Source organism: Nereida sp. NH-UV-3 (assembly GCF_042939535.1).
Classification (GTDB): Bacteria; Pseudomonadota; Alphaproteobacteria; order Rhodobacterales; family Rhodobacteraceae; genus Nereida; species Nereida ignava.
The window spans coordinates 739,423-852,040 of record NZ_CP132157.1; the positions used below are offsets into that span (position 1 = coordinate 739,423).

Annotated in this window: 109 protein-coding genes, 5 tRNA genes and 2 pseudogenes (2 of these 116 running past the window's edge); 60 read left to right on the forward strand and 56 right to left on the reverse strand. The window is 54.1% G+C overall.

Annotated features, from left to right (window positions below; translation table 11 throughout):
- The 3 genes from rsmH to NeNHUV3_RS03565 form a co-directional block, all read right to left on the reverse strand.
- Positions 1-89: the 5' end (the start) of a 16S rRNA (cytosine(1402)-N(4))-methyltransferase RsmH gene (rsmH, locus tag NeNHUV3_RS03555; protein ID WP_391482552.1), read on the reverse strand. The gene continues 901 nt to the left of window position 1, outside the view; 89 of the gene's 990 nt are visible here — the first part of the coding sequence; its start codon is at positions 87-89; the stop codon falls past the left edge of the window.
- Positions 90-92: 3 nt separating this feature from the next.
- Entirely contained in the window at positions 93-587 is a 495-nt protein-coding gene (mraZ, locus tag NeNHUV3_RS03560) for a division/cell wall cluster transcriptional repressor MraZ (RefSeq protein WP_048597852.1), read from the reverse strand.
- 647 nt (positions 588-1,234) lie between these two features.
- Positions 1,235-2,329, reverse strand: a complete 1,095-nt coding sequence (locus NeNHUV3_RS03565) for an Mrp/NBP35 family ATP-binding protein (RefSeq protein ID WP_391482554.1) — start codon at positions 2,327-2,329, stop codon at positions 1,235-1,237.
- A 282-nt stretch (positions 2,330-2,611) separates the two neighbouring features.
- Between NeNHUV3_RS03565 and NeNHUV3_RS03570 the strand changes: the two genes are divergently transcribed.
- A complete protein-coding gene (locus NeNHUV3_RS03570) occupies positions 2,612-2,830 on the forward strand; it encodes a DUF1127 domain-containing protein (protein WP_391482556.1) in 219 nt (72 codons plus the stop codon).
- 49 nt (positions 2,831-2,879) lie between these two features.
- On the opposite strand, the gene NeNHUV3_RS03575 is transcribed toward NeNHUV3_RS03570, so the two are convergent.
- Positions 2,880-3,005 (reverse strand): hypothetical protein, encoded by a 126-nt coding sequence (locus tag NeNHUV3_RS03575; RefSeq protein ID WP_391482557.1) that lies wholly within the window; start codon positions 3,003-3,005, stop codon positions 2,880-2,882.
- On the opposite strand from NeNHUV3_RS03575, the gene NeNHUV3_RS03580 reads away from it, so the two are divergent.
- Positions 2,992-3,597 (forward strand): LysE family translocator, encoded by a 606-nt coding sequence (locus NeNHUV3_RS03580; protein ID WP_391482559.1) that lies wholly within the window; start codon positions 2,992-2,994, stop codon positions 3,595-3,597. The two genes, NeNHUV3_RS03575 and NeNHUV3_RS03580, sit on opposite strands and share 14 nt — an antisense overlap.
- 9 nt (positions 3,598-3,606) lie before the next feature.
- A complete protein-coding gene (locus tag NeNHUV3_RS03585; RefSeq protein ID WP_391482560.1) occupies positions 3,607-4,203 on the forward strand; it encodes a LysE family translocator in 597 nt (198 codons plus the stop codon).
- Between the two features lie 14 nt (positions 4,204-4,217).
- Here NeNHUV3_RS03585 and NeNHUV3_RS03590 read toward each other — a convergent pair whose 3' ends face one another.
- Positions 4,218-6,578: an ATP-dependent helicase gene (locus NeNHUV3_RS03590; RefSeq protein ID WP_391482562.1), complete on the reverse strand. Its 2,361-nt coding sequence runs from the start codon at positions 6,576-6,578 to the stop codon at positions 4,218-4,220.
- A gap of 173 nt (positions 6,579-6,751) precedes the next feature.
- On the opposite strand from NeNHUV3_RS03590, the gene NeNHUV3_RS03595 reads away from it, so the two are divergent.
- The 4 genes from NeNHUV3_RS03595 to hisH all read left to right on the forward strand — a co-directional run bounded on the left by NeNHUV3_RS03595 (position 6,752) and on the right by hisH (position 11,888).
- Positions 6,752-10,195 (forward strand): pyruvate carboxylase, encoded by a 3,444-nt coding sequence (locus tag NeNHUV3_RS03595; protein WP_391482564.1) that lies wholly within the window; start codon positions 6,752-6,754, stop codon positions 10,193-10,195.
- A gap of 184 nt (positions 10,196-10,379) precedes the next feature.
- A tRNA-Gly gene (locus NeNHUV3_RS03600) sits at positions 10,380-10,454 on the forward strand.
- 207 nt (positions 10,455-10,661) lie between these two features.
- Positions 10,662-11,249, forward strand: a complete 588-nt coding sequence (hisB, locus tag NeNHUV3_RS03605; RefSeq protein ID WP_391483166.1) for an imidazoleglycerol-phosphate dehydratase HisB — start codon at positions 10,662-10,664, stop codon at positions 11,247-11,249.
- Positions 11,250-11,888: an imidazole glycerol phosphate synthase subunit HisH gene (gene hisH, locus NeNHUV3_RS03610; RefSeq protein WP_391482565.1), complete on the forward strand. Its 639-nt coding sequence runs from the start codon at positions 11,250-11,252 to the stop codon at positions 11,886-11,888.
- Between the two features lie 106 nt (positions 11,889-11,994).
- On the opposite strand, the gene NeNHUV3_RS03615 is transcribed toward hisH, so the two are convergent.
- On the reverse strand, positions 11,995-12,378 hold the full coding sequence (locus NeNHUV3_RS03615) for a DUF2147 domain-containing protein (protein WP_391482567.1): 384 nt from the start codon (positions 12,376-12,378) through the stop codon (positions 11,995-11,997).
- A gap of 123 nt (positions 12,379-12,501) precedes the next feature.
- Here NeNHUV3_RS03615 and hisA point away from each other — a divergent pair, with 123 nt between their 5' ends.
- From hisA to NeNHUV3_RS03635, 4 genes are read left to right on the forward strand one after another with little or no spacing between them, the layout of a single operon-like run.
- Complete coding sequence (gene hisA, locus NeNHUV3_RS03620; protein WP_391482569.1) at positions 12,502-13,221, forward strand: 1-(5-phosphoribosyl)-5-[(5-phosphoribosylamino)methylideneamino]imidazole-4-carboxamide isomerase; 720 nt, start codon at positions 12,502-12,504, stop codon at positions 13,219-13,221.
- 36 nt (positions 13,222-13,257) lie between these two features.
- Positions 13,258-14,019, forward strand: coding sequence for an imidazole glycerol phosphate synthase subunit HisF (hisF, locus tag NeNHUV3_RS03625; RefSeq protein WP_341245884.1), 762 nt, complete (start codon positions 13,258-13,260; stop codon positions 14,017-14,019).
- Positions 14,016-14,333: a phosphoribosyl-ATP diphosphatase gene (locus NeNHUV3_RS03630; RefSeq protein ID WP_391482570.1), complete on the forward strand. Its 318-nt coding sequence runs from the start codon at positions 14,016-14,018 to the stop codon at positions 14,331-14,333. The genes hisF and NeNHUV3_RS03630 overlap by 4 nt, the downstream gene beginning before the upstream one ends.
- A gap of 14 nt (positions 14,334-14,347) precedes the next feature.
- Positions 14,348-14,560: a hypothetical protein gene (locus NeNHUV3_RS03635; protein ID WP_391482572.1), complete on the forward strand. Its 213-nt coding sequence runs from the start codon at positions 14,348-14,350 to the stop codon at positions 14,558-14,560.
- A 141-nt stretch (positions 14,561-14,701) separates the two neighbouring features.
- Here NeNHUV3_RS03635 and NeNHUV3_RS03640 read toward each other — a convergent pair whose 3' ends face one another.
- The 3 genes from NeNHUV3_RS03640 to rlmB all read right to left on the reverse strand — a co-directional run bounded on the left by NeNHUV3_RS03640 (position 14,702) and on the right by rlmB (position 16,404).
- Positions 14,702-15,169 carry a YHS domain-containing (seleno)protein gene (locus NeNHUV3_RS03640; RefSeq protein WP_391482574.1) on the reverse strand — a complete coding sequence of 156 codons (468 nt, stop codon included), beginning with the start codon at positions 15,167-15,169 and terminating at the stop codon, positions 14,702-14,704.
- Between the two features lie 97 nt (positions 15,170-15,266).
- A complete protein-coding gene (locus NeNHUV3_RS03645) occupies positions 15,267-15,617 on the reverse strand; it encodes a hypothetical protein (protein ID WP_082136619.1) in 351 nt (116 codons plus the stop codon).
- A gap of 4 nt (positions 15,618-15,621) precedes the next feature.
- Positions 15,622-16,404 (reverse strand): 23S rRNA (guanosine(2251)-2'-O)-methyltransferase RlmB, encoded by a 783-nt coding sequence (gene rlmB, locus NeNHUV3_RS03650; protein WP_048597838.1) that lies wholly within the window; start codon positions 16,402-16,404, stop codon positions 15,622-15,624.
- Between the two features lie 164 nt (positions 16,405-16,568).
- Between rlmB and NeNHUV3_RS03655 the strand changes: the two genes are divergently transcribed.
- From NeNHUV3_RS03655 to NeNHUV3_RS03665, 3 genes are all read left to right on the forward strand, one after another.
- Positions 16,569-16,652: transfer RNA gene (locus NeNHUV3_RS03655), tRNA-Tyr, on the forward strand.
- A 177-nt stretch (positions 16,653-16,829) separates the two neighbouring features.
- Positions 16,830-17,843, forward strand: coding sequence for a hypothetical protein (locus NeNHUV3_RS03660; RefSeq protein WP_391482576.1), 1,014 nt, complete (start codon positions 16,830-16,832; stop codon positions 17,841-17,843).
- Positions 17,840-19,450, forward strand: a complete 1,611-nt coding sequence (locus NeNHUV3_RS03665) for a hypothetical protein (protein ID WP_391482577.1) — start codon at positions 17,840-17,842, stop codon at positions 19,448-19,450. The genes NeNHUV3_RS03660 and NeNHUV3_RS03665 overlap by 4 nt, the downstream gene beginning before the upstream one ends.
- Before the next feature lie 6 nt (positions 19,451-19,456).
- Here the strand turns inward: NeNHUV3_RS03665 and NeNHUV3_RS03670 are convergent, their stop codons facing one another.
- On the reverse strand, positions 19,457-19,870 hold the full coding sequence (locus NeNHUV3_RS03670) for a VOC family protein (protein WP_391482579.1): 414 nt from the start codon (positions 19,868-19,870) through the stop codon (positions 19,457-19,459).
- Between the two features lie 73 nt (positions 19,871-19,943).
- Here NeNHUV3_RS03670 and NeNHUV3_RS03675 point away from each other — a divergent pair, with 73 nt between their 5' ends.
- Positions 19,944-21,233 carry an O-acetylhomoserine aminocarboxypropyltransferase/cysteine synthase family protein gene (locus NeNHUV3_RS03675; RefSeq protein ID WP_341245892.1) on the forward strand — a complete coding sequence of 430 codons (1,290 nt, stop codon included), beginning with the start codon at positions 19,944-19,946 and terminating at the stop codon, positions 21,231-21,233.
- 86 nt (positions 21,234-21,319) lie between these two features.
- On the opposite strand, the pseudogene NeNHUV3_RS03680 reads toward NeNHUV3_RS03675, so the two are convergent.
- A pseudogene (locus tag NeNHUV3_RS03680) lies at positions 21,320-22,021 on the reverse strand (SIMPL domain-containing protein).
- Positions 22,022-22,163: 142 nt separating this feature from the next.
- Here NeNHUV3_RS03680 and NeNHUV3_RS03685 point away from each other — a divergent pair.
- Together NeNHUV3_RS03685 and NeNHUV3_RS03690 are read left to right on the forward strand one after the other, a co-directional pair.
- Positions 22,164-24,413 carry a hypothetical protein gene (locus NeNHUV3_RS03685; RefSeq protein WP_391482581.1) on the forward strand — a complete coding sequence of 750 codons (2,250 nt, stop codon included), beginning with the start codon at positions 22,164-22,166 and terminating at the stop codon, positions 24,411-24,413.
- Between the two features lie 8 nt (positions 24,414-24,421).
- Positions 24,422-26,320, forward strand: coding sequence for a monovalent cation:proton antiporter-2 (CPA2) family protein (locus NeNHUV3_RS03690; protein ID WP_391482582.1), 1,899 nt, complete (start codon positions 24,422-24,424; stop codon positions 26,318-26,320).
- A 2-nt stretch (positions 26,321-26,322) separates the two neighbouring features.
- Here the strand turns inward: NeNHUV3_RS03690 and cobT are convergent, their stop codons facing one another.
- Positions 26,323-27,333, reverse strand: a complete 1,011-nt coding sequence (cobT, locus tag NeNHUV3_RS03695) for a nicotinate-nucleotide--dimethylbenzimidazole phosphoribosyltransferase (RefSeq protein WP_391483167.1) — start codon at positions 27,331-27,333, stop codon at positions 26,323-26,325.
- Positions 27,334-27,381: 48 nt separating this feature from the next.
- On the opposite strand from cobT, the gene NeNHUV3_RS03700 reads away from it, so the two are divergent.
- A complete protein-coding gene (locus tag NeNHUV3_RS03700; protein WP_391482584.1) occupies positions 27,382-28,146 on the forward strand; it encodes an adenosylcobinamide-GDP ribazoletransferase in 765 nt (254 codons plus the stop codon).
- A gap of 20 nt (positions 28,147-28,166) precedes the next feature.
- Here the strand turns inward: NeNHUV3_RS03700 and NeNHUV3_RS03705 are convergent, their stop codons facing one another.
- The 5 genes from NeNHUV3_RS03705 to NeNHUV3_RS03725 all read right to left on the reverse strand — a co-directional run bounded on the left by NeNHUV3_RS03705 (position 28,167) and on the right by NeNHUV3_RS03725 (position 33,155).
- A complete protein-coding gene (locus NeNHUV3_RS03705; RefSeq protein WP_048597829.1) occupies positions 28,167-28,685 on the reverse strand; it encodes a CarD family transcriptional regulator in 519 nt (172 codons plus the stop codon).
- A 284-nt stretch (positions 28,686-28,969) separates the two neighbouring features.
- The gene (gene fdxA / locus NeNHUV3_RS03710) at positions 28,970-29,308 is read right to left on the reverse strand and encodes a ferredoxin FdxA (RefSeq protein ID WP_341245898.1); all 339 of its coding nucleotides are present in this window, start codon (positions 29,306-29,308) and stop codon (positions 28,970-28,972) included.
- 51 nt (positions 29,309-29,359) lie between these two features.
- Positions 29,360-29,761 (reverse strand): RNA-binding S4 domain-containing protein, encoded by a 402-nt coding sequence (locus tag NeNHUV3_RS03715; protein ID WP_391482586.1) that lies wholly within the window; start codon positions 29,759-29,761, stop codon positions 29,360-29,362.
- 7 nt (positions 29,762-29,768) lie between these two features.
- On the reverse strand, positions 29,769-32,486 hold the full coding sequence (locus NeNHUV3_RS03720; protein ID WP_391483168.1) for a helicase-related protein: 2,718 nt from the start codon (positions 32,484-32,486) through the stop codon (positions 29,769-29,771).
- 102 nt (positions 32,487-32,588) lie between these two features.
- A complete protein-coding gene (locus NeNHUV3_RS03725; protein ID WP_391482588.1) occupies positions 32,589-33,155 on the reverse strand; it encodes a tetratricopeptide repeat protein in 567 nt (188 codons plus the stop codon).
- Positions 33,156-33,258: 103 nt separating this feature from the next.
- Between NeNHUV3_RS03725 and NeNHUV3_RS03730 the strand changes: the two genes are divergently transcribed.
- Together NeNHUV3_RS03730 and NeNHUV3_RS03735 are read left to right on the forward strand one after the other, a co-directional pair.
- Positions 33,259-33,549 (forward strand): SCP2 sterol-binding domain-containing protein, encoded by a 291-nt coding sequence (locus NeNHUV3_RS03730; protein ID WP_341245901.1) that lies wholly within the window; start codon positions 33,259-33,261, stop codon positions 33,547-33,549.
- 5 nt (positions 33,550-33,554) lie between these two features.
- Positions 33,555-34,493 carry an alpha/beta fold hydrolase gene (locus tag NeNHUV3_RS03735; RefSeq protein ID WP_391482590.1) on the forward strand — a complete coding sequence of 313 codons (939 nt, stop codon included), beginning with the start codon at positions 33,555-33,557 and terminating at the stop codon, positions 34,491-34,493.
- Between the two features lie 6 nt (positions 34,494-34,499).
- Here NeNHUV3_RS03735 and NeNHUV3_RS03740 read toward each other — a convergent pair whose 3' ends face one another.
- Positions 34,500-35,258: an HpcH/HpaI aldolase/citrate lyase family protein gene (locus tag NeNHUV3_RS03740; RefSeq protein ID WP_391482591.1), complete on the reverse strand. Its 759-nt coding sequence runs from the start codon at positions 35,256-35,258 to the stop codon at positions 34,500-34,502.
- A gap of 89 nt (positions 35,259-35,347) precedes the next feature.
- Between NeNHUV3_RS03740 and NeNHUV3_RS03745 the strand changes: the two genes are divergently transcribed.
- From NeNHUV3_RS03745 to NeNHUV3_RS03765, 5 genes are all read left to right on the forward strand, one after another.
- On the forward strand, positions 35,348-36,385 hold the full coding sequence (locus NeNHUV3_RS03745; protein WP_391482592.1) for a ligase-associated DNA damage response exonuclease: 1,038 nt from the start codon (positions 35,348-35,350) through the stop codon (positions 36,383-36,385).
- A complete protein-coding gene (locus NeNHUV3_RS03750; RefSeq protein WP_391482593.1) occupies positions 36,385-37,974 on the forward strand; it encodes an ATP-dependent DNA ligase in 1,590 nt (529 codons plus the stop codon). The genes NeNHUV3_RS03745 and NeNHUV3_RS03750 overlap by 1 nt, the downstream gene beginning before the upstream one ends.
- 92 nt (positions 37,975-38,066) lie before the next feature.
- The gene (locus NeNHUV3_RS03755; protein ID WP_391482594.1) at positions 38,067-39,866 is read left to right on the forward strand and encodes a M3 family oligoendopeptidase; all 1,800 of its coding nucleotides are present in this window, start codon (positions 38,067-38,069) and stop codon (positions 39,864-39,866) included.
- 1 nt (position 39,867) lies between these two features.
- Positions 39,868-40,767: an L-threonate dehydrogenase gene (gene ltnD, locus NeNHUV3_RS03760; protein ID WP_391482596.1), complete on the forward strand. Its 900-nt coding sequence runs from the start codon at positions 39,868-39,870 to the stop codon at positions 40,765-40,767.
- Positions 40,764-41,528 (forward strand): hydroxypyruvate isomerase family protein, encoded by a 765-nt coding sequence (locus NeNHUV3_RS03765; RefSeq protein WP_391482597.1) that lies wholly within the window; start codon positions 40,764-40,766, stop codon positions 41,526-41,528. Before ltnD ends, NeNHUV3_RS03765 begins: the two co-directional genes overlap by 4 nt.
- A gap of 93 nt (positions 41,529-41,621) precedes the next feature.
- On the opposite strand, the gene rpoH is transcribed toward NeNHUV3_RS03765, so the two are convergent.
- Positions 41,622-42,518: an RNA polymerase sigma factor RpoH gene (gene rpoH / locus NeNHUV3_RS03770; protein ID WP_048597817.1), complete on the reverse strand. Its 897-nt coding sequence runs from the start codon at positions 42,516-42,518 to the stop codon at positions 41,622-41,624.
- 117 nt (positions 42,519-42,635) lie between these two features.
- On the reverse strand, positions 42,636-43,655 hold the full coding sequence (locus NeNHUV3_RS03775; RefSeq protein WP_391482599.1) for an RluA family pseudouridine synthase: 1,020 nt from the start codon (positions 43,653-43,655) through the stop codon (positions 42,636-42,638).
- Here NeNHUV3_RS03775 and NeNHUV3_RS03780 point away from each other — a divergent pair.
- On the forward strand, positions 43,654-43,953 hold the full coding sequence (locus NeNHUV3_RS03780) for a DUF6476 family protein (RefSeq protein ID WP_391482600.1): 300 nt from the start codon (positions 43,654-43,656) through the stop codon (positions 43,951-43,953). The genes NeNHUV3_RS03775 and NeNHUV3_RS03780 overlap by 2 nt on opposite strands.
- A gap of 56 nt (positions 43,954-44,009) precedes the next feature.
- Here NeNHUV3_RS03780 and NeNHUV3_RS03785 read toward each other — a convergent pair.
- Positions 44,010-44,086, reverse strand: a tRNA-His gene (locus NeNHUV3_RS03785).
- A gap of 63 nt (positions 44,087-44,149) precedes the next feature.
- On the reverse strand, positions 44,150-45,709 hold the full coding sequence (locus tag NeNHUV3_RS03790; RefSeq protein WP_391482601.1) for a hypothetical protein: 1,560 nt from the start codon (positions 45,707-45,709) through the stop codon (positions 44,150-44,152).
- A 262-nt stretch (positions 45,710-45,971) separates the two neighbouring features.
- On the opposite strand from NeNHUV3_RS03790, the gene NeNHUV3_RS03795 reads away from it, so the two are divergent.
- Complete coding sequence (locus NeNHUV3_RS03795) at positions 45,972-46,148, forward strand: DUF6324 family protein (RefSeq protein ID WP_341245911.1); 177 nt, start codon at positions 45,972-45,974, stop codon at positions 46,146-46,148.
- 34 nt (positions 46,149-46,182) lie between these two features.
- On the opposite strand, the gene NeNHUV3_RS03800 is transcribed toward NeNHUV3_RS03795, so the two are convergent.
- The 5 genes from NeNHUV3_RS03800 to NeNHUV3_RS03820 all read right to left on the reverse strand — a co-directional run bounded on the left by NeNHUV3_RS03800 (position 46,183) and on the right by NeNHUV3_RS03820 (position 49,752).
- On the reverse strand, positions 46,183-46,632 hold the full coding sequence (locus tag NeNHUV3_RS03800) for an MmcB family DNA repair protein (RefSeq protein WP_391482602.1): 450 nt from the start codon (positions 46,630-46,632) through the stop codon (positions 46,183-46,185).
- Between the two features lie 381 nt (positions 46,633-47,013).
- Complete coding sequence (gene nusB / locus NeNHUV3_RS03805; RefSeq protein WP_048597812.1) at positions 47,014-47,484, reverse strand: transcription antitermination factor NusB; 471 nt, start codon at positions 47,482-47,484, stop codon at positions 47,014-47,016.
- Positions 47,481-48,011 (reverse strand): 6,7-dimethyl-8-ribityllumazine synthase, encoded by a 531-nt coding sequence (locus tag NeNHUV3_RS03810; RefSeq protein ID WP_391482604.1) that lies wholly within the window; start codon positions 48,009-48,011, stop codon positions 47,481-47,483. The genes nusB and NeNHUV3_RS03810 overlap by 4 nt, the downstream gene beginning before the upstream one ends.
- A complete protein-coding gene (gene ribB, locus NeNHUV3_RS03815) occupies positions 48,011-49,147 on the reverse strand; it encodes a 3,4-dihydroxy-2-butanone-4-phosphate synthase (protein ID WP_048597810.1) in 1,137 nt (378 codons plus the stop codon). The genes NeNHUV3_RS03810 and ribB overlap by 1 nt, the downstream gene beginning before the upstream one ends.
- Entirely contained in the window at positions 49,147-49,752 is a 606-nt protein-coding gene (locus NeNHUV3_RS03820) for a riboflavin synthase (RefSeq protein ID WP_341245913.1), read from the reverse strand. Before NeNHUV3_RS03820 ends, ribB begins: the two co-directional genes overlap by 1 nt.
- A 200-nt stretch (positions 49,753-49,952) precedes the next feature.
- Here NeNHUV3_RS03820 and NeNHUV3_RS03825 point away from each other — a divergent pair, with 200 nt between their 5' ends.
- From NeNHUV3_RS03825 to NeNHUV3_RS03835, 3 genes and pseudogenes are all read left to right on the forward strand, one after another.
- Positions 49,953-51,245 (forward strand): capsule biosynthesis protein, encoded by a 1,293-nt coding sequence (locus tag NeNHUV3_RS03825; protein ID WP_391482606.1) that lies wholly within the window; start codon positions 49,953-49,955, stop codon positions 51,243-51,245.
- A gap of 95 nt (positions 51,246-51,340) precedes the next feature.
- Positions 51,341-52,474, forward strand: a complete 1,134-nt coding sequence (locus NeNHUV3_RS03830) for a polysaccharide biosynthesis/export family protein (RefSeq protein ID WP_082136601.1) — start codon at positions 51,341-51,343, stop codon at positions 52,472-52,474.
- 5 nt (positions 52,475-52,479) lie between these two features.
- Positions 52,480-54,484: pseudogene (locus tag NeNHUV3_RS03835) on the forward strand (capsular polysaccharide biosynthesis protein).
- Here the strand turns inward: NeNHUV3_RS03835 and ribD are convergent.
- The 5 genes from ribD to NeNHUV3_RS03860 all read right to left on the reverse strand — a co-directional run bounded on the left by ribD (position 54,481) and on the right by NeNHUV3_RS03860 (position 61,882).
- Complete coding sequence (ribD, locus tag NeNHUV3_RS03840) at positions 54,481-55,509, reverse strand: bifunctional diaminohydroxyphosphoribosylaminopyrimidine deaminase/5-amino-6-(5-phosphoribosylamino)uracil reductase RibD (RefSeq protein WP_391482608.1); 1,029 nt, start codon at positions 55,507-55,509, stop codon at positions 54,481-54,483. The pseudogene NeNHUV3_RS03835 and the gene ribD overlap by 4 nt on opposite strands.
- 35 nt (positions 55,510-55,544) lie before the next feature.
- On the reverse strand, positions 55,545-56,015 hold the full coding sequence (gene nrdR / locus NeNHUV3_RS03845; protein WP_334066197.1) for a transcriptional regulator NrdR: 471 nt from the start codon (positions 56,013-56,015) through the stop codon (positions 55,545-55,547).
- 207 nt (positions 56,016-56,222) lie between these two features.
- Entirely contained in the window at positions 56,223-58,193 is a 1,971-nt protein-coding gene (gene rpoD / locus NeNHUV3_RS03850; RefSeq protein WP_334066198.1) for an RNA polymerase sigma factor RpoD, read from the reverse strand.
- 218 nt (positions 58,194-58,411) lie between these two features.
- A complete protein-coding gene (gene dnaG / locus NeNHUV3_RS03855) occupies positions 58,412-60,397 on the reverse strand; it encodes a DNA primase (RefSeq protein WP_391482609.1) in 1,986 nt (661 codons plus the stop codon).
- Positions 60,398-60,451: 54 nt separating this feature from the next.
- Positions 60,452-61,882 (reverse strand): Glu/Leu/Phe/Val dehydrogenase, encoded by a 1,431-nt coding sequence (locus NeNHUV3_RS03860; protein ID WP_391482611.1) that lies wholly within the window; start codon positions 61,880-61,882, stop codon positions 60,452-60,454.
- 246 nt (positions 61,883-62,128) lie between these two features.
- Between NeNHUV3_RS03860 and NeNHUV3_RS03865 the strand changes: the two genes are divergently transcribed.
- From NeNHUV3_RS03865 to NeNHUV3_RS03875, 3 genes are read left to right on the forward strand one after another with little or no spacing between them, the layout of a single operon-like run.
- Positions 62,129-64,045, forward strand: a complete 1,917-nt coding sequence (locus tag NeNHUV3_RS03865; protein WP_391482612.1) for a hypothetical protein — start codon at positions 62,129-62,131, stop codon at positions 64,043-64,045.
- A complete protein-coding gene (locus NeNHUV3_RS03870; protein WP_391482614.1) occupies positions 64,046-64,582 on the forward strand; it encodes a TadE/TadG family type IV pilus assembly protein in 537 nt (178 codons plus the stop codon).
- On the forward strand, positions 64,582-65,163 hold the full coding sequence (locus NeNHUV3_RS03875) for a TadE/TadG family type IV pilus assembly protein (protein WP_391482615.1): 582 nt from the start codon (positions 64,582-64,584) through the stop codon (positions 65,161-65,163). The genes NeNHUV3_RS03870 and NeNHUV3_RS03875 overlap by 1 nt, the downstream gene beginning before the upstream one ends.
- A 10-nt stretch (positions 65,164-65,173) precedes the next feature.
- Here the strand turns inward: NeNHUV3_RS03875 and NeNHUV3_RS03880 are convergent, their stop codons facing one another.
- A complete protein-coding gene (locus NeNHUV3_RS03880; RefSeq protein ID WP_048597798.1) occupies positions 65,174-65,689 on the reverse strand; it encodes a hypothetical protein in 516 nt (171 codons plus the stop codon).
- A 171-nt stretch (positions 65,690-65,860) separates the two neighbouring features.
- Here NeNHUV3_RS03880 and NeNHUV3_RS03885 point away from each other — a divergent pair, with 171 nt between their 5' ends.
- The 7 genes from NeNHUV3_RS03885 to NeNHUV3_RS03915 all read left to right on the forward strand — a co-directional run bounded on the left by NeNHUV3_RS03885 (position 65,861) and on the right by NeNHUV3_RS03915 (position 72,758).
- The gene (locus NeNHUV3_RS03885) at positions 65,861-66,772 is read left to right on the forward strand and encodes a pirin family protein (RefSeq protein ID WP_391482617.1); all 912 of its coding nucleotides are present in this window, start codon (positions 65,861-65,863) and stop codon (positions 66,770-66,772) included.
- 95 nt (positions 66,773-66,867) lie between these two features.
- Positions 66,868-67,167, forward strand: a complete 300-nt coding sequence (locus NeNHUV3_RS03890; protein WP_391482618.1) for a hypothetical protein — start codon at positions 66,868-66,870, stop codon at positions 67,165-67,167.
- 155 nt (positions 67,168-67,322) lie between these two features.
- Positions 67,323-68,618 carry a homoserine dehydrogenase gene (locus tag NeNHUV3_RS03895; RefSeq protein WP_391482620.1) on the forward strand — a complete coding sequence of 432 codons (1,296 nt, stop codon included), beginning with the start codon at positions 67,323-67,325 and terminating at the stop codon, positions 68,616-68,618.
- A 38-nt stretch (positions 68,619-68,656) separates the two neighbouring features.
- Positions 68,657-69,619: a class II fructose-bisphosphatase gene (glpX, locus tag NeNHUV3_RS03900; RefSeq protein ID WP_048597794.1), complete on the forward strand. Its 963-nt coding sequence runs from the start codon at positions 68,657-68,659 to the stop codon at positions 69,617-69,619.
- Between the two features lie 6 nt (positions 69,620-69,625).
- The gene (gene recJ / locus NeNHUV3_RS03905; RefSeq protein ID WP_391482622.1) at positions 69,626-71,392 is read left to right on the forward strand and encodes a single-stranded-DNA-specific exonuclease RecJ; all 1,767 of its coding nucleotides are present in this window, start codon (positions 69,626-69,628) and stop codon (positions 71,390-71,392) included.
- A gap of 93 nt (positions 71,393-71,485) precedes the next feature.
- Positions 71,486-71,560: transfer RNA gene (locus NeNHUV3_RS03910), tRNA-Glu, on the forward strand.
- A gap of 178 nt (positions 71,561-71,738) precedes the next feature.
- The gene (locus NeNHUV3_RS03915; protein WP_391482624.1) at positions 71,739-72,758 is read left to right on the forward strand and encodes an extracellular solute-binding protein; all 1,020 of its coding nucleotides are present in this window, start codon (positions 71,739-71,741) and stop codon (positions 72,756-72,758) included.
- 39 nt (positions 72,759-72,797) lie between these two features.
- Here NeNHUV3_RS03915 and NeNHUV3_RS03920 read toward each other — a convergent pair whose 3' ends face one another.
- The 4 genes from NeNHUV3_RS03920 to NeNHUV3_RS03935 all read right to left on the reverse strand — a co-directional run bounded on the left by NeNHUV3_RS03920 (position 72,798) and on the right by NeNHUV3_RS03935 (position 75,567).
- Entirely contained in the window at positions 72,798-73,865 is a 1,068-nt protein-coding gene (locus NeNHUV3_RS03920) for a diguanylate cyclase (protein ID WP_391482626.1), read from the reverse strand.
- The gene (locus NeNHUV3_RS03925) at positions 73,831-74,448 is read right to left on the reverse strand and encodes a heme NO-binding domain-containing protein (protein WP_391482627.1); all 618 of its coding nucleotides are present in this window, start codon (positions 74,446-74,448) and stop codon (positions 73,831-73,833) included. The genes NeNHUV3_RS03920 and NeNHUV3_RS03925 overlap by 35 nt, the downstream gene beginning before the upstream one ends.
- 130 nt (positions 74,449-74,578) lie before the next feature.
- A complete protein-coding gene (locus NeNHUV3_RS03930; protein ID WP_391482629.1) occupies positions 74,579-75,268 on the reverse strand; it encodes an HAD family hydrolase in 690 nt (229 codons plus the stop codon).
- 17 nt (positions 75,269-75,285) lie between these two features.
- Positions 75,286-75,567 (reverse strand): DUF3572 domain-containing protein, encoded by a 282-nt coding sequence (locus NeNHUV3_RS03935; protein ID WP_391482630.1) that lies wholly within the window; start codon positions 75,565-75,567, stop codon positions 75,286-75,288.
- A gap of 95 nt (positions 75,568-75,662) precedes the next feature.
- Here NeNHUV3_RS03935 and NeNHUV3_RS03940 point away from each other — a divergent pair, with 95 nt between their 5' ends.
- Positions 75,663-77,045 carry a diguanylate cyclase gene (locus NeNHUV3_RS03940; protein ID WP_391482632.1) on the forward strand — a complete coding sequence of 461 codons (1,383 nt, stop codon included), beginning with the start codon at positions 75,663-75,665 and terminating at the stop codon, positions 77,043-77,045.
- Here NeNHUV3_RS03940 and NeNHUV3_RS03945 read toward each other — a convergent pair.
- From NeNHUV3_RS03945 to NeNHUV3_RS03960, 4 genes are read right to left on the reverse strand one after another with little or no spacing between them, the layout of a single operon-like run.
- A complete protein-coding gene (locus NeNHUV3_RS03945) occupies positions 77,034-77,543 on the reverse strand; it encodes a periplasmic heavy metal sensor (protein ID WP_391482634.1) in 510 nt (169 codons plus the stop codon). The two genes, NeNHUV3_RS03940 and NeNHUV3_RS03945, sit on opposite strands and share 12 nt — an antisense overlap.
- Positions 77,540-77,947 (reverse strand): hypothetical protein, encoded by a 408-nt coding sequence (locus NeNHUV3_RS03950; RefSeq protein WP_391482635.1) that lies wholly within the window; start codon positions 77,945-77,947, stop codon positions 77,540-77,542. The genes NeNHUV3_RS03945 and NeNHUV3_RS03950 overlap by 4 nt, the downstream gene beginning before the upstream one ends.
- Complete coding sequence (locus NeNHUV3_RS03955) at positions 77,940-78,542, reverse strand: sigma-70 family RNA polymerase sigma factor (RefSeq protein WP_391482636.1); 603 nt, start codon at positions 78,540-78,542, stop codon at positions 77,940-77,942. Before NeNHUV3_RS03955 ends, NeNHUV3_RS03950 begins: the two co-directional genes overlap by 8 nt.
- Before the next feature lie 57 nt (positions 78,543-78,599).
- Positions 78,600-79,010 carry a hypothetical protein gene (locus NeNHUV3_RS03960; RefSeq protein WP_391482637.1) on the reverse strand — a complete coding sequence of 137 codons (411 nt, stop codon included), beginning with the start codon at positions 79,008-79,010 and terminating at the stop codon, positions 78,600-78,602.
- Between the two features lie 216 nt (positions 79,011-79,226).
- Between NeNHUV3_RS03960 and NeNHUV3_RS03965 the strand changes: the two genes are divergently transcribed.
- Both NeNHUV3_RS03965 and NeNHUV3_RS03970 read left to right on the forward strand, forming a co-directional pair.
- Positions 79,227-79,610, forward strand: a complete 384-nt coding sequence (locus NeNHUV3_RS03965) for a DUF983 domain-containing protein (protein WP_341245936.1) — start codon at positions 79,227-79,229, stop codon at positions 79,608-79,610.
- A gap of 12 nt (positions 79,611-79,622) precedes the next feature.
- Positions 79,623-80,309, forward strand: a complete 687-nt coding sequence (locus tag NeNHUV3_RS03970) for an NUDIX domain-containing protein (protein WP_391482639.1) — start codon at positions 79,623-79,625, stop codon at positions 80,307-80,309.
- Between the two features lie 6 nt (positions 80,310-80,315).
- Here NeNHUV3_RS03970 and NeNHUV3_RS03975 read toward each other — a convergent pair whose 3' ends face one another.
- Positions 80,316-81,359: an aldo/keto reductase gene (locus tag NeNHUV3_RS03975; protein WP_391482640.1), complete on the reverse strand. Its 1,044-nt coding sequence runs from the start codon at positions 81,357-81,359 to the stop codon at positions 80,316-80,318.
- A gap of 189 nt (positions 81,360-81,548) precedes the next feature.
- Between NeNHUV3_RS03975 and metG the strand changes: the two genes are divergently transcribed.
- Both metG and xerC read left to right on the forward strand, forming a co-directional pair.
- Complete coding sequence (metG, locus tag NeNHUV3_RS03980; RefSeq protein ID WP_391482642.1) at positions 81,549-83,273, forward strand: methionine--tRNA ligase; 1,725 nt, start codon at positions 81,549-81,551, stop codon at positions 83,271-83,273.
- Positions 83,274-83,434: 161 nt separating this feature from the next.
- Positions 83,435-84,553 carry a tyrosine recombinase XerC gene (gene xerC, locus NeNHUV3_RS03985; RefSeq protein WP_391482643.1) on the forward strand — a complete coding sequence of 373 codons (1,119 nt, stop codon included), beginning with the start codon at positions 83,435-83,437 and terminating at the stop codon, positions 84,551-84,553.
- Between the two features lie 595 nt (positions 84,554-85,148).
- On the opposite strand, the gene NeNHUV3_RS03990 is transcribed toward xerC, so the two are convergent.
- From NeNHUV3_RS03990 to NeNHUV3_RS04025, 8 genes are all read right to left on the reverse strand, one after another.
- Positions 85,149-85,373: a hypothetical protein gene (locus NeNHUV3_RS03990; protein ID WP_391482645.1), complete on the reverse strand. Its 225-nt coding sequence runs from the start codon at positions 85,371-85,373 to the stop codon at positions 85,149-85,151.
- 243 nt (positions 85,374-85,616) lie between these two features.
- A complete protein-coding gene (locus tag NeNHUV3_RS03995) occupies positions 85,617-86,168 on the reverse strand; it encodes a recombinase family protein (protein WP_391482647.1) in 552 nt (183 codons plus the stop codon).
- Positions 86,169-86,705: 537 nt separating this feature from the next.
- Complete coding sequence (locus NeNHUV3_RS04000) at positions 86,706-87,320, reverse strand: SOUL family heme-binding protein (protein WP_391482648.1); 615 nt, start codon at positions 87,318-87,320, stop codon at positions 86,706-86,708.
- Positions 87,321-87,643: 323 nt separating this feature from the next.
- Positions 87,644-88,906: a hypothetical protein gene (locus NeNHUV3_RS04005; RefSeq protein ID WP_391482650.1), complete on the reverse strand. Its 1,263-nt coding sequence runs from the start codon at positions 88,904-88,906 to the stop codon at positions 87,644-87,646.
- Between the two features lie 362 nt (positions 88,907-89,268).
- Positions 89,269-89,354 (reverse strand) — tRNA-Leu (locus tag NeNHUV3_RS04010).
- Positions 89,355-89,483: 129 nt separating this feature from the next.
- A complete protein-coding gene (locus NeNHUV3_RS04015; protein ID WP_391482651.1) occupies positions 89,484-89,996 on the reverse strand; it encodes a tetratricopeptide repeat protein in 513 nt (170 codons plus the stop codon).
- 98 nt (positions 89,997-90,094) lie between these two features.
- The gene (locus NeNHUV3_RS04020) at positions 90,095-91,006 is read right to left on the reverse strand and encodes a nucleoside hydrolase (protein ID WP_391482652.1); all 912 of its coding nucleotides are present in this window, start codon (positions 91,004-91,006) and stop codon (positions 90,095-90,097) included.
- Positions 91,007-91,084: 78 nt separating this feature from the next.
- Positions 91,085-93,295, reverse strand: coding sequence for a primosomal protein N' (locus NeNHUV3_RS04025; RefSeq protein ID WP_391482653.1), 2,211 nt, complete (start codon positions 93,293-93,295; stop codon positions 91,085-91,087).
- Between the two features lie 58 nt (positions 93,296-93,353).
- Between NeNHUV3_RS04025 and fsa the strand changes: the two genes are divergently transcribed.
- From fsa to NeNHUV3_RS04045, 4 genes are all read left to right on the forward strand, one after another.
- Positions 93,354-94,007, forward strand: coding sequence for a fructose-6-phosphate aldolase (fsa, locus tag NeNHUV3_RS04030; protein ID WP_048597776.1), 654 nt, complete (start codon positions 93,354-93,356; stop codon positions 94,005-94,007).
- Between the two features lie 171 nt (positions 94,008-94,178).
- The gene (locus NeNHUV3_RS04035) at positions 94,179-94,895 is read left to right on the forward strand and encodes a DUF484 family protein (protein ID WP_391482654.1); all 717 of its coding nucleotides are present in this window, start codon (positions 94,179-94,181) and stop codon (positions 94,893-94,895) included.
- Positions 94,892-95,836, forward strand: coding sequence for a tyrosine recombinase XerC (locus NeNHUV3_RS04040; RefSeq protein ID WP_391482655.1), 945 nt, complete (start codon positions 94,892-94,894; stop codon positions 95,834-95,836). The genes NeNHUV3_RS04035 and NeNHUV3_RS04040 overlap by 4 nt, the downstream gene beginning before the upstream one ends.
- Before the next feature lie 52 nt (positions 95,837-95,888).
- The gene (locus NeNHUV3_RS04045; protein ID WP_391482656.1) at positions 95,889-96,584 is read left to right on the forward strand and encodes a CDP-alcohol phosphatidyltransferase family protein; all 696 of its coding nucleotides are present in this window, start codon (positions 95,889-95,891) and stop codon (positions 96,582-96,584) included.
- Positions 96,585-96,705: 121 nt separating this feature from the next.
- Here the strand turns inward: NeNHUV3_RS04045 and NeNHUV3_RS04050 are convergent, their stop codons facing one another.
- The gene (locus NeNHUV3_RS04050; RefSeq protein ID WP_391482657.1) at positions 96,706-98,283 is read right to left on the reverse strand and encodes an ABC transporter substrate-binding protein; all 1,578 of its coding nucleotides are present in this window, start codon (positions 98,281-98,283) and stop codon (positions 96,706-96,708) included.
- Between the two features lie 163 nt (positions 98,284-98,446).
- On the opposite strand from NeNHUV3_RS04050, the gene NeNHUV3_RS04055 reads away from it, so the two are divergent.
- The 3 genes from NeNHUV3_RS04055 to NeNHUV3_RS04065 are packed head-to-tail and all read left to right on the forward strand — an operon-like array spanning position 98,447 to position 101,498.
- The gene (locus NeNHUV3_RS04055) at positions 98,447-99,427 is read left to right on the forward strand and encodes a membrane dipeptidase (RefSeq protein WP_391482658.1); all 981 of its coding nucleotides are present in this window, start codon (positions 98,447-98,449) and stop codon (positions 99,425-99,427) included.
- Positions 99,424-101,082, forward strand: coding sequence for a hypothetical protein (locus tag NeNHUV3_RS04060; protein WP_391482659.1), 1,659 nt, complete (start codon positions 99,424-99,426; stop codon positions 101,080-101,082). The genes NeNHUV3_RS04055 and NeNHUV3_RS04060 overlap by 4 nt, the downstream gene beginning before the upstream one ends.
- Positions 101,079-101,498 carry a hypothetical protein gene (locus NeNHUV3_RS04065; protein WP_391482660.1) on the forward strand — a complete coding sequence of 140 codons (420 nt, stop codon included), beginning with the start codon at positions 101,079-101,081 and terminating at the stop codon, positions 101,496-101,498. Before NeNHUV3_RS04060 ends, NeNHUV3_RS04065 begins: the two co-directional genes overlap by 4 nt.
- 106 nt (positions 101,499-101,604) lie before the next feature.
- Here NeNHUV3_RS04065 and hisD read toward each other — a convergent pair whose 3' ends face one another.
- The 3 genes from hisD to NeNHUV3_RS04080 form a co-directional block, all read right to left on the reverse strand.
- Positions 101,605-102,930, reverse strand: coding sequence for a histidinol dehydrogenase (gene hisD, locus NeNHUV3_RS04070; protein ID WP_391482661.1), 1,326 nt, complete (start codon positions 102,928-102,930; stop codon positions 101,605-101,607).
- Between the two features lie 168 nt (positions 102,931-103,098).
- The gene (locus NeNHUV3_RS04075) at positions 103,099-103,854 is read right to left on the reverse strand and encodes an alpha/beta hydrolase (protein ID WP_391482662.1); all 756 of its coding nucleotides are present in this window, start codon (positions 103,852-103,854) and stop codon (positions 103,099-103,101) included.
- Positions 103,847-104,131, reverse strand: coding sequence for a hypothetical protein (locus tag NeNHUV3_RS04080; protein WP_391482663.1), 285 nt, complete (start codon positions 104,129-104,131; stop codon positions 103,847-103,849). The genes NeNHUV3_RS04075 and NeNHUV3_RS04080 overlap by 8 nt, the downstream gene beginning before the upstream one ends.
- A gap of 157 nt (positions 104,132-104,288) precedes the next feature.
- Between NeNHUV3_RS04080 and NeNHUV3_RS04085 the strand changes: the two genes are divergently transcribed.
- The 7 genes from NeNHUV3_RS04085 to NeNHUV3_RS04115 all read left to right on the forward strand — a co-directional run bounded on the left by NeNHUV3_RS04085 (position 104,289) and on the right by NeNHUV3_RS04115 (position 110,922).
- Entirely contained in the window at positions 104,289-105,023 is a 735-nt protein-coding gene (locus tag NeNHUV3_RS04085) for a metalloregulator ArsR/SmtB family transcription factor (protein ID WP_391482664.1), read from the forward strand.
- A gap of 125 nt (positions 105,024-105,148) precedes the next feature.
- Positions 105,149-106,006, forward strand: a complete 858-nt coding sequence (gene yghU, locus NeNHUV3_RS04090; RefSeq protein WP_391482665.1) for a glutathione-dependent disulfide-bond oxidoreductase — start codon at positions 105,149-105,151, stop codon at positions 106,004-106,006.
- A gap of 176 nt (positions 106,007-106,182) precedes the next feature.
- Positions 106,183-108,135, forward strand: coding sequence for a threonine--tRNA ligase (gene thrS / locus NeNHUV3_RS04095; protein ID WP_391482666.1), 1,953 nt, complete (start codon positions 106,183-106,185; stop codon positions 108,133-108,135).
- A 272-nt stretch (positions 108,136-108,407) separates the two neighbouring features.
- Complete coding sequence (locus NeNHUV3_RS04100) at positions 108,408-108,698, forward strand: DUF2282 domain-containing protein (RefSeq protein ID WP_048597764.1); 291 nt, start codon at positions 108,408-108,410, stop codon at positions 108,696-108,698.
- 72 nt (positions 108,699-108,770) lie between these two features.
- Complete coding sequence (locus NeNHUV3_RS04105) at positions 108,771-109,637, forward strand: DUF692 family multinuclear iron-containing protein (RefSeq protein WP_391482667.1); 867 nt, start codon at positions 108,771-108,773, stop codon at positions 109,635-109,637.
- Positions 109,634-110,389 carry a DUF2063 domain-containing protein gene (locus NeNHUV3_RS04110; RefSeq protein ID WP_391482668.1) on the forward strand — a complete coding sequence of 252 codons (756 nt, stop codon included), beginning with the start codon at positions 109,634-109,636 and terminating at the stop codon, positions 110,387-110,389. The genes NeNHUV3_RS04105 and NeNHUV3_RS04110 overlap by 4 nt, the downstream gene beginning before the upstream one ends.
- A complete protein-coding gene (locus NeNHUV3_RS04115) occupies positions 110,386-110,922 on the forward strand; it encodes a DoxX family membrane protein (RefSeq protein WP_391482669.1) in 537 nt (178 codons plus the stop codon). Before NeNHUV3_RS04110 ends, NeNHUV3_RS04115 begins: the two co-directional genes overlap by 4 nt.
- Here the strand turns inward: NeNHUV3_RS04115 and NeNHUV3_RS04120 are convergent.
- Positions 110,919-111,236: an arsenate reductase family protein gene (locus tag NeNHUV3_RS04120; RefSeq protein ID WP_391482670.1), complete on the reverse strand. Its 318-nt coding sequence runs from the start codon at positions 111,234-111,236 to the stop codon at positions 110,919-110,921. The genes NeNHUV3_RS04115 and NeNHUV3_RS04120 overlap by 4 nt on opposite strands.
- Before the next feature lie 144 nt (positions 111,237-111,380).
- Between NeNHUV3_RS04120 and NeNHUV3_RS04125 the strand changes: the two genes are divergently transcribed.
- Positions 111,381-111,587, forward strand: a complete 207-nt coding sequence (locus tag NeNHUV3_RS04125) for a cold-shock protein (protein WP_048597761.1) — start codon at positions 111,381-111,383, stop codon at positions 111,585-111,587.
- Between the two features lie 502 nt (positions 111,588-112,089).
- On the opposite strand, the gene thyX is transcribed toward NeNHUV3_RS04125, so the two are convergent.
- Positions 112,090-112,618 carry the 3' portion of an FAD-dependent thymidylate synthase gene (thyX, locus tag NeNHUV3_RS04130; RefSeq protein WP_341245961.1) on the reverse strand. 383 nt of this gene lie beyond the right edge of the window, so only the last 529 of its 912 coding nucleotides appear in the window; the start codon falls outside the window, past its right edge; it ends in the stop codon at positions 112,090-112,092.

Below are 112,618 nucleotides of genomic sequence, written 5' to 3' on the forward strand. Positions count from 1 at the left end.
ACACCACCTACAGGCGCTACAGCCTCCAACAAAGGACGCAAAAGAACGGGAATATGCGGATCAGCGGACGGTGTAGAAGCGGCGCCCATTGATTATTCCTCATCCCCATCAAGATAAACTGACGGGTCCAAATCCGGATCGAAATCCTCGTCATCCAACGCGAGGTTATTCTCAGCTTCGAATGTCTCAGGCGTCCAAATTTCAAATGTATCGTTGTTGGCGATGAAGTAGGCCTCGTTCGTAATGCCCAGCTTTTCGCGCAGCTTGGGAGACAAAACGAACCGCCCCGTTTCATCAACGCTAAGCGTTACCGAGCGACCACTGTAAAGGCGCGACAAAGCATGACGCTTTTTGGACCCACGGGGCAATTTGCGAATTTTAGCATCAACTGAAGCCATGCCATCCACAGTGAACCCTTCAAGGAAGGCACGCCGGTCATCGCCATAAACTAGGACAAACTCTGGCAACTTGCCATTTTCCCACGCGGGATCACCTGCCTCCAAGACACGTCGAAAGGGCGCGGGAATTGAGACCCTGCCCTTCGCATCCACCTTCTGGTGGTATTCGCCTCTGAACGCACGGACCATCGAGGAACCGGCTCCTGTTGCTACCTTGCGACCTACGCACTGAAATGCGCGGCCCTTTAATTAAAAAGGCGGGTTGATCTGCTGCCACTGATCAACCCGCCTGTGCCCCTTTGCGGGGAAGTCCGACTGCGCGCGCCACCTGGGGGGATGTCTGCTCGCTCACGCGCCGGATCTCGTTGATCGAAGAAGTGAGGCCTGTATGAAACCTTTTCGGTCGCCGGGTGGGGTTCTTGAGACGCCCCTTAAATGTGTGCTCACCGCTTCGATAAACTTAGGAATACATGGGAATTTATGGGAAGCAACAACTTTTTTCGAGCTAAACGCCTTAAAAACTTAGTAAATCATGAAGCAAACTATACTTTACACCACCTTAATTACATCATCATGTAGTATCATGTAGCCATTAACACTAAATGTAGTAGTAGCGGTATTGTTCAAATAATTACCAAAAAATCCCAACTTTCATCACTTTAGCTAAAAAAAGCCGACCTATCCCACCTAATTTGAGCGATTATTTGATAAAATCTACGAGATACAAACACTAAACTACTGAACACTCCCATGATTTCCCACATATCATTATCACATGCAGCAAAAAAGGCGCCCCGAAGGAGCGCCTTGAACTTCAATACAATTGAGGTGTCTGTCTAAGCCATACCGCCTGCAACAAGGCGTTCAGCCAATTGAGCGTAGGCCTGCGCCATAGGGCTGTCACCAGCCGCGATGGGCGTACCAGCATCCCCGGCAAGCCGCGTATCCAGATCAAGCGGTAACGACCCAAGGAAAGGTGCGCCAATTTTCGCAGCCTCCGCCTCAACGCCCCCATGCCCGAACAGATGCGCCTCATGGCCACACTCGGGGCAGATATACGTGCTCATGTTCTCTATCAGGCCCAAAACCGGTGTGCGCAGATTATCAAACATATCAAGCGCGCGTCGTGCATCCAAAAGCGCCACATCTTGCGGGGTACTAACTACGATTGCCCCTGTCACTGCCGCGCGCTGGCAAAGCGTAAGCTGCACATCACCCGTGCCTGGCGGAAGATCAACGATCAGAACGTCAAGCTTGCCCCACTCAACCTGCCCCAACATTTGTTGGAGTGCGCCCATTAGCATTGGCCCCCGCCACACAACCGCTTTGTCGGGGTCAAGCATCAGACCGATGGACATCATTGTTACGCCGTGGGCCTGCAGAGGAATGATTGTTTTGCCATCTGGGCTGGCAGGACGTTTTGAAACACCCAACATACGCGGCTGACTGGGACCATAAATATCTGCATCAAGCAGCCCAACTCTACGTCCCTGCTTGGCCAAAGCGACTGCCAGATTTGACGATACTGTCGATTTGCCAACCCCGCCTTTGCCCGACCCAATCGCCAAGATACGGTCAACGCCGGAGACAGGCTTGGGACCGCCCTCTTGCTTTGTCGGGTGTCCGCCAATCTTCAGGCTGGGAGGCGCGGAAGGTGCAGCTTGTGGTTTGGCTGCGGGCGTAGATGGCCCGTGGGCTGTCAGCACGGCACTCACAGTACTTATACCAGCAACTTTACCAACCACCGCCTCAGCCGCACGGCGCACACCATCCATGCGCGCAGCAGCTTCGGGATCGGGGGCTTCGATTACGAACCGAACGGTGCCGCCCTCAACACTTAAAGCGCGGATCATATCGCGCGACACCAAATCGCCCCCATCAGGCAGCGTAAGAGATGACAGGGCTTTTAGGACTTCTTCTTTACTGGACATCAGTGGACCTTCCTTTGGCATCGGCTCATTGCGTATTCCCTTCGGCAAATAACCCGTTCTGTACAGATCACAAGCCACATCCACCGCCCCATTACCGCCGATTTTCAGCTAGCGCTAACGGTACACGGCAAAAGACCTGTGACGAAGCGTTGCAAAAGACGCATAGCTGCAATGCAGCATTGTGCGTTGTGCGGACGCAGCATGGTCCGTATCTAGGGTGCAAGACATTCGAAGCATGGCTCGGCGGACAAGACGCCGGCAAAACTTACAAGGACAAAAGCAATGGCTTTTACAGTTAGCACACCATCGATCTTCCGCCCAACTTTCGCAGACATCCTGCGCGCAAAATTCGACGACGTAAAAACAGCGATCGCTCAGCGCCGCATGTACAAAGCAACCTTCAACGAGCTTGCGGTACTTTCAAACCGCGAGTTGGCAGACCTCGGAATTTTCCGTTGCGACATCAAACGCATCGCTCTTGAGGCTGCATACGGCGCCTAAGCGCTGATACGAGATCAGGACGCCCTTTCCTCCTCCCGGGGTTGTTCTGTTAAAAGGCGGCGATACCATCCTCCCTGGTATCGCCGCTATTTTTTTGCCTGATTTTTTTTGTCGGTGGTTTTGCCATTTCCTTCTGACGCTCCGTCGCTAATGTGCCGCGAATGTATAGTTTCATTCTGCCTTTCCTGGCCTTCGCCTTCGTCAGCTCCGCCACCCCCGGCCCCAACAACGTGATGCTGTTAGCGTCTGGTGCAAACTTTGGTTTTCGGCGAACGCTTCCGCATATGCTGGGCATTTCAATTGGGCACTCTTTTCAAGTGGCGCTGATCGGGCTTGGGCTTTTGCAGTTGTTCAACGCATATCCTGCCAGTTTCATCGTGATGAAAGTTCTCAGCGCCGCGTATCTTTTGTACCTAGCTTATAAAATCGCAAATGCCGCCCCACCGGCGGACGCGAAGCCTGACAGCAAACCTTTTACATTCTTACAAGCGGCGGCCTTTCAATGGGTCAATCCCAAGGCGCTGTTCATGGCCATTACGGCGCAATCACAATACGCACAGCCCGAACTTGGCATCTGGGGACCCATCGCAATTGCCTTATTGTTTATGGCCGCAAATTTTCCTGCCGTATCCATTTGGGGGTATATGGGTGTGCAAATCAAATCCCTACTGAGCACGCCAAGACGCTTGCGGGTTTTCAATTACGCTATGGCAGGCATTTTGATCACCACGCTCTATCCGATGCTCACAGCTGATTTCACCCTCTAGGTTTAAGCGATGCTTTGGCTTTTGATCACCTATGCTGTCGCCAGCACAATCACGCCCGGCCCAAACAACCTGATGCTCTTTGCATCGGGGGCCAATTTTGGCCTTCGCCGGAGCATAAGGCACATCTTTGGTATCAGCCTGGGTCATATCATTATGATTGGCGGTTTGGGTCTTGGGCTTGCACAAATCTTCGCGGTAATGCCTGCGGCACATACGGTGCTCAAAATCTGTTCCGCAATTTATATGACGTATTTGGCATATAAAATCGCAACTGCTGCACCCCCAAGCGGCGTGGCAAGCACCGCTACCCCGATGACGTTATGGCAGGCTGCTGCCTTTCAGTGGGTAAACCCCAAAGCGTGGGCAATGCATCTCAACGCACTGACACTTTTCGCCCCACCAGAAGCTGGCTGGCTTGGGTTCCTCACAGTGATCATCGTTATTCCGCTGATCAACACGCCATGTGTCACCGTCTGGGCCGTGCTTGGCTCAAAAACGAAACGCTGGCTCAATGCGCCACGCAGATTGCGGGCATTCAACATCACCATGGCACTTATGCTGATCGCCTCGATCTTACCTATTTTGCGCGCAGGTGTGCCGGTTTAGCCCACAATACCCACTCAAAAAGGCACGTCGCCCGCTTGGTCAGCCGCCACAATAAAGCGCGCAACGACTTTCTTAGCACCCGCCTTATCAAACTCGATATCCAGCTTGTCGCCTTCAATGCCCATCACTGTGCCGTACCCAAACTTGGTGTGGAATACACGGTCACCGGCAGTATGCGCGCTGACCGCTGTTGCATCGATTGTGATGTTTTTCGCCTCTGCAGGTTGGGTCATGCCGCGCTGCACTGCACGTGATTGAAGCCGCCGCCACCCCGGTGAGTTGTAGACATTGGCCGAGGCCGCTTCTTCGTGCAGTGTTGATTGTGGTGCAGCTGCGGCACCAAAACCACCACCATAAAGACCCGGCGGTGTCAGCACATCAACGTGTTCTTCAGGTAGCTCGTCAATGAAGCGCGAGGGCATCGCCGATTGCCATTGACCATAAAGCCTGCGGTTAGCAGCAAATGAGATCGTACAAATCGCCTCTGCTCGCGTGATGCCTACATAGGCCAAGCGCCGCTCTTCCTCGAGTCCCTTCACACCGCTTTCATCCATGGACCGCTGTGATGGAAACAGGCCGTCTTCCCAACCAGGCAAGAACACCGCTGGGAACTCCAAACCCTTGGCGCCGTGCAAAGTCATGATGCTGACTTTTTCGCCGTCTTGTTCGCTTTCGTTGTCCATGATCAGGCTGACGTGCTCAAGAAATCCTTGCAGGTTCTCAAAGCCTTCCAGCGCCTTCACAAGTTCCTTAAGGTTTTCAAGCCGCCCCGGCCCCTCGGGTGTTTTGTCGTTTTGCCACATCTCGATGTAGCCAGACTCTTCTAAGATGAGCTCTGCCACTTCGATGTGGCTGCGGCGTGCCTCGGATATCCAACTGTGCCAGCGGTCAAATCCCGCTACGAACTTTTCAAGTTCCTTGAACCCTTTGCCCGTGATCCCTTTGGCCGCGACCAGTAAACGAGCGCCTTCAATAAGCGACACGCCATTACTACGCGCCGCCACTTGGATTTTCTGTTGGGCTTTGTCGCCAAGGCCGCGCTTGGGCGTATTGATAATCCGCTCAAATGCCAGATCGTCCGTGGGGCTAATCGCAAGGCGGAAGTACGCCATCGCATCGCGGATCTCCATCCGCTCGTAGAAACGAGGCCCCCCGATCACGCGGTACGGCAGCCCGATGGTCAAAAAGCGGTCTTCAAAGCCCCGCATTTGATGCGACGCGCGTACAAGGATCGCCATATCATCAAGGCTGATCGGGGCTTGCCCGCGCGTGCCGCGTTGCATGGCCTCAACTTCTTCACCAATCCAACGGGCCTCTTCATCACCGTCCCAATGACCAATAAGGCGTACTTTGTCGCCCTCGTCGCGTTCGGTCCAAAGGGTCTTTCCAAGACGCCCTTTGTTGCCCGCGATGACACCAGATGCTGCCCCTAAAATATGATGGGTCGAGCGATAGTTTTGCTCAAGCTTGACCACATGCGCGTTCTCAAAGTCTTTTTCGAAGCGCAAAATATTGCCAACTTCTGCGCCCCGCCAGCCATAGATCGATTGATCATCGTCGCCCACACAGCAGATGTTTTTGTGCCCTGCCGCCAACAATCGCAGCCACATATATTGCGCCACGTTCGTATCTTGGTATTCGTCCACAAGGATGTATTTGAACCATCTTTGATACTGCGCCAGCACATCTGAGTGGTTTTGGAAGATGCTTACGACGTGCAACAAAAGATCGCCAAAATCGCAGGCATTAAGCGTTTTTAGACGCGCTTGGTATTGCGCGTAAATCTCAACGCCCCGCCCATCAAAGGCACTGCTATCGGCAACAGGGACGTTCTCAGGCGTTAGCGCACGGTTTTTCCAACCGTCAATCACCGTCCCAAGCGCCCGCGCAGGCCAGCGTTTTTCATCCAAGCCATCCGCCACAATCAGTTGCTTTAACAGACGGTTCTGATCGTCGCGATCCAGAATGGTGAAGTTGGACTTTAGTCCTGCAAGCTCGGCATGTCTGCGCAACAATTTCACACAAATCGCGTGGAACGTGCCAAGCCACGGCATCCCCTCGACCGTTGCGCCCATCAACGCGCCAACACGATCCTTCATCTCGCGCGCGGCTTTATTGGTGAACGTCACCGCCAAGACCTCGTTCGGGCGGGCACGGCCAGTCGTCAAAAGATGGGCGATCCGACAGGTCAGCGCCTTGGTTTTACCGGTACCGGCACCCGCCAGCATCAACACGGGCCCATCAAGGGTCTCTACGGCCTGACGTTGCGCGGGGTTCAAGCTGTCCAAATAGGGCGCAGGGCGCGCCTGCATGGCACGTTGACTTAGCGGGATGCTTGCCGCCTCGAAGGCGTCATCTTCGGAAAAATCGCTCATGTGTAATTATGTAGCGCGGTTGCCCTGCGGTGAAAACCCATGTTCGCTCATTGTTCGCCGTGCAGGCGCTGCGCAGACACATACCCAATTCTACGATGTTTACGGATTTACAAAAACGTCATAGAAGATACTCAAATTGCTGCACTGCAACATGACTACACAAGGACGATCCCATGGCTGATTTCAACAAAATTCTTATTGCCAACCGTGGGGAGATCGCGATCCGAATTATGCGCGCAGCAAACGAGCTTGGCAAAAAGACGGTCGCGGTATTTGCTGAAGAAGACAAGCTGGGCCTGCACCGTTTCAAGGCGGATGAAGCATACCGTATCGGCGAAGGCCTGGGCCCCGTTGCAGCCTATCTGAGCATTGACGAAATGATCCGCGTGGCTCTTGAGGCGGGCGCAGATGCGATCCACCCGGGCTATGGGTTGTTGTCTGAAAACCCCGAGTTCGTGGATGCATGCGCTGCAAACGGCATTACATTCATCGGTCCCAAGGCTGACACGATGCGCGCTTTGGGGGACAAAGCAAGCGCCCGCCGCGTCGCCATTGACGCCAACGTTCCTGTGATCCCCGCCACCGAGGTGCTTGGCGATGATATGGCAGAGATCAAAAAACAAGCGGCTGAGGTCGGCTATCCACTGATGCTTAAGGCGTCATGGGGGGGCGGCGGCCGCGGGATGCGCCCGATCTTTAGCGAAGACGAGCTTGAGGAAAAAGTCCTCGAAGGCCGCCGTGAAGCTGAAGCGGCGTTTGGCAACGGAGAAGGTTATCTTGAAAAGATGATCACCCGCGCGCGCCACGTTGAAGTACAAGTGTTGGGCGACAGCCACGGTGAGATGTACCACCTTTACGAGCGCGACTGTTCTGTCCAACGCCGCAACCAGAAAGTCGTTGAGCGCGCCCCTGCCCCCTACCTAAGTGGCACCCAACGCGAGCAAATTTGCAACTTGGGCAAAAAGATCTGTCAGCACGTCAATTATGAATGTGCCGGCACTGTTGAGTTCTTGATGGATATGGACAGCGGCGAGTTCTATTTCATCGAGGTCAACCCACGCGTCCAAGTTGAGCATACTGTCACCGAAGAGGTCACAGGCATCGACATTGTGCGCGCGCAGATCCTGATCGCAGAGGGTAAGTCCCTTGTTGAGGCGACAGGCGTGTCGACCCAGTATGATGTCAAACTTGACGGTCACGCCATTCAATGCCGCGTTACCACCGAAGACCCGCAAAATAACTTTATTCCCGACTATGGCCGGATCACAGCGTACCGCGGTGCTACGGGCATGGGCATTCGGCTTGATGGCGGCACAGCTTATTCTGGCGCGGTCATCACACGGTATTACGACAGCCTGTTGGAAAAAGTCACCGCTTGGGCCCCGACGCCGGAAGCTGCCATTGCGCGGATGGACCGTGCCCTGCGGGAGTTCCGCATCCGCGGTGTTTCAACCAACATTGCCTTTGTCGAGAACCTGCTCAAGCACCCGACGTTCCTCAGCAATGAGTACACCACCAAGTTTATCGATGACACGCCTGCGCTGTTTGATTTCAAAAAGCGCCGCGACCGTGCGACGAAACTGCTTACATACATTGCGGACATCACCGTAAACGGACACCCCGAGACCGTTGACCGCCCCCTGCCCGCCGCAGAAGCGCGTGCGCCAAAGCCACCGGTGCGCATTGCGCAGAACACGCCGGATGGCACACGCACAATTCTGGATGCCCAAGGCCCACAAGCCGTGGCCGATTGGATGGCGGCACAAAAGCACTTGCTGATTACAGATACGACCATGCGCGATGGGCACCAATCTTTGCTGGCCACACGCATGCGCTCAATTGATATGATCAAAGCGGCACCAGCGTACGCGCAAAACCTGTCGGGGCTTTTCTCGGTTGAATGTTGGGGCGGCGCGACTTTTGACGTGGCCTATCGTTTCTTGCAGGAATGCCCATGGCAGCGTTTGCGCGACATCCGTGCACAGCTTCCAAATGTCATGACACAAATGTTGCTGCGCGCCTCAAACGGTGTCGGCTACACGAACTACCCCGACAACGTGGTTGAGTTCTTTGTCAAACGCGCCGCCGCTTCTGGCGTTGATGTATTCCGTGTCTTTGACAGCCTAAACTGGGTCGAGAACATGCGTGTTGCTATGGACGCGGTGATTGATGCGGGCAAAGTGTGCGAAGGCACTATTTGCTACACAGGTGATCTGCTGAACCCAGAGCGCAGCAAATACGATCTGAAATATTACGTTGATATGGGCCAAGAGCTGAAGGCCGCAGGTGCGCATGTGCTGGGTCTGAAAGATATGGCAGGGCTTATGAAGCCCGCATCAGCGCGCATCTTGATCAAAGCGCTCAAAGAAGAAGTCGGCCTTCCGATACACTTCCACACCCATGACACTGCAGGCATGGCAACTGCGACAATTCTTGCAGCCGCCGAAGCGGGTGTGGACGCCGTTGATTGTGCAATGGACAGCTTTTCAGGCAACACATCCCAAGCAACATTGGGATCAGTCGTTGAAGCGTTACGCAACACAGATCGCGACACAGGCCTCGATATCAAAGCGATCCGTCAGATCAGCGATTATTTTGAAACTGTGCGCGGACAATACGCAGCATTTGAAAGCGGCCTCCAAGCACCGGCATCAGAAGTATATCTGCACGAAATGCCCGGCGGTCAGTTCACGAACCTCAAAGCACAAGCCCGCAGCTTGGGCCTTGAAGAACGCTGGCACGAAGTGGCGCAAATGTATGCAGACGTGAACCAGATGTTCGGCGATATCGTCAAAGTCACACCGTCCTCTAAGGTGGTCGGCGACATGGCTCTGATGATGGTCTCCCAAGGGCTTAGCCGGGCGGATGTGGAAAACCCCAAAAAGGATGTCTCATTCCCCGACAGTGTGATCGACATGATGAAGGGCAACTTGGGGCAACCCAAAGGCGGCTTCCCCGATCTGATCGTTTCCAAAGCGCTCAAAGGCGACAGCCCGAACCTTGAACGCCCCGGCAAACACCTCGCACCTGCCGATCTTGAAGCAGAACGTGCGGCAGCAAGCACTGCCTGTGGTGGCAGCAGCATCGATGACGAAGACCTTGCAGGCTATCTGATGTATCCAAAAGTCTACACAGATTACGCGACACGCCACGATATTTACGGTCCCGTTCGCGCCCTACCGACGCCAGTATTTTTCTACGGCATGGACGTAGGCGATGAAATCGCAGCCGAGATTGACCCAGGCAAAACGCTGGAGATCCGCCTGCAGGCAATCGGCGACACTAATGAAGACGGTGAGGTGAAAGTATTCTTTGAGCTAAACGGCCAGCCGCGCAACATTCGCGTGCCAAACCGCGCCATCAAAGCAACCACCGCCGCCCGCCCCAAAGCAGAGTTGGGCAACGCGGACCACATCGGCGCCCCCATGCCCGGAGTTGTCGCAAGCGTCGGCGTCACTGTTGGTCAAAAAGTCAGTGAGGGCGATTTGCTTCTGACAATCGAAGCAATGAAGATGGAAACAGGCATCCACACCGAGCGCGACGCGGTCATCAAGGCCGTTCACGTCACGGCCGGGGGTCAAATTGACGCCAAAGACCTTTTGGTTGAGTTCGAATAACCAGCCAACCCGACTTACCGACCCAAAGCCAAAGCCCCACAAACCTTTGTTTTGCGGGGCTTTTTGCTGTGTGATGACTGCACACAACACCCTTCGCAAAAGCATTTACAAAAAAATGTCATATTTCGTAATTTTCGCCTTGCAGCCACCCCGTGAAAATCCTAAATCAGGCGCACTAACGGATGCGGGCGTAGCTCAGGGGTAGAGCATAACCTTGCCAAGGTTAGGGTCGGGCGTTCGAATCGCCTCGCCCGCTCCAGTTAGTCGGCCTTACCCAGTCCGGACACGAACAAAGGTCGCCCTAATCGGCGGCCTTTTGTGTTTCTACTGGGTAGTCTTTGGTCGATCGTAACTGGCATCCGCTGAAACCCCAAAGCCGCACCTCGGAAAAATCAGTAGCGCTGATCTTTCGCGCTGCGCCAAAACCGCCTAGAGCCTGTCACACCATCACAGCGGAGATGAAATGATGCGCACAAGTAAAGTTGCCCGTAAAACAGTAGAAACGGATATTTCTGTTGAACTGACCCTCGACGGCACTGGCACCTATGACAACCAAACTGGCGTTGGCTTTTTTGACCACATGCTGGATCAGCTTGCGCGTCACGCCTTGATGGACATGACTGTGCGCTGCTCTGGTGATTTGCATATTGATGACCACCACACAGTTGAAGACGTGGGGATCGCCATTGGACAAGCCTTGAATGAGGCGTTGGGCGACAAGCGTGGCATCAACCGGTACGGTGAATGCGCACTTGCCATGGATGATGCGCAAGTACGCTGCGCGCTTGATCTGTCTGGCCGCCCTTTCTTGATCTGTAATCTCGATATGCCCACGCAGAAAATTGGCACGTTTGACACCGAACTGGTGCGCGAGTTTTTCCAAGCGCTTTCGACCCATGGCGGCATCACGTTGCACATCGATCAAGTGCACGGTTTCAACAGCCACCACATTGCCGAGGCCGCGTTCAAAGCGGTGGCCCGCGCCCTGCGCAGCGCCATGGAACAAGACCCCCGCAAAGCGGATGCAATCCCTTCAACCAAGGGTATTCTCTAAATGCGCACTGTCCTGATCGACTACGACAGCGGCAATCTTCATTCAGCAGAAAAAGCGTTTCAGCGCATGGCGCTGGAACGTGATGCGGGCGAGGTAATCGTCAGTGACCGCGCGGAAGATGTGGCCAGCGCAGACCGCATTGTCCTTCCTGGTGACGGCGCTTTTCCCGCTTGTCGCAGCCAGCTTTTTGAACGCTCTGATTTATTTGAGGCGCTCAACGAGGCTGTCACACAAAAAGGTCGCCCGTTTATGGGCATTTGCGTCGGCATGCAACTGATGGCGAACCGCGGCTTTGAATACGAAGAAGTTGACGGCTTTGGTTGGATCAATGGCGATGTGAAACGCATCGCTCCAACAGATCCTAACCTTAAGATCCCGCACATGGGGTGGAACGAGTTAATCATCGATGCCCCCCACCCCGTTTTGGATGGTGTCACAAACGGCGACCATGCCTATTTTGTGCACAGCTACCAAATGGAAATGCACACCATGGGCGAACGGCTGGCCCATGTGGAATATGGCGGCGATGTAACAGCCGTTGTGGGTACGCAAAACCGTATTGGCGTCCAATTTCATCCCGAGAAATCACAAAGCGCGGGTCTGCGCATGATCGGTAACTTTTTGACGTGGGCCCCTTAGCCTTGGCCCCGTAAGCCGCATCAAAAAACCCAGTTGCTGAAAGTAGCAAAGCCCAAAGGTTTGGATCAACCTTTGGGCTTTGGCGTTTCAGATCGGGTGACCAATTTTAGTTTACGCGTGTCCAGACCTGCTTTTTGCAAATAATCGCAACGCAGCCTGAGACGTTCAAAACATCGCCAGACAGTGACATTTTCGAGTTAAAGACCTTATCTGTGGATGGCTGCCAGATTTTGCCAGACTTGTAAGACCCGCCGCCGCGCGCAACCATGTCCCAGACAAGCTTTTTGCCTTGGTTATCGGATGCCCACGGACCCTGCGCGTTAAATGCCTGTGCGATCACACCACAAATCTTGTCGCCGCAGGTACTCATTTCAACGTGGGCGTAGTTGCCATCGTCCACTTCTGTTTTCCACGTCCCCAACACAGGGTCCGCCGCGGAAAAGCCTGCCCCCATCACCAACGCAACAGCGGCGCCAATCACCTTTTTCATACCAAGTTCCTCCCTAAGTTAAGATATCCTGCAACCGCGATGCGCGCGCGGACAAGGCTGACGTTGCGTTGCGGGGCCGAATGCCTATAACCGCGCCAACACCGTTTAACAAAGAGATGCCTCATGATCCTCTATCCTGCAATCGACCTTAAAGATGGCCAAGCCGTTCGCCTTGTGCGCGGCGACATGGAGCAAACGACGGTTTTTAATGACAATCCTGCTGCGCAAGCGCTTTCGTTTGTTGATGCGGGGTGCGAATGGCTGCACCTGGTTGATTTGAACGGCGCTTTCGAGGGGGAACCAGTAAACGCCGCCCCCGTTGAGGCAATCTTGAGCCAGACAAACGTGCCTGCCCAGTTGGGTGGCGGTATCCGCGACATGGCCACCATTGAACGCTGGCTCGACAAAGGGCTTGCGCGGGTAATTCTGGGCACAGTTGCCGTAGAAAACCCCGATCTTGTTCGGCAGGCTGCACGTGCATTTCCTGGCAAAGTGGCCGTGGGACTTGATGCGCGCAACGGCTTTGTGGCCACGCGCGGATGGGCTGAGGAAACAGATATCCAAGTGGTTGATCTGGCCAAAAAGTTCGAAGACGCAGGTATCGCCGCGATCATCTACACAGACATCATGCGCGACGGTGCCATGAAAGGTCCCAACATCGACGCAACCGCCGCATTGGCCCGCGCCGTAGACATTCCAGTCATCGCATCTGGTGGTGTATCATCCATGGCAGATCTGACCGCATTGAAGGACACTGGTGTCATCTCGGGCGCTATTTCAGGCCGTGCGCTTTATGATGGCGCGATTGATCTTTCTGCGGCCCTTGCAGCGCTCAAATCATAACTTCTGTTTCACGCCCCAACCCAGTAGACACATCATATGTTAAAAACCCGCATCATCCCCTGCCTTGACGTTGCCGAGGGCCGCACGGTCAAAGGTGTCAACTTCGTCGATCTGATTGATGCAGGCGATCCTGTGGAACAAGCCAAAGCCTATGATGCTGCTGGCGCAGATGAGTTGTGTTTTCTTGACATCAAAGCCACCCATGAAAACCGCGGCACGCTTTATGATTTGGCCCGCCGCACCGCTGAACATTGCTTTATGCCGCTGACCGTTGGTGGCGGTGTGCGCACCCATCATGACGTGCGTAAACTGCTGCTTGCAGGTGCTGATAAAGTCAGCTTCAACTCAGCGGCCGTTGCAGACCCCGATGTGGTGTCCGAAGCCGCCAACCGTTTCGGGAGCCAGTGCATCGTCGTGGCGATTGATGCAAAAACCGTCAGCCCCGGAAAGTGGGAAATATTCACTCACGGCGGGCGCAAAGGAACGGGCATTGATGCGGTGGAATTTGCAAAAACGGTTGTTGCAAAAGGTGCAGGGGAAATCCTGCTGACCTCAATGGACCGCGATGGCACAAAACAAGGCTTTAACCTGCCCCTGACCCGCGCAATTTCTGACGCGGTGAACGTACCTGTAATTGCATCAGGTGGTGTGGGCACCTTGGATCACTTGGTAGAGGGCGTCACGGAAGGCGGGGCTTCCGCCGTTCTGGCAGCCTCAATTTTCCACTTTGGCACATACACAATCGCCGAAGCAAAAGCCCACATGTCCGCCGCTGGCATCCCGATGAGGCTCTCATGACTTTAGAAGATCTTTACGACATCATCGAAGCCCGCAAGACGGCAGATCCTGATAGCTCATGGACCGCAAAACTGCTTTCAAAAGGTCCCGAAAAATGCGCTGAAAAGTTTGGCGAAGAGGCCGTTGAGGCGATCATCGAGGCCGTGAAGAATGACAAGCAGGGCCTTACTGGTGAAGCTGCCGATGTCCTATACCATTTGCTTGTGATGTTGGCGTCGCGCGATGTGCCGCTTGGCGACGTTTTGGGTGAGTTAGCACGCCGGCAAGGACAATCAGGCCTGACCGAAAAAGCAAACCGCCCCTCAAATACGTGAACGGCTTTCGCAAAATGACCGCCTTCCTTGGCGCCGCTTTTGCGTTTACCGCGTTTGTTTTGGCGATCATCGCGTTTCTAGATGCGATAAACCGTTGCCCCGGATCACAGTGTAGAGACGCGGCACTAAGCGTGGCGCTTTACATCACGGCGGGCATATTTTGTATTCTCATCACAAGATATATCTGGCCACACCGCGCAAAAGAAAATGCGCCCAAGGTCAAATAATCAAGGGCGCAAGGTGCGGAACGAGGGACAGTAAACATGGGCAGGGTGTGTTCCATCCCCTGCCCACTACAGCACATAAGCGCTGCGCTCTAGAAAATCAGAGCCTGTCGCAAAAACGTGAACAGAGGATTAAGCCCTCTGTCACGCCAAAACGCTTGGCCAGTTCGCATCGGCCTTGGCAATGTTACCAGGGATGTCGTTCGACCAAATGCCGCGCACAACTTTGTTGAAGTTCAGGTAAAGCTTATCCTCCACGATGGTCCACGCATCAGGTGATGTAGTCGCTGTCCCACCTTTGGAGACCGCATAAGCACAATAGCCGCCGTATTGGGGCGCAAAGGCTTCTGGTTGCGCCTCAAACATGGCTTGATTTTCTGCGCTCGCAAACAGCCAAGTAGCGCCGTTATACGCCGCGCTATAGGCAGCATCGCCCGCAACAGGAGCGCTTTGAGTGAAATATGCAACGGGATCGTAACCGCGAATGGCTACGCCTCCGTCTGTGAAAACAGCGGGCTTGGCTGCATGTGCAATTCCTGCAAGCAACGGCAAAACAGGGGCTGCAAAAGCTGCAGACAAAATCGCGCGACGGTTTAAAATATATGAGTTCATGGGGTTTCCTTTACCAACTACTATTTGGCCCAAGGATGCGCGCCGCCAGTCACTTACACCAGCCCCCACACGGTAATGTCAGACTGTGTTACAGCGCTCAGTCAAAGATGTCCTCAACGACATCTTCAATCTCGTCCCATACTTTTGAGACGAGTCGAGATACGCTGAGCTTGCGTCCAAGCTTCACGCCAAATTTACGCCGCTTGCCCTTTTTGGGTTTGAACACTTTCTGCTCTTTGCTCCGCTTTGCCTTTTGGGCAGGCCCCGCAGGTTTTTTAACGGTGGTCTCAACAGGACGGGCTGCAGGGGCGCTGACCGGCATCAATTTAAGGTCATGCAAAGGCGCGCCACAACTTACGCATGACAACTCGTGGCGCACATCACCGCGCAGCACCAGCGCCGCACGGGTGCCGCAATAACAACACGTAGCAAGTTTCTGCGCGGCCAATGCGCTACCCGCGTGCCGCGTAAAGCGCCACCGCAGCAGCATTTGACACGTTGAGCGAGCCAAACGCGCCCGCAAAATCAATTTTCACCAACTGATCCACCGTTTCTTTGGTCTTTTCGCGCAGACCAGGCCCCTCTGCGCCCATCACCAACGCAACGGGCTGCGTCCGCTTGCCTTCTAAAGCCTGCTCAATGCTCATCTCTGCTTCGCCATCAAGACCAAGCACAAGATAACCCATCGACTGCATCGCTTCGATTGTTTCGGCCAGATTGCGCACCCGCAGATAAGGCTGCCGTTCAAGCGCGCCACTTGCGGTTTTTGCCAACGCACCAGTTTCAGGCGCAGATCCACGGTGGGTTCCAATCACAGCACGTGCGCCAAAAACCTCGGCTGATCGCAAAATTGCACCAACGTTATGGGGGTCCGTTACGCGGTCCAAAAGAACCACACGCAGCGCACCTGCATCCGGATCACCGCCAATAACCACCTCATCCAGCTTTCCCCAGTTCAGCGGCTTCACTTCCAAAGCAGCACCTTGGTGGACGGATTGCGGATCAAGAGGCGCTGTGAATTTACGCGCATCGCACATCTCCGGCTCACCTTCAAAGTGGGCCATGGCCTCACCCAACCGATCCGCAGCATTACGCGTCACAATCAAACGCAGTTTCTGCCGCTCGGGGTTCATCAGCGCATCGCGCACAGCGTGCAGGCCAAAGAGCCACACAGTCTCATTCGCAGCGGCGCGTTTGTCTTGTTCTTTTTTGACGACCCACTTCGGCTTTTTCATCTCAATCCATCCAATCTTTGGTTACCAGCCACCTAATCCCTTGGCTCAGAAAAAACCAGTGAGCATCTTTTCTTCATAAAAACTGATAAAGTGAAATAAACCGCGGCAAACCCGAATTTTCATTATTGACGCCCCAGATGTGCCACGGTATCCGACCCACCAGTGGGCGACAGGCCGCAAGGTGTGGCAGGGGACTGTAACTCCCTCGCGGAGACGCACGCCTGGTTCGATTCCAGGGTCGCCCACCACTTAAATCCAGAAATTTACAGCTATTTAAGCCGCGATTGGATGTGCAGATTGCGGCACTCTTGGTGTGTCCCCTAGTCGTCTTAACCGGCCATTAATATCAATCGATATTTCTCAATGACATTTTGATAAAACCTCAATATCGTCCCGCCGAGCAAACCTGACAAAGATCAGCATACATGGCGCCACGTACACATCACCAACAGCCTCGCGCTGATTTCAACATTTTGATCGTCGGTCAAAATGGACGACTGATGTACGAAGCCATTGTTTTCGCGGCCTCATTGCGCGCAAAAAGCCCAAAGTTTTCCGGACGATTGATTGTGGCAGAACCCCAAGCAGGGGAATTGTGGCGCAAAGACCCCACCATCAACTCACCTGAGGTCAGGACCCTCCTGATGAGGCTCGGCGCAGAAATCATTCCATTTGAGAACAAGCATTTTGGACAGGCTTATCCCTACGGAAACAAAATTGAGGCACTTGGCATTTTGCCTGCTGGCGAGCCCTTTGTCTTTTTCGACACTGACACATTGATCACAGATGAGCTGACCGATGTGCCATTTGATTTCGACGTGCCGTCTGCATCAACCCGCGTCACAGGCACTTGGCCAAAAGAAGACCTGTACTGGCCAGGCTATGCGGCCACTTGGAAATCCCTGTATGACAAGTTCGGGCTTGATTACGAAAGCAGCCTTGATCTGAATGAGCCGGCAGAGTTCTGGCGGCGGCATCTTTATTTCAACGCGGGCTTTTTCTATTATAGCTGCCCTAAAATCTTCGGCGAACGGTTTTTAGAGTATGCCCTAGCCATCCGCGATGACCGTCCCGACGAGCTGGTTTTGCAAGAACTCGACCCATGGCTTGATCAGGTCGCCCTGCCCCTTGTGATCCACAGTCTTGGCGGCAAACGCGACGCATTGCCAACGGAGTTTCTCGACGGGAAGACAAGTTGTCATTACCGGCTGTTTCCGCTGCTCTATACACGTGAGAGCGACCATGTCGTTGAAACGCTTGAGACGGTCACAGCCCCCAACAAAATTAAAAAAGTCCTTAAAGAGTACGAGCCAATGTTGCGCATGATTTACCAAGGACGCGGCCCAAAAGCCCGCGCCTTATTTGACCAAAATGACCTGCCCCGCCGCGAGCAAGCCATCCGCAACACGCTCAAACGTGAAGGGTTCTGGATGCGATGAGCGCGTCTGAAACGCAACACCCAACCGCAGATCCCAGCGACACGGCAATCATAACGGTCCGTGGTTTCAGCATTACTTTTTCAACGACCGCAGTTATCGCCCTGCTCACCATCTTTGGGATTTTGCTTTGGAAAATACGTAGCTTTTTTCACGACGACGTGCTGATCTCACTAAGGTATGCACGCAACTTGGCAGAGCACGGCCAACTGGTCTGGAACTTGGGCGAATACGCCGAAGGATACACCAACCTGTTGCACATCTTGTTGGTGACGCCGCTCATCATGGCCGGTATCGGACCTATGTTGGCCGCACAACTTATTAACGCCACAACTTTTTTGGGCCTTGTTGTGATCGCTTGGCGATTGGCGCAAAGCTTTGCCATGCCAATGGGTTCAAAAGTAGCCGCGATGTGCGCCGTGATAAGCGCGCCAGTTATCACGTGGGTTTTTGGCGGATTAGAGCCGGTGCTTGTGGCGGCACTTGCCGCGGGCGCCTACGTTTTGGCGTTCCGAATATTGCAAGGCGATGACAGCCTGCCGCTATCACTGGCAGCCTCGGGGCTGTTTGCCGCCGCCTATCTCGCACGTCCGGATGCATTGATCGGCAATTTTGCGATGGGGTTGGCCTTGCTGGCATTTGCAAATTTGCCTGTTCGCAGACGGATTGTTCACTTTGTCGCAATCGGCAGCGTATCAGCGCTGATCCTATGCGGGCATATTGTTGTGCGGCACGCAATTTACGGCGAACTCCTCCCCCTAACGTTCTACGCCAAAGTCGGCGTTTCTACAGGCACGCGTTTGATGCTTGGGTTGGAATATTTGCGCGAAAGCCTGCCTCTGCTGCCCACGTTATTTTTGCTACCGGTCGGCGCAATTTTGCTGCGTTCAACTGACAACCTCAAAGCAAAGCGCGCTTTTTTGGCGGCATCTCTCGTGGCCCTAATTTCGCTTTGCTACATCACGTGGGCAGGTGGTGATCATATGCCAAACGCGCGGTTCTTCGTGCCCCTCACGCCGCTCTTGGTCATCATCGCCGTCTCGATCATGGCAATGATGACGCCAATGATGCGCACGGCTACGGCGGTGGCGTTGATTGCAGCAAGCGCCTTAACCGCGACTATGCTTGAGCGGCTTCACGCAGATAATGCCGCTGTTTTCGGCGCCATCATGGGAAAGCATTTAGTCGACACTTACCCCGAGCCACTTACAATTGCTGTGGCTACCGCTGGCGCCACACCGTTTGTCGCAGCACACCATACCTTTATCGATACACTTGGCCTAAATGACGCGCATATCGCCAAACATCCCGTTGGCCCGCCCCTTGGGTTTGCCCAAGAAATTCCAGGGCACGCAAAAGGCGATGCTCAATATGTTTTGCGCCGCGCGCCCGACATCATTGTTTTTGGCCCTGCAACTGGCTTCACCGCACAAACCCCCGTGTTCCGAATGGATTTTGAGCTTCTGGACGAACCTAAATTTTTTGAATGTTACCAATTGGTCACCCGTGAAATTGATACAACACCGGTCTTGGGTCTTTACAACACAACGTTGGAGACCGCGGGACCTTGGCTGCACTACTATACGCGGACCTGTCCGAAACCCTCGTAAGCCTGCTTAGCTGTCAAAAACGCCGCTCATTTCAGGAAAGCCTTTTACCTCAATCGGATTGCCGCTTGGGTCACGGAAAAACATCGTCCACTGCTCGCCAGGTTCCCCTTGAAAACGAACCTGAGGCGACAACACAAAATCGGTCGCGACCTCCTCAAGGCGTCCCGCAAGTGCGGTCCAGTCAGTCAGAGGCAGCGCCAGACCAAAGTGGGGCATCGGAACAAGGTGTTCGCCGACGTGCCCAGTATTTTCCGTTGTCAAAATTGGCCCAAGATGCAGGCTAAGCTGATGGCCAAAGAAGTCATAATCGACCCATGTCTGTGTTGAGCGCCCTTCGGTACAGCCAAGTACACCGCCGTAAAACGAACGCGCCTCATCAAGATCATGCACATTTATGGCCAAATGAAATGGGTGCAGCATAGCGTCCTCCTGTTGAGCCTGTCGCCTTCGTAGCGTAGCTATTGGCCCAACGTAAAGAGAAAGGGACGACCCCATGACTGACACGACCTACGGCTTTGATACCCTGCAAATCCACGCAGGCGCCCGCCCTGATCCGGCCACAGGTGCGCGCAATACCCCAATCTACCAAAGCACTGCATATGTTTTCCGCGACGCAGATCACGCCGCGAAACTCTTCAACCTTGAAGAAGTGGGATACATCTACTCGCGACTGACAAACCCGACAGTCGCAGTACTACAAGAACGCATCGCGACGCTGGAAGGCGGCGTTGGCGCGGTGTGCTGCTCGTCTGGTCACGCAGCACAAATCATGGCGTTGTTCCCGATCATGCAGCCGGGGCGCAATGTTGTCGTATCAACGCGCCTCTACGGCGGCACGGTCACCCAGTTCAGCCAGACAATCAAACGCTTTGGCTGGTCCGCCAAGTTTGTTGACTTTGACGACCCCAAAGCCGTAGCAGCCGCCATCGACGATGACACACGTGCCGTTTTCTGCGAGGCTGTCGCCAACCCAGGTGGTCACATCACAGACCTCGATGCCATCTCGGCAGTGTCAGATGCAGCCGGTATTCCGTTGATTGTGGACAACACAACTGCGACCCCCTACCTGTGCCGCCCGATTGAGCATGGCGCGACGTTGGTAGTGCACTCGACTACAAAATACCTCACGGGTAATGGCTCGGTCACAGGCGGCTGCGTTGTGGATAGCGGCAAGTTTGACTGGAAAGCGAATGACAAATTCCCGTCACTCAGCCAGCCAGAACCCGCATATCACGGCACAGTTTTCGCCGACACCTTCGGCCCAATGGCATTCACTTTCCACGGTATCGCAATTGGTTTGCGCGACCTTGGCATGACCATGAACCCCCAAGCCGCGCACTACACGTTGATGGGCACAGAGACTCTCTCGCTTCGTATGGACCGTCACGTAGCCAACGCGGAGAAAATCGCGCAATGGCTTGAGGCAGATGACCGCGTCGACTACGTCACATACGCCGGTCTGAAGTCATCACCCTACAACCATCTTGTGTCAAAGATTTGCCCCAAGGGTGCCAGCGCGCTGTTCACTTTTGCGGTCAAGGGCGGCTATGAGGCCTGCGTTAAGCTGGTCGACAGTCTTGAGATTTTCAGCCACGTGGCCAACCTTGGCGACACACGCAGCTTGATCATCCACTCAGCCAGTACAACCCACCGCCAGCTTACTGCTGAACAGCAAGAGGCCGCTGGCGCAGGGCCAAATGTGGTGCGCGTATCAATCGGCCTTGAAGATGTGAATGACCTGATCGCCGATCTGGATCAGGCCTTGAGCAAAGCCAGCGCTTAATCATAGTCCAAACCATCTAAAGCCTCCGCTGGCACATCGCTGGCGGGGGCCTTTTTATGTCCTTCATCTCATACCGAGCGAGCGACCTACTCGATTGCGTAGACCACCGTTACGCCCGCCGATACCCCAACCTCACCCGTGGCAATTGCTTCGGTACTGCGCGCAAGTGCAAATTGGTTTGATCTTTGCGCAGACGTGCCGCCCTCGCGGATCGACAGCACGGCACCCAATGTCACACCCGCAGCTTCGGCATAAACGCGGGCTTTAGAACGGGCCTGCATGACCGCCTCAACCCGCGCTTGGCCTTCAAGTGACTCTGGGTCCTGAAGTAAAAATTGAATGCCGAAAAACTCGTTCGCCTCCGCCCCAATGGCTGCATCAATGACGTCTCCAAGAAGACCAGTATTTCTGACGCGCACCACAGCAGTATTGCGCGCCGTATAGCCGATGATCTCGCGCGTGGCAGACGGCTCACGGGCGTACTCAGGCTGCACACGTTAATCACGGGTTTGAATATCACGCGGCTCAATCCCCAAATCGGCAAGGCGCCCCAATACCGCTTGCATGGTGCTGTTCACAGTACCGAATGCATCGCGCGCGTTTATCGCCTGTCCTGACACGCCCACGCTGATCTCTGCCATGTCAGGCACAGCATTAACGTACCCCTGCCCGCTGACTGTGATTGTTCTTTGACCATCCGCGCCCGTCATCTGTTGCGCGGATGCAGACGCTGCCAACCCAAACGCACAAAGCGCCAACGCGGCGCAAACATCTATTACTCGTCTCATCACCAACCTCGTTTTCACCAAAGCGACCAATTACTTTACCAAGTATGACGCAAACTGCCGCCTAATGCTTGGCTTTTCCTTTCCCTTGGGGGGCAGACACGGTAAATCTGTGGCGTACCCTGTTTAAAAGGCTTCGTTACGTATGTTTCCAAATGCTGCCATCTCGCTGAGCGTTGACGGAATAACGGCCCTGCTGAAGGCCAATGACGGTTGGCGCAGCATCGGCCAAGTTCCGCTTGATGACCCTGACCTGACCGGATCGCTTGAGGCGTTGCGCCTGCGCGCCGAAGATATCTTAGGCGCTCCGATGCGCAGCAAACTCATTATCCCCAACGATCAAATTCGTTTTCTTGAAATAGCTGCGGTTCCTGAAAAAATCAGTGACGGGCAAACTGCCTGCGCACAGGCTTTGGAAGGGCAAACCCCCTATCCCGTTAACGAGTTGCGGTATGATTGGACCACAACCGGTACCACCACCAACATCGCCACCGTCGCTGTGGAAACCCTGACTGAGGCAGAGGCTTTTGCAACCCAATACGGGCTGAACCCCATTTGCTTTGTGGGGCTACCAGAAACCGGCAACTTCGGGACAGCAGACCTTAGCAGAGAACCCTATTTTGGCACCGCGAAAGCCGCCGCCAATCTACTGGATGCGCAACAACGCATTGACCGGGAAACCGGTCTGGCCAAAAACGTCGGACACTGGGAAGACGCGCCGCAAAGCGAGCCGGTGCCAGCGCTTGAACCCACTGAGAAGCCTGACGAGGTCACATCAAATGCGCCCGTAACATTCTCCACCCGCCGGACTGTCCCAACAGATCAACTTGGGGCCGCGCCTGCTTTGGGCGCAGCAACGAAGGCAGCCCCCGGGGGCGCAACACCGCCGCTAAGCCAAGCTGAAACCCCGGTGCCGCAAAAGAGAAGCCTTGCCACCTCAACGCAGCCCCTAGCCGAAACAACAGACCTACCCGAAGCCGAAGCACTTACCGTTTTTGGCGCCCGTCAAACAGCAGACACGCCCCGCAAACCACGCTTTCTGGGGCTGATCCTCACAGGTGTTCTATTGGCCGCTTTGTTTGCGGCGGCGCTCATTTGGGGAAATTCTGAAAACCCAGCAGTGTCTTGGCTGTTCGGCGACAAGCAAAGCGCGACAGAGATCGCGGCACCAGCCGACAGTATCCCCGCTCCTGATGAGCAGCGCCCGCAGCGTGATGAAAACGGCCTACTGCCCGGACCATTCTCCGCTTTCCCGACCGCCGATGAAATCGACGATGCGGCAAGCGAAGATTTCGAAGGCATCGCCACCTTACCCATTGAACCGCTTGATCCAGACAGGTTGAGCCTGCGCCGGGTGTTACCTGCACCCGTAGAAACCATGACCATCAACAACGCGCAGACATTGTTTGAGCGTTCAGGCATCTGGCAGCGCGGCGTAGAGCCGGCGGCTCTTTTGCCTGCCCCGGACCTTGAGGCAACTTACTTTGCGTCGCTCGACCCGCTTATCAATTTCTCAGACGCGGTCGCACTGCCGTCAGAGCGGTTGCTGCGTCAAGACGCACCGGTGCCGCGTATCGGCAGTCCGGCAGCGGCAGGGCAAACATTTGATTTTGACGAAAATGGTCTGGTGAAACCAACCGCAAACGGTGCCGCAACGCCCGATGGCATTACTGTTTTTACAGGCAAACCGCCCGTGGTCCCACCAGTGCGCGAAGTTGTCGTCCCGGAGCCATCGCCAGAGGTCGCAAAGACCGAAAACCCGCTTGCAGCGTTCAGGCCACGGCTACGGCCAAATTCGTTATCAGACGCGAATGAACGTGAAACACTGGGCGGGTATTCACGTGCTGAACTTGCCGCCCTGCGTCCAAAATTGCGCCCCGCTGATCTGGCGCCAACACCCGTAGTTGCGGCGCGCCCAAACAACCCATCGCTCGTGCCGCTTGATCAGGCGCAAGTCGACACAGCCGTGGAAGCTGCGCTGGCGACCGCTGCGGCGCAAATCCCCCAAGGCACTGCACAAGCGGTCCGCGTATCACCAAAGCCCAACCTGCGCCCGCGCGATTTGGAAACAACGCAGACAGCTGCTTTGGTGCCCCAAACACCCCAAGCCGCAGCAACAGCCCCCGTCACACAGCGCCCAAATGGTGCGGTAAATTCAACCGTGGCGCGCAACGCGACGCTACGCAATGCAATCCGCTTCAACCGGATCAACCTGATCGGCGTCTCCGGCAAACCAAATGCGCGCAATGCATTGGTCCGTCTGAAAAACGGCCGCTACCGCAAAGTCACTGTCGGCGACCGTTTGGACGGTGGACGCGTGACGGCAATTGGCCGCTCTGATCTGCGGTATTCAAAGTCCGGCAGACAGGTTAAACTGGAAATACCTTCCGGCTAAGAGGCGACATGGACAGCATTTTATTTCAAGCCAGCATTTATCTTGCAGCCGCAGTGATTGCTGTCCCCCTAGCCGCCCGATTGGGTCTTGGTTCTGTTCTGGGGTACCTCGGGGCGGGTATTGTCATTGGCCCATTGCTTGGGCTTGTTGGCGCCGAGACCAAAGAACTTCAGCATTTTGCAGAGTTCGGCATCGTCATGATGTTGTTCCTGATCGGGCTCGAGCTTGAGCCGCGCGCCCTTTGGGATATGCGTGACAGGCTGATCGGCCTCGGCGGTCTGCAAATTGGTGTGACGACGCTGTTGATCATGGGGGGCGCAATGATTTTGGGCCAGCCCGTAAATACTGCGTTGGCAATCGGACTAATCTTCTCACTCTCGTCGACTGCGATCGTCCTACAGACGCTTTCAGAAAAGGGATTGACCCAAACAGGCGGCGGGCGAAACATCTTTTCGGTTTTGTTGACCCAAGACATCGCCGTCATCCCGATGTTGGCGTTTTTGCCACTACTTGCCCTGCAATTTGTCCCATCCCTTGGGCCAGATGGCTCAATCCGGATGAAGCCCGAAGAAGACGTCCATCACTCCATGTCGCTAGTCGATGGCTTGCCAGGATGGGGCGTTACTTTGGTCACTATAGCCGCCGTTGGCTTGGTCATTTTGATCGGTGTGTACCTTGTTCGTCCGGTGTTTCGCTATATCCATCACGCGCACCTTCGTGAGATGTACACGGCGCTGGCGCTTTTGCTTGTTGTAGGTACGGCCGTTTTGATGAGCCTTGTTGGCCTGTCACCCGCTTTGGGCGCTTTTCTTGCAGGTGTCGTGCTGGCCAACTCCGAGTTTCGCCATGAACTGGAAAGCGATCTGGAGCCGTTCAAAGGCCTGCTGCTTGGGCTGTTTTTCATCACTGTCGGTGCCAGTATTGATTTTGCGACTTTCTACAAATCCCCCTTCAGTCTGATTGGACTGACCTTAGCGGTGATGGTGATAAAGGCGGCTGTTCTTTACGGGCTATCGATCATTTTTCACGTCGAAGGCCGCGACCGATGGCTGTTTACACTTGGGTTAGCACAGGCGGGTGAATTCGGGTTTGTCCTGATCAGCTTTGCGCTTCAGACACACGTCCTGCAAACGCAACTGGCAGATAAGCTGTTGTTTGTCGTGGCCCTATCGATGCTGATCACACCGCTGCTCTTTATTGCGTATGACCGTTTTCAGCATCTTATGGATGCAAGCAAAGACACCCAAAACCCCGACGACATCGATGAGGAACAAGGGCATATCCTGATCGCTGGGATCGGGCGTTTTGGACAAGTGATCAACCGTCTTGTGCAGATGGCTGGTTTCAAAACTGTCGTACTGGATAACGATCTGCAAACAATCCAACTAATGCGTACCTTTGGATTCAAAGGCTTTTTCGGTGACCCAACCCGCCCTGAAACACTACACGCAGCGGGGCTGCAGCACGCCAAGATTTTGGTTGTGGTGCTTGATGACAAAGACGCCGCAGTAAAGCTTGTCAGATACGCCCGCAAAGAGCGCCCTGATTTGCACATCATCGCGCGGGCCTACGACCGCGTTCATGTGTATGCGCTTTATCAAGCGGGTGCCAACGACATCGTTCGTGAGATGTTTGACAGCTCGCTTCGTGCAGGCCGCTACGCACTGGAAAACATGGGACTGACCGAATTTGAGGCCGCCGAGGCGCAAAAGACGTTCTACAAACTTGACCGTGCCGCATTACGAGAATTGGCCGAGTTGTGGGATCCCAGCCAACCAGTGCAGAAGAACACGGCCTACATCGAGAAATCTCGCGCCCTCAACAAAGATTTTGAGACAGCAATCCTTGAAAGTCTTGAAGCCGCGCGCCCCCTCAAAGAGCACACGGCCAAAGATACCACTGAGTAGCTTTACGCGTCTGAGACACCCGCTTCGGCAAAAGTCGCCATGCCAGAGTGGCACGCCAAAGCGGCCTTAAGAACGCCCAAGGCCAAAGCTGCACCAGAGCCTTCGCCAAGGCGAAGACCAAGGGACAAAAGTGGTTCTTTGCCAATGCCTGCTAACAGTTTTTCATGGGCACCTTCGGCACTCAGGTGGCCAGCTACGCAGTGATCAAGTGCGCCTGCCTTTTCCTTTTCCAAACACGCCGCAGCAGCACAGCAGATAAAGCCATCCAAGATGACCGGTATCTGTTCAAACCGCGCCCGCGCAATTGCACCGACCATCGCTGCCAATTCACGCCCACCCAATGTGCGCAGAACCTCAAGCCCGTCACGCCCCGCGTTTGCCGCAAGCCCCTGTTCTACAACGCGGGTTTTGTTAGCGAGACCCGCATCGTCAACACCGGTACCACGTCCTGTCCAATCAGCGGCAGCACCGCCCAAAAGAGCCGCGCCAATGGCCGCAGCAGACGTTGTGTTGCCGATGCCCATTTCACCAGTCACCAACACGTCAGCGTTTGCGTCAACGGCGTTCCAACCTGTTTGTAGCGCTGTCACGACCTCGGCCGCAGTCATAGCTGGGCCTTCGGTGAAATCAGCCGTGGGGCGATCAAGGTCAAGCGCGTGTACATTCAACGCAGCGCCAAAAGTTTTGGCCAACTGATTGATGGCGGCACCACCGTGCTCAAAATTCATGACCATCTGCGCGGTTACTTCAGCCGGAAACGCGGATACGCCTTGTGCTGTTACGCCGTGGTTACCCGCAAAAATGATAACCTGCGGAGCACTGATTTGCGGGGCAGCCTCACCGCGCCAGCTGGCATACCAAAGCGCTATATCCTCAAGTCGGCCAAGCGCGCCCGGGGGCTTGGTCAATTGACCATTACGATCAGCAGCTTCCGACAGGGCTTTTTGATCTGCATGGGGCGCCGTTTTCAAAAGGGCACGGAACTCATCAAGGGTATTAAAAGTTACAGTCATCATCAGGCCTCATTGCAGTTTGTTGTGCCCTTGTTTACCCATCCCAGCATGAAGGGCAACGAACGAAACCGACCTGATCTGTTTGATTTGCGCGATATCCTCGCAGCGGTCGGATTGCTATCGCGCCTGCCGGTACGCGTTGATGCGGATCACGCTATGGCGCGCGCGGCTTTTGCAACATGGTCATATCCCATTGTGGGGCTGGTCATCGGTGGTCTGCAGGCAACTCTGGCGGCCATGCTGATATGGCTTGGCGTGCCTGTGCCGTTGGTCGCAGGGCTTATTCTTGCCGCCGGCATGATCTTGACCGGCGCACTTCACGAAGATGGGCTGGCTGATTGCGCAGACGGATTTTGGGGCGGCTACACTATTGAGCGACGCCTTGAGATCATGAAAGATAGCCAGATCGGCAGCTACGGCACCCTCGCGTTAATCATGAGCGCAGGATTGCGATGCGCGGCACTTTGGCTTGCTCTTACCGCCTTTGGCCCACTTTTCTTGGTAGCGACCGCGGCTTTGTCCCGCGTTGGCATGGTTGCATTGATGTATGCGCTGCCAAACGCACGCCCCAGTGGGCTGGCCGCGTCCGTTGGAAAGCCTGAGCCTATCCATGTGGGTGCCGCCGCCCTGATCGGAATGGTTGTGACCATAGTCTTTGCACCGAGCCCAATCATGATGATGATCGCTGCTGGTCTGGTGACTTGCGCTGTGGCCTTGATTGCAATGCGCAAAATAAATGGCACCACAGGAGATGTCCTGGGTGCCACTCAACAACTTACAGAAATTAGCCTATTAATCGTACTCGCAAGCTAACCTCATTTAGCAGGTCACATCTACGCAGCAGCCGGTGCGCGGCTGTTCAATACGTCTTCGATTTTTGAACCTGCTTGCCCCTCATCTTCGCTGCTGACCACGGCTACTTCGCGGGTCAGGCGTTCAAGAGCTGCCTCATAAAGCTGACGCTCTGAATAGCTTTGCTCACGCTGGTCATCGTTGCGGTGCAAGTCGCGCACAACTTCGGCGATCGCAATCAGATCACCCGAGTTGATCTTTTGCTCATATTCCTGCGCACGGCGTGACCACATTGCGCGCTTCACTTTTGCTTTACCCTTCAAAATCTTCATCGCGTGGGCGATTTCATCACCCGTGGACAAGCTACGCATGCCCACATCAACTGCTTTGTGTGTCGGCACGCGCAGGGTCATTTTGTCTTTCTCAAACGCAACAACAAATAGCTCGAGCGTCAGGCCTGCCACTTCTTGCTCTTCCACGTTGACGATTTTGCCAACGCCATGTGCCGGATACACCACGTATTGATTGGGACTGAAGTCGAGCTTTTTTGACTTACTCATTCTTATTGTTCCTTTGTTCCAAGCCGCCTAGCAAGGCGACAAAACCACTGCACATGCCGGTGCAAAGCAACGACGTGACAGGGTGCTAAATATGTGTGTTAAAGCGCCTTATGGCGATCCGCTATTCCGGTCCAAGCGATCAGATGGGTAGTGGAAACGAGCATAAACACAATGAAGACATATCATAAAATCGAGTCTATCGAAAGACCCGCTAAAAACACAAAAGCCTCATGAAAACATGAGGCTATCGTGTGTTCTTCATAAATACCTAACAGCGCGGCGAATCAACCGCCCTCGCCCGGCTGTTCACTGAAATGCGTCTCAAGCTTGTTGGCCACACCGTCCAGCGCCTCTGCGTCTGGAAGCTGATCCTTTTTGGTGATGATCACAGGCCAGCTTTCGGAATACTTGCGGTTAAACTCAACCCATTTCTCCATATCCGGCTCCGTGTCAGGGCGGATCGCATCAGCGGGGCACTCAGGCTCGCAAACACCGCAATCAATGCACTCGTCAGGATGAATGACCAGCATGTTCTCACCCTCGTAGAAACAATCGACGGGGCAGACTTCCACGCAGTCGGTGTATTTGCAGGCGATACAGTTATCAGTGACGATATAAGTCATATTCGTAATCCGTTTTCTGAGCGTGCACGTTCACTAATCCAGCACTCGCTATCATTCAAGACCATCAAAGCGGTCCATTTGCCGCCGATCCCGTTTTGTCGGGCGACCAGTTCCATGTTTGCCGCCCTCAAAGCGCGGATTTGCCCCACGCGCGGCAGGGTCAACTGGCGCTGGCGCGGGACTTTGATCATCGTAAAGCGCTTGGGCCTCGGGCGCAGGGCCGCGCCTGTCACCAATGCCCAAAACGTGAATAACACGAACGCGATCGTCCTTGCTAAACGTCAGCGTAACGCCTCGGCTGATCTGGCGCGCCGGCTTTGAAACAGGCGCACCATCGACGCGTACTTTACCTTCCGACACAACCCGAGCGGCCAATGTGCGCGTCTTGAAAAAACGCGCGTGCCAAAGCCATTTATCAAGGCGTTGGCTTGGAACTTGCCCCTCAGCAGTCACCGTCTATTCACCCTTTATTGAGCCCCATCAGCGCAGCGGCAAAGGGGTTATCAGGATCGATTTTGGCTTTCTTTTCAGGCTTTGCGCTGAACTTTTGAGCGCGCTGCTTATCGCCACCTTTGCCCGCGTTCGGCTTGCCGCCTTTGCGCGCTTTGTTGGCGTTACGGTTTTGACCGCCATTGCGATCCCCGCCCCGACCACCTTGTTTGGCAGCGGCACGGCCACCCCAAGCAAAAGTATAAAACACTTCCATTTCTGGGGCTTCTGGCGCAGTTTCCTCAGCTAGCGCATCAGTCGCCTGAACTGCATCACCAGGCGCATCGTTCTGCTCAGCTGCCGGGTCAGCATCAGCCGTAACTTCAGACGGCACCTCCGCAGTTTCAGCAGTCTCGCTCGGTTTTGCATCTGTGGGTGCAACTTGCTTTACCTTAACACGTTCACCTTTGTCGGCTTTATATCCAAGACCAGCCATCAAATCAGCGAATTGCTCAAGGGTCATGCCCGTTATGGACAGCATGTCCGGCGTCGCCTCAAAGCCACCGCGGGTGTCTTGATCGCGCAACATGTCGGCCAAACGCTCAAGCATATCGATGCGGATCGCGCGCTCACCCGCCGCGCGGTAGCCCGCCATTGAGTGATACCCACGTGGACGGCCGCGTACTGCCGGAACAGTAACCAAACCGGCGGGGGGCGCTTCAGGAAAATTATCGAGCGATTGGGCCAAAGACCAAAGAACCAAACGCAAACGCGTAGGTGCAGGTTTCAACAAAAGTGGCATGAAGATGGTGAACTGGCCAAAGCGAATGCCGTGTTTGCGCAGCGCGCCACGTGCTTCTTGATCAAGCGCTTTTACATCGTCAGCGACCTCACCACGGGGCACTACGCCCAAGGCCTCGACCATGCGGAACGCAAAGCCTTTCGCCAACCCGTTGAGCGCATCATCGCCCTGCAAGTTAGTCAGCGGTTCAAAAAGCGTCGCAATCTTGCGATCAATAAAGTGTTGCAAGCGGCGCTGGACTTTGGCGGCCACATCTGGACCGGCCTCTTCATCAACGAATGCCTTCACGACGGGCTTCAGCGGGTCGCTTCCTGCGACCAACTTGCCAACGGCACTGCTGCCCCACATCAATCCACCTTGTTCGGTAAAATCAATCTCGGTGTCAGGGGCATTATAAAAACGATCTGCGCGCAGATGGAATTCAGGGGCCAAAACAGCGAGCGCTGCTTGGCGAAGGGTCTTTGCCTCGTCGGGGGTAGCACTTGTGTCCTGCTGGAAACGGAATGCTTCGATACGGCCCACGAACTGGCCCTCTACGGTGACTTCACCGGTGTCGTTAATATCAGCCACAAGGGCCTCCTTCTGCTTGAGCCGCCGCAACAAAACACTGGTGCGGCGATCCACAAATCTTTGGGTCAAACGCTCGTGCAGAGCATCTGACAGGCGGTCTTCTACAACACGGGTTTCCCCGCGCCAATGGTCGTTATCATCAAGCCAACCTTTACGTTGGGCCACATACGTCCACGTGCGAATGTAAGCCAGACGTTTCGACACGGTGTCAATGTCACCTTCCACTCGGTCGAGGCGATTAACCTGTCTGGCCATCCAATCTGCGGGTATTTTGCCCGATTGATGCAAAAAGGTGTAAATCTGCAACAACATATGGGCGTGTTCGGCGTTACTTATGCCGCGAAAGTCAGGAATGCAGCAAACGTCCCACAAGAGCTTGACCGAGGGGCCGTCGCTTGCACGCGCAACCACTTCCGCCTCACCAGACAGCGCCTTCAGCGCCACCAGATCATCCGCGTCACGCACACGCGTCAGCCAGTCATTGTTGGTCTTGTCCTGCAATGACGCCAGGAGCGATTTGATCGAGCCGTATCGCAACGCAGAATTACGCCACTGCAATTTGGTCACCGGCGGAAAACGCGACTCGGTAATCATCTCGACCACCTCGTCGTGAAGGGCGGGTGCCTCACCAGTCACGCCAAAAGTACCATTATCAAGGTAACGCCCTGCCCGTCCCGCAATTTGTGCCAGCTCATTAGGCTGAAGTTGGCGCATGCGGCGGCCGTCAAATTTGGTCAGGCTAGAAAAGGCGACATGTTTCACATCAAGGTTGAGCCCCATTCCGATGGCGTCCGTGGCCACCAGAAAATCAACATCGCCGTTTTGGTAAAGCTCAACTTGCGCGTTGCGCGTCCGCGGGCTGAGCGCCCCCATGACCACAGCAGCGCCGCCTTTTTGCCGGCGCAGCACCTCTGCAATGGCATACACGTTATCGACCGAAAAACCGACAATCGCACTTCGATTTTGCATACGGCTGATCTTTTTGGAGCCCGTGTACGTCAGCGCCGAAAACCGCTCGCGCTTGAGAAACTGCACTTTTGGCACCAACGCGGCAATGGCCGGCTTCATTGTCTCCGCGCCCATAAAGAGTGTTTCACGGGTGCCTCGCGCGTGCAGCAAGCGATCGGTGAAAACATGCCCGCGGTCCAGATCGGCGCACAGCTGTATCTCATCGACAGCCACAAAATCTGCGCCAATGCCCACAGGCATCGCCTCAACCGTACACACCCAAAAGGCAGCCCGATCAGGGACAATACGTTCTTCGCCCGTGATCAATGCAACAACATTGGGACCGCGCAGCTTAACCAGCCGGTCATACACCTCGCGCGCCAAAAGACGCAGCGGAAGCCCAATCACACCCGTGCGATGCGCCAACATGCGCTCAATCGCGTAGTGGGTTTTACCCGTGTTTGTTGGCCCTAGAACGGCGGTAATTGCCACGTGACCTGCCCCTCAGATGTTGCTTTGAACCTGCCGCAGTCAGGCCTGCTGGCCGCCCACTTCGCGCTCAAGTCGCTCTATGGCTGTTGCTATGTCCTCGCGGTTTGGATGTATAGAGGCCGCCTTGCGAAAAGCATCCAGTGCCGCCTGCAGATTGCCGCTTCGCTCAAGGATGATGCCAAAACCGCTCATGGCTTTGTAATGGTTCGGGTTCAGCACAAGTGCCTGTCTGATGTCATCAAGAGCGGGGCCATACATTTCAAGGTTGAAATACGCAGTTGCCCGCGCGTTCCAGCCTTCTGCAAATTCTGGCGCATGATCAACAAGTGCAGTCAGTTGCCCAATTGCCACTTTGAACTCACCCGCCTCCATCGCGTCGCGCCCCCGCTGCAATAACAGATCAGCGCTTGCAGAGCCTGAGCGCGACCACGCATTTTCCAGCTCGCGTTCAATTACGGCATAGCTGTCAGGTGTGGCATTCTTGAGCCGCTCAACAATTTCTGCTGCAGGCCCCGCCATTGCAATGTTTGCGACAAAGAGTTGAAGGCCCAGAAATGAACCTAACGTCACAGCAGATAAGTGGTTGCGTCTTCTATGCTCTCCCATGAAGTTGAGTTTAGCGCACAGCCCCCCGTTGGCTAGATCAAACTTGGCAACCTGCCTGCGATCACCGGTCTTTCGGGCAATATTTGACTTAAGGAGCCTCAAGATGAGTGACGTAATCGAAATCGCAGTAGCAGCCCTGAACGAAAAAATGGGGGGAGACGGCTTTGCAGGTATCGCGAAATTTGTGATCGAAGGTGAAGGCGCGATCATAATCGACGCCGATGGCGCACGGGCCGCCGATGACGATGCAGATGTGACCCTGACTGCAGATACAGACACATTCAAATCCATCCTCGACGGATCCCTGAACCCCACCGCTGCCTTCATGACAGGCAAGCTGAGCGTGGACGGGGACATGGGCAAGGCAATGGCCCTGTCGTCCGTATTGGGCTGAACGACATGAAAAGCGCACCGTTCCATAATGATTTGGCTCTGGGGCCATATGGCGGCGGTGCGTTTTGGACCCACACAGATGATGGCGTGCGTATTCGCGTGGGCCATTGGGGCACGGAAAGCGCCCACCGAGGAACAGTTTTGCTGTTTCCCGGGCGTACTGAGTATATCGAAAAATACGGGCTGACCGCAGTTTCATTTGCCGCGCGCGGTTATGCTGTGGCAAGCGTTGACTGGCGCGGCCAAGGTCTTGCAGATCGCCTTATCGATGATCCGCTAAAAGGCCACGTCGAGAAATTCTCCGACTATCAGCGCGATGTTCGGGCGTTCCTTAAAGCCGTAGAAGACCTGAACCTGCCGAAACCTTATTATTTGATCGGACACTCAATGGGGGGCTGCATCGGGTTACGCGCGTTAATGAACGGGCTCAATGTAAAAGCGGCTGCTTTTTCTGCGCCAATGTGGGGCATTGAGCTTGCCTCGCACCTGCGCCCCCTTGCGTGGGTTATATCAAGCTTGCTGAAACCCACGCCCCTTCGCACAATGCTTGCCCCCGGCACCAGCGCTGAGCCTGTCGTGACTGCCAACAGCTTTGATGAGAACAAACTGACCCGCGACCCTGAGATGTACGCGTATATGCGCAGCCACCTCGCAGGTATTCCCGAAATTGCTTTGGGTGGCCCGACACTTGCTTGGCTGAACGGGGCACTGCGCGAAACGCGCACCTTATCAAAGATGCCCAGCCCACCCGTACCGACGATTTGCGGACTTGGGGACGCCGAAAAGATCGTTGACCCATCCCGCATTCATCACCGCATGGCCAACTGGCCTAACGGAACATTGATTGAATACGCAGCGGGCGAGCATGAAGTTTTGATGGAAGTCGAAGCAACGCGCACCGCTTTCCTTGCGGCCTGCGCTGATCACTTTGACGCCAACAGATAGCGCCGCTCAAATTTCGTGCACACCCGCCGCATCTGCGTTTGCGCCCCGCAGCATCCAGCTGTGCTCGGACCCGATGAAGAACATGCTCATCCCGTATTTTGACCACTCCTTCGCCTTGGCGCCGTTGGGGACCCAGCTCATGTAGGTTTTTCCGTTAGCTTTGGCAGCGGCGCCGCAACGTTCAAACGCCGCAAAAAGTTCATCACTTGTTTGGTGGTTATAGCCGTAGCCCACAGACAAATCCGCCGGACCAATAAAGATACCGTCAACGCCCTCAACCGAAGCAATACCTTCAATATCCTCCACACCGGCGGGTTCTTCGATTTGGGCAATCACCACTGTTTGATCTGTCTGCGCCAATACCTCGGGCATAGGCCGCGTTGCAAAGCCTGCCCAGCGGGTTGATCCGGCGAATCCGCGGCCACCCAAGCCAAAGTGACAATTCTTCGCCAACTCTTGCGCCTTTTGCACACTGTCCACATGGGGGCAAACGATACCCGTTGCGCCCATATCAAGCGCTTGTAAAATCTCTTTCGCACTGCCGTCGGCCACACGCACCAACACTGGGAAATCAAACGCGCGGGATACGGCCATGCAAGCATCCATCCGTGCGCGATCAAACGGGGCATGCTCTGCATCAAGACAGATAAAATCCAACTCTGAGCGCGCAAAAATCTCGACCAACTCGTGGCTTGCGGTTTTCAAAAACGTGCCCGCCAAAGGCGCGCCAGACGCCATTCTTTGTTTGAAATCTGCAATGCCCATGTGTCGGCTCTCCGCGTTGAATGAGATAAATCTGCCAACAGACAAATACACAAATTGCACCCTGCGCAACCCACACTACACTTTAGGCCATGAGCAACGTACTAACTTTTACCGATAAGGGCATCTACTGTCCGGCGGGCGACTTTTACATTGACCCTTGGGGCCGTGTTGAGCGCGCATTGATCACCCATGGGCACTCGGATCACGCACGCTGGGGCATGGGCAGTTATCTGGCCACCAAACCCGCTGCTCCGGTGATGCAACACAGGCTAGGGGATGTGTCGATTGACACAGTGAACTACGCAGAGACCGTACAAATTGGCGACGCGCGGGTCAGCTTTCATCCCGCTGGACACGTACCCGGGTCTGCCCAGATCAGGGTAGAAGTGGCTGGCGAAGCTTGGGTCGCCTCGGGGGATTACAAGACAACGAATGACGGGTTTTCAGAACCTTTTGAGCCTGTGCGCTGCCATGCCTTTATTACTGAAAGCACATTTGGGCTGCCCATCTTTAAATGGCAACCACAACAAGTGGTGGCCGATCAGATCAATACGTGGTGGGCCGCAAACCGCGCGGAAGGCAAGGCGTCCATCCTCGGAGCCTATGCGTTAGGCAAAGCGCAGCGTTTGATGTCCTGTGTTGATGCCGCAATCGGGCCGATCTTGACCCATGCCTCAATCGAAAACACCAACGACATTCTGCGTGCCCAAGGATTGCACCTACCCGACACGGTGCGCGTCACAGCCGAGACGGATCTAAAGAAATACCCGGGCGCATTGGTCATCTGTCCCCCTTCGGCGTTTGGCCCATGGTCCAAGAAATTCGGCCCCCAATCACAAGCCTTCGCAAGCGGCTGGATGGCCCTTCGCGGGGTCAAGCGCCGCCGCGCCGCCGAAAGGGGTTTCATCATATCTGATCACGCCGATTGGACCGAACTGAACAGCGCCATCGCCGAAACAGGAGCCGAGCGCATTTTCGTCACCCACGGCTATACCTCCGTGTTCACCAAGTGGCTGCGCGACCAAGGCTATGATGCCCATGTGGTCAGCACAGACTACGGCGGCGATGAGGCAGATGACAGCAACGCCCCGCAACGGGATATTCACGACGCGGGTGCGGCAGTCTAATGCGGGATTTCGCGACGCTTTTCACAACGCTTGACCAGACCACCAAAACCACAAGCAAAGTGGCCGCCCTGCGTGCGTTTTTCGAGACCGCCTCAGACAACGACAAACTCTGGTGCATCGCACTGTTTTCAGGGCGTCGCCCCAAACGTGCAGTCACAACAACCCTGCTGCGGGAATGGGCCGCAGAACTTGCCGGCATCCCCCTTTGGCTTTTTGAGGAATGCTACCCGATCGTGGGCGACTTGGCGGAAACCATCGCACTTGTCCTGCCCCCAGCACTGCAACACGACGATCAGCCGCTGACCCATTGGATCAAAACCGTACAATCGATCGCCCCCCAAGAAGAGGCTGCCCGCAAGAAAATCATTCTGGACGCGTGGGACCGGCTCAACACGACTGAACGCTTTTTGTTCAACAAACTACTGACCGGCGGTTTTCGGGTTGGCGTATCACAGAAGCTGGTGACACGCGCGCTTGCGCAATGCACTGACCAAGATGAAGCCGCCCTTACCCATAAGTTAATGGGCAGTTGGACACCTGACAGCATCACTTTTGACCAACTGGTTCTGCAAGACGACCCCGAGGCAGATTTATCCAAACCCTACCCGTTTTACTTGGCCCACGGCGTTGATGACATAGATCAGCTTGGGCCCGTAAGTGATTGGTGCGCAGAGCTAAAGTGGGACGGCATCCGCGGGCAACTCATCAAGCGCGGCGGTGCACATCATCTGTGGTCGCGCGGGGAAGAGTTGATGACAGACCGCTTTCCAGAGTTTGCACAACTGCGCGATTTTCTTCCCGACGGTACTGTTATCGACGGTGAAGTTCTCGCTTTTCAAAACGGCGCACCTTTGTCGTTCAACGTTTTGCAAAAACGGATTGGCCGCAAAACGGTGCCCAAAAAGATGCTGATCGAAGCACCGGTAATTTTGCAAGCCTATGATCTACTTGAATGGCACGGCACTGATATCCGCGAAAAACCTTTGTCAGAGCGGCGGCATTTACTCGCAAGCTTGATTGAAAATCTGCCAACCGATTTGCCAATTGCACTGTCCAAACAGGTACCTGCAACTTCTTGGGATACGCTGGCAGAGGCCCGCGAAACCGCACGAGAGGTGAATGCGGAAGGGTTGATGCTGAAGCGTCTTTCCAGCCCATATCTGGCAGGGCGCAAAAAAGGCGATTGGTGGAAATGGAAAGTCGACCCGCTCACGATTGATGCTGTGATGATCTATGCCCAAGCGGGTCACGGGCGCCGCGCCACCTTGTTTACGGATTACACATTTGCGGTCAAAAGCGGCAACGAATTAGTGCCTTTCACCAAAGCCTATTCAGGCCTGACGGATGCAGAGTTCAAACAGATCACGTCATGGGTCAAGAAGAACACATTGCAACGTTTTGGACCTGTGCGCCAAGTCACACCGCAGCATGTGTTTGAGATCGCTTTTGAAGGCATCCAAGCCTCGCCGCGCCATAAATCGGGGATCGCGCTTCGCTTTCCACGCATGCTGCGGTGGCGCCAAGACAAGCCGCTGGACGAGATCAACACACTTGAGGACCTTCAAGAAATGCTGCGCCAATTCGGATAGGCTTTGTTTTTTCAAAATTCCATCTGCGTGCTCTTTCAACCCGCCCCCTGCGGCCATAAGTTCGCCATAACAAATCATAAAAGGACGCCGACATGCTTGATGCACCAACGACCCAAACCGATTTCGGTGACCTACCAAACTGGGATTTGTCTGATCTCTATGAAAGCTCCGACGCGGATCAGTTGCACAAAGACATGGCTTGGCTCGAAGCCGAATGCGCTGATTTCGCCGCGAGCTATGAGGGCAAGTTGGCTGGCTTAAGCGCAGATGAATTGCTAAATGCCGTGCGTCGCTATGAGAAAATAGACATGATCGCAGGGCGCATCATGTCGTTCGCCGGACTGCGCTACTACCAAAACACCACAGACGGCGAGCGCGCGCAGTTTATGTCAAACTGCCAAGACAGCATCACCAACTTCACCACACCGCTGGTGTTCTATGGTCTTGAGTTTAACCGCCTTGATGATGCGCATCTGGCGGGCTTGCTTGCACAAAACGCTGACTTGGCGCGCTATAAACCAGTCTTTGACCGCATGCGCGCGATGAAGCCCTACCAGCTGTCAGACGAGTTGGAGAAGTTTCTACACGATCAGTCCGTTGTGGGCGCTGCCGCATGGAACCGGTTGTTTGATGAAACCATCGCAGGTTTGGAATTCGAAATAGAGGGCGAAACCGTCAACATCGAAAGCGCGTTGAACCTGCTGACGGACCCAGACGGCGCGAAACGCGAAGCAGCCTCCCGCGAACTTGCCCGCGTATTTGACAAAAACATCCGCACCTTCGCGCGCATCCACAACACATTGGCCAAAGAAAAGTCGGTCGAGGATAAGTGGCGCGGTATGGAGACGCCGCAAACCGGACGCCATCTGTCAAACCACGTGGAACCCGAAGTGGTGGAAGCGCTTCGCGATGCGGTTGTTGCCGCCTACCCCAAGCTAAGCCACCGCTACTATGCCTTGAAAGCCAAGTGGCTTGGGCTTGAAAAAATGCAAACATGGGACCGAAACGCGCCCCTGCCCCAAAATGATCCAACACCGGTAAACTGGGAAACAGCACAGCGCACCGTTATGGAAGCCTACGCTGATTTTGACCCGCGTATGGCCGATCTGGCTGAGCCGTTCTTTACAAAAGGCTGGATTGATGCGGCTGTGAAACCAGGCAAGGCACCCGGTGCTTTTGCTCACCCAACGGTTACTGATGCGCACCCATATGTGATGCTGAACTACCTTGGCAAACCGCGCGATGTAATGACCCTCGCGCATGAGCTGGGGCACGGCGTTCACCAAGTGCTTGCCGCAGAGCAAGGCGAGCTACTGTCCTCGACCCCGCTTACCTTGGCCGAGACTGCCTCTGTGTTCGGCGAAATGCTCACGTTCCGTAAATTGCTAGACGCGGCGAAAACCCGAGCCGAGCGTAAAACCTTGCTGGCGGGCAAAGTCGAAGACATGATCAACACGGTCGTGCGCCAAATTGCGTTCTACGACTTTGAATGCAAGCTACACGCTGCCCGCGCCGAAGGCGAATTGACGCCAGATGACATCAACGCGCTTTGGATGTCCGTTCAAGCGGCCTCGCTTGGCCCCGTGTTTGAGTTCCAAGACGGCTACGAGACATTTTGGGCCTATATTCCACACTTCGTTCACTCGCCATTCTACGTCTATGCATACGCCTTCGGCGACGGCCTTGTGAACGCACTCTATGCGGTCTTTGAGGAAAGCGGCGCAGAGTTTCAGGATAAATACTTCGATATGCTGCGTGCGGGCGGGTCAAAGCACCACAAAGAATTGCTTGCCCCATTTGGCCTTGATGCATCTGATCCGGCGTTCTGGGACAAAGGCCTGTCGATGATCAGCGCAATGATCGACGAGCTTGAAGCGATGGAGGACGCCTAATATGAGCGCCAAAAATGTTGCCGTTATCGGCCTTGGCTCAATGGGATACGGCATCGCGCAATCGGCCCTGCGCGGTGGTCACAAAGTGTGGGGGCGTGACGTCGTTGAGGCCACCACAGCCAAATTCATCGCGGAAGGCGGTCAGGCAAGCCCACCCGATTACGCTGACATTGATGTGGCGGTGTTGGTTGTTCTGAACGCGGCGCAAACAGAAGATGTCCTGTTCGGTCAAAATGGTATCGCCGCGCAAATGCGCAAAGATGCTACCGTCATTGCTTGCGCCACTGTGCCACCGGAATTTGCCCGCAACATGGAAGCCCGCGCTCAAACGCTCAGGCTGCACTACTTAGACGCGCCAATTTCGGGTGGGGCCGTAAAAGCCGCGAATGGAGCGCTTTCTGTCATGGCCTCAGGCAGCGAAGATGCGTTTGAGGGCGCGAAAGACGTCATGGACAGCATTGCCGAAACGGTTTTTGCATTGGGTAATGAAGCCGGTGCGGGATCAGCCATGAAAGCCGTGAACCAGATGTTGGCGGGCGTCCATATTGCAGCCATGGCCGAAGCCATCACGTTCGGCATGACCCAAGGTGTTAGCCCTACGTCGTTCATCGATGTTATCTCAAAATGTGCTGGCACGTCTTGGATGCTGGAAAACCGCGCCCCTCATATTGCAGACGGCGATTACACGCCGCGCTCATCGGTCAACATCTGGCCCAAGGACCTCAGCATTGTTCTGGATATTGCGGATCAGGCAGCTTTTGACGCCCCCATTACCAAAACTGCGCTGGCACAATACGCCAAAGCAGTTGAAGCAGGTTTGGGTCTTGAAGACGATGCAGCCGTCGCAAAAATCTACGCCGCCCAAGCGGGGCTAAGCCTGCCAAAGGGAACGCCCTCGTGAAGTTTTCGGCCAACCTTGGCTTTTTATGGAGCGAGTTGCCCCTGACGGATGCCATCCGCGCAGCCAAAGTGGCCGGCTTTGATGCGGTTGAATGCCACTGGCCATACGACACACCAGCAGAAGATGTCGCACAGGCATTGACAGACACGGGGCTCAACATGCTGGGCCTCAACACCGTTCGCGGTGATCTTTCAAAGGGGGAAAACGGCCTAAACGCCCTGCCCAACCGAATGACTGAGGCACGCGCGGCGATCGACCAAGCGATTGAGTACGCACGCATCACCGGCACTGCAAATATCCATGCAATGGCGGGGTTTGCCCAAGATGCTGCGGCGCACGATGTGTTTTGTGAAAACCTGACATATGCCTGCGCAAAAGCTGCCCCGCACGGCATTGGGATCGTCATTGAACCGCTTAATCACTACGATGCACCGGGATATTTTCTGTCGACCACATCCCAAGCACAGCAAATCATCACTGAAGTAGGTGCGCCAAATCTAAAGCTGATGTTTGACTGCTATCATGTGCAACTGATGGAAGGTGATATCACCAACAGCCTTACAAAGCTGCAAAGCATCATTGGCCATATTCAGTTTGCTTCTGTGCCGGACCGCAGCACACCGGATCGCGGTGAGCTGTCCTATGACCACATCTTCGCGCATTTGAAGTCACTAGGTTACGCCGCCCCGCTTGGTGCAGAATATAAGCCTAATGGTCCAACGCCACCCACACTCGACTGGCTTACAAAATACAAATCCTAAACGCTTCTTTTGTTTAAGAAATATCCCCGCCGGAGGCACCGACGGGGACAATCAACACTTTACTTCGCTTCAAATCACAAGTTGTGCTCTGGCTCACGCCTCTTCCAGCAAACCTTTGGCACCAGCAAGTTCGCGCATCTTGTTTTGCAACTTCTCAAACGCGCGCACTTCAATCTGCCTGATCCGCTCACGGCTGACAGAATACTGACCGCTCAAATCTTCAAGCGTGACTGGCTTTTCGGCCAAACGGCGCTGCGTCAGGATATCTTTCTCGCGATCGTTCAGCACCACCATCGCCTCGCTCAAAAGCGCGCGGCGCGTATCTAACTCGTCCTTTTCGGCGTAGTCATCCGCTTGGGTTGCATCTTCATCCTCAAGCCAGTCTTGCCACTCCATCGCACCTTCACCGTCATTAGACACCATCGCGTTCAGCGATGCATCTCCACCCGACAAACGGCGGTTCATGGACACAACTTCGTCTTCGGTCACGCTGAGCTCTTGTGCAATCCGTGCGACATTTTCAGGACGCAGATCGCCATCCTCAAGCGCACCGATCTTCTTTTTGGCTTTGCGCAAGTTGAAGAACAGTTTCTTTTGCGCGGATGTCGTACCAAGCTTCACAAGGCTCCATGACCGCAGAACGTATTCCTGAATAGACGCGCGGATCCACCACATCGCGTAGGTCGCCAGGCGGAACCCTTTTTCAGGATCAAACCGCTTCACAGCCTGCATCAACCCAACGTTCGCCTCTGAAATTACTTCCGCTTGCGGAAGGCCATAGCCGCGATACCCCATGGCAATTTTTGCCGCCAAGCGCAGGTGCGATGTCACAAGCTTATGTGCCGCGCCGCTGTCGTCGTGGTCCAAATAACGCTTGGCCAGCATGTATTCTTCTTCCGGCTCCAACATTGGAAACTTCCGGATTTCTTGCATGTAACGGTTAAGCCCGCCCTCGGGTGTGGGTGCAGGCAGAGTTGTGTAGTTCGCCATTGTAAGCCCCTCATGGTCAAAAAAGCGGAAGTGCCCGCGTTGACCTAAATATGGGTGCGCTAATGCGCCCTCGCAAGGGTCTCCTCGCGAAACTGTTACCAACTCATGAATAGAATATTATCCGCGCAACGCTTGGATCATCGTTGCCATATCTTCCGGAAGCGGGGCCTCAAAGCGCATCATTTCGCCGCTAACAGGATGCTCAAACCCCAAAACCGCCGCATGCAACGCCTGTCTGTTAAACGCAGCCACCGCCGCATGGGCACCGGCACTCAGCGCTTTGGGGGGCAGTTTGCGCCGCCCACCATAAGTTGGATCCCCCACCAGACCATGACCCGCATGGGCCATGTGCACGCGGATTTGGTGCGTCCGACCGGTTTCAAGCCAACATTCAATAAGCGCGAGGGTCTCGGGCTGGCCAAAACGTTCGACCAACCGCGCGCGCGTGACAGCGTGACGGCCGCCGTCAAACAGCACGGCTTGACGCTGTCTGTCCGTTTTGTGGCGGGCAAGATGGGTGTTAAGCTTCAGGATATTACCCGGCTCAAATGACGTACCGCGAATACCGCGCAGGCGGGGATCGTTCGCATCCGGCACACCGTAACAGACGGCGCGGTAATACCGCTCAACTGTATGGGCCTCAAATTGCGCCGCGAGCCCGTGGTGCGCCTGATCAGACTTAGCAACGACCAAAATGCCCGATGTGTCTTTGTCGATCCGGTGGACAATTCCGGGGCGCTTTTCACCGCCCACACCGGACAGACTTTCCCCGCAGTGGTGCATCAACGCATTGACCAACGTGCCGGACGGCGTGCCCGGCGCGGGATGTACGACCATGCCTGCAGGCTTGTTGATCACAATCAGATCATCATCTTCAAAGATCACATTCAGCGGAATGTCTTCTGGCAACATATGGCTTTCGGTAGCTTCGGGCACAATGATGCTTATCTGCATCCCCTCGGCCGCGCGTGCCTTGATGTCTGTCACGACAGTCCCGTCCACCTCAACTGCGCCTTGTGCGATCAATTTGCCAAGCCGCGAGCGTGAAAGGTTCGCGGTGACTGGCACATCGCGGGCCAACGCCTTATCAAGGCGCGAAGGCGGGGCTTCCGCGATAGAAAAAGTGACGGCTGACATGGACCAAAATCCCCCGGATCAAGTACCAGAACCCGCTAACCTGAGGTTCCTGAGATTGCTCGTAACCGTATTGACGGCCACAATGATTATCGGCCTGATAACGATCATTACATTGCTTGTCATGCGCTTACAGGCCCCGCGTGTCACGTTCCCTGACGCAATCACACTTCCTGATGGCGCTACAGCTACGGCCTTTACCCAAACAGCAGAATATTTTGCGATTGTGACCGAAGAAAACGAAATTTTGGTTTATAACCGAACCACTGGTCAGATGATCAAACGCATACCCCTGAAATAGCGCCATATAGCACCGACACGGCAATCACTTCTAACGATGTGGGTTGATACCAAGGATGGTACCGCCTGGTGGGTTCGAACCACCGACCTCTGGTACCACAAACCAGCGCTCTAACCAGCTGAGCTAAGGCGGCAACAGGCTCGACTTACGAAAGCACGACCGGCATTGCAAGCCTCTTTTGTCTGCAAATGCGCGATTATTGAGGGCCTTTGATCTGTGCTATCGCTTCAGCAAGCGGCGCGCGCCTTACACGTATCTCGTTATCGATGGCGCGGGTGTACTCAACATCTTGCAATTCCGGTGCAGTCGCCTCCATCAAAAGGTCATTTACGTAAAAATCCGCCCGAAGTTGCGGCGGTATCTGCGACAGGTTTTCAATGATCAGCCGGTCGCAACTGGGTGACATATAAAAGTTATGATAAAAACTAGTGAAAAGCGGGCCAGTCCCGTGTGAGCGGAAATGCTCCAACCCCATCAGATCAAGCGCCCTGCACCGTGCGCCTGTGGGAATTGTCCGCACCCATGCATCGTAATGATCGAGATAAAACGAGTCCGACGTCATGGGCGGATCGTTTAGCATCAAAAGTTGCACACCAATCTTTGCGGATTGTTCGGTGCCTTGTGTCCGCTTGAATTCGTTGATGCCAATCTGCCGCCACAAAACCGCTTTGCTGATGTCCGTCACCTGTCCGCGAATGAGGATCCCGCCAGCGGGTAGTGCAAGCCGTTCGAGTATTTTCAAAGGTCCCTGCGGCTCGGGATCACCGATCATGCCCTCTGCAATCCGTTCTGAAATATCTACCCGCCGGATCAACTTGGGGCGTTTTTGCAGCGATTTGTCTTTGCGCAAATTATAGCGCACCAAATCAAGGCCCGCGATGTCAGCGAGCTGGGCCGCGATGCCACTATCACGGCGGGTATTGGCATTGTTGGCGTGCACACAAAACAGATCAATATCGCCCCAAAGTTCTTTCGCAAAAGCCAGCAACAAACGCGAATCCGCACCACCTGTAACGGGCAAAATACTGGGGCTTTGCCGTGATATGAGTGGCTTCATCACTTGCTTGTGGCGCTGCACAACGCGGTCTAACCGTTCGCGTATCCCGTGCTCAGTCACCTCCATACGCCAGTCGCAATCCGCTTTTGGCCAGTGCCGAACAGTTTGTTGCGCATCAAGATCAAAGTAATGGTTGGCCATAACACGGCGCACGCGGGCATCGGGCGTATACCCGAACGCCAAGCGCGCACCACCAGAACCCGCATTTTCCGCAAGCGAATACTCACGCTCAAGAACCGGAGCATCATCAATGGCCAGATAGAGTGTGGCCGCAACACGCCCCGTTTCACGATTATACACGGCAGGGATCATCGCACTTGGATCAAGGTAGACGCGGTTGAAATCAGGCGTGGTAATCACAAAGATATAGCGTCCCGCAGCCATCTCGAGCGTATCAGCAAGTGCGCCGGGGCTTTTTGCACGGTCCAACAGCAACTGTAGATGCGGCGTGTCGATGAAAAATCCGTTTGCATCCACCGCAAGTCCCAATACGGCCACAGAAATACCTGCGCGCCCATCGGTTGCCAGCGCTACTTGCAAGCCACGCCCGACATGAAGCACCCAACCGTTTTGTAGGGTGTGAGGCGCAAAGCTAGTCACCGCAAAACCGGCCTCTTTACTCAGCACGTATTGCTGGGAGAAAACCTTACCAAAATTCAACTCATGCTGCGCAATCAATTGCTCTGCGTAGACAGTCATGAACGCACCCGAATTTTGTGGGACGCGGCATAGACGAGACGTTCCAAAATCCCCACATGCGGGTTCTTAGTTGGGTTCATTATAGGCCGTAGGGGCATCGTTACTCTCGCACTCATTGAATGTCTCTTACACGGACAAATACACTAGAAAGCCTAACAAGAAACGAATCGCCTGTGAAGGAAAACCGACCACGCCCACAGCCCCTTGTCTTGATGCGCGCTGCCCTGTAATTGCCGTAACAGTTATAGCAAAGGATGCACCCATGGGGATCAATAGCGAGCGCGACATCGAAGCCAACTTGCAAATCGGCCCAACCGATCAAGGCATGGTGCGTATTTTTGTTGAGGCCAATGGCGTGGAAATCCCAATGGATTTCACCCCTGAAGAAGCGCTGGAAATTGCAGAAGAAATTGCGGCGGCAGCCAAAGTTATCGGCTAAGGTATCCTCGACAGCTTACGAGCTTCTGAAAGTGTTATTGCGTTGCGGCGGGATCGCGCGCCGCGTGAGCACGCAGTGCAGCATGGCGGGCAAATTTTTGCACCGTAGCTTTTCGCCTCGCACCGGCAAGCCGCACTTCATCCGGCATTCGAATGATCTCTGCATCATACCCGTCAGCGATGATGAGACCTGTTTCATCTGGCAAAAGATCAGTAGGGAACGCCTCGTCCACCGCCCAGAAATATCGATCGCACCACTCAAGATAGCCCTGCCATTTCTGATCTGAGGTAAAATCTTCGCGGCTGGATTTGCACTCAATAATCCAAATCTCTCCCTTAGGCCCAAGCGCCATCACATCAACGCGCAGTCCGCGCGTTGGTACAAGTTCTGTGACAGAGACAAAGTTATGGCTCAACAGATGCCGGCACACGCCGCGGGCCAGAACATCGCCCGCGCGCAAAGTTAGCGTTGGATTATGTTGCATAAGCAAAGAGTGAACAAAACAGAAACAAAAGACAAGAGAAACTCAAACAAACCTGCAAACGCTCTTGTCAGACCTTACCAAGCGCCATAGGTGATGCGGTGGCGGGTGCTGCTCTTCACGTAAGCTGGTCGATACATTCCAGTGGCCTTAAGCAAATCCGAGGGAGCTGGCTCTGTCACGGTCCTGGCCGCGTTATCTGGCGCCCACCTGTATATACAGGTCCTCGGGAATAATCGTCCAACGGTCGCTGCGGGCCCGCCACCTATTTTCCACGTCCCAACCTAGCAATGCGTGCAGCCAATGTGCCCACGTGGCAAACCCGCGGGTGACGACACGCCTTAGGTTCAGCATTTGGGCCAACAGTAGTTTTCGGAAATCAAATCAGAATGCGTCGGGCTGAACTTCGCGCGCCATATGATCAAGCACACCGTTCACAAAATGCGTTTCATCGCCCTCAGGGAAAAACGCGCCAGCTACATCAACGAATTCTTTAATGACAACGCGTGGCGGCGTCACTTTACCCAGCAACTCCGCACCGGCAGCGCGGAAAAGCGCGCGAATAGTGGGGTCAATACGTGCGATGGGCCACTTTGCGACCAAAGCACGATCGGTCATTTGGTCGATGGGCCGCTGATGCTCAACCGCGTCTTGGGCCAGCATGCGGAATACGTCGATATCGCCTTCCATCATTTCACGCCCCTCATAGGTCGCGCCAAAACGATGGTCTTCAAACTCACGCATAACAACATCGACTGATTGCGACGAGTGTTCCATCTGAAACAACGCTTGCACTGCATAAAGCCGCGCCGCTGATTTCATTTTGCGTTTTTGGTTATTCGAAAGTTCAGTCATGCTCTGTGTGTACCGCCTGCAAGCAGGATGTCGCTGGTAAATCCAACGCCCTTATCCGCGCGGCCCCACTTACGAGCGATAGCGATCAAGTGCAAGGCTGCCGCAGCGGCCCCGCCACCTTTGTTTTGGTCTGCAGGATCTGCACGGACTTCTGCCTGTTTGCGGTTCTCTACAGTCAAGATACCGTTACCGATACAAAGCCCCTGAAGGCCCAGCAATTGCAGTGCACGGCTGCTATCGTTGCACACTGTTTCATAGTGGGTTGTCTCGCCGCGCACCACGCAGCCAAGTGCCACATAGCCGTCGAAATTAGACATACGCTCAGCGATGCCAATTGCTGTGGGTATTTCAAGCGCACCGGGTACATCGATCACTTCATAGGTGGCACCAGCTGCCTCAAGCTCGGCAACAGCACCGGCGACTAAATTATCAGCGATGTCTTTGTAATACGGAGACCGCACGATCAGAACTTTCGGAGCGTCCTCAAAACGTGGTGTATCCATGATGTAGTGAGAAGCGCCAGCCATTATCCAATCTCCGAAATTTTCATCGTGTCCACAATCTCCAGACCATACGCGTCCAGCCCGACAACTTTCGGTGCAGGTGAATTGGTCAAAAGGACAATTTTCGACAGGTTCAAAGACGACAAAATCTGTGCGCCCAAACCGTATTGGCGAAGCGTCTGCGGGCTGACCTCATCATCGCGCACGATCTTCATTGTAAGATCACGCAGCAAAACCAGCGCACCGCGCCCGTGGTCCGCGATCAGCTTCATCGCATCGCCAAATTCAGCAGCACGGCCCGTACCGCCTGTGCCAATCACATCAAGCATCGGATCCATCGCGTGCATACGTACAAGCACAGGCTCATCGCCCGAAATGTCACCTTTGATCAAAACGATATGCTCTGCGCCTTGGGTCTCGTCGGTGTAGACGCGCATATCCCATTCGCCGCCAAACTCTGACTGGATCGTGTCTGTACTGCGCACGCGCACCAAATTGTCATGGCGGCGGCGGTATTTGATCAAATCAGAAATCGTCCCGATCTTCAGCCCGTGCAGCTGCGCAAAACCAACAAGGTCCGGCAAACGCGACATGGTGCCATCGTCGTTCATGATTTCACAGATCACGCCGGAAGGGTTCAAGCCAGCAAGCCGTGACACATCAACAGCCGCCTCAGTGTGCCCCGCACGTACCAGCACACCGCCGTCCCGTGCGCGCAGTGGGAAAACATGTCCCGGCGTTGCGATATCCGCTGAAGTTGCTTTGCTATCAATCGCCACAGCAACTGTGCGCGCACGGTCCGCCGCAGAAATACCTGTGGTAACACCTTCGCGCGCCTCAATCGAAACGGTAAATGCGGTCTCATGACGCGATGAATTCTGCGTCGCCATCAACGGCAGGCCCAACGCATCAATCCGGTCAGATGGAAGCGTCAAACAAATCAAGCCGCGCCCGTGGGTCGCCATAAAGTTAATGGCATCAGGCGTGGCCATTTGCGCGGGGATAACAAGATCACCCTCGTTCTCGCGGTCTTCGTGATCCACCAGAATGAACATCCGACCATTACGCGCGTCATCAATGATGTCTTCAATGGGGCTGATCACATCAGAGAGGTTTTCCTCAACAGGACCGGGCTTTTCAAACATGCTTTCAGCGCTCATTACGCCCACTCCTGCAATCGGGCCACATAGCGGGCCATTGTGTCAATTTCGAGGTTCACCGCATCACCAACAGCTGCATCACCCCATGTGGTGACGCTTTTTGTGTGCGGAATAAAGTTGATCCCGAAGGCAGTGCCCTCAACATCATTTACAGTTAAAGACGTGCCATTAAGCGTAACCGAGCCTTTGGGCGCGATGAACTTTGCAAGTGCCGCTGGCGCTTCAAGCGTGACCCGGGTGCTATCGCCCTCATCATGCATGGCGACAATCTTAGCCAAGCCGTCCACGTGACCGGAGACGATATGTCCGCCCAACTCATCGCCCACTTTCAAGGCACGCTCCAAATTGATGCGCCGCCCTGCGGACCATGTATCAAGATTGGTCTTGCTGACGGTCTCTGCAGACACGTCCACATCAAACCACCCAAGCTGATCGCCTTCGGCCAGACCTTTGCCAACAACGGTCAGGCAGACACCGTCGCACGCGATTGATGCACCCATATCGACGCTGCTCATATCGTAACGCGTTGAAATGCGCGCCCGCAAATCACCGCGCTGTTCCAGTTGCGCGATATGACCAACGTCTGTGATAATGCCAGTGAACATAAATCTCGTCCCGAATTTCGTATTGCAAACCACCTATAACGGCGCACCCATCCGGACAAGGGCTTTGCCGCCCATTCCAGTGATACCTTTTCGCACATCGCCTCAATCATAATGCAGGTCACATTTTCGCCAATAATTCAGGCTACTCCACCCACGATCCAGCGCGTACCTGCGCAAAACCTAAGCACACGGCATGTCAAATGGCGCTCATTACCGGCGAAAATAAGCGTTTTCTGTTTCTGCAAGGCCCACATGGTCCCTTTTTCTGGCGCCTTGCGCAGATGCTGGAGCGTGCTGGCGCACAGGTCTGGAGGGTCGGTTTCAATGCAGGTGACCGCGCCTTTTGGTTCTCGCCTAAAACCTACATCGGGTATCGCGGCACGCTAAACGACTGGGCCGAAACCCTACGTCAGACCCTTCACGACAAATCAATCACCGACATTGTGCTTTACGGTGACACGCGGCCTGTTCACGCCCAAGCAGCAGAGATGGCGCGGCAGATGGGCATCCGGACCCATGTATTCGAAGAAGGGTACCTACGGCCCTATTGGGTCAGCTACGAGCGTGATGGCTCCAACGGAAACTCCGCGCTCATGCAGCTTAGCGTGGATCAGATGCGCGAGACTTTAGCAGACGCCGATTTAGACATCCCACAAGCACCGGCACATTGGGGGGACATGCGCCAGCACGTGTTTTACGGCGCGCTTTACCATTGGTTTGTGATGTTTCGAAACGGCCACTACCACAAAATGCAACGCCACCGCGCCCTTGATGTAAAAACCGAGTTTGCCCTGTATTTCATGCGCCTTTTAGGAATGCCATTTTATTGGCTCAGCCGCGTGTTTTCCACACTGCGCATCAAACGCGGAGGATACCCCTACCATATTGCGCTGCTGCAACTTGAACATGACGCCAGCTTTCAGGCCCACTCTCCGTTCTCCAAAATCGACGAGTTCATCGAAGTAATCATCCAAGGTTTTGTCAAAGGAGCACCGGCGCATCACCACCTTGTGTTCAAGGCTCACCCGCTTGAAAACGGTCAGACAAACATCCGCTGGTTGATCAAAAACTTAGCCCGTCAGCACGGCGTTGAGGGGCGGTGCCACTATGTGCGTGGCGGCAAACTGGCCCAGCTTTTGGACCAGGCACGAAGCGCGGTGACGGTCAATTCAACCGCCGGCCAACAAGTTCTTTGGCGCGGCATCCCGCTCAAGGTCTTTGGCGCGGCGGTCTATAACAAACCAGAGTTTGTGTCGCCTCAACCGCTCCATGAATTCTTTAGCTTACCCACAACACCAGACACTGCCGCCTACCGCGATTACCGGCGTTACTTGCTTGAAACCAGCCAGATCGCCGGTGGCTTTTACGCCGCCAAAGGCCGCAGACAGCTTTTGCGACAAGTCGTTGATCTGATGTTACACCCCCACGATCCCTACGAAGCACTTGAGGTTGGTAAAGCGGCCCCACGGCAACAGTTGCGTGTCATTCCCTAACAACCACAACCCCTAGCGGTAGCTTTCTGTGAGGGATTCCAGTAAGGTAAAAGAAAAACTTGAGGCAGTTCTATAAGGTCGAAAGGACCAGAGCAGTGAAAATTAATGTGTCCCGTGTGGTAAAAGGCATCGCCTTGCTAAGCCTCGTTGCGACTGTTTCTGCATGCGGACTGCCGCGTGTAGGCCCCAACAAAGCCGAAATTTTTCAAGGATCCGTTTTGCGTGAAGGCGATGCGTTCATCGTCTCTGTCAATGACCGCGTGACCCGCGCCACAGCTGTCACCCCCGCTTTTGGCTTTTCGGATGCTTTCATTAATGCAGGCGTTGTTGGCTCTGACGTGATCCGTCCTGGCGATGTATTGGGGCTGACTGTTTGGGAAAACGTAGATGACGGCCTGCTGGCCGGTGCGGGGCAAAACGCCACCATTCTTGACGAAGTGCAGGTAGACGGAAACGGCAATATTTTCGTCCCCTACGCAGGCACCCTGAAGGCATCTGGCAAATCTCCCGAAGCGCTACGCCGTCTAATCACAACGCGCCTGAACGAACAAACCCCCGACCCTCAAGTGCAGGTCCGCCGCGTAGCCGGTGATGGTGCAACAGTCACTGTGGTGGGCGCAGTTGGCGCGCAAGGCGTCTACGCGATTGAGCGCCCCACCCGCACGCTTTCCTCCATGCTTGCCCGTGCAGGCGGTGTGGGACTTGAGGCCGAAGTGGCACAAATCACTGTCATCCGCGGTACACATCGCGGGCAGGTTTGGTTCCAAGACCTCTACCAAGACCCGCGCTTTGATATCGCCCTGCGCGGCGGCGACCGCATTTTGGTCGAACGAGACACCCGCGCCTATACGGTTTTGGGCGCCACAGGCAGCCAGAACCGCGTTGAATTCACCACCCGCACGATCTCTGCCATTGAAGCGCTTGCGCAAGTGGGTGGCTTAAGCAGTAACGTGGCAGACCCCACAGGCGTTTTTGTGTTCCGCAATGAACCCGCCGAAATTGCTAATCAAGTAATGGGCCGCGATGATCTACAGGGTGCACAGCGTGTGGCCTATGTGCTTGATCTGACCGAGCCTAATGGCATGTTCAACGCACGTGATTTCGCCATACGGGATGACGATACGGTCTATGTGACCGAGGCACCATTCGTGCAGTGGAACAAAACAATTGCCGCACTCACAGGATCGCTTAACTCTGTGAATACTTTGAATACACTGGCTGGTAACTAAGCCCGATGACGACCCCACTTTCGGCCGCTGACCCAACCCGTCAGCGGCTGTTTGTCTATAATGACGGCTTTTTGCGTCAAAAACGCGTGCGCCGTATCCTTGCGCTAAAGGGCTATGACATCCGCATTGGCATGCCGTCAGAAGCGGGTTTGATCGGTGTGTGGGGGAAATCACCAACCGCGCACCGCGGCGAAAAGATTGCAGCCCGCACCAACGCAAAGCTTTTGCGCGTGGAAGACGCCTTTTTGAGGTCAGTGCGTCCTGCCAGCGGTGGTGATCTGCCCATCGGGCTTAACATTGACACACGCGGTGTACATTTTGATAGCAGCGCGCCCAGTGACCTTGAGGTCCTGCTTGCCACGCACCCCTTTGATAACACCGCTCTGCTTGACCGTGCACGCGGTGGCATGGCGCGCATGAAGCGAAGCGCACTTTCGAAATACAATAACTTCGTTCCTGAGGCACCCTTTCCAAAAGGTATTCCAGACGCTGGGTATGTTCTTGTAATTGATCAAACTGCAGGCGATGCCTCCATCATACACTCGGGCGCCAATGCAGACACATTCCGCGAGATGCTACTGGATGCGCGGCTTGAAAACCCGCACGCAACGATTGTGCTGAAGACACATCCCGAAACCCGAACCGGTCACAAGGGCGGTCATTTCGGCCCTGCAGACATTGGTGGCAACGTGGTCGTGCTGGATCAAAACACCAACCCGCACCGCTTGCTTGAGGGCGCGATCAAAGTCTACGCCGTCAGCTCACAAATGGGTTTTGAGGCTATAGTGGCAGGTCACAAACCAATCCTTTACGGACAACCCTTTTATGCCGGTTGGGGGCTGAGCGAAGACCGCGCACCGATTGATCGACGCACCCGCACGTTAACCCGCGCGCAACTTTTTGCAGGCGCGATGATCTTATACCCGACATGGTATGACCCCTACCGCGATGCGCTCTGTAGCTTTGAAGATGCGCTCAGCACCCTCGAAGCGCTCAGTCGTACTTGGCGTGAAGATCATAATGGCTGGGCAGCACCAGATATGCGCCTTTGGAAGCGTAAGCATACACAGGCATTCTTTGGCAGCGTCCGACCTGTAAAATTCGGGGGCAACATACATACGCGGCGCATCATGCGTTGGGGCGCGCATGACAGCCCTGAAGCAACCGTCGAAGACGGATTTCTCCGTTCAAAAGGGCTTGGTGCAGACTTGGTCCCGCCCCTATCTCTGGTTCTTGATGACCTTGGTATTTACTATGACCCAACCCGCGAAAGTCGCCTTGAAAGGCTGATAGCCCAGTCACTTACTCTGGATTCGACCGCATTACGCCGGGCCGAAGCCTTACGCCAAAAAATTATTAAGAGCGGCGTGAGCAAATATAATCTTGGGATCAAGACTGATTTACCATCGCTCCCCAAGGGCCACCGCATTTTGGTCCCGGGGCAAGTAGAAGATGATGCTTCGATCAAGCTGGGCACGTCGAAATGGCAGACCAACAGCGACTTACTGGTTGAGACCCGCCGCGCCAATCCCGGCGCCATCTTGATCTACAAACCGCACCCCGACGTAGAGGCAGGTTTGCGCGATGGAGGCTTAAGTAATGAGGCCGCAGCGGTCGCGGATATCACAGCCACGAACACGGATGCTTTGGACCTGCTAACCTGCGTCGATAGTGTTTGGACGATGACCTCAACACTTGGGTTTGAAGCGCTTTTACGTGGTGTGCCTGTCACCTGCTTGGGGGCACCGTTCTATGCGGGATGGGGCCTGACAAGGGATATCGCAGCCACCCCTGACCGCCGCACCGCACGCCCCAGCCTTGATCAATTCACACATGCAACTTTGATCGACTACCCGCGCTATTACGATCCTGAGACAGGTTATCCCTGCCCCCCCCGAAGTTGCAGTTGACCGTTTAGCCATGTCCAAAGGCCATTACAGTGGGCTTGGTTTGCGTCTGTTGGCCAAAGCACAAGGCGCGCTTTCAACTTACGCACATCTTTGGCGTTAAGCGCGGCGCCATCGGTGCAACACGTCACCGCCAATTGAACGACATTCAACAAGCGTCCAACGCGGGGCATCTGCCAAAACACGTTGACCCAATGGTGCAACGGCGCCCAGTCCGTCACCTCCGATAACAACACCAGCCGTCATGCACACCAGATCATCCACAAGGTTTTCGCTCAATAAAGACGCGGCAAGTCCGCCACCCCCTTCACAAAAAACGCGCGTAAGCCCCTGTGCTGCAAGCGCCCGCAGCGCGTCGGTCAGGCTGCCTTGATAAGGGACAGATCTCGCATTTGGCGACAGCGCACTCACATCTGCTGTTTCAGGGTGAACAAACCAACCGCCGTTTTGCACATCGCTACGTGCCATACCCTGAAGGGTCTCACTGATGACAACGCGGACCGGCTGATGTGAAACGCCGAGGCCCCGCACATTAAGCGAAGGATTATCAGCCCGCACAGTCCCCGCGCCAACCATTACTGCATCATGTCGGGCGCGCATCATATGAACAGCGCGCCGCGCATGCGTCCCAGTGATCCACTGGCTGTCTCCGGTTGAAGTGGCAATTTTTCCGTCAAAAGATGTTGCCATCTTAAGTGTCACCAAAGGCAAACCTTCACGTGCGACTTTGAAAAACCCACGATGATCTTCAGCAGCCTCTGACGAGAGCACGCCGATATCTACCGAAATCCCTGCATCGCGGAGCGCTTGAAACCCGCGCCCTGAAACACGGTTGTCTTCATCCTCAATCGCACACACGACCCGAGACACCCCCGCCTCAATAAGCGCATTCGCACAGGGCGACGTCCTACCATGATGCGCGCAAGGCTCGAGCGTCACATAGGCCGTCGCACCGCGTGCCAGACGTCCTGCCTGCGCTAACGCGATCGGCTCAGCGTGTGGGCGGCCACCGTCTTGGGTCCAGCCACGCCCCACAATGACGCCGTCCCGCACGATGACACAACCAACCGCAGGGTTTGGCCACACACGCCCCTGCCCGCGCCGCCCAAGGGCAAGCGCGTGTCGCATGTGTTGCTCATCCACGGATGCTAAGGCTTTTTTGATCAATCGTTTTCCGGCGATACGTTCGGGCGCAGTTCACTGACAAATTTATCAAAATCATCAGCTGCTTGGAAGTTTTTGTACACACTCGCAAATCGTACGTATCCGACTGTGTCGATGCGGGCCAAAGCCTCCATCACGATCTCACCGATCTGCTTGGAGTTGATGTCAGTCTCGCCCATGCTTTCCAACCGGCGCACTATTCCAGAGATCATCTGGTCTACGCGCTCAGGCTCGACGGGCCGTTTTTGTAGAGAAATCCGAACTGAGCGTTCCAGCTTGTCGCGGTCAAAATCTTCACGGCGTCCGTTAGATTTGATGACAACCAAGTCACGCAACTGAACACGCTCATAAGTCGTAAAACGACCACCACACGCGGGACAAAAACGCCGGCGGCGAATGGCGACGTGGTCCTCAGCAGGACGGGAATCTTTTACTTGTGTGTCTACGTTACCGCAAAATGGACAGCGCATTGGCTATGCCCTTTCTCGTTGATTACTGCCTCGATAGGGTCTGCGCCCTACTTATCCACAGACTATAGGACAGCAATCTAGATTTGGGTAGAAGAAAAATTCACAAACAACATCTGGGGGCAAACCGAGCCGTCAGATGCAAAACGGCGCCTGAGATAGACGCCGTTTTGTAAAAATATCCGCAAAACTAGAGTTCAGCAGGGTAGTTTATTGATCCAAGAAAGACCGCAACTTGCGTGAACGCGACGGATGCTTGAGCTTGCGCAACGCTTTAGCCTCAATCTGACGAATGCGTTCACGGGTGACCGAAAACTGTTGGCCAACTTCCTCAAGGGTGTGGTCTGTGTTCATGCCAATACCGAAACGCATACGCAAAACACGTTCCTCACGCGGCGTAAGCGATGACAGAACCCGGGTTGTCGTTTCCTTCAGGTTCTCCTGAATAGCACTGTCGAGTGGCAAGATCGCGTTTTTGTCTTCGATGAAGTCACCAAGCTGGCTGTCCTCCTCATCCCCGATCGGAGTTTCAAGACTGATCGGCTCTTTGGCGATTTTCATCACTTTGCGCACTTTTTCGAGCGGCATTTGAAGCTTTTCGGCCAATTCTTCCGGTGTCGGCTCACGACCAATTTCATGAAGCATCTGACGGCCCGTGCGCACCAGCTTGTTGATCGTTTCAATCATGTGCACAGGAATACGGATTGTACGCGCCTGATCCGCAATCGAGCGCGTAATCGCCTGACGGATCCACCATGTGGCGTAGGTCGAGAATTTATAACCACGGCGGTATTCGAACTTATCAACCGCCTTCATCAGGCCGATGTTACCCTCTTGGATCAAGTCGAGGAATTGCAGACCACGGTTGGTGTACTTTTTGGCAATCGAAATAACGAGACGAAGGTTCGCCTCGACCATTTCTTTCTTGGCCTGACGGGCTTCCTTCTCGCCTTTTTGCACCTGTTGTACGATGCGGCGGAATTCAGAGATATCCAGGCCAACATATTGGCCAACTTGCGCCATGTCAGAACGCAACTCTTCGATCTTGTCGGTTGAGCGCTCAATCAGCGCCTGCCAGCCACGGCCGGGTTTATCACCCATGTCAGTTAGCCAGTTTGGGTCAAGCTCGCGACCACGATACGCATCAACGAAATCACGGCGGTTAATACGCGCTTGGTCCGCAAGTTTCACCATCGCACTGTCAATGGACATGATACGGCGGTTGATGCCGTAAAGCTGGTCGATCAGCGCCTCAATACGGTTGTTGTGCAAGTGAAGCTCGTTCACTTGGGCAACAATTTCAGAGCGCAGTTTTTGGTATTTCTTTTCAGCTTTCTCGCTGAAAGAGCTGTCTTCGTTCAACGTGGCAGACATCCGAAGATCCTGCATCTCACTCAACTTGCCGTAGTTATGCGCAATGATTTCGAGCGCTTCCAGAACACGCGGCTTAAGCGCAGCTTCCATCGCCGCAAGAGACAGGTTCGCCTGCTCGTCTTCATCGTCGTCATCATCAGACTGGATCGGGTTACCGTCGGCATCCAATTCTTGCGCCGTGCTCTCTTGCTTGGGCTCGGCTCCAGGCGTCGGCACAACGGCTTCTTCCTCGTCCTCTGCCAGCTGATCGCCAAACGTCGTTTCCAGATCGATCACATCGCGAAGCAAAATGTCTTCGCTCAACAATTCGTCACGCCAAATGGTGATCGCTTGGAATGTAAGAGGGCTTTCGCAAAGGCCCAAAATCATCGTGTTGCGGCCGGCCTCGATACGTTTCGCAATCGCGATTTCGCCCTCACGGGACAACAGCTCAACGCTGCCCATCTCGCGCAGGTACATGCGGACGGGATCATCGGTGCGATCCAGCTTTTCTTTTTCAGCGCCAGCAAGAGCAACTTCACGCGCACCATCTTTGGTCACGACAGCTGTAGAGCCTTTGGCGTCTTCTTCTTCGGCCTCGTCATCTTCAATAATATTGATGCCCATTTCGGACAGCATCGACATCACGTCTTCGATTTGCTCGGAGCTTACCTGCTCTGGAGGCAAAACTTGGTTAAGTTGCTCATACGTAATGTAGCCCCGTTCACGCGCCTCGGAGATCATTTTCTTTACGGCGGCTTGGGACATGTCCAAGTTGTGCGCGTTTTCCTGATCTTCGTTTTTGCGGTCGTCGGTGTCTTTGGCCATGAGCAAAGTCCTTTGCGGCGGAGGCGATGCGGCGTGAAGGCCGCGCGTTGTAACTTTAGGCTGCCGTAATCCACGCGCACGCGAATCAGGAAAACGAATCAACCCACATCCGAATCATCTTACATTTTGACTGATTCGACCATGGGTCGGTGTGAACTTAACCACATGCCCTGAGACATGGGCATTGGAAACCCTAATTGTAAGAGGATAAGCCTTCGTTAATTACTATTTTCAGCCTTACCGATGCTGCCCAGAAGTGCTGCAAATGCATCACGTTCATCACGACTTAGTTTGGCGCCATTATCGGCAACGTCAAAATCAGCTGTGTCATCCGCGTCATCACCGCCACCGCCCCCTTGAAGACCTTCTGCGGCCTCGCGCAAACGCCACGTCAGGTTTTCGTCAACGGGTTCGCCATCGTTTCGGTCAAGGTCTTGGGAAGCTTCGCGTACTTCAACTTCATGACCACGCTGTGCCGTAAGTTTTGCAAGGGCATCGTTCACGCACATGGACGCCAGATCGATGTTTCCGGGACGGCGCACGGGCGGTGCGATCGCCACGTGCTTATGCGCAAATAGTTTTTCCAAAAGCGCCGCACCGATCTCATGCTCAATGCTCTCGATCAGCATATCAGCATCGGCCTCTATGTGGCGCAGCAGAGCCCCCTGAATACGGCGGTGGTCCGGATCATGGCACTCAAGCCGCTCAAGCGCGTCTTCGAATTCGGGCAGAACGGCTGGATTTTTCAACAAAGTTGCTAATACCACTGCTTCGCGCAAATGCCCCTCCGCGGCCCGTTCAGAACTCACCAAAAAGCTTGATTGCGTCGTTGGCATCGCACCTTCGGCAGGCGCTTTCCAACCGCTTCCCCGCTTACCACCGCGCGGCACAAAGCCACCGGACGGGCGTGCCTTTGCTTGGGGGCGGAACAAATCCCACCGCAAATCCTTGATGGCCTGACCATAGTGGCTGCGAATGCTTGGGTCGGTGATCAGCATAATTTTCTGACGCAGCGCCTTGTCTAACGCTGCTTTACGCTCGGGGCTGTCAAAATTGCGGCCTTCAGTTTCACGCCGCCACAGCAGCTGAACCATCGGGATAGCACCGTCGATCACATTTTGAACCGCCGAAGCCCCTGAGGCACGGATCAAATCATCAGGGTCTTGGCCTTCTGGCATGATTGCAAAGCGCAGCGACTTGCCCGATTGCAGCAACGGAAGCGCCAGATCAACCAAGCGCATCGCCGCTCGCAAACCGGCCGTATCACCATCAAGGGCGATGATCGGCTCATCGGTGATCCGCCACAAAAGCGCCAGTTGATTTTCTGTAACGGCCGTCCCGAGGGGAGCAACAGACGCGGCAAAGCCCGCCTCACTCAGCGCGATGACATCCATGTAGCCTTCAGCCACGATAAGCTGCTGGCCCTTGCCTGCAGCCTCGCGAGCTGGCTTGTGGTTATAAAGACTGCGGCCCTTATCAAAAAGTTCCGTCTCTGGAGAGTTGAGGTATTTTGCGTTGTCGTTGGGGTCCATCGCGCGCCCCCCAAAAGCAATCGCGCGCCCCCGTGCATCGCGGATCGGGAACATGATCCGACCTCGGAATGTATCATATGGCTTGCCACCTTTTTGGCTGGGCTTGGCCAAACCGGCACCCAAAATCAGGTCTTCAGGTACGTTTTTGCCAACGAGATGATCCCAAAGTCCCTGCCACGCATCAGGTGCAAAACCGATCTCCCAACGCTCAAGAGCTGCCTCTGACAGGCCACGTCCCTGCAAATATCTGCGGGCCTCGGCGGCCGTCGATGTACGCAGTTGCAAACGGAAATACTGCACCGCTTGCTCCATTACCTCGGCAAGTTTGCTGGCACGGTCCAGCTTTTCAGCGGCCTTTGGATCGCGCGCGGGCATTTGCATGCCCGCCTCACCCGCCAAAATTTCCACCGCTTCCATAAAGCTGACGTTCTCGGTTTCTTTTACAAACGAAAGTGCATCACCCTTCGCCTGACAACCAAAACAATAATAATATCCCTTTCGGTCATCGACGTGAAAACTGGCCGTTTTTTCATGATGAAACGGGCATGGCGCCCACATGTCACCTTTGCCTTGGTTCGACTTGCGCGCGTCCCACATAACTTTGCGCCCCACCACGTCGGAGATCGACAGGCGGCTGCGTAATTCATCAAGGAAACCGGGCGGCAGACTCATGTGCGCAATATCCGCTGTCGCGCGCGCAGAGTCTACACCGCCTAAGGTGAAATCCTAAAGGCCCTTGGCGCGGTAAGACTGTGCCACTTTATCGATGGAAACCAGATATGCAGCGGTGCGCAGATCGGGCACATCATCGCGGCCGTGCCAGACGTCACGCATCGCCTGATAAGCAATCCGCATTGTGTCATCCAACCCCGAACGCACTAATTCCAACTCATCCGCACCGCGCAAATACCGCTCTTTGAAGTCCGGACTAAGCTGCCAGCCGACACCGCTATCGGCGCTGAGGCGCTCTAACTCATCCACAATCAATTGGTGACGGGATTCTTCTTGGCGGCGCTGCATCCGCCCAAAGCGGATATGCGACAGGTTTTTGACCCATTCAAAATACGAAACTGTCACACCGCCCGCGTTTGCATACATGTCGGGAATAATCACACAGCCTTTAGCCGCAAGAATATCATTCGCACCCGCCGTCACCGGACCGTTAGCAGCCTCAATAATAAGTGGCGCCTGCACACGTTCCGCATTAGATTTGTTAATCACACCTTCCAAGGCAGCTGGAATAAGAATATCGCAGTCCCGCTCAAGCACTTCAGCACCGTTTTTAATGTACTCACCTGCTTCAAACTGCGCCACGCCTCCGGTCTCCGCCACGCAAGTACGAAGGGCCTCAACGTCAATTCCGTTTGTGTCAACGATAGCACCGTCACGCTCAATGACGCCGACGATCAACGCACCATCTTCCTCAGCCAAAAACTTGGCCGCGTGGTAGCCGACGTTGCCCAGCCCCTGCACAATGACCCGTTTACCTTTCAGTGACCCACTGAGCCCTGCGGCTTTCATACCCCGCTCATCGCGGAAAAATTCGCGCAGCGCATATTGCACACCACGTCCCGTCGCCTCAACACGGCCAGCAATGCCGCCGGCGTGGGTTGGCTTGCCTGTCACGCAGGCCTTGGCATTGATGTCAGTTGTATTCATGCGCGCGTATTGATCTGCGATCCACGCCATTTCACGCTCGCCCGTGCCCATGTCCGGCGCGGGCACGTTCTGGGACGGGTTTATCAGATCACGCTTGATTAACTCATATGCAAAACGGCGGGTGATAGCCTCCATTTCATGGGCATCATAGGCGCGCGGATCAACACATAGCCCGCCCTTTGAGCCCCCAAAAGGTGCCTCAACCAACGCGCATTTATACGTCATCAACGCGGCAAGCGCTTCGACCTCGTCTTGGTTCACGCCCAGCGAAAAACGAATGCCGCCCTTTACCGGCTCCATATGCTCGGAATGGACGCTGCGATACCCAGTGAACGTCTTGATTTCACCGCGCAAACGCACACCGAAACGAACTGTATAAGTTGCGTTACATACCCTGATTTTCTCTTCCAACCCCGGGGACAGATCCATCAATCCCACCGCACGGTTAAACATTAAATCGACACTCTCGCGAAAGCTTGGTTCAGTTTGGTTAGACATCTTTACAGTTCCCTAAATCGCATCGTTCGCACCGTGGCACAGATGCGGTTATACGCAAGTTAATTTGCTCATTATTTAGGCGGTTTAAAAACTTATTGGGATATGCGCTTCATCACAATTTAGGCAAAAGCACATCTGCGGCACATCATTTTGCCATAATTGAAACCAAATCTTTCTGCATGAACGCTTCGTAACCGGCCGTACTGCGTAGATTCGTATGCGGCGATTTTAGCGTTGTGAGTAACCATGAGAGTGCACCGCCTTTTCAAAAATGCGCTTGGGCTGCGCAAATGTCGTGCTTTTGCGCGCGACGAAAGCGGTGCTTTGATCATCTTCACACTCTATATTTTGATGGCGATGATCATGATTGGCGGCCTTGCCGTCGACATCATGATGGCTGAAGAACGCCGCGCACGTATTCAGTTTACAATTGATGGCGCAACTCTGTCGGCGGCGGATTTGCAACAAACGCTTGAAGCTTGTGACATCATGGAGGGGCAATTTCGCTCAGCGGGCTTTGCCAACGTCCACGTGAACCACACCCGCAACGGCGCACAATATGAAAGCTGCGGTGTGGCGGAGCCGGATGCAGATATCGCTGTAGATGTCGCATCAGTTGAAGGCATCGGATACCGCCGCGTTGAAGCCGAAGCATCAATCCGCGTGCCAACGCTTTTCATGCATTGGGTCGGCGTCGACTACATGGACCTACCCGTTTCAGGTGCTGCGGAAGAGCGGATCACCGATATTGAAATTTCTCTTGTGGTGGACGTGTCAGGTTCCATGGGGAACCCGTCTACATCCGGTGAGACCAAAATATTCGAGCTGCGCAAGGCTGCTAAAGAATTCTTCACCGCGGTGGTGAAAAACGATCCCGATGACGACTCGGCTATTACATCTGTTTCTATCGTGCCTTACTATCACACTGTTCACGTGGGCGAGGATCTGCTGGATCAACTCAATGCAAATGGCGGCACAGTTGCCGTGCAAAACCCGATCAGCAATCCCCCGGGGTTGACGTCAGTCCAAAGCGAACAGCAATTCAGCAGCTGCATTGAGTTCACGCCAAACGACTTCAAATCCACCGCCATAACACCCAGCCAAAAGCTGACCCGAAAAGCGCATTTCGCCTATGGCAGCAGCAGTACACGCTTTCCCAATTATCTTCAGTTCGAGTGTCAGGAAGACCGCTTTGATACGCGCTATGCCGCAAACTCGCGCCCACACATCATGGTGCACCGTACGGAAAAATCGCAGCTGGACGCGCATATCGACACCTTAACAGCAAGCGGCAACACAGCGATTGATGTAGGGATGAAGTGGGGAGTGGCTCTGCTTGATCCGGCAATTCAACCCGCCGTCAAAACACTTGCTGATGACACCACAATTCCTGTGCCTTCACGGGTCAACGACAGACCCGCGAATTACTGGGTGCCATCTGTAAGTGCGAACCCACAGGATGAAACTCTCAAAGTAATCGTTCTGATGACTGACGGTGTGAATACCACCCAATACGGGCAAACTACGGAAAATCAGTATCCCTACATCAACTTCAAAAACAGCCCAGCACCGGTTTGGCGCTTCAAAAACTGGTCCACACATGAAGGTAAGCGGCACGATCGCTGGAGCGTGAACCGCAATATGGAATGGTATGATCAATATCTGATCTACGTCCCCGGCAACAGCTGGTCCAACCGCTGGTACCGCCCCGGAGACCCTAACACGTCTTGGGATGATCAATGGTACAGCACCAGCGAAATCCCATGGGACGGCATCGCGCAGATGGACTGGGTTGATCTTCTTGATGATTTTCACGTGGATTACATGGCCGAATTCTTCTGGGACGAAGCTGAACGGTACTATGACAGCTACTACGGGTGGAGCACCCGCGAAGATCCTATGGAGGACAAGCTAAAGGCCTCCATGATTACCCAAACAAATTGGTGGCAAGCGAATACAAACTTGTCCGAAATCTGTGCCGCAGCGCGCGCGAAAGGTATCCTAATTTACGCGATCGGTTTTGAAGTAAACACTGGGGAAGGCCCCATGCGTGACTGCGCAACGGAAGGGGATGCCTATTACTTTGACGTTTCAGGACGCGAGATCAGCACCGCTTTCGCAGCCATCGCAAACCACATCAACCAATTGCGCTTGGTGCAGTAGATGCTGGGCCGCCGCGCATTTAGCCGCATCATCCAATTTTGGCGCGCCGAGGACGGCGTGTCTTCCATTGAGTTCGTGATCCTCTATCCTTTGTTCTACTGGATTTTGTTCATGGGCGTTGAACTTGGTGTGATGCAAGCACGTCAAGCAATGTTGGAAATGGCGCTTGACCGAACAGTGCGCCACGTGCGCCTCAACACGATTGCACCCCCCTCCTATCAAGATTTGCGGGATGTCATGTGTGCCGAGGCAACCTTCCTAAATAATTGCTCGAACAGCCTTAAGCTTGAAATGGTACGCCGCGACCCGCGCGTGGGCGTGACCCTGAACGCGCCACAATGCCATGATAAACCAAGTGCCGTGAACCCAGCCGGACCATTTTCACCGGGCGGACAGAATGAATTAATGTTCCTGCGGGTTTGCGTGCTGCAGCCACCATTACTGCCAACCATCGGCCTAAACCCATATCTGCCCACAACCGAAACCGGTGAATACCGTCTTGTTGCCATCACTTCGTATGTGACGGAGCCCGCGTGATGCGCCGTTTCCATCCCCCTTCCTTAAGCCGTTTCGCTGCCCGCCTCAAAGCCTTCTGCGATGACACAGGAGGCACTCTTGCCATTGAAACCGTGCTGGTTTTTCCGCTTTTATTTTGGAGTTTTATGGCGATGGCCACATTCTTTGAGGCATTCCGGACAAACGCACAAACCACCAAGGCAAGCTACGTTGTGGCCGATGTGATCAGCCGCGAACTAGGCACCATTACCCCGACCTTCATGACCAGCATGAAACAAACCGCGCAGTATATGACACCTGCAGCGCAAGGGACCTCAATCAGCATCACCATGGTGGTTCCGACTGGCAAAACGGACAAGCCCTACAAAACCGCGTGGTCACAGGCCCGCGGCCCCGATCTTAGCAGTTATAGCCATGACAGCATCAACGTTTTGAAAGAAGACATGCCGCCAATCGCAGCAGGGGATCAGATTGTTATGGTTGAGACTGTCTCTCGATTTAGCCTGTCGTGGGGCCGGTTCTTTGAAAACAACCTATACCTCAAAGCGCGCACATTTGCCCGATCACGCGCGCCTAACCCACCAACATACACCGCGTCTTAAACCCAGCAGCTTAGCCGCGCGGCAAATTTCCGGCATCGCGCGCAGCAATTAACATGGACAGGCTCTCTGCCATAAACTTGGCTTCTCCGGCTGGCGTCACCCCACCTACCCCAAGCATTTTGGATGTCGCCCACCAAATACCAGGGCACCATCCTTTAAGGCCCGCCGTCTTGCGACGCACCATGAAACCGTTTGACGGCTTAAACGCAAAGACGCCGCGGTCAACGCCCACAATATCATCCAGTGGTGCAAGAACGCGGCCTGTCGTATCGCGCAGTCCCTCAACCGTCAGTTCAACCGCGATGAGTGTCGAGCGCCACATGATCGTTGCCGCCGCCAACACACCTGCTCCACCAAGGACCAAAAACAAACGGTAGCCCAAACCTGTCTCGGCGCGGGTAAAGCCCAACAGCACCAACAAAGCGCCTAACGCCAGCAATGTGCCACAACCAAAAAAGCGACGACCGGCGCTGGCACGAACACGTGCAATCACACCATCTGCGGGGATATCAAAAGGAAATTCCATGCGACCTGATACCCCCCCAGTGCGCCAAGGGAAAGAGCACATCGCATATGTGCATTTACGCACTGCAAATCTGCGAAACACGGCAATTGTGTGCGCCTCTGTTACGGCGTAAATTCTGCTCAACATGTGGGAAGCACCCCATGTCGATCCTACGATCTGGAGGCTAAAAATATGTCGATCCGTCCTGTTCTAGAAACCCGCCCGGCCGTTCCAACCATGGAAGGTGCCGGCGTTCACCTGCACCGTGCATTTGGCTTTCAAGACCCGTCAGAGCTTGATCCATTTTTGCTGTTTGACGATTTTCGCAACGATCTTCCGGCGCATTTTGAAAAGGGTTTCCCATGGCACCCGCACCGCGGCATCGAAACCATTACGTATGTGCTGAACGGCACCGTGGATCACGGTGACAGCCTTGGCAACACGGGCACCTTGGGCGCGGGTGACGTGCAGTGGATGACTGCTGGTCGCGGGATCATGCACCAAGAAATGCCACACGGAAACGCCGCAGGCCAAATGCACGGCTTTCAGCTTTGGGGTAACTTACCTTCATCACAAAAGATGGTCGCACCGCGCTACCAAGACGTAACCGCCAAGGATATTCCAGTGGTAACGGACGATGATGGAACTCAGGTCAAAATCATTGTCGGTAACTTCTGGGGGAAAACCGGTCCGGTTGATGGCATCGCCGCAGACCCGCAGTATTTGGATATCTTCGTGCCTGCTGGCGTGAAGAAGACCTTTAAGATTGACACCTACCGTCGCGCGTTTGCCTACGTCTTTGAGGGTGAAGGCGCGTTTGCAGATGCCTCTGCCCCATCTGGCGTTTTGCTCGAAAAAGAAGTCATGGGCGAGGAAGTCAACATCCGCGACATGTCCGGTGATCGCACGTTGATCCGGTTTGGCACAGGCGATGAAGTGACAGTTCAGGCCGGCGAGCAAGGTGTCCGCTTCTTACTGATTTCTGGCGCGCCAATTGAAGAGCCCGTCGCGTGGCACGGCCCGATCGTGATGAACACCGAAGATGAATTGCGCCAAGCCGTGCGTGAGTTGCGCAACGGCACATTCATCAAACCCGCGCACTAAAATAAACGATCCAAGCGCGCCGTAACCCCTGCTGTTTTTTCCAGCAACCACGCGGCGCGCTTGTACAGGTATGCGTTTTTCGATCTAACGGACGCATGTTTCGCACCACCACACTCGCCTTCGCAACAGCCGCCCTAAGCATGATTGCAGGCTGCACAGATATTCCGCAATTGGAACAATCGGTCTCGGCGCGCGCCCAAGCCGCCCCCTACCCCGCGCTGATCTCTCTCGAAGGTCTCATCGCCTCCGCAACAGACGATGAGACCGGTAAAGCCGCAGTTGACAACCTTGCCCTGCGGTCATCGTCTCTGCGCGCCAAAGCAGCACGGCTTAGCGGCGAAGTAATTACTCCGGATGACCAGTCCCGCCTTACGGGCGGCACCGCCAGCAACTAAGCGAAAACAAAGCCCCAAACGACCGGACAAAACTGCGTTAGCGCAAACCACGGCTCCTGTCTGCTTTGGCGCGTTGCAAGCCAGTTGCGCCTGCGATAACAGGGACGAAAATGTTCACTAATCAGCGCATTCGCGATGCGCGCGGAGATCTCATAATGACAACGACCCTCCCCCCACTTCGTCTCGGAATTGCCGGCTTGGGAACGGTTGGCATTGGTGTTGTGAAAATCATCCAACAGCATGCGGATTTGCTTGCCGCTCGCAGTGGTCGAGCGGTGCAAATTACTGCTGTTTCCGCACGCTCAAAAGGTAAAGACCGCGGCGCGCCTCTTGATGGCTATGCGTGGGAAGACGATCCTGTTGCTTTGGCAAAACGTGATGATGTCGATGTGTTTGTCGAAGTCATGGGCGGCTCAGAAGGCCCCGCGAAAGATGCAACCGAGGCCGCAATTGCGGCTGGCAAAGACGTTGTCACCGCCAACAAGGCGCTTCTAGCTATTCACGGACAGTCACTTGCCTTAGCAGCAGAAACCGCAGGCCGTGTTATCCGTTTTGAAGCTGCAGTCGCAGGCGGTATTCCCGTTGTAAAATCACTAACCGAAGGTCTTGCAGGCAACGCAATGGGCCGCGTGATGGGCGTGATGAACGGCACATGCAACTATATCCTGACGCAAATGGAAGCCACCGGCCAAGGGTATGAGGCGCTTTTCGCCGAAGCTGACAAACTGGGCTACCTCGAGGCAGATCCGAACTTGGACGTGGGCGGCATCGATGCAGGTCATAAGCTTGCCCTGCTGGCATCCATTGCATTTGGGACGCAGGTAGATTTTGACGGTGTTGAGCTTGAAGGCATCCAACGCGTCAGCCTTGATGACATTACCCGCGCCGGTGAGATGGGCTTCAAGATCAAATTGCTTGGGGTCGCACAGATGTCTGACCGCGGCTTGGTCCAGCGGATGACACCTTGCTTGGTCCCAGCAACATCGCCGCTTGGCCAGCTTCAGGGCGGCACCAACATGGTGGTTCTGGAAGGCGACAGCGTTGAACAAATCGTGCTGCGCGGCCCGGGTGCGGGCGAAGGCCCTACCGCTAGTGCGGTTATGTCAGACGTGATGGATATTGCCCGCGGCATTCGCATAAGCACATTCGGTCAACCTGCAAAAACGCTGACAAGCGCGCCGCGTGCCCAAGCAAGCACTGTAGCGCCATATTATTTGCGCCTGCATCTGACAGACAAACCAGGTGCGCTGGCCAAAGTGGCCGCCGTCTTAGGTGATCATGGCATCAGCATCGATCGCATGCGCCAGATTGATCACGAAGGCACAAGTGCACCGGTTATCATAGTAACCCATGATACGACCCGCGCCGCCCTTGATGAAGCAATTGCAGCGTTTGGAACAACCGGTGTCGTCGATGATGCACCCGTCGCCCTGCGCATCGAAAACGTCTAACCCGCTACACGAATACTTCCTCTAAGAAAGCCACGAACATGACCGCACCCAAAGACTTTCACGACCGTATGCTGTCACTGGGCTTGGCCCGCGTTTCAGAACAAGCAGCCATCGCAAGCGCCGATTGGATCGGGCGTGGGGACGAAAAGGCAGCAGACCAAGCGGCTGTGAACGCAATGCGCGAACAACTCAACCGTCTCGAAATTGCGGGTGTTGTTGTGATCGGCGAAGGTGAGCGTGACGAAGCCCCGATGCTTTATATTGGTGAAGAAGTCGGCAGCGGCACAGGCCCCGGCGTGGACATCGCACTGGACCCGCTTGAAGGCACCACTTTGACTGCCAATGATATGCCAAACGCGTTGACTGTTATCGCCATGGGGCCACGCGGCTCGATGCTGCATGCGCCCGACACATATATGGATAAGCTAGCCATTGGCCCCGGTTACGCCACGGACACGGTTACTCTTGATATGACCACAAAAGAACGCGTTGCAGCTCTCTCCGCTGCTAAAGGCGGCGATGCACGCGACATTACGGTGTGCGTTCTGGCACGCCCCCGTCATGAGCAAGTCATTGAAGATATCCGCTCAACAGGTGCTGCAATTCGCCTGATCACAGACGGCGATGTGGCAGGTGTGATGCACTGCGCCGAACCTGCGTTGACTGGTATCGATATGTACATGGGCTCGGGCGGTGCACCAGAAGGTGTGCTTGCTGCATCTGCGCTGAAATGCATGGGCGGTCAAATGTATGGCCGTCTGCTTTTCCGCAACGCCGATGAGAAAGCGCGCGCTGCAAAAGCAGGTATCACTGACCTTGACCGCGTCTACACCCGCGATGAGATGGTCACCGATGACGTGATTTTTGCAGCAACTGGCGTGACCGACGGCTCAATTGTATCGGGCATCAAGCGTGAAGTTGGATACATCACCACTGAGACAATCCTCATGCGCTCCAAAACCGGATCCGTCCGGCGCATGACATATCGCAACCCTGTTTAAGTTGTGATGCTGGGGACCGGTGACACAGCCAAAAGCTTTTTAGGGGTCGAGGCATCTTTGTCGGTCCGCAAATGGGTAGGCCCAACCGCGGACATCGACAGGCACGCCTCCGCTATGGCCCAGCAAACCGGCCTGCCAGGCGTGTTATGCAATGTTCTGGTGCGTCAAGGCGTGACACCCGAAACTGCAGAAAGTTACCTTGCCCCACAACTGCGTGATTTGCTGCCAGACCCGCGCAGTTTGCGCGACATGGAAAAGGCTGCGCAGCGCTTTTTGCAGGCCATCAAAAACCGCGAACGCATTGCGGTTTTTGGGGACTACGATGTGGATGGCGGCGCGTCATCTGCTCTGCTTCTTGATTATTTACGCTCGGTCGGCCTTCGCGCGACCCTTTATATTCCGGACCGCATTGACGAAGGCTACGGCCCAAATGCACCGGCTATGGCAAGCCTTGCAGCGGATCATGATCTAATTATCTGCGTCGATTGCGGCACCCTGTCCCATGAGGCGTTAGCGGCTGCGACCGCAGCAGATGTGATCGTTCTTGATCACCACTTAGGCGGCGAAACTCTGCCCCCCGCATTGGCAGTCGTTAATCCTAACAGGCAGGATGAAACTGGCGATCTTGCACATTTATGCGCAGCGGCAGTGGTATTCTTGATGCTGGTCGAGGCCAACCGGCAAGCGCGCACCGAAGGTGGCGCAACGCCTGACCTGTTGGCCATGCTTGATCTTGTCGCCCTTGCAACTGTTGCAGACGTAGCGCCTTTGATTGGCGTCAACCGCGCGATAGTCCGCCAAGGCCTTACGGTGATGGGCAAGCGCGCGCGGGCAGGTTTGGTTGCGCTGTCTGACGTTGCAAAACTCGACACAGCGCCAAGCAGCTATCATTTGGGCTTTGTCATGGGGCCACGGGTGAATGCCGGCGGGCGCATTGGACAAGCCGACTTAGGCGCGCGCCTTTTGGCCACCGACAATCCACATGACGCCGCCGCAATGGCCGAGCGTCTTGATGTATTGAACACAGAACGCCGCGAGATTGAGGCAGCGGTCCGCGCCGCCGCGATTGAGCAGGTCGAAAGCCGTGATACCTCTGCGCCGCTCATCTGGGCAGCTGGCGACAACTGGCATCCTGGCGTCGTGGGAATTGTGGCCTCGCGCCTGAAGGAAACCTACAATAGGCCCGCGATCGTGATTGGTTTCGACGGAGATGATGGCAAAGGCTCTGGCCGAAGTGTGTCTGGTGTGGATCTTGGCGCGTCCATTCAAAAACTAGCTTCCGAGGGGCTTTTGAGTAAAGGCGGCGGTCACAAAATGGCAGCGGGCCTTAGCCTTACCCGAGATATGCTTGCGCCCGCGATGGAACGATTGTCTGACCTACTTGAAAAGCAAGGTGCGGGCACAGCGGGCCCTGCTGATCTAAAACTTGACGGCATGTTGATGCCTGCCGCGGCAACGGCTGAATTGATCGAACAGTTGGAAAATGCAGGGCCGTTTGGCGCCGGTGCCCGCGCACCACGTTTTGCGTTTCCCGATGTCGCAATCGGATTTGCCAAGCGCGTGGGCGAGACACACCTCAAGATCAATTTTGGCGACGGCATGGGCCAGCGGATTGACGCGATTTGCTTTGGCGCGATGGAAACAGACTTGGGCAAAACGCTGCTGGAACACGGCGGCAAACGGTTTCATTTGGCAGGTAGGCTTGAGCTAAACACATGGGGTGGACGGCGTTCTGTACAGCTGCGCCTTGAGGATGCAGCACTCGCGCAATAGCGCAGAAACAGTCATAAAAATTTTTGTGATTTTTTCGTAAAAAGCCACTTGCGCATCACCAGCAGTTTGCACTATTCACCCCTCACGCACAGTGGCCCGTTCGTCTATCGGTTAGGACGCCAGGTTTTCAACCTGGAAAGAGGGGTTCGATTCCCCTACGGGCTGCCATGCGGAACCTCTCCCCCAAACAGTATTATACCAGAAAAACCAGCGTAGTTTTCCGCGCTCGTTGGTGTTTTTGTGTACTCAGCTTTATTTCCGACTTTTTTTATAAGTTTTTACTTGCGCTGAATCGGTCTTCCGATGTATCTGATAAAAACAATCAGATATAAAAGGACCCTGACCAATGCCCGCTTTCGCGCTCCGCGCCGTACTTATTTCAGCTACCGCCCTTACGGCGGCTCCAGCTTTCGCAGATGGGGAACTGAACCTCTACTCCTCACGCCACTATGATACAGACGAACGTCTCTATACGGATTTCGAGGACCAAACCGGCATCACAATCAACCGTATCGAGGGTAAAGCAGACGAGTTGATCGCCCGCATGGAAGCCGAAGGCGCCAACTCACCGGCCGATATTCTGCTGACTGTTGATACATCTCGGCTTGAGCGCGCCAAAAATGCAGACATTTTGCAAAGCATCGATAGCGACGTGCTTGAAGCAAAAATCCCTGCCAACCTCCAAGACAGTGACAACGCATGGTTCGGCTTCTCACAGCGCGGGCGCATCTTTTTTTACGACAAAGCAAGTGTAGAAAACCCACCGCAAACCTACGCTGATTTGGCGGACCCCAAATACAAAGGGCTCGTTTGCATCCGCTCCTCGACCAACACGTATAATCAAACGCTACTCGCTTCGATCATCGAAAACGACGGCTCAGAAGCCGCCACCTCATGGGCAACAGGCGTGGTCGCCAACATGGCGCGTGACCCACAGGGCGGTGACACTGACCAAATTCGCGGTGTCGTTTCCGGTGAATGCGGGATTGCCGTTTCCAACACATACTACTTTGCGCGCGCAATCCGCCGTGATGTGAAAGGTGTCTCTGACAGCATCGACAACATTGGCTGGGTATTTCCGAACCAAGACGGGCGCGGGGCACATATGAACTTATCTGGTGCAGGCGTCGCCAAACATGCACCAAACAAAGACAACGCAGTCAAGTTCATGGAATATCTGGCTAGCGATCAAGCACAGGTCTATTTCTCCGCAGGCAACGATGAATACCCTGCCGTTAAGGGCACCGACCTTGCACCATCAGTAGCAAAGCTTGGTGATTTCAAAGCGGACGCTGTCGATCTTAGCAAAGTTGCAAAACAAATCCCCGCCGCGCAAAAAATATTTGCGAAAGTTGGTTGGGAATAGCGTTACTCAGGCACTAAGTACGATCAACATGCGGCGGTCCTAAGGGAGGCCGCCGTTCTTTTTTGTAACCCCGTCAATCAGACCCTCAAACTGAGTTACCCTGCCCCGTCCGGCACGCTTTGAGGCATAAAGCGCGTAATCCGCGTCGTTCATCATGCGTCCAATCTGCGGCACATTATACTGGGCAGAACACGTAAACCCGATACTCCCCGATATTGCGGCCGAGTTGGTATTAACTTTAATTGGGACCTCAATTGCAGTGATTAATCTTTCACAGAGTTTCTTAACTGCGTTGCCATCTGTCGTATCCATCATGACCGCGACAAACTCATCGCCGCCCGTGCGCGCAATGCAGTCTGAGCCGCGAAAATGTGACTGCATCACACCAGCTGCCGCTGACAGCACGGCGTCACCCGCCGCATGGCCGAGCCTGTCATTAACAGCTTTGAAGTAGTCAAGATCCATATGAATCAAAGTAAACTTCCGCGCAGCAGAAATGGCACTTTCCAAAACCTGAATAAGCGCACGGCGGTTATGTAGCCCGGTCAGCGGGTCCGTCTGCGCGTCGTGTTCTGCTGAAAGTTTAGCGTGCTGCAACCGGTCGTTTAGCTTGCGCGACTCGTTCATTGCGGCAGACTTTGCCTCAACAACATAGAGCATCTCAATTGTTGGATCATTCGGCGCAAAATCGCGGCTCGTCAGACCAAACCGCTGGACAGCATCCACAACGCCAATCCCAAATGACAGCGTCAAAACCGTGAGCCCTTCGCGGTGGTCAACCGCAACCACGCCTTTAAGGCGCGTGTAGGGTGGCTTTTTGAAACGCAGATGAACCGCAGATCCAACTGTAGCCAACAGCGCGCGACGACCCTGCATACTGGCCGGTTTGATCACCTCAAATACATCGTCGAACAATTCACCAACTAACGAGCCGTCACCTGAGATTTTGCTTAACGTAGCCCCTGCTTGGGTAATTACTCCGTCATCCGACACCACGATGTGCAGAGGTAAAAGCGTCTGGAGCAAGTTGACTGAAACAACATCAAACGAAGGGGACACCGCGACATTCATGTCAGGCCCCTCGCGCCAAATCAAAGCTGCGCCCATCGGCAAAGCCCGCGTCAAGCAAGCGCACATCAAGTGCGTCAAACCGTTCACCCAATGCACGCCTCTCAATCACTGCCAACGCACCATAATCATCCGCCATAGCGCGTAAGATACCCACAAAAACTGCGCCGAACCCCGGGATTGCGCCCCGTATTTGCAAGGTATAAGCGCCAGCTCCGCAGTCCCGAACACTCAGCATCGGCATTTCCAGATCAGCAACAGCAAGCCGCGCACGATCAGGCAACTCATCAAGCGAATGCAGAAAATCAACAAAATCGAACCCACCAAACCGAAGCAAGCGCCGCAGCGGTTCAGTCGTGGGATGACTAACCAGATGAGTTCCAAGGTCTTCAAGGACATCCTCAACATCACGGGCAAGCACCTTCGCGCAGCCCGTCAATATTTTCTCGGTCAACCCGTCATCATAATGCAACATTGCCTCGAATTCACTCACGGGCAGATTAGCATGACGCACAACATCCTGCCATGCGGACACGCCGTACGCGTTACGTATAAAACACTGAATTGACCGATTTATTAACCCGTGCATACCGCCTCCAGACTGCTGGCTACAGCTATGCATGGGCTAAGTTAACACGCCCTCAACACTTCAAATTGTCTTTATTTATAGAGCTAAAATCCAGTTTCCGTTCATCTGGCTTTAAAAGGTCTGAGCCACCCTAGGCACAGTCCACACGGAGCAATGAATAAATTCACTGGTCAGCCTCTATGCACTTTTCCAATACCAAAAGCAGATGCGAAATATCGGGCAATACAAAATCAGCAATCTGCTCCAAATCTTTGCGTGCCGCCAATCCGGTCAAAACACCACATGTCAAACAGCCAAGCGCGCGGCCCGCTGCAATGTCATGAGAACTATCACCAACCATCAAAACCTCGTCTGGCGTCAGGCCCACTTGTTGACAAAACGCCTGCAGTTGACCCGCTGACGGCTTTCCACCAAACCCGCTGTCTGATCCCGCAATAAATGCAAATTGCCCTTCAATATTAGCTGAATGCAAATGCGTGCGCGCCGGCATCTCAGCATCATTTGTAGCCACGCCCAACATAAGGCCCCGATCGCGCAATTTAGACAAAAACGGAGCCAAAGGCGTGACCTCTGCCTGAGGTGCTTCGCTTGCTGCCACATTCATAACCCAGATCAGGTCTTTCTTTGATCGATCCGGCACATGCGGTAACAGGGCGTCGGCAATGTCTTCTGGCGTTCCTGCAATCGCAACACTGGTCGGCAGAAACGCTTCAGCTTCAAAATTATAGCCAATGGCCTGCCCCAAGTCTGTGGCAATTTGTAAGTCACCTTTGGCAAGATCGGTCAAAAACGTCTTGGCCCAGACGGTCCAGGTTGCGTTGAAACCGAATAAAGTTCCATCTTTATCAAACACAATTCCGCGAATATGGCTTAGGTCCAATGCACTTGCCCCCCGCCCGGCAAGGCTGCACGCGCCTGCATTACTTGATCATACCTGACATCCGTTGCATCGCCAAAACGGATGACCCACGCATCATCCATTAATAGAAAATCCAAAACTGAACCTAAGAACTCAGGCTCCGATGCGCGGGTTCGCAAATCATCCGCACTAGCACCGCTCGCCCCCATAAAGACTGGCAGTAAATCCTCATCGCCAATCAGGAATGCCAAAGCCTTAAGCCCTAGCGTTTCGGCGGCGTCTTGCGAAATCATGAAGCAATCCTTTAAAAGTTTACTACAAATAATGGTTTGTTAACGTTTTTAGCGTTCAAAGAGTTAACCGTATTAACCTTAGTGATCGCCCCGCTATGACTGAACGCATTCTCATCATTGATCAAGTTGCCACAAACCGTATCGTTCTGAAAGTGCGGCTCGCGCGGGCAAACTATGATGTGATGCTTGCGGAGAATGGACACGACGCTCTGCGCATTCTGCGCAAACAGGGTGCCGATCTGGTGATCTGTGCTCCTGACTGCGGCGATATGACCGCTCAAAAGCTTTGCCAGCATATCAATTCAGACCACGCGCTAGCCAGCGTGCCGGTACTTATTCTAGCAGCCGAGGGCGATGGTTCTATTGTCACAGATGTTCTGCGCGCAGGCGCCGAAGATGTCCTTTTCCGTCCTGTTGCCGATCAGCATCTGTTGGCACGCATCCGCCGCGTCATGCGGGCAAGAACCACACGCGAGGAAGCACGCCTACGCGAAGATACGGACCGCGTTTTAGGGTTTGCAGAACCCATCAGCACTTTTGAACGCCGCATCAACCTAACTATTCTGTCACCTGATACGCAGGCTTTATGCCATACCAAACAACAGCTTAAAGGTAGCAACCAATTCAATACGCAGACATTTATGTGGAATGATTTCGATTCTGAGCATGAAAGCGTTGCGGCTTCTGACATCTTTTTAGTAACGCCACCACAGTTGGGTGCAGGCTGCGATCTTTCGGTCATTACGGACCTACGTAGCCGCAGCAGCACACGTCACGCGGCGATCGTACTGGTTTTGCCGATGCACCAAGATGCCATCGTAAGCTTCGCGCTGGATCTGGGTGCGGATGATGTGGTCAGCCAAAACTGCAGCCAAGAAGAATTAGCCCTGCGCCTTGGCCGGCAAGGTCGCCGCGCACAAGCGGGTGCCTACCTGCGCAACCGCGTGGCCGATGGGTTGCGTGCGGCTGTGAGTGATCCACTAACCGGCCTTTATAATCGCCGCTACGCCATTCCCCACCTTGAACGAATGCAAGAAACAGCACTGGCAACGAACAAACCATTTACCCTCATGCTGCTGGACCTCGATCACTTCAAACTGGTGAACGATACATTTGGGCATTCTGTCGGCGATGCGGTTCTTATCGAGGTGGCAAATCGGCTAAGGGACAATTTGCGCGCCATTGATCTGGTTGCTCGCATCGGTGGTGAAGAGTTTTTGGTCGCAATGCCCGCCACAGACCTTGATGAGGGGCGCGCGGCGGCCAACCGGCTAAGGCGGATTATTTTTGACACCCGCATCGAGTGCGCCGCAGATCACACCCCTCTCAAAATCAGCGTCAGCATTGGCATGGTTTTGGGCGGCCTCAGTGCGACTGAGCCAGATGTGCATATGTTGATCGCCCAAGCGGATCGCGGGATGTATTTATCAAAGCAAGGCGGTCGCAACAAAGTCACAGTCCAGCGATCAGCGGCCTAAACCACTTTTGGCCCCAAAACCGCGCTCACGGTCCCGACGCAGATTTTCGACCAATTCATCGCGTTCTGCATCACTCATCGCCGTAATTTTCTCGATCAACAAGTCACCGCCAAGTTGACCGCGTGCATTTTGGCTCGCCCGCCCTATTGCAATCAACTTACTCAACCGCGCAGCGTCGAATGGTTGCGCAGATAAAGCGCTTATCCATGCGTCCATTTGCGCAGCCGGCGTGCCAAAACTGGCGCGGTTATCATCGCGCAATTGTCGCATGGCCTGCCCAAGCGCGCGTCGATCCTCGCGTGGCAATGCCCGCACAACCTGACCCACAGGCCCCATACGCGCAGCAGACTTTGCCCCATCAAGCCGCCCATGAGCGCCACGCTCACCACCAAGAACAGTACCAACAACGATCCCTAAAATTGCGATGTTTCCAGCCAGAGATACGAAAAAAGCAACACGCCATTTATGGCTCACTCGTTTTTTCATTTGCTCAGTCATCCTTCTGCCCCTTCAAACGCGTCAAATCCAAACCAATCGCCCTCAAGCCCGACCAGCAACACCTCGTCACTGGCCACTAAACCAAGATCTTCCAGTGACGCCATGGCAACATCCGGTGGGTTAAACCCGATCATGACGCCAATCGCCAAGACTGCCGTTAAGCCACCCAGCGCACGCCATCCACCCATCTCCTGCCACAGGTTTTGTAGTGTGTTTTTGAGCGATGCGCCTTTGGCGTTTTGTTTGGAAGAAGCAACCAAAGCGCCGTCATGCACCTCAACCGCATCCTCAGTCAGTCGCGCCCAAAAAGCCTCTGTCGGTGCGATCTCCACATCTGATGCAGCCTCAAACAAGCTGTCCAGCTGCACGGCATCTAGGGGCTTAGATCTCAATTTATCAGTCATCAGTAAATCCTAACGCGTCCTTTTGAGGCGCCAACACGGCCGCCAATTGTCTTTTCCCGCGGGCGATCAAACTTTCCACAGCTTCAACTTTGCACTCCATGATTTCGGCAATCTCTGGATTAGTTAAATTACTCAGGTGTCTTAGGGCCACAGCTTGGGCTTGGCGTTCAGGCAGTTGTGCAATGCCGTCTCGAAGTGCTGCTGCCCGCGCCCGCGCTTGCAGCGCATCTACCGCGGATGGATCATCACTCACTAATTCAGCAACCGCGTCGGCAGGTATAAAGTCTCGCCGCGCGCGCAACCGATCCGTGCATAAATTAGACGCCACCCGGTAGAGCCACGTTGAGATTTTAGCCCGACCGTACTCCCACTTGGGCGCGTGGCGCCACAACCGCAACATCGCGTCTTGTGTCACATCTTCCGCCGCACCTTGCTCGCCCAGCATCCGCATAGCCAACGCATAAATCATGGGCGTTACCGCCCGCGTCAAAGCCGCCGCTGCATGGACGTCTCCCGCAACATAAGCCGCGAGAAGTGAAGCGTTTGGATCATGTTCATGCATGATCTCTGGCGTATGTTTCGGAAGCGCTGTCATCTGATATCACCGTGACGCAGACGCGGGCCTGCAACAAGACCGCGTCTGCGCCATTTGTTACTCGCCGCGGTTTTCCTTGTGCTTGCCACCCTGCTTTGAATGCTCTGCTCGCGCTGCCAAAGCTGTGTCGTATTCTTGTTTGGTTATCGCGCCATCCGCATCTGCATCCATGCGCCCAAACCCGCGCATTTTCCCTTTCTTGGCGTGTGGCGCCACAGCCTGCATTTCCTCAACGCTCAACAGACCATCCTCATTGGCGTCTGCCCGTTCAAACATCTTGGTGATGCGATCAGCCGCGCGCGTGCTGCGGTGCTCACTCATTTCTTGCGCCGTAATTTGACCGTCACTGTCCAAATCAATCACTTCAAACGCCACCGGCTCTGGTGGGCCTTTGCGTGCCTCGGCTATGCCAATTGTCAGGCTCAGTGCTGCGGCAAGGGCGAGGCTCATTTTGGTAATGGGAGACATTGTTACTTCTTTCTTCTCTAATGTGCCCCATCAGTATTTCGGGGCGGTTATATTCATCAAACGGTAGACCCCAAAGTTTCCGTCGCAAAATGCGGAAATTATTTTCCAAAGCCCAATTTCCGCGACATGGGGACGCGATTAGAAATGCGCTGTTTCGCTACAGCGGACAGCCGTGTAAGAAAGCAGACTTCAGCAGTTGAATGATTGGCCGACCCAATGAAAGATACCTACGACGTCGCCGAACGCCCCGCGAAGCCAGCAATGATCAGAGGCTGGAAACGCCGCTGTCCGAAATGCGGCGTCGGGCATATGTTCAAAGGATATCTGACTGTCGACAGCTCATGTATGAATTGCCAGCAAGACCTAAGCGGGCACCGCGCCGACGACGGACCTGCATATTTAACCATTTTGATTGTTGGCCACGTGATGGCGCCGTTTTTGCACATTGCGTTTACGCATTGGCAGCCGGACCCCCTGATTTTGGCAACAAGCCTTTCCGTTGGGTGTGTGGCTTTATCACTTTACCTGTTGCCGCGCCTTAAAGGGGCAATTGTCGGCCTACAGTGGGCCAAGCGCATGCATGGTTTCTCACACGACTAACGTGCACATGTCATGAGCGGCAGCCCCTGCAACACACCAATCAAAGACGCGGCAAGCATTATTTTGCTGCGGCAAACAGATGGCGGCCCAGCAGTATTGATGGGCCAACGGGGTGCAGCGGCAGCTTTCATGCCCTCTAAATTTGTCTTCCCAGGTGGTGCGGTTGATAAGAATGACTACGATATAGAAGTAGCGCAGCAAGGACAGATAGCCGGCGCGCGTGATGCGAGTGACGTGCCCACCCCCGCGTTAGCCGCAGCAGCAATCCGTGAGCTTTGGGAGGAAACTGGTCAGATTTTAGGAAGCGCTGGAACTTGGCCAACCGATCACGTCCCCGAGGGATGGGCAAGCTATGCGCAGACCGGTCACGTACCCAACGGCACCGATTTGCGCTTCATATTTCGGGCGATCACACCGCAAGGTCGCCCAAGGCGTTTCGATGCGCGTTTTTTTGTAGCGAATGCAGATGCCTTGCGCACTGACCCAGATTGCTTTGATCGCGCGCAAGACGAGTTATCGCATCTGCATTGGGTCCCACTGGCCGAGGCACGGCAGCTGGATTTACCATTTGTCACTGATGTGGTCTTGGCAGAGGTGCAAAGATTTGTGACGCGCAAGGTATGGCCCGCCTACCCCATGTTTATGGACAACACCGACGACCACAACATTGTCCGCCCATTAATCAACCCAATCACCTAACGCGCATCAGTACGGCTGTGGATGCGCACGGCCCGCTACATCAAGCGCCGTCATCACCTCATCCGACAGAACAAGATCCGCGGCTTTCAAAGAATTCTCCAACTGCGCCATCGTTGTTGCACCAAAAATCGAAGACGTCTTGAAAGGACGCTGCATTGACCACGCGAGCGCCATTTGAGTTGCATCAAGGCCGAACTTCTTTGCAATTTTCAGATAGGTATCAACAGCGGCAAAACCATTCGCTGATTTACGCCCGCCCAAATCACCATTCAGGTCCATCCGGCTGCCCTCAGGGATCGCCCCCCCTTGATATTTGCCGGTCAAAAGACCCGCTGCCAGCGGAGAAAACGGCAAGCAGGTGATGTCTTCATTGCACGACAACTCGCCCAGATCGGTATCATAAAGGCGGCACATCAAAGAGTATTCGTTTTGCAGCGATACAGGACGCGGACCGCCTGTTGCGTCCGCTGCCTTAAGCCACTCGGACATCCCCCAGGCAGATTCGTTAGAAAGACCAAAGTGGCGAATGGTGCCGCGTTTGATCTCATCTTGGAGTGCGCCCATGCAATCAGCCATATTCTGGCGCACCTCATCAGGTTTCTGCCCCGATGGATCATAGCTCCAGTTTTGGCGGAACATATAACTGCCGCGGTTCGGCCAGTGGAACTGATACAGATCGATGTAATCAGTATTCAAACGGCGCAGGCTACCTTCGATGGCTTGCGGGATACTCTTGGGCGTAATCGGCGCGCCGTCGCGTACGTGTTTGAGCCCCTCACCAGAGTGTTTGGTCGCCAAAATAATGTTTGCGCGCTGGCCCACACGTTCAAACCATTGGCCAATAATACGCTCGGTACGCCCTACGGTTTCGGCTTTCACAGGATTGACTGGATACATCTCGGCTGTGTCTACAAAGTTGATGCCTGCCGCGAGGGACGTGTTGATCTGTTCGTGGGCGTCTTCAATCGTGTTTTGCGATCCCCACGTCATGGACCCCAGACAAAGGGCGGATACGGACAGATCGGTGCGCCCAAGAGTGACGTATTTCATTGCGGCTTCTCCTTAAATTCAGGCGCCTGACCCAACTGCCAGACAAACGTTTCAGTATTGCTAATGCGCGGATGCCAAAAGGGAAAGGGCCACCACAGACCGCCTCAGTAATTGCGCAAGCCAACCAAGGCGGTTACACGGAGTGATCAACGCCCACATTTTTCGTATTCCAGTAGGATGTCGCCCCACATGAGCAGCCAAGCAAAACGTCACCTGATTACTTCAGCAATCCCATACATCAATGGGATCAAGCACTTAGGCAACCTTGTGGGAAGCCAGCTGCCAGCGGATTTGTTTGCGCGCTACCAACGGGCACGCGGCGCAGAAGTGCTGTTTTTATGTGCCACAGATGAACACGGCACGCCCGCGGAACTGGCGGCTGCAAAAGCTGGCAAGCCCGTTGCTGAATATTGCGCCGATATGTGGGAAGTACAGGCCAAGATCGCCGAAGGTTTCGGGCTGTCATTTGATCATTTCGGGCGCTCGTCCAGCCCGCAAAACCACGCGTTGACCCAGCACTTTGCGCAGCGCTTGTCTGAGGAGGGCTTGATCGAAGAAATCGTGACAGAGCAGGTTTATTCAAAAGCGGACGGCCGGTTCCTGCCTGACCGCTATGTAGAAGGCACCTGCCCTAACTGCGGCTTTGACAGCGCACGCGGCGATCAATGTGACAATTGCACCAAGCAACTTGACCCAACAGACTTGATCGACGCCCGCTCAACCATTTCAGGCAGCACTGACCTTGAGGTCCGCGAGACGCGGCACTTGTTTTTGAAGCAATCCAAGATGTGCGACACGTTGGATAACTGGATCAACCAGAAAGCCGACTGGCCCGTTCTTACCACATCGATCGCCAAAAAATGGCTGCACGACGGGGATGGTTTGCAAGACCGCGGCATCACCCGTGATCTGGATTGGGGCGTGCCAGTGATGCGCGCCGACGGCCCGTGGCCCGGTATGGAGGGCAAGGTTTTCTACGTCTGGTTTGACGCCCCCATCGAATACATCGCCTGCGCAGGCGAGTGGGTTGAAGCCGGCAAAGGCAGCGATTGGGAACGCTGGTGGCGCACTGACAAAGGCGCCGACGATGTGCGCTACACGCAATTCATGGGCAAAGATAACGTACCTTTCCACACCCTAAGCTTCCCAGCCACAATCATGGGCTCGAATGAGCCGTGGAAGCTTGTGGATTACATCAAGTCTTTCAACTATCTCAACTACGACGGCGGACAATTCTCAACATCGCGTGGACGCGGTGTGTTTATGGACCAAGCACTTGAAATTTTGCCCGCCGATTACTGGCGCTGGTGGCTCCTGAGCAACTGCCCTGAAAGCAGCGATGCCGAATTTACATGGGACGGTTTCCAAGGGGGCGTGAACAAGGACCTCGCAGATGTGTTGGGGAATTTCATAAGCCGCGTCACCAAATTCTGTAACTCGAAATTCGAACCAGCCATCCCGGCAGGTGGTGCATGGGGCGAGCGTGAAGAGGCGCTGATCCAGGAATTGGAAAGCCGTTTGCGCGCCTACGAAGCACATATGGAAGCCATGGAAGTCCGCAAATCCGCAGCCGAATTGCGGGCAATGTGGGCGGCAGGCAATGAGTATCTGCAGGATGTGGCACCGTGGTCCACGTTCAAAACGGACCCCGATCAAGCTGCGGCACAAATTCGACTGGCCCTGAACCTGATCCGAATTTACGCAGTACTGTCAGCGCCGTTCATCCCAACGGCCGCAGCGCGGGTATGCGCAGATATGAACACCCTTGATATGGCGTGGCCCACAGACATCCGCACGGCCCTAACCGCGCTGCCTGAAGGTCATGGATTCAATGTACCTGATGTGTTGTTCGCAAAAATTACTGATGATCAGGTCACAGAATGGTCAGAGCGTTTTGCTGGCACACGTGACTAACACCTAATCATGCGTGTTGAGGCGCACCGTCGTGTTTTGTGATCTGATGGTGCCCCCTCGCCCCGACACCTGGTACCTGCGGCCAGCACCATTGGTTTAGATGCTAAGTTATTGATAGTTAATGGTTGTCTCAAAGTTTTAACGCTTTGAGAGGCTCACAAATGCACACAATAGCAAACACAATCATACGTAATGGATCATACTATTATAACCTCAGAGTACCTAAACAGTTTGTAGTCGACTACGGTATTTCTACAATTCGTTTCAAGATTTGTGACGTCAGCGATTGTAAGCCAAACTACATTTCTGTTGATGATGTTGAGAAGGTGGTAAGAAGGTTAACTCCACTTATCATGGGCAGTCTTAGGACTGGTAGTAAATTAGACTATAAAGCTGCTGCCAGAAGCCTCATGCCAAAATCCACTCTTCTGTCTGAGATGATGCAGGAGTACCTATCTGTCAGGGATATATCCGAAAAACCCGTAAAGATCGCCGTCAAGCATCTCATAGCTGTAGCAGGTGACAGGGAAATAACTGACTACACACGAGAGGATGTAAGAGTCTTCTTGAGCTATATGCGACAAAGAGAAGTTAAGACTGCCACAGTGAGGCGTAAACTGAACAGCCTGTCTGCAATCTTCAACTACTCATATGCTGAGTTGGATATAGAACGACGTAACCCTTGGACTCGTGTGGTAATACCGCAAGAGGGCAAAGATGTAGACAGACGAGGGTCTTTTACAGTTGACCAGCTATTGGGCGGCTACAAACAAGCACTGTCATCATCTTCTAACGTACAGCTTCTATTTCCTATCCTTGGTGAGACTGGCTGTCGTTTGGCGGAGGTCGTTGGGTTGAAGGTAGGGGATGTTGACCTTGATAATCGTGTTTTGCACATCCGTCCTAATGAAAAACGAAGGCTAAAGACTGTGCGTTCAGAGCGATCTCTACCTCTTACACCTACTGCTTGTTTGGCCTTATCTATGGCACTTGAGCACTCAGATGATGAGTGGCTGTTTCCAAGGTACATTAAGGAAGACGGTTGCTACGCCACACACGCAAGTAATGCCTTAGCCAAGTGGACTAAGAGGAGATGGAACTTAACGGCCCATAGCCTTAGACACACGTTCAGAGACCGCCTCAGGGCTGCTGAGGTTCCATTGGAAGCCATAGATCAGCTTGGTGGTTGGTCTTTGATCTCAAGCATAGGGTCAAGCTACGGCAAGGGTTATAGTATAGACCATCTTCGGCGTTACATGGATCAAGTTGCGATCACCTAGCCAAAGAAAGATCAAACCAAATTCTTGCCTTGGCTTCATATACGGAAACCAACCAAGGCGCATTCAACTGCGCAAAAGATAGGGGTCTCTTGCTTTCATTGAGTTACGTTCTTTCTGTTTAGGCATAACTGCAATTTACCCGAAGAAATGTTAACTCAAAACTCTCTGGATCAAAATGGATAGAAAGAACCATGCTAGAAATGCAGTTATCACAAGCAATACAGCTATGCTGCCAAACAGCGGTTCTGTTAACATAGTAGTCATCAATGAGTCTTGAAAATAGAAGTGCCATTGGGCCATGTCTGCGAAAACCCATTCGTGCATCCTGTAGAAAACCTTTTGTGGGCCAATCAAGAATACAGCAGCGAGACCACTCAATAAAAGCGCTGTCATACTGAAAAATGTTTTCCCTAAGGTGAAGGGTCTCCAAATATCAAGAATTTTACGTGTTTTACAGACCCAACTGAGTACAAATATAAAGACTATGAACCCCGTTAGATACGTTGATGCCTTATTTAAGGAGGCAATCAAGCGAGCTACATCATTTAAGTGATCTATTTCAGGCTGAGTTAGAAACGTATCAATTACCTCACCATTAGGGGAGCGATATGTAATTTTTTTCTAAGCCTAACCCATCATTATTAACGGATTTAACTATTTCACCAAATACGATTGCCCTTTCCTCTTTTGTTGTGGTTTCAAATCCAGTTCGGTTACGATTTTGAGGGCCGTATTGGGCAATCTGTTCAGCAATTCCATTGTATTCATACAGATGCTTAAACAGAAAATTTGTCTGTGAAAGCGCTTTCCATGAAAACATCAGGCACAAAGCCAGCAAAACTACTGACAGAGACGAGTTCACTAAAATTCTTATGAGCAACAGTTACACCCAAGTTGTTCGTGTTAACCCATACTTTGATGAATGTTCAGAATATTTTCAAGTTAGCTGATTAAGATAATATATTTTGCACCTTTATTGAAATCTGAGGCATCCCTAGCGGCCCAAATGAACACTGACCGCCCAAAAGTTTTCGCCTCTCCGTGAATATCTCAACGCCTCTACTCACATAACCTCTGTGTTCAGTATCCTGTGAACTGACATACGGCTGATGCCCATCTGCTCAGCAATCTTGTAGGTACTGCACCCCTCAGCCTTCAACTGATGCACCTTCACCCTATCAATCCGCTTCTTGGTTCCCTTGTAGACACCTTTAGCCTTCGCCTTGGCAATCCCCTCAGCTTGTCGCTTCTTGATGATGTTCCGTTCAAACTCAGCGAAAGCCCCCATCATCTGCAACTGTAGTTTGGCAAATGCATCATCTGCCTCAGCAGAGAACGTCAGTCGTTCAGAGAGGAAGCTGATAGATACCCCTTTGTCGTTCAGAGTACTGATGATGTCCTGTAGGTCTCTTAAGTCCCTAGCCAACCTGTCGATAGAGCACACCACAACAGCATCACCCTCACGAGCGTAGTCGATCATAGCTTGTAGTGCTGGTCTATCTTTGGCTGACTTACCCGACAGCTTCTCCTCAAAGACCTTATCTACTTCACCAAGGTCTTGACGGTCTAAGTTCTGACCTTCGCTTGAAACACGTTTGTATCCAATGACTGACATAGTCGCCCCTACGGTAACATTTGATACTAGAGTACATTATTTCCAGTAACATCATCAAGGAAAATAACTCTAATGTTACCCTCAAGCCAGTAACACAGTAACAGCACCAATACGCTACACCCCATGTTACTAAGTTATTGAGATCGAGACACTTGCCATCACGACCATCCGTGAAGGCCTAGTCAGCTAGTTAACGGTTTTTCACACTAAGCAGCTTGTTGCGCTACGCTAGCGACAGTGGTGTTGCGTGTGTGCAGTCGAATGTGGTGTCTCATTTCGTGAATCACACGACCAAGCTCTGTGAAACTGCGGCAAAGCCACTAATGCCCACTAATATCTAAAAAGGGGTCAGACTGAGGGGATTCATCTGACCCCAGTTATTGCGTGGGAGTATGGGTGGAAAAGTAAACGCCCCACACATTAACAAATCTATATTCTAGAATGTGTTGTGTCAACAAATACCCCGTTGAATCGAAGAACTGGAATGATCCTTGCGAGTATGAGCAACCAACTTAAGGAATATGCCCTACGACGAAATTAGGGCCAAACGATCCGCACCATTGCTTCGTTTCGACGATTAAACGGCATTGTAAGTGGCCCATTGTAGGTAGCTCTAATCACCTCTGATGTTGCTGTGACCCCATCACGACTTAAACTATCCAGTAGTTGGGCTTCTGCATCATTAGCGTTTCTGTCGTTTGCACGACCACTGTAGCTGTAGACAGCGTAGTAGCCACCTTCGACCTTAATGACCTCTACAGATGGGTCAGTAGGCCTTGGCGCTGTCTCTAAGGTGTATGATGAAGGCAGGAAGAACTGCATATACCCCACATCACTTTGCTCCCCCTGAGTAACGGGTACAGTCATCTCTATCTTCTCTGACTGAGCGACAGGAATGGTCATAGAGACCTTCTCAGCAGACTGGTTTGCCCCTGAGATGTATTTGAACAAGGTTCTGAACGCCTTGTTAGAACGTGTCTGACTGGAAACCTGAGCAGCTATACGATCATCGTATTCACGGACTTCATATCCATCAGCCCTGAACACGACATCATAAGGTGGCTCTTCATATGCCATAACGGCCCCTCCAACGAAAATAGTAGGAACTACTACGAGGCAGTACAGCATCAGTGATCTGAGAATATCTTTCATGCTTATCAGGTGGCACTGGTCAGAAGACACTTCAAGGTCAAGCCTTAGCCGAGACACAAAAGAAGCAATCTGTTTCGTGTGTCGTATGGTTGCTGACTCACTTATGACTAATGTGTAACGACCAATAACCCTCTGTGCGTAAGGCTTATAGTTATCACAGACTGTAGTGTTACCTTATGGTGAGTAATGACATAGAATAAGGGACATGAGCTACCCACTTATCTCTTATTACCTAGTAGTATTACATTCTATTGAAGAGACTTGAGCTATCCCCTTAAGGAGGGGAACGAGGGGGTATAGCAAGCCTTTTCTCTTATGCTGAACTAAGGGTTCCGATAACCACTGATAAGTCGTTTTTCTCGTCCATCACGTTCAATAGAAAAGGCAGGAGCAACGGCCTTCCAGCCCTTCTCATGGCAGTAGCTCACGTATTCTTTCTGTAGCTCTTTACCAACGTCTAGGGATGCCTCTTGAGGGCAGACGAGGCAATCGTGCAGGAGAAAGATTGGCTGCTGTAGGCGTTCTACCAGCCTCATCATAATCTCTGTCTCATGGACAGCTAACGTCTCACTGTCCATCACACCCTTCTGCAATGCCTCAAGGCACGTGAACTTTGGGATGATGACCTTCCTGATCTCCGAAAGTCGTGCTTGCGTTATACCAGCATCCTTCATCATCTTAGTCGGTGTCCGCTGGTTAGCAGTTCCCCCACCAATAGCTGACCCCAAGACAGCCTTCACCTCATCACGCTGTATGCCTTCGACAGCGTAAGGGTCTTTGAACCTTGTAGTGAAAGGGATGTGGCCCGTAATTGAACACAGAAGAGTTGGATACATTCCACTAACATCGACCTCAGCAACAGGTTGTCCTTCGATGGTGCATCTGAGGCGTTCTGATTGCTTCATATTCGTCCAAGCACCGTAGAACCTACCGCCTCTGGTAAGGGCCTTGTCGCTGAACTTGCGTTGGGCTTGCCACATCTTCTGATTGCCGTAGGTCAGCGGTGCTTTCTTCCATAGCTCCCAAAGAGCCTTGGTGCGGTCGTCTATCTCACTGTTCACCACCTTGGTTTTCAATGCAGATGAACTTGTTGCATAGACCATGTCTGAGGATTGGAAGTTTATCCCTCTACCTATGTCAGGGACATAGTCAGCAATCAGATATCCATGACAGTTACCTATGCCCTCATAGAGATTGATCTCCGCTGTCACCTTATGGGTTATCCAACCTTGTTCGATCATGGCTTTGCGCAGGGCGATAGCGATCTTGTACCCAACCTGTGATCTTATACGCCAATAGGCTTCATCGTGAGGCCAGCCAATGATGAGTTCACCACCTTTGCGTTGCACTCTATCCTCAAGGCGCTGGGCTTGGAGCAGGAAGCTCGACAGTAGCACCCTTAGCTTTGAGAGTGATACTGGACGGCTACTGTAACAGCCAAGCACCTTCAAACATTCGTCAACAACTGCCACGTCAACCTCAGCCTCTGGTTCAACCAGTGGCGACAGAACCTCTTTGAACTCACTAGATGGGAATAGGTTCTCTAAGCTGAGGGGATCGCTGCTGACGAGCTTGGCACGGGTCATATGGGCCTCCATTGGACTTGAGCATGAGCCTATCACCACATGACTTAATGCCAAGATGAAACCGAAACTTGCCGTGTGCGGTGAGGATACGCCTGAGCAACGACAGGATGATCTATGAGTTCGCTTAGAGGCAGTCTAGAAGGATATGGCTACAATGATGAGATTAACCTGAGGAATTAAAGGGCTGCTCATGCACACAATTCGACTACAGATGCACACACTCAGTGTTGTAGTCGAGCTTCAAGCAGTCTAAGTTCAACCTGAGATGATCAATTATGTCTTTATAACTAAAAGCTAAATCATGCACGGTGGGGCGCACCGTCGTGTTTTGCGATATGATGGTGCCCCCTCGCCCTGACACCTGGTACCTGCGGCCGGACTCGAACCGGCACGGCATTCCTGCCTAGGGATTTTAAGTCCCCTGTGTCTACCATTCCACCACGCAGGCACGCGTCGCGTCAGGGCGAGAGGTGACCCCTACATACTGACCGCAAAACAAAGGTAAAGGCATAATCTGCGCAGAATGCATCGAACCTGACAGCGAAGCCGCCGGCAGCTATCAGTCAGACGCTCGCGCCTATAGATCGGTCGCGGGATCTTCGACCAACAGGGCACGTTCTGATAACCACGGATTGAGGCTGACAGCGATGCGGATTGTGTCCTGCGCCAATCGTGCACGCCCCATGCGGAGTAACGTCAGCCCCTTGCCCGAAAGCGCACCAATATGATCTGGCATGATGCTCAGTGCCATATCCAAATCGGGAAGTGCATTGGCATAGTCTTCCCGCAGATAGCGTATAAACGCACGCTGGTTCCAGCCTTCAGAGTACTCAGGGCAATACTCAATCAGTTGCGTAAACGTCGCCTCGGCCTCTGCCCACGCAAAGCTTTCACGCTGGGCTAGTCCTTGGGTCAAAAGCTCTTTGGCCCGCGCATCGGGGGCTTTGAACCACTCTTCCCAAAGCTGTGCTTGAAGCACTTGCGCGACTGCTGCATTCGGCGCCTCCAAAAGCCCCGCATGAAGTGCGCCGCGTTCGCGTAAGGTATCGGGCACCTCGGGGCAGGCATCTTGTGGCGCAGTTTGTGCCATCACGGGCGCCGTACATAAAACCACGGTGGCGATAAGGGTGGATGAAATGAGTACTCGCATGTTCCATAAGCTGGCACAGCAGCGGGATAAATCAAGCGTTACGACAGGCGCGCAATTTCACTTTTGACGTAAGGCACCGCCCACGAGGTATCAACGCCCATGGCAATGCGGGTTTTCTTGCGGCTTGGATCAGCACAGGTGCGACCCGACTCATCCCCTTCAAGAATGACCTGTAAGCCACTGTCTTCAAAAGTGAAACGCTCGGGGAAGGCAGCAACAAGAACCGCCATACTGTCATGCATCGCACAACCACCTTCAATACCAATCGAGCGATAAAACCGCAGGTAGAAATCTGAAATATCGCGGATAAATCCACCAACGCGCGGGGCATCTTTGCCCATCTGAACAAAGTCATCCCACGTCAAAAGAGTTTGCATCGTGGCATCAAGTCCCACCATCGTCACGTTCAGATCGCTTGCGAACACCGCATCTGCGGCAGCGGCATCATTGTAAATATTCGCCTCCGCATGGGGCGTAATGTTGCCCACATGCTGATAAGCGCCGCCCATCAGAATGATGTCTTTTACGTTGGCTGCAAAATTAGGATCAAGCTCAAGCGCGAGAGCAATATTGGTCAGCGGGCCAATGGGGCAAATGACCAGCTCACCTTTATGTTCAGCCGCTGCATCCACCAAAAACTGTGCCGCACTGCGCGGATCATCAAGACCAATCTGAGGAATATCCGTGAGCGCGCCGAACCCTTCGGGCCCGTGCACATAATCAGACGGGTCATGGCTGTTGCGGCCCAATGCAAACGCCGCCCCCTTGGCCACGGGTGCCTTATGTTTCAGCATGTCCAGCATATAGCGCGCATTGCGGGCAGACTGCTCAACATAGGTGTTCCCAAACACCGTCGTCAGGCCAATCAGCTCGATTTCATCCATCACGCAAGCCAGCGCAATCGCCAGTGCGTCATCTACGCCAGGGTCTGTGTCTATAATCATTTTCATATGCAAAGACCTAGAACCCGCACATCAAATTGACAACAACTTACGCTCACCGGAATGCGCAAACGAATGCGTGGGAGATTAGAAAAAACTCTGCGGATCAATATCAATCGCCAAGCGAACTGAATTTGGTATTTTGAACTGCGCAGTCCACCGCGATAGCGCCGCCTGTAAGGGCGCAGTTTTATCGGCCTTAACCAGCATCCGCACCCGGTGCCGCCCCCTGATCCGCGCGATTGGCGCAGGTGCAGGCCCGTAAACAGTTGCCCCGACTTGGCGCAGCGGGCCATCATTGCGGGCCATGGCCGCGCCAAGATCAAAGATCTCTTGTACGTTTTCAGACGACAGGATGATCCCCGCCATGCGCCCGTAAGGCGGCACACCTGCGGCTTCGCGCTCTGCGGCCTCAGCCGCCCAGAAACCATCTTCGTCCCCCGACAAAATACTGCGAATAACCGGATGATCCGGCTGGTAAGTTTGCAGCAAAGCAGTCCCAGCAACTTCTGCGCGCCCTGCCCGCCCTGCAACTTGGCGCATTAACTGAAACGTGCGTTCGGCCGCGCGCAAATCACTTCCCTGCAAGCCAAGGTCCGCATCAATTACCCCCACCAACGTCAGCTTGGGGAAATTGTGCCCCTTGGCCACCAGTTGCGTCCCGATAATAACATCCGCATCACCCGCTGCGATGCTTTCAATTTGCTCTTTCATGGCGCGCGCCGACCCAAAATGATCTGACGACAACGTGACAACACGCGCGCCCTCAAAAAGCGCTTCGGCTTCTTCAGTCAGACGTTCCACACCGGGGCCCACGGGGGCCAACTTATCCTCAGCCTCACAAGACGGGCATACCGCCGGCATGGGTTTTGTCTCGCCACATTGATGGCAAACTAGGCGTTTTAGAAAGCGGTGCTCAACCATGCGCGCGTCACAATCATCACACCCGATTTGATGACCACAGGCGCGGCACAACGTGATCGGCGCATAGCCGCGACGGTTGATAAACAGCAATGACTGCTCTGACTTTTCAATCCTGCTGCGCACCGCATCCGCCAAAGCGGGGCTAATCCAGCGATCAGACGGCAGGTCCTGGTCACGCATATCAACGGCGCGCATTTGGGGCATCACAGCGGGGCCGAAGCGGCTTTTGAGCTCTAACTTGGCATATTTGCCCTGCTCCGCGTTTACCCAGCTTTCCAAACTTGGGGTCGCAGTAGCCAAAACCACATGTGCCGCACTAATTGACGCGCGAAGCACCGCCATGTCGCGGGCATTATACAGCACCCCATCTTCTTGTTTATACGAGGTATCATGTTCCTCATCGACGACGATCAACCCAAGGTTTTGAAATGGCAAAAACAACGCAGATCGTGCGCCGACGACCAATTGCGCACCGCCCTCGCCCACCATTTTCCACGCACGACGGCGTTCAGCCATGGTCACGCCTGAGTGCCACTCGGCGGGGCGCGCACCAAAGCGGGCCTCAACACGGGTTAGAAATTCCGACGTCAGCGCAATCTCGGGCAGCAGTACCAAAGCTTGGCGGCCCTGCGCCAAACACTCTGCCACCGCTTCAAGATACACCTCGGTTTTGCCGGAACCTGTGACGCCCTTCAAAAGCGTGGTCCCATACCTGCCTGCCGCAACTGCGCTGCGCAATTGGCGCGCGCCAGCGTCTTGATCCGGTGAAAGCGTTTTACCTGCATAGCTCGGATCAAGCTTGGGATAGGCCGTGTCACGGGGCGCGTCTGCTTCGACCACAGCACCCATCTTAGCCAAGCCTTTAACTACAGACGGCGTAACCCCCGCCATATCAGCCACTTCTTTGAGCGAAAAAGACAAAGACGGATAGTCCTTGAGCACCTGCAATACCCGTTCACGGGTTGGGGTAAGACGGTCTGGTACATTTGCGCCAAGGCGATAGATTTTTCGCATCGCGGGCGTGTCGCCCAAACCCGGTGCGCGGGTTGCAAGGCGCAGCATCGCAGACATGGGTGTCAGAGTATATTCCGCTGCACGGGTCAGAAAAGAACGCATATTGGGCTGCATGGGCGTAGCTTCAAGCACCCGCTTGATGGAACGCACTTTGGCAGGATCCCACGTCCCTGCACCTTCTTTCCACACAACGCCAACAATCTTGCGCGGCCCAAGCGGCACCTCAACAAACGCACCAAGCCTACAGCCGCCCTCCGGCGCTTTGTAATCCAAAACGCGGTCGAGCGCACCTGCAGGCAAAACGCCCACGATCTCGCCTTGTTGAAAATACCTTTGCTCTCCCACGCTGCGCCCTTTCAAACGTGCCTCTACTGGGGTAAACGCTGACGCGACAAAGGCCAAGCCAGAGGATGCCACAATGAAGTTTTTTGTAGATACCGCAGATATCGATGCAATCGCGAAACTGAACGAAACCGGAATGGTAGACGGTGTAACAACCAACCCATCGCTGATCAAAAAGTCAGGCCGCGACATCCTTGAGGTGACCAAAGAGATTTGCGACATCGTCAGCGGCCCAGTGTCTGCAGAAGTTGTGGCGCTGACCGCAGATGACATGATCAAAGAAGGCCGCGAGCTGGCCAAGATTGCTGACAACATCGTTGTAAAGCTGCCCCTGACATGGGACGGACTTAAGGCGTGTAAAGTGCTTTCGGACGAAGGCAAAATGGTCAACGTCACCTTGTGCTTCTCGGTCAACCAGGCATTGTTGGCTGCCAAAGCGGGCGCGACTTTCATCAGCCCGTTCATCGGCCGCCTTGATGACATCAACATCGACGGTCTCGAGCTGATCGAAGATATTCGCACTGTTTACGACAACTACGGCTACGAGACTGAAATTCTAGCCGCTTCAATCCGTACAGTGAACCACGTGGCAGACTGTGCACGGATCGGTGCAGACGTCATGACGGCTCCGCCCGAAGTGATCGAAAAGCTGGCAGGTCACCCGCTGACTGCTGCTGGTCTGGCGACATTCATGAAAGACGCTGAAGCCGCAGGCATCAAGATCGTCTAAAATTTCGCCCTGTTAGGGCCTGCGAAGAAACACAAAAAGGCCGCACCGCATTACGCAGGTGCGGCCTTTTTGTTGCGTCAAAGCCATATGCGCACAAAACCCCTGCACGGCTCTGCGCAACCATGCTACAAGAGCAAAAAACAACGACAGCATTCGGCACGAGCAGGTTCCATGACTGACACAAACAAACTGACAGATGCCCAAGAGGCGCTGCGCAAAACAATCATCGAAACTCCCGAACTGGTTTTGGAGGATCATGACGTGATGATGGCGCTGGTCGCCGCAAACGATCGTGGGCAAGGTACCAATGTGGTTGATCTGCGCGGTGCTGCAATGGAGCGCCTTGAGGCACGGCTTGACCGGCTTGAAGACACCCACCGCAGCGTTATCGCCGCAGCTTATGAAAACCTTGCGGGGACCAACCAAGTACAGCGCGCAATTTTGCGGATGCTGGACCCCACGGAATTTGCGACCTTTTTGCAAAACCTTGGCGGCGAGGTTGCTGAAATCCTGCGAGTAGATTGTGTCCGCCTTGTTCTTGAAAGCAGCCAATCTGACAGCACAGTGGCCGCGCAAACACTTGCCGATGTCTTAAGCGTGCATGAAGCGGGCTTTATCGAGGACTATGTGACAGCCGGCAAAGGTGGTGAAAGCCGTACTGTTACCCTACGCCAAGTCAGCCCTAAAAGTGCGGCCGTTTACGGCGATAAGCACGAGTGGATACGGTCTGAGGCCTGTATAAAGCTGAACCTTGGGAAAGGTCGCCTTGGCGGAATGCTGGTGATGGGGGCGGAAGATCCGCACATGTTCAAACCACAGCAGGGCACAGATTTGCTTGCGTTCTTTGGTGGTGTTTTTGAGCGCGCTCTGCGCCGCTGGCTCGCGTGACCCAAGAAAAACCACACCTTGGCGTTCAGATCAGTCCGGCGGCCACGGAGGCCCTTGCGACGTTTCTAAGCCAAATGACAGCACTGCGAGGTGCTGCCAAGAACACAACCGAAGCCTACCAAGCAGACATCCTTGGCTTTCTGGCTTTCATCACCCAGCACACAGCCGCACCGCAAGGCTTGAACGCGCTAAAGGCGATCACTGTGCAAGACATGCGCGCCTGGATGGCGTTTGAACGCGGACGCGGCGTTGGCGCGCGCTCGCTGGCCCGGTCGTTATCTGCGGTGAAGTCTTTTTATGCGTGGCTGGCCGAGCGCGAAGGGTTTGAACCTACCGCCGTTCTGTCAACCCGCGCACCCAAATTTCAAAACAAATTACCCCGCCCGTTGACCAAAGATGCGGCTGTCAAAGTTCTGGATAATCTTGAGGTTCAGGCAACCGAGGCTTGGATAGGGGCGCGGGATGTGGCGGTTGTAACGCTGCTTTATGGCTGTGGTCTGCGTATTTCAGAGGCCCTTGGCCTTAAAGGACGCGACGCACCGCTTGCAGATGTTTTGCGCATCAAGGGTAAGGGCGGCAAAGAACGCATTGTCCCTGTGATAAACGCTGCGCGTGAGGCCGTTGACGCCTACATCAAACTTTGTCCCCATCCATCTGAACCTGACATGGCGCTGTTTCGAGGCGTGCGTGGAGGTGCGCTTAATCCACGGCTCATTCAAAAAGTGATGGAGCGCTCAAGACTTCAACTTGGCCTTCCCGCCACCGCAACCCCGCATGCCATGCGGCATTCGTTTGCGACCCACTTGCTCGGTGCCGGTGGAGATTTGCGCGCCATTCAAGAACTACTTGGGCACGCATCCCTTTCAACAACCCAAGCCTACACAGCAGTCGACACTGCGCATTTGATGGATGTTTACGAGCGCGCGCACCCGCGAAGGTGAGAAGGCGTTAAGAAAGCTTTGCAATTTAGCAAAAAACGATTAGCACCACCAAATGTCTATTAAAAATAAAGCGCTCGCTGTTCACCTGTTCACCGCCACTGGCGCTGTTTTCGCAATGCTCGCTATGCTTGAGGCCGTTAAGGGCGATTGGCCCATGATGTTCTTATGGCTGGTTGTTGCCTTTTTTGTAGATGGTATCGACGGTCCGCTTGCCCGTAAATATGACGTGAAAACAAACGCTCCCTTGTTTGACGGGGTGCTGCTGGATTTGATCATTGATTACCTGACGTATGTGTTCATTCCGGCATTTGCGCTGTTCACATCAGGTTTGCTCGAAGGGTGGACCGGCTGGGCCACAATCATCGTAATTACCTTCACATCCGCGCTTTATTTCTGCGATACACGCATGAAAACTAAAGACAATTCTTTCTCGGGATTTCCAGGGTGCTGGAACATGGCAGTGCTGGTTTTCTTCGCGCTGCAACCGGGGCACTGGGTCATATTGGCCGCAGTCATTGTGCTGGCAATCGCCATGTTTGCCCCTGTAAAATTCGTCCATCCTGTACGCACACAGCGTTGGCGGACACTAACGCTGCCTACCGCATTGGCGTGGACGTTCTTTGCAGGATGGGCCGCTTGGGTACAGTTTGATTTGCAGCCCGCCGTTTACTGGGGCTTGATCCTGACGACGTTATATCTGCTTTTCGCCGGCGCAGTGCAGCAAGTTACCGAAAAAGACACAATGTAATTTCGCCGCTGACTTCAGCAGCATTGGACACGAAAAAACGGCGGCCCGATGAAGGCCGCCGTTTGCTGTTTATGATACCAGAAACAAACGCGGCTGATGGTGTTTCAGCCGCGTCCGTTTTTTAGTTCATTGTGAAGAACTTGAACTTGGGATCATCCTCAGGAGACACTTCTGTGCCAACTGCATCGCTCATACCCCAGTTCAACACTTGGTGGTGGATCGGGATGTACTGCTGGTTTTCCTGAACCACGGCCCAAATATCGGCAATGGTTTGGTTCCGCTTGGCAAGGTCAGTTTCAGAGGCAAGGGATACAACTTTTGCATCAATCGCCGCATCAGAGAACCCTGTGTTGTTCCAAGAACCACGATCGCCGGAACGTGAGTGTGTCAGGAAGTTGAACACATATTCGGAATCGTATGTCGGAACGCCCCAACCCAACATGTAGAACTCTGTCTCGCCGTTTTGGATCAGCGGGAAGTGCTGAGCTTTGGGTTTCGCATCAAGGTTAACTGTAATGCCGATTTGCGCCAGCATACCAACGGACGCCTGACAAATGCCTTCGTCGTTGACATAGCGGTCATTCGGGCAATCCAGCTGGATGGAGAAACCATCTGCATAGCCAGCTTCTGCCATCAACGCTTTTGCGCCTTCAACGTCCGTCGCAGATGCGCCGTCCATTTCAGCAGTCCAACCGTTAACGAATGGCGGTGCAATCATGCCTGCTGGCTGTGACTGGCCACGCATAACAACCTGTTTGATCGCATCGCGGTTGATCGCCATAGACATCGCACGGCGGACGCGGACATCAGCCAGTGGGTTTGCACCCTCTACATTGTCGTTTTCCAGATCCGCTTTGCCCTGATCAATACCAAAGAAAATCACGCGGTTTTGTGGCGCTGTTTTCACGCTCAGGCCGTCTGATGAATCAACGCGGCCCAAATCCTGTACCGGTACGTCTTGGATAAAGTCGACTTCACCTGACAAAAGCGCTGCAACACGTGTCGCGGCGTTTTGGATTGGTGTGTAAACGATCTCAGTCACTTCCAGTGGGAACTCATCTGCGCCCCAATAGCCATCGCGCTTTTTTAGGACGGTTTTGACGTCAGGCTCGCGGCTTTCAAGAGTGTATGGACCTGTGCCCATTGCGTTTGTTGCGGCAAATGTTGTCTCGCCGTTGGCGATGTCTTGCACGTTTACAACACCGTTCGCTTCGGTCCAGCCTTTGTCCATGATGAACAGGTTGGTGAAGTTGTTGGGCAGGATCGGGTTTGGACCATCGGTGACAAATTCAACAGTCATGTCGTCTACGGCGCGTACTTCGACGATGGATGTCAGCAGCTCTTTCATGGCTGACTTTTCGGATTTTGCACGCTCGAAGCTGAACACAACATCTTCTGATGTGAAGGCAGAGCCGTCAGAGAAAGTCACGCCTTCACGCAGCTTGAAGACCCAAACATTTGCGTCGCCTTCTTTGGGCGCCCACTCGGTTGCGAGGGCAGCTTGGAACGCGCCGGCTGTGTCACGAATGATCAGTGGTTCATAGATTTGGTGTGCCAACGTGTGTGTTGGACCTTCGTTTTGCGCATGGGGGTCAAGCGTCAAGCTGTCACCAGCACGCGCCCAACGCAGACTCTCGGCTGAGGCCAGCGAGGTAGACGCCAAAAGAGTGGCAGCAAAAAGAGCGGTAGTCGTTTTCATGTAATCGTCTCCCAAAGTTACCCGAGCATCAAATGACTTGGCGGCACAAATGGCAAGAGGCTTGTGGGCCCAAAATCGATCAAACAGGATGACGGCAATTCAAACTCACGAACTGTCGCAAATAGACTGGACAGAACGCAAGTTGCACGTTTTTGTGGCAGTTATGAAAACGCCTCTGATTGATAACCTGCAATATTGCAACTGGTCCCGCAGCATCTTTGAACAGATGCGTGAAGGCGGCGTTGATGCTGTTCATGTCACCATCGTTTATCACGAGTCGTTTCGTGAAATGGTTCTGCAACTTGAAGCATGGAACCGCTGGTTTGAGACATGTGGCGATCTTATCATGCGCGGCACCACCGCCCAAGATGTGACACGCGCAATGGAGACAGGCCGCACAGCGATTTTCTTTGGGTTTCAAAACCCGTCGCCCATCGAAGATGACATTGGCTTGATTGAGATTTGCCACCAACTTGGCGTGCGGTTCATGCAGCTGACGTATAACAATCAGTCCTTGCTTGCGACGGGCTGCTATGAAGACGAGGACACGGGCCTGACCCGCTTTGGCAAACAGGCCATTGCCGAAATGAACCGCGTTGGTTTGGTTGTCGACATGTCGCACAGCGCTGATCGCTCGACTCTTGAGGCGATTGATCACTCGACCCGCCCCATTGCGATCACCCATGCAAACCCCGCTTGGTGGCATGCGGCAAAACGCAACAAGTCCCACGAGGTTCTTAGCGCGCTTACCTCTGCTGGCGGCATGTTGGGCTTTTCGATTTACCCCCACCACCTTAGCGGCGGCCCTGCATGCACGCTGGAAAGTTTTTGCCAAATGATCGCAGAAGCTGCCTCAAAATACGGTGCCGAGCATTTGGGCATCGGAACGGACCTTTGCCAAGATCAACCCGACAGCGTTGTCGAATGGATGCGTGTAGGACGATGGTCTAAGGTCATTGACTATGGCGAGGGGAGTGCCACCGATGCAGGTTTCCCCCCAATGCCAGCATGGTTCAAAGACAACAGAGACTTCGACAACATTCGGCAAGGATTGCTTGCGACGGGTATGACAACCGGCGAAGTGGACGGCATCATGGGCGCGAATTGGCATCGTTTTTATGCTGACGCGTTTGGGCCTGCATGAAGGATTTCGCACCCCCACCACAGGCTAAGCTGCGCCCCGCATCGGACGTGATGCGCCTGCGCCGTTTGGGTGCATCATTCCCCACAAGATTATCTTTTCTGCGCACGCTGTTGCGCAGGCTCTCGATCGAAAATGCAACTGTGACCTGCCCCGTCTGGCAGATGAGCACGGATGGATACGGCTACGCAGTCATTAGCGTGCCGCTTGGCGGGCACGTCTACTCCCTCGTTGCTGTCAGCACTGAACTTGATCCGGATGCACGCACCGACCGCGTGATTGCAACGGCGTGGGACACAGCATTTGTCCTTTATGACGGCATCCCATCCCAACCCGAAATCGACCGCATCGTAGCCACGGCACCCCATCAGGAAGCCTCGCGCTTCTCCGCTTCTGATTTGGTCTTAAGCCGTGCGAACAAATCTGTGCGGCTTTGGTCGCACGTGGTTGAACGCCTTCAGGCAGGTCTGCAGCCAGATGAGCAAATGGTTCGCGAGACAGGCTATTTGATGCGCACAACGGCCGTATACGGAAACGGTAAATTCGGGATCGCGGATCGCGCTGACATAGCAGAACGCGATGGGCTTTCGGGCCCGTTCCAAGCAGAAATGCTCACTGTTTGGCTGATCCGGCATTTCACGCATCTGTTGGTCGAACACGTGGGCCAAGCCCCCCTTGATGCGCATCTTAAGCGTCACCTTGGGATTGGCAATTCCACAGGGCTTGGGATGGCCCCGTTTTTAGTCACGCATCCTGTTTTGCTGAACAATTGGATCATGGTCCGCGAGACAGCACTGGCCCGTATCAGGGCATTAGAACAGCTGCCTGACGGTGCTGCCGTAACGTTGCAAAACCTTGCCAAGCGCGCAGCAAAGCACCTTTCAGAATGGATTGTCCCCGATGCCATCGCCGCAACGCGAATATCGACCCTGCGATCAGAATGGGAAGCGATTGTTGACTACCTTAATAGCGAAGCATGGCATGAAGCGGCCAAAAAAACTTTCCCGATAGAGGCGCTTTTACAGCAAGCCGAAGGCCTATCAGAGGACGCGCAAGAGTTGCTCTGCGCCATGATCATCGAACCGTTTGGTGACTTGGTCGACGGGCTGGAAGAGTGCATGGCCGACCCGTTCGGCCCGCCCCGCCTGACACCATGCGACACCTCAGAGCTACATGCGCTGATCAATCGAGACTGGGCTTGGGCAACTGCGCGCGACTACAACGCACGGGACGAATGCGCACAATTTTGGTACGTCTCGGAAGAGAAATTAGAACCCCGCCTTGGCAACCGTCACGAAGAAGATGGCGCTGACCTTGAAAGCCCCCTTGATATTGCGCGCCGCGTTGCGGCTTTGGCCAAAGACCTTCCTGCGTCCGGCTCATTGACTGCGTTTTTGGCCATACATCCAGAACACCGCTTTGCTGTCGAACGGGTGCAATGTCTGGACAAACATCCTTATTCTGAAATCCGCGATAACCTTATTGCCGACACATGCCTGCCAATTGATATGTTGCGGTGTAAGTTATCATTTTTTGGAGCCTCAAAATTTGATCCAAAGTCTGACCGCTGGACCCGCGTAACACTCTGCCAAGGCGCGCCGCTTGCAAATGAACTTAGTGCTGCTGATGACTGGTGGCTGCCAACATTTGGATCATGAGCGGTTCCTCTAAATCAGCAAATGAAGCAAGCATGTTGCTTCAAAAAGCTGCCCGCGGTGCAGGGTTTGGTGTCGCTCAAGCCCGTGATTTTGGCACAGCAGCGGCCCTGCATCTTTACGCGTCACGAGGCGAAGGCGACTTGTTCGACGCATTGAACGATCCTGTTGGCCCAATCACAACACTACCTGTCGTGATGGACGACCTACTTGACCCCACATCGGATGGATGTGGCGTCTTTACGGGACTGGCGCTGAGCTATTTTCAGACAGCAACAGCGCGTCCTACGATCCGGCGTATTATGATGTCTGACGGGCTCAACGCGTACCTCAACACGCTGGCCGCAAAAACATATGTCCCCGCAAGCGATGCGTCACGGCTGGCGGGTGCGGGCGCGGGCTTGACTGACAACGACTAAACTGGTGCGCGATGAATGGTCGTTGTTCCGTAAAATTGGCCCCATACAAAAAGGGCGCACCCAAACGGAGCGCCCTTTTTATTAGATTTTTTTGAGCGACCTCAACTTACTCAGCCGCGTCGCGGTAAGGGGCTGCGCCACCATAGGGAACGTTGACACCACCGTAGCGGCGCACGCGCACGTTGCACTGTTCGGCGTGACCAACAAAGCCTTCCATCATGCACAGGCGGCTGCCATATTCGCCCACAAGGGTCGCAGCTTCATCCGTCAGCACACGCTGATAGCTATGCGTTTTCAAGAACTTACCAACCCAAAGACCACCAGTATAGCGACCCGCCTTCTTGGTTGGCAGCGTGTGGTTTGTACCGATAACTTTATCACCATTTGCGACGTTTGTGCGAGGTCCAAGGAACAGCGCGCCGTAGCTGGTCATGTTTCCCAGGAACCATTCGTCACGGTCGGTCATGACTTGGATGTGCTCGGAACAAATCTCTTCAGAGACTTTCAACATCTCATCGTAGCTGTCGCACAAAATGACCTCGCCGTACTCTTCCCAACTCACGCGTGCCGTGTCGCGTGTTGGCAAAATCTCGAGCAAACGTTCAATCTCAACCAGTGTTTCTTCAGCAAGTTTACGGCTGTTTGTGATCAAAACTGCGGGGCTGTTGTAGCCATGTTCGGCCTGACCCAAAATATCCGTGGCCACAATTTCCGCGTCCACAGTATCATCGGCAATCACGCAGGTTTCAGTTGGGCCTGCAAACAAATCAATACCCACTTTACCAAACACCTGACGCTTGGCTTCCGCCACAAATTTGTTGCCCGGCCCTACGATCATGTCGCAAGGCTTCACGCTTTCAGTACCGATGGCCATAGCGGCGACAGCCTGAATACCACCCAAAATCATGATTTCATCAGCGCCTGCCAAATGCATCGCAGTCACAACAGCTGGATGGGGCTCACCATTCACGGGCGGGCTTGACGCCACAACGCGCGGCACGCCCGCCACTTTAGCCGTCAGAACGGACATATGCGCAGACGCGATCATGGGGAACTTGCCGCCGGGCACATAGCAACCCGCGGATTGCACCGGAATGTTTTTGTGACCCAACACAACACCCGGCATCGTCTCGACCTCAACATCCGTCATTGAGGCGCGTTGAATTTCGGCAAAATTACGAATTTGCGCTTGGGCGAACTTGATATCGTCAATCTCGCGGCTAGTCAGTTTTGACATGGCTGCTTCGATTTCTGATTGGCTCAGGGCAAAACGCTCTGGTGAATAGTTGTCAAACTTGACGGACAAATCGCGCACCGCCGCATCACCGCGTGCTTCGACATCGGACAAGATGCCCTCAACAATGTCACGGGTCTGCTTATCATCAGCCGCTACGTCTTCTGCTGATTTGCCGCGCTTAAGATATTCAGCCATTTTAGGTCCCCCAATTTGGTTGGCGTCATGTCACCTTTCGCGTGACAATAGAGCGTTCCGTCTGCGGCTCAAGCAGTTTTTGCAAAGGTATGCAAAGTGGTGTGCAGCCAAGCAGTTACAGGGCACGTGAAGCGCTCATTTAATCAATGCGGTCTTGAAGTTACAGAATCACAAGCGGGCAAGGCCCAATACGTCTTCGATTTGTTGCTCAATAATCTTGAGACAGTCATCATCGCTAAACGAATGATTTTTGCCACGGACCAGCATCAGCCGAACATTTTCGCAGCTGACATGATCCAGTAAACCAAGTGCAGTTTCCCGCGTGACTGATGCATCTTCGGTGCCCTGAACCATGCGTAATGCGAATGGCAATTCCAGAGGCCGACGCATCACCAGATGGTTGCGGCCATCTTCGATCAGGCGTTTGGTAATCGGGTATGGCGCGCCATAATCCGACGGAACATGCACGACACCTTCGCGCTCAAGCATTTCACGGGCTGGCGCATCAAAGCTTGCGAAAAATCCGTCCTCGGTAAAATCAGGGGCCGCCGCGACGGTGACCATGCCCGCGACATCCACCAAACCTGCGCGCGCGATTAGAAACGAAATCCAGCCGCCCATTGATGAACCGACAAGGACAACAGGACCAGAACTGACATGAGCAATCAAACCCTCGGCGTCAGCGTACCAATCACCGATTGCCCCATCAACGAACGCGCCCTCTGAAACACCGTGCCCTGAGTAGTCAAATCGTAAGAACGCGCGGCCTGAACGTGCGGCCCATTCTTGCAAATAAACTGCTTTGCTGCCGGACATATCAGACATAAAGCCGCCCAAGAAAACGACCAAAGGCCCTTTGCCTTCGGTCAGGTGGTAGGCAATTTTGCGGCCCGTGGGGGCCTGCCAAATAGACGGCTTAGTCACAGACCAAAACTCCGGATAGCGGGTCAATCAACGGCTCAAGATAGGCCCCGTCACTTCCACGACGGCTGACCGAATAGCACCCGTTAGGCGATTTATAGAGCGATGACGCGCCGACACCTTCGGGAAGCGCACGTACGGCCTTTTTAGAGATACTCGCCGGTGTGCTTGGGGATGTCCCTGCGACACTACCCGAGGTTTCGCCACAAGCTGTCAGGCCAAGGCACAGACCGAATGCGACTGCACCCTTCAACATGTTATGGCTTAAAATCTTATTCATCGCACAGCGCCCCAACTCATTGTCATACGCCCTAGGCTAAGACTTTCCCGCGTAAGTTCAACCGCAAGCAGGCGCGTAATGCTACTAAACCAAAAGCGCACTTGGATTATCTTGTGACTATATTGTCACCTGTGTGCACTAAGCGTATCCACTACAAATGGACAACATATTCAAAGCCATCGCTGACCCCTCACGTCGTGCACTGCTGCACGCACTTCTTGATCAAGACGGTCAAACGCTTACTGCCCTTGAAGAACGCCTTGATATGACCCGTTTCGGCGTGATGAAACACCTTAAAGTCTTGACTGCTGCAGGCCTCATCCAGACCCAAAAGAAAGGGCGGTTCAAGTATCACACCCTTACCCCATTGGCGCTTCTTGATGCGCTTGATACATGGCTTGACCCGATGCGTATTCATCCATCCGTTCGTGATGTTATGACCCTTAAACCACATCTAGCCGAAGCCGCCCTGCCCGATCACACGCCGGATTTTGAGATGTCTTGCACGCTTAAGGCAGCGCCAAAGCGGGTCTGGCAAGCGCTAATAAATCCAGATGAAATCCCACATTATCACTTCATCACAGGTCAAGTTCTGCGTGACAGCACACGACTGACCCACCACGCAAGTGACGGGGCAACATTGCTTGAAACGATTGACCTAAACGTTGATCCTGAGCGCCGGCTTGAGCAGTCTTTTCGCCCGCTTTGGGGCGGCGAAACACACATATCGCTGGTGGTATTTACGCTTCAGGACGCCGGAGGTCACACACGGCTTACGATCGCGCACGATAAGTTGGGCACGTCAGACACCGCGATGCCCGAAGCATGGGCGCGGTATATCACCAACTTGAATGCCTTTCTGACCCACGGCACATCACAATTCGCGACGTGACGTAGGCAAGCGTAAGTTCATCCAAACGCTGCGCCTGCCCCATTGCAGTCCGCTCACAACGGGTTAGGTCTTGGACAAAGATCATCACCGGCCAACCGGCTGGTCACAACCCCAAGAGGTCGCACATGAGTTACACGCCCCCAAAAGTCTGGACATGGGACAGCGCATCCGGAGGCAAGTTTGCCTCAATCAACCGCCCCATCGCGGGCCCCACCCATGACGCAGATTTGCCAAGTGGCGTACACCCGCTGCAACTTCACTCACTGGCAACACCGAACGGCGTCAAAGTCACAGTAATGCTCGAAGAGCTGTTGGCCGCAGGTCACACGGGCGCTGAGTATGACGCGTGGTTGATTAACATCCAAGAAGGCCATCAATTCTCTACCGGCTTTGTAGACGTAAATCCCAACTCAAAAATTCCTGCGCTTTTTGACAAAGACACCGGCGTGCGGGTGTTCGAGTCCGGTGCAATCCTTTTGTATCTTGCAGAGAAATTTGATGCGTTTCTCCCAAAAGATATCGAGGCACGGACCGAGACGCTGAACTGGCTCTTTTGGCTGCAAGGTTCAGCACCTTATTTGGGCGGCGGCTTTGGCCACTTTTTCGCCTATGCACCTGAAAAATTCGAATACGCCATCAACCGCTTTACGATGGAGGCTAAACGCCAACTCGACGTGCTTGAACGCAACCTTGAAGACCGTGAATATTTGGGAGGCGATGAGTACACGATTGCGGATATTGCAACGGTTCCGTGGTACGGCGCAGTGGTCAAAGACTTGGTTTACCCCGGCGCACAGGAGTTTCTGGATGCGGCAAGCTATACCAATGTGACCCGCTGGGCGGAAAACATCATGGCGCGCCCTGCCTATGTGCGTGGCAACAAGGTAAACCGTGCATGGGGCGAGCCAGAAAACCAATTGCATGAGCGCCACGACGCCTCAGACTTTGACACGAAAACCCAAGACAAGCTGGCGCAAGACTAGCCGCCAATACGTTTCTGCGCTGCGCCAGCTGTAGTCTTGGCGCAGCGCCGCGCACAGCCTCACGGCATAGCCGAAACCCGCGCTTGACGATTTTGGCAACAAACGGCACAACGGCGCCGAACCCCACCCGCAACCGCGCGCTTTTGTAGGCGCGAAACTGACGAAAGGGCACGCCAATGAGCGCCCAAATCACCCTCACCCTCCCTGATGGATCACAGCGCAGCTTCGACGCAGGCGTCACACCCGCCGAAGTAGCGACATCTATCGCCACAAGCCTTGGTAAAAAGGCTATTTCCGCAACTGTGGACGACCAACATTGGGACCTACAATGGCCCATCAACACCGACGCGGCGATTGCCATCAACACCATGAAAGACGCCGAGCCTGCGCTTGAGTTGATCCGTCACGATCTGGCGCACATCATGGCGCGCGCAGTTCAAGAGATTTGGCCAGACGTCAAAGTCACGATCGGACCAGTTATCGACAATGGTTGGTATTACGATTTTGACCGCAAAGAACCCTTCACACCCGAAGACTTAGGTGCCATCGAAAAGAAGATGAAAGAGATCATCAACTTGCGGGACGCAGTGCGCACCGAAGTCTGGGAGCGCGACGTTGCGATCAAATATTACGAAGATCGCGGGGAGCCTTACAAAGTTGAATTGATCGAAGCGATCCCGGGCGATGAGCCGCTTCGGATGTATTGGCACGGCGATTGGCAAGACCTGTGCCGCGGCCCGCACTTGCAACACACAGGTCAAGTGCCCGCAGATGCGTTCAAGTTGATGTCTGTGGCGGGTGCCTACTGGCGCGGCGATAGCGACCGCGCAATGCTACAACGTATCTACGGCGTGGCATTCCAAAACAAAGAGGACCTGCGCAAATACCTCAACATGCTTGAGGAAGCCGCAAAGCGCGATCACCGTAAACTGGGCCGCGAGATGGACTTGTTCCACATGCAAGAGGAAGCGCCAGGTCAGGTTTTCTGGCACCCTAACGGCTGGACGGTGTACACATTGCTGCAGGACTATATGCGCCGTAAACAGCGTGGTGGCGGCTACGTTGAGGTGAACACACCGCAAGTGGTTGACCGCAAGCTGTGGGAAGCTTCAGGCCACTGGGACAAATACCAAGAGAACATGTTCATCGTTGAAGTCGACGAAGAACACGCCCGTGAAAAAGCTGTCAACGCACTGAAGCCGATGAACTGCCCGTGTCACGTACAGATCTTCAACCAAGGCCTGAAGTCATACCGCGACCTTCCACTTCGCATGGCAGAATTTGGCAGCTGTAACCGCTACGAGCCTTCAGGCGCACTGCACGGCATCATGCGCGTGCGCGGTTTCACACAAGATGACGGGCACATCTTCTGTTCCGAAGACGACATCACAGCAGAGACCAAGAAGTTCATCGACTTTCTTGCTGAAATCTACGCCGACCTCGGGTTTACAGATTGGACAATCAAGCTCTCTACCCGCCCAGAAAAGCGGATCGGATCGGACGAAAGCTGGGACCGCGTTGAGGCCGCATTGGGTGATGCATGTCAGAACGCAGGCTACGCTTATGAACTTCTGGAGGGTGAAGGCGCGTTTTACGGCCCGAAACTTGAGTTCACATTGACCGACGCCATCGGCCGCAACTGGCAATGCGGCACGCTGCAGGTTGACCCCAACTTGCCGGAACGGCTTGATGCAACTTTTGTAGGTTCTGACAACGAACGTCACCGCCCCGTTATGCTGCACCGCGCCGTTTTGGGCAGTTTTGAACGCTTCATCGGCATCTTGATCGAAGAGCACGCTGGAAAACTGCCGTTCTGGTTGGCCCCTCGTCAGGTTGTTGTGGCAGCGATTATCTCGGACGCCAATGACTATGTGTTGCAAAAAGTTGAGGAACTGCGCGCAGCCGGCATCCGCGCTGAAGCAGACATTCGCAACGAGAAAATCAACTACAAAGTGCGCGAACACAGCTTGGGTAAAGTGCCCGTGATCTTGGCGGTTGGCGCCCGCGAAGTTGAAGAAGGAACCGTCTCAATCCGCCGCCTCGGTGAAAAGCAGACGTCTGTGCAAAGTTTCGCAGAGACCCTTCCACAGCTTGCCAAAGACGCAACACCGCCCGATTTACGGAGCTGAAACATCTGTAGTCATTGCACAGAGATGTGCTCAATTTGACGACTGTAAATGTTACAAAGGCCGCCTCATGTGCATGCACGGGGCGGCTTTTTGCTGTTTGCACTGACACAAACAGCCCCGATTGGCGCAAAAGCGTGGCACGAACCATAACGACAGATCACGGCACCGTGCATCACGCGCCCGTGAGTGGCAACTTATCGCCTTCAAGCGCAATCTGAAGTCATTCCTGATGTTTTAGGGACCTTGACACACACTCTTGAAAGGACGTTCACATGTCGACAACAGTAAAATCACTCGCAGTAGCCGCTTCTATCGCAGCAGCGCTGACCTCTCACGCAACCGTTTCTGAGGCCGCCGGCGCAAAAGAGAAATGCTACGGCGTATCGCTTGCAGGCAAAAACGATTGCGCCGCAGGCCCTGGTACAACGTGCGCAGGCACCTCAACAGTTGATTATCAAGGCAACGCATGGACACTTGTTGCGGCTGGCACATGTGACACCCTTGAAGTTGACGGCGACCGCATGGGGTCACTTGAGCCGCTTGAGCGTGACCTGCCGGCATAATCTGATACACTGGTACACGCGCGGGGGACTAACTTGCGCGTGTACATTCTAAAGATCGCCGAAAGTTTCTTCATGTTTGACCACTCCAACACCTCCGATTTTGCCAAGCTGCCGCACGGCGTTGGCGTGGGGTATAAACCGCAGCATTTTTCCGAGATTATGGCATCCGACGGCGCGGTCGATTGGCTTGAAGTACACGCCGAAAACTACATGGGTGACGGCGGGCGCCCCCTTGCACAGCTTGAAGCACTTGGCGCGAAATACCCTCTCTCCATTCACGGTGTTGGGCTGTCTATTGGCTCGGAAGGGCCACTTGATCCTGCGCATTTGAAACGGCTTCAGAAGCTTTGTGACCGCGTGAATCCCGCAAGTTTTTCAGAACATCTTGCGTGGTCGACCCATGACATGGGCTTTCTAAACGACCTATTGCCCCTCCCCTACACAGACCAAACGCTGACCACAGTCGCCGCCCATATCGATCAGGTGCAAAATGCCCTGGGCCGTCAGATGCTGTTGGAAAATCCATCTAACTATCTCGCGTTCAAAGAAACCCAGATGCCTGAGGTAGAATTTCTGGCAGAACTGGTCGAGCGTACCAGCTGCGGACTGCTGCTGGATGTAAACAATGTATTCATCTCAGCCACCAACCAGCAAACAGACCCGCTCTCGTATTTAAACGCATTTCCGCTGGTTCATGTGGGCGAAATACATATGGGTGGCCATGACCACGATCTTGATGACCACGGCGCGCCGTTGCTTATTGATAGCCACGGGCGTGAGGTGGCCGAACCCGTTTGGGTACTGCTAGATCATGTTTTGCGCACGGGTGGACCGAAGCCAGTGCTGATAGAATGGGATACAGATGTGCCCGAATGGCCCGTGCTAGCAGCCGAGGCCGCACGCGCCAAAACCGCTTTGCAAACAGCGGTCCCCGTATGATTTCCCCAGATGCATTCACGCAGGCGTTGCTTGATCCAAAAGCAGTAACACCTGCGGGATTGATCGATCCAAAAGGCGAAACGGCCCCCAAACGCTTTGCAGTCTATCGCAACAACGTTGCAGTTAGCCTGACCAACGCCCTGAAAGAAGGGTTTCCAGTTGTACACAAGCTAGTCGGCGATGATTTTTTCACGGCTATGGCCAGCATTTTCATTCGCAAACATCCCCCTCAAAGCCCACTGATGATGCATTATGGTGCAGAACTTCCTGCGTTTCTGACCAACTTTGCCCCCGCAGCGAAGCTTGGTTACCTGCCCGATGTGGCACGTCTCGAGTTAGCCATGCGCAGAAGTTACCACGCGGCAGATACGCGCCCAATTGCTGCTGACTTGATCAGCTCAATTGAGCCAGACGCGTTAATGAGTATGTATTTTACGCTGGCGCCAGCGGTCCAGATCTTACGCTCTAGGTGGCCTATTTACAGTATCTGGGCGGCAAATATGTTGGATGCGGAACCGCCCAACGGTGCGGGAGGCCAAGCTGTCTTGATAACCCGCGCCGAATTTGACCCAGTGCCACATCTACTTGGTGTTGGTGCGGCGACCTTTATTGGCGCCCTCGCAGAACATAACTTCGGCACCGCCCACGACACGGCTCTAGCCGCAGCACCCGACTTTGACCTAACCGCAGCCCTTGGTGCGCTGCTGGCAGGCAATGCGATCACTTCCATCACAGAAAGCCCCCTGACATGAATACGCTTATCTCTCTGCATAACGCGATCTTTGCGCGTCTCTCTGCCGCTGGTAACATCATCACCCCCACGTTGGCGCGGTTCGTGTTTGGCGCTGTGCTACTGCAATATTATTGGGCATCAGCGGGCACAAAACTTGACGGCTTTCTCACCCCATCTGATGGCGGCTACATCCAGATATTCCCCAAAGCTGTTGAAGCTGCTGGCTATGATACGTCACAACTCGGAGTTTTTCACTGGGTGGTTGTGATGGCGGGGACATACGCGGAATACATCCTGCCACTTCTTATTATCATTGGCCTTCTGACACGCCTCGCAGCAATTGGTATGATCGGCTTTGTGTTGGTACAATCCATCGTCGACATTACCGGACATGGTGTGGGCGGGGCAGATCTTGGCGCATGGTTTGATAAAGCTTCGGGCGCGTTGATCATGGATCAGCGCACCCTTTGGGTCTTTGTGTTGCTCGTTTTGGTTGTACGCGGTGCCGGTCCGTTTTCAGTAGACCGGTTATTAAAGCGCACCGTCGTCTAAAGCCAAACTGCCTTCGCAGCCGCATCCCAACCAATTGTTGTATGGTCTTGGGACACAATAATCGGTCGCTTCATCAATGTGGGATGCGCTAGCAACAGCTGGGTCGGTGCGATCTGACGCTCCTCTTCCGACAAGCCGCGCCACGTGGTTGAGCGCGTGTTCAACAGCTTTTCACCAAACAGGTCGTGGAAAACCTTAAGCTGTGCCTCGCTTAGCGGAGCATCACGGACATCGTGCAGCACAGAACCCTCAATCTCTTTGAGCGCTTTGCGGCACGTATCGCACGCCTTAATCCCGTAAATAGTGATGGTCATTTATTTCGAAGCTCCTGCATTCTTGTTACTTGATTTTCAAACTACGGTGCTAGCTCATTCATTACACAGTTCGTTCCAGCGGCGCACCGCTTGAATAAAATCACGATTGCCGCCAAGCGCGGTTCGACACTAAGGAGATAGCGGATGGCTACTGGCACCGTAAAATGGTTCAACCAAACAAAAGGTTACGGCTTCATCGCACCGGATGATGGCGGCAAAGACATTTTTGTTCATATTTCGGCTGTTGAAGCCGCTGGCTTGCGCGGCTTGAACGACGACCAAAAAATTCAGTACGAAATGATTTCAGGTCGCGATGGCCGCGAGAGTGCTGGTGAGTTGGTTCTGCTGTAACTGACAACCACGCGTTACCAAATCCGAAGGCCCGCAACGATTGATCGTAGCGGGCTTTTTTGTTTTCAACGGGGTACCTGTACCTAGTGACTGTGCGAAGTCCCACCATGCGAATGATATGTGACATGGCTGTGGCGCTTTACATGGCTGTGCGTGATCACGTGTTTGTGCCGCTTCCGAGCGTGCGAAACAGGGTGCATCATCGCCTGCTGATAGCTTCCAGCATTTGGCTTACCGCAGCAAATAACACCACTAATCGTGACTGGCTGCAAACCCGCAGGGCAATAGTTGGCAGCACTGTCATAGCGGTAAACACGGTCTCCCGCTGATGCTGCGACGGTCGTTGTAAAAACCAGTCCGGCACATATTGCAATTGTTTTGATCATAGCAACTCTCTGCACTGACGCGCATTACTCGTTAACATTCCTAAGGTGCCGCGTTGCACCGCATAGGTCAAACTCTACAACGGAAACGGTCTGTTTCCAAAACTGCGACGCTCGGCCTAGTCGGGCTTAGCGATCGCCATGAATTCGCGCCACTCACCCTTGGACATGCCGGATGTTTCTTGGGTCACTTCTTCACCTGACAACATACGGCGCAAACACTCAACGCCGCGACCAGACAACTGTGCGCCGCCCATACGGTAATCTTCAAACGCACCATAAGCAAAAGGCACCCAGTCTTTGACCACATCACAGATCGCATCGGCGTAAACACGTATTTCATATTGTGCATGGCTGTCTGCGCGCAGGCGCAGGAAATGGAAAAGATTGTGCAAGTCCACTTTCCAATACCACTGGGTATAAATATTGGCAGGCAGGTTCATCCGCGCAAGCTCTCGTGCCAATCCTTGCTGGCCATCTTCACTGATCATCTCTTCGTAGTGGTCATAAGCGCGGTTGCTATCGGCTTTCAGGAATTCAAGCACCCGTGCCGCCTCATCCCCCTGAAGTGCTTCGCCGCGACCTTGGTTGTTAATCACAGACTGCGCTGCAAGATGCTCGGGTGCGGGGATATAGAACTCACGGTCA

Bases quoted from the DNA above. Each gene is read 5' to 3' on its own strand.
- mraZ (WP_048597852.1), bottom strand. From the start codon at position 587: ATGGTCCGTGCGTTCAGAGGCGAATACCACCAGAAGGTGGATGCGAAG.
- NeNHUV3_RS03565 (WP_391482554.1), bottom strand. From the start codon at position 2,329: ATGTCCAGTAAAGAAGAAGTCCTAAAAGCCCTGTCATCTCTTACGCTG.
- NeNHUV3_RS03570 (WP_391482556.1), top strand. From the start codon at position 2,612: ATGGCTTTTACAGTTAGCACACCATCGATCTTCCGCCCAACTTTCGCA.
- NeNHUV3_RS03580 (WP_391482559.1), top strand. From the start codon at position 2,992: ATGTATAGTTTCATTCTGCCTTTCCTGGCCTTCGCCTTCGTCAGCTCC.
- NeNHUV3_RS03575 (WP_391482557.1), bottom strand. From the start codon at position 3,005: ATGAAACTATACATTCGCGGCACATTAGCGACGGAGCGTCAGAAGGAA.
- NeNHUV3_RS03585 (WP_391482560.1), top strand. From the start codon at position 3,607: ATGCTTTGGCTTTTGATCACCTATGCTGTCGCCAGCACAATCACGCCC.
- NeNHUV3_RS03590 (WP_391482562.1), bottom strand. From the start codon at position 6,578: ATGAGCGATTTTTCCGAAGATGACGCCTTCGAGGCGGCAAGCATCCCG.
- NeNHUV3_RS03595 (WP_391482564.1), top strand. From the start codon at position 6,752: ATGGCTGATTTCAACAAAATTCTTATTGCCAACCGTGGGGAGATCGCG.
- hisB (WP_391483166.1), top strand. From the start codon at position 10,662: ATGCGCACAAGTAAAGTTGCCCGTAAAACAGTAGAAACGGATATTTCT.
- hisH (WP_391482565.1), top strand. From the start codon at position 11,250: ATGCGCACTGTCCTGATCGACTACGACAGCGGCAATCTTCATTCAGCA.
- NeNHUV3_RS03615 (WP_391482567.1), bottom strand. From the start codon at position 12,378: ATGAAAAAGGTGATTGGCGCCGCTGTTGCGTTGGTGATGGGGGCAGGC.
- hisA (WP_391482569.1), top strand. From the start codon at position 12,502: ATGATCCTCTATCCTGCAATCGACCTTAAAGATGGCCAAGCCGTTCGC.
- hisF (WP_341245884.1), top strand. From the start codon at position 13,258: ATGTTAAAAACCCGCATCATCCCCTGCCTTGACGTTGCCGAGGGCCGC.
- NeNHUV3_RS03630 (WP_391482570.1), top strand. From the start codon at position 14,016: ATGACTTTAGAAGATCTTTACGACATCATCGAAGCCCGCAAGACGGCA.
- NeNHUV3_RS03635 (WP_391482572.1), top strand. From the start codon at position 14,348: ATGACCGCCTTCCTTGGCGCCGCTTTTGCGTTTACCGCGTTTGTTTTG.
- NeNHUV3_RS03640 (WP_391482574.1), bottom strand. From the start codon at position 15,169: ATGAACTCATATATTTTAAACCGTCGCGCGATTTTGTCTGCAGCTTTT.
- rlmB (WP_048597838.1), bottom strand. From the start codon at position 16,404: ATGAAAAAGCCGAAGTGGGTCGTCAAAAAAGAACAAGACAAACGCGCC.
- NeNHUV3_RS03660 (WP_391482576.1), top strand. From the start codon at position 16,830: ATGGCGCCACGTACACATCACCAACAGCCTCGCGCTGATTTCAACATT.
- NeNHUV3_RS03665 (WP_391482577.1), top strand. From the start codon at position 17,840: ATGAGCGCGTCTGAAACGCAACACCCAACCGCAGATCCCAGCGACACG.
- NeNHUV3_RS03670 (WP_391482579.1), bottom strand. From the start codon at position 19,870: ATGCTGCACCCATTTCATTTGGCCATAAATGTGCATGATCTTGATGAG.
- NeNHUV3_RS03675 (WP_341245892.1), top strand. From the start codon at position 19,944: ATGACTGACACGACCTACGGCTTTGATACCCTGCAAATCCACGCAGGC.
- NeNHUV3_RS03685 (WP_391482581.1), top strand. From the start codon at position 22,164: ATGTTTCCAAATGCTGCCATCTCGCTGAGCGTTGACGGAATAACGGCC.
- NeNHUV3_RS03690 (WP_391482582.1), top strand. From the start codon at position 24,422: ATGGACAGCATTTTATTTCAAGCCAGCATTTATCTTGCAGCCGCAGTG.
- cobT (WP_391483167.1), bottom strand. From the start codon at position 27,333: ATGACTGTAACTTTTAATACCCTTGATGAGTTCCGTGCCCTTTTGAAA.
- NeNHUV3_RS03700 (WP_391482584.1), top strand. From the start codon at position 27,382: ATGAAGGGCAACGAACGAAACCGACCTGATCTGTTTGATTTGCGCGAT.
- NeNHUV3_RS03705 (WP_048597829.1), bottom strand. From the start codon at position 28,685: ATGAGTAAGTCAAAAAAGCTCGACTTCAGTCCCAATCAATACGTGGTG.
- fdxA (WP_341245898.1), bottom strand. From the start codon at position 29,308: ATGACTTATATCGTCACTGATAACTGTATCGCCTGCAAATACACCGAC.
- NeNHUV3_RS03720 (WP_391483168.1), bottom strand. From the start codon at position 32,486: ATGTTGGCGCATCGCACGGGTGTGATTGGGCTTCCGCTGCGTCTTTTG.
- NeNHUV3_RS03725 (WP_391482588.1), bottom strand. From the start codon at position 33,155: ATGGGAGAGCATAGAAGACGCAACCACTTATCTGCTGTGACGTTAGGT.
- NeNHUV3_RS03730 (WP_341245901.1), top strand. From the start codon at position 33,259: ATGAGTGACGTAATCGAAATCGCAGTAGCAGCCCTGAACGAAAAAATG.
- NeNHUV3_RS03735 (WP_391482590.1), top strand. From the start codon at position 33,555: ATGAAAAGCGCACCGTTCCATAATGATTTGGCTCTGGGGCCATATGGC.
- NeNHUV3_RS03740 (WP_391482591.1), bottom strand. From the start codon at position 35,258: ATGGGCATTGCAGATTTCAAACAAAGAATGGCGTCTGGCGCGCCTTTG.
- NeNHUV3_RS03745 (WP_391482592.1), top strand. From the start codon at position 35,348: ATGAGCAACGTACTAACTTTTACCGATAAGGGCATCTACTGTCCGGCG.
- NeNHUV3_RS03750 (WP_391482593.1), top strand. From the start codon at position 36,385: ATGCGGGATTTCGCGACGCTTTTCACAACGCTTGACCAGACCACCAAA.
- NeNHUV3_RS03755 (WP_391482594.1), top strand. From the start codon at position 38,067: ATGCTTGATGCACCAACGACCCAAACCGATTTCGGTGACCTACCAAAC.
- ltnD (WP_391482596.1), top strand. From the start codon at position 39,868: ATGAGCGCCAAAAATGTTGCCGTTATCGGCCTTGGCTCAATGGGATAC.
- rpoH (WP_048597817.1), bottom strand. From the start codon at position 42,518: ATGGCGAACTACACAACTCTGCCTGCACCCACACCCGAGGGCGGGCTT.
- NeNHUV3_RS03780 (WP_391482600.1), top strand. From the start codon at position 43,654: ATGGACCAAAATCCCCCGGATCAAGTACCAGAACCCGCTAACCTGAGG.
- NeNHUV3_RS03775 (WP_391482599.1), bottom strand. From the start codon at position 43,655: ATGTCAGCCGTCACTTTTTCTATCGCGGAAGCCCCGCCTTCGCGCCTT.
- NeNHUV3_RS03790 (WP_391482601.1), bottom strand. From the start codon at position 45,709: ATGACTGTCTACGCAGAGCAATTGATTGCGCAGCATGAGTTGAATTTT.
- NeNHUV3_RS03795 (WP_341245911.1), top strand. From the start codon at position 45,972: ATGGGGATCAATAGCGAGCGCGACATCGAAGCCAACTTGCAAATCGGC.
- NeNHUV3_RS03800 (WP_391482602.1), bottom strand. From the start codon at position 46,632: ATGCAACATAATCCAACGCTAACTTTGCGCGCGGGCGATGTTCTGGCC.
- nusB (WP_048597812.1), bottom strand. From the start codon at position 47,484: ATGACTGAACTTTCGAATAACCAAAAACGCAAAATGAAATCAGCGGCG.
- NeNHUV3_RS03810 (WP_391482604.1), bottom strand. From the start codon at position 48,011: ATGGCTGGCGCTTCTCACTACATCATGGATACACCACGTTTTGAGGAC.
- ribB (WP_048597810.1), bottom strand. From the start codon at position 49,147: ATGAGCGCTGAAAGCATGTTTGAAAAGCCCGGTCCTGTTGAGGAAAAC.
- NeNHUV3_RS03820 (WP_341245913.1), bottom strand. From the start codon at position 49,752: ATGTTCACTGGCATTATCACAGACGTTGGTCATATCGCGCAACTGGAA.
- NeNHUV3_RS03825 (WP_391482606.1), top strand. From the start codon at position 49,953: ATGGCGCTCATTACCGGCGAAAATAAGCGTTTTCTGTTTCTGCAAGGC.
- ribD (WP_391482608.1), bottom strand. From the start codon at position 55,509: ATGCGACACGCGCTTGCCCTTGGGCGGCGCGGGCAGGGGCGTGTGTGG.
- nrdR (WP_334066197.1), bottom strand. From the start codon at position 56,015: ATGCGCTGTCCATTTTGCGGTAACGTAGACACACAAGTAAAAGATTCC.
- rpoD (WP_334066198.1), bottom strand. From the start codon at position 58,193: ATGGCCAAAGACACCGACGACCGCAAAAACGAAGATCAGGAAAACGCG.
- dnaG (WP_391482609.1), bottom strand. From the start codon at position 60,397: ATGAGTCTGCCGCCCGGTTTCCTTGATGAATTACGCAGCCGCCTGTCG.
- NeNHUV3_RS03860 (WP_391482611.1), bottom strand. From the start codon at position 61,882: ATGTCTAACCAAACTGAACCAAGCTTTCGCGAGAGTGTCGATTTAATG.
- NeNHUV3_RS03865 (WP_391482612.1), top strand. From the start codon at position 62,129: ATGAGAGTGCACCGCCTTTTCAAAAATGCGCTTGGGCTGCGCAAATGT.
- NeNHUV3_RS03870 (WP_391482614.1), top strand. From the start codon at position 64,046: ATGCTGGGCCGCCGCGCATTTAGCCGCATCATCCAATTTTGGCGCGCC.
- NeNHUV3_RS03875 (WP_391482615.1), top strand. From the start codon at position 64,582: ATGCGCCGTTTCCATCCCCCTTCCTTAAGCCGTTTCGCTGCCCGCCTC.
- NeNHUV3_RS03880 (WP_048597798.1), bottom strand. From the start codon at position 65,689: ATGGAATTTCCTTTTGATATCCCCGCAGATGGTGTGATTGCACGTGTT.
- NeNHUV3_RS03885 (WP_391482617.1), top strand. From the start codon at position 65,861: ATGTCGATCCGTCCTGTTCTAGAAACCCGCCCGGCCGTTCCAACCATG.
- NeNHUV3_RS03890 (WP_391482618.1), top strand. From the start codon at position 66,868: ATGTTTCGCACCACCACACTCGCCTTCGCAACAGCCGCCCTAAGCATG.
- NeNHUV3_RS03895 (WP_391482620.1), top strand. From the start codon at position 67,323: ATGACAACGACCCTCCCCCCACTTCGTCTCGGAATTGCCGGCTTGGGA.
- glpX (WP_048597794.1), top strand. From the start codon at position 68,657: ATGACCGCACCCAAAGACTTTCACGACCGTATGCTGTCACTGGGCTTG.
- recJ (WP_391482622.1), top strand. From the start codon at position 69,626: ATGCTGGGGACCGGTGACACAGCCAAAAGCTTTTTAGGGGTCGAGGCA.
- NeNHUV3_RS03915 (WP_391482624.1), top strand. From the start codon at position 71,739: ATGCCCGCTTTCGCGCTCCGCGCCGTACTTATTTCAGCTACCGCCCTT.
- NeNHUV3_RS03920 (WP_391482626.1), bottom strand. From the start codon at position 73,865: ATGGGCGCAGCTTTGATTTGGCGCGAGGGGCCTGACATGAATGTCGCG.
- NeNHUV3_RS03925 (WP_391482627.1), bottom strand. From the start codon at position 74,448: ATGCATAGCTGTAGCCAGCAGTCTGGAGGCGGTATGCACGGGTTAATA.
- NeNHUV3_RS03935 (WP_391482630.1), bottom strand. From the start codon at position 75,567: ATGATTTCGCAAGACGCCGCCGAAACGCTAGGGCTTAAGGCTTTGGCA.
- NeNHUV3_RS03940 (WP_391482632.1), top strand. From the start codon at position 75,663: ATGACTGAACGCATTCTCATCATTGATCAAGTTGCCACAAACCGTATC.
- NeNHUV3_RS03945 (WP_391482634.1), bottom strand. From the start codon at position 77,543: ATGACTGAGCAAATGAAAAAACGAGTGAGCCATAAATGGCGTGTTGCT.
- NeNHUV3_RS03950 (WP_391482635.1), bottom strand. From the start codon at position 77,947: ATGACTGATAAATTGAGATCTAAGCCCCTAGATGCCGTGCAGCTGGAC.
- NeNHUV3_RS03955 (WP_391482636.1), bottom strand. From the start codon at position 78,542: ATGACAGCGCTTCCGAAACATACGCCAGAGATCATGCATGAACATGAT.
- NeNHUV3_RS03960 (WP_391482637.1), bottom strand. From the start codon at position 79,010: ATGTCTCCCATTACCAAAATGAGCCTCGCCCTTGCCGCAGCACTGAGC.
- NeNHUV3_RS03965 (WP_341245936.1), top strand. From the start codon at position 79,227: ATGAAAGATACCTACGACGTCGCCGAACGCCCCGCGAAGCCAGCAATG.
- NeNHUV3_RS03970 (WP_391482639.1), top strand. From the start codon at position 79,623: ATGAGCGGCAGCCCCTGCAACACACCAATCAAAGACGCGGCAAGCATT.
- NeNHUV3_RS03975 (WP_391482640.1), bottom strand. From the start codon at position 81,359: ATGAAATACGTCACTCTTGGGCGCACCGATCTGTCCGTATCCGCCCTT.
- metG (WP_391482642.1), top strand. From the start codon at position 81,549: ATGAGCAGCCAAGCAAAACGTCACCTGATTACTTCAGCAATCCCATAC.
- xerC (WP_391482643.1), top strand. From the start codon at position 83,435: ATGCACACAATAGCAAACACAATCATACGTAATGGATCATACTATTAT.
- NeNHUV3_RS03990 (WP_391482645.1), bottom strand. From the start codon at position 85,373: ATGTTTTCATGGAAAGCGCTTTCACAGACAAATTTTCTGTTTAAGCAT.
- NeNHUV3_RS03995 (WP_391482647.1), bottom strand. From the start codon at position 86,168: ATGTCAGTCATTGGATACAAACGTGTTTCAAGCGAAGGTCAGAACTTA.
- NeNHUV3_RS04000 (WP_391482648.1), bottom strand. From the start codon at position 87,320: ATGAAAGATATTCTCAGATCACTGATGCTGTACTGCCTCGTAGTAGTT.
- NeNHUV3_RS04005 (WP_391482650.1), bottom strand. From the start codon at position 88,906: ATGACCCGTGCCAAGCTCGTCAGCAGCGATCCCCTCAGCTTAGAGAAC.
- NeNHUV3_RS04015 (WP_391482651.1), bottom strand. From the start codon at position 89,996: ATGGCACAAACTGCGCCACAAGATGCCTGCCCCGAGGTGCCCGATACC.
- NeNHUV3_RS04020 (WP_391482652.1), bottom strand. From the start codon at position 91,006: ATGAAAATGATTATAGACACAGACCCTGGCGTAGATGACGCACTGGCG.
- fsa (WP_048597776.1), top strand. From the start codon at position 93,354: ATGAAGTTTTTTGTAGATACCGCAGATATCGATGCAATCGCGAAACTG.
- NeNHUV3_RS04035 (WP_391482654.1), top strand. From the start codon at position 94,179: ATGACTGACACAAACAAACTGACAGATGCCCAAGAGGCGCTGCGCAAA.
- NeNHUV3_RS04045 (WP_391482656.1), top strand. From the start codon at position 95,889: ATGTCTATTAAAAATAAAGCGCTCGCTGTTCACCTGTTCACCGCCACT.
- NeNHUV3_RS04050 (WP_391482657.1), bottom strand. From the start codon at position 98,283: ATGAAAACGACTACCGCTCTTTTTGCTGCCACTCTTTTGGCGTCTACC.
- NeNHUV3_RS04055 (WP_391482658.1), top strand. From the start codon at position 98,447: ATGAAAACGCCTCTGATTGATAACCTGCAATATTGCAACTGGTCCCGC.
- NeNHUV3_RS04060 (WP_391482659.1), top strand. From the start codon at position 99,424: ATGAAGGATTTCGCACCCCCACCACAGGCTAAGCTGCGCCCCGCATCG.
- NeNHUV3_RS04065 (WP_391482660.1), top strand. From the start codon at position 101,079: ATGAGCGGTTCCTCTAAATCAGCAAATGAAGCAAGCATGTTGCTTCAA.
- hisD (WP_391482661.1), bottom strand. From the start codon at position 102,930: ATGGCTGAATATCTTAAGCGCGGCAAATCAGCAGAAGACGTAGCGGCT.
- NeNHUV3_RS04080 (WP_391482663.1), bottom strand. From the start codon at position 104,131: ATGAATAAGATTTTAAGCCATAACATGTTGAAGGGTGCAGTCGCATTC.
- NeNHUV3_RS04085 (WP_391482664.1), top strand. From the start codon at position 104,289: ATGGACAACATATTCAAAGCCATCGCTGACCCCTCACGTCGTGCACTG.
- yghU (WP_391482665.1), top strand. From the start codon at position 105,149: ATGAGTTACACGCCCCCAAAAGTCTGGACATGGGACAGCGCATCCGGA.
- thrS (WP_391482666.1), top strand. From the start codon at position 106,183: ATGAGCGCCCAAATCACCCTCACCCTCCCTGATGGATCACAGCGCAGC.
- NeNHUV3_RS04100 (WP_048597764.1), top strand. From the start codon at position 108,408: ATGTCGACAACAGTAAAATCACTCGCAGTAGCCGCTTCTATCGCAGCA.
- NeNHUV3_RS04105 (WP_391482667.1), top strand. From the start codon at position 108,771: ATGTTTGACCACTCCAACACCTCCGATTTTGCCAAGCTGCCGCACGGC.
- NeNHUV3_RS04110 (WP_391482668.1), top strand. From the start codon at position 109,634: ATGATTTCCCCAGATGCATTCACGCAGGCGTTGCTTGATCCAAAAGCA.
- NeNHUV3_RS04115 (WP_391482669.1), top strand. From the start codon at position 110,386: ATGAATACGCTTATCTCTCTGCATAACGCGATCTTTGCGCGTCTCTCT.
- NeNHUV3_RS04120 (WP_391482670.1), bottom strand. From the start codon at position 111,236: ATGACCATCACTATTTACGGGATTAAGGCGTGCGATACGTGCCGCAAA.
- NeNHUV3_RS04125 (WP_048597761.1), top strand. From the start codon at position 111,381: ATGGCTACTGGCACCGTAAAATGGTTCAACCAAACAAAAGGTTACGGC.